The organism is Flavobacterium sp. (assembly GCF_027533505.1).
Taxonomy (GTDB): Bacteria; Bacteroidota; Bacteroidia; order Flavobacteriales; family Flavobacteriaceae; genus Flavobacterium.
This window is the reverse complement of sequence record NZ_JAPZUB010000029.1, coordinates 57,672-173,014: the sequence shown is the minus strand read 5'-3', so window position 1 is coordinate 173,014 and position 115,343 is coordinate 57,672. Positions and strand designations below refer to the sequence as shown.

The 115,343-nt window shown below is 41.4% G+C and carries 108 protein-coding genes and 2 tRNA genes (2 of these 110 cut by a window edge); 70 read left to right on the top strand and 40 right to left on the bottom strand.

Annotation, left to right across the window (positions count from 1 at the left end; translation table 11 throughout):
* Window positions 1–3,905: the 5' portion of a DNA polymerase III subunit alpha gene (dnaE, locus tag O9316_RS06915; protein ID WP_298347080.1), read on the bottom strand. The gene continues 604 nt to the left of window position 1, outside the view; the window shows 3,905 of its 4,509 coding nt (coding positions 1–3,905); its start codon is at window positions 3,903–3,905; its stop codon lies beyond the left edge, outside the window.
* 140 nt (window positions 3,906–4,045) lie between these two features.
* Window positions 4,046–4,798, bottom strand: a complete 753-nt coding sequence (locus O9316_RS06910) for a DUF6252 family protein (RefSeq protein ID WP_298204327.1) — start codon at window positions 4,796–4,798, stop codon at window positions 4,046–4,048.
* A 182-nt stretch (window positions 4,799–4,980) separates the two neighbouring features.
* Here O9316_RS06910 and O9316_RS06905 point away from each other — a divergent pair, with 182 nt between their 5' ends.
* The 6 genes from O9316_RS06905 (at window position 4,981) to O9316_RS06880 (ending at window position 10,237) form a co-directional block, all read left to right on the top strand.
* Window positions 4,981–5,592, top strand: coding sequence for a 30S ribosomal protein S16 (locus O9316_RS06905; protein WP_298204326.1), 612 nt, complete (start codon window positions 4,981–4,983; stop codon window positions 5,590–5,592).
* A gap of 17 nt (window positions 5,593–5,609) precedes the next feature.
* Entirely contained in the window at window positions 5,610–6,134 is a 525-nt protein-coding gene (gene rimM, locus O9316_RS06900) for a ribosome maturation factor RimM (RefSeq protein ID WP_297516966.1), read from the top strand.
* 672 nt (window positions 6,135–6,806) lie between these two features.
* On the top strand, window positions 6,807–7,157 hold the full coding sequence (locus tag O9316_RS06895; RefSeq protein WP_298204324.1) for a four helix bundle protein: 351 nt from the start codon (window positions 6,807–6,809) through the stop codon (window positions 7,155–7,157).
* A 168-nt stretch (window positions 7,158–7,325) separates the two neighbouring features.
* On the top strand, window positions 7,326–8,036 hold the full coding sequence (locus tag O9316_RS06890; RefSeq protein WP_298204323.1) for a methyltransferase: 711 nt from the start codon (window positions 7,326–7,328) through the stop codon (window positions 8,034–8,036).
* A gap of 89 nt (window positions 8,037–8,125) precedes the next feature.
* Entirely contained in the window at window positions 8,126–8,863 is a 738-nt protein-coding gene (locus tag O9316_RS06885) for a hypothetical protein (RefSeq protein WP_298204322.1), read from the top strand.
* 195 nt (window positions 8,864–9,058) lie between these two features.
* Entirely contained in the window at window positions 9,059–10,237 is a 1,179-nt protein-coding gene (locus O9316_RS06880; RefSeq protein ID WP_073361043.1) for an acyl-CoA dehydrogenase family protein, read from the top strand.
* A gap of 69 nt (window positions 10,238–10,306) precedes the next feature.
* On the opposite strand, the gene O9316_RS06875 is transcribed toward O9316_RS06880, so the two are convergent.
* A complete protein-coding gene (locus O9316_RS06875) occupies window positions 10,307–12,832 on the bottom strand; it encodes a zinc-dependent metalloprotease (RefSeq protein WP_298204321.1) in 2,526 nt (841 codons plus the stop codon).
* Window positions 12,833–13,059: 227 nt separating this feature from the next.
* On the opposite strand from O9316_RS06875, the gene O9316_RS06870 reads away from it, so the two are divergent.
* Window positions 13,060–13,842, top strand: a complete 783-nt coding sequence (locus O9316_RS06870; protein ID WP_298204320.1) for a DUF3050 domain-containing protein — start codon at window positions 13,060–13,062, stop codon at window positions 13,840–13,842.
* 11 nt (window positions 13,843–13,853) lie between these two features.
* Window positions 13,854–14,555, top strand: a complete 702-nt coding sequence (locus tag O9316_RS06865) for an SGNH/GDSL hydrolase family protein (protein WP_298204319.1) — start codon at window positions 13,854–13,856, stop codon at window positions 14,553–14,555.
* Here O9316_RS06865 and O9316_RS06860 read toward each other — a convergent pair.
* The 6 genes from O9316_RS06860 to O9316_RS06835 form a co-directional block, all read right to left on the bottom strand.
* Window positions 14,552–14,884 (bottom strand): 2Fe-2S iron-sulfur cluster-binding protein, encoded by a 333-nt coding sequence (locus tag O9316_RS06860; RefSeq protein WP_298204318.1) that lies wholly within the window; start codon window positions 14,882–14,884, stop codon window positions 14,552–14,554. The two genes, O9316_RS06865 and O9316_RS06860, sit on opposite strands and share 4 nt — an antisense overlap.
* A 1-nt stretch (window position 14,885) precedes the next feature.
* The gene (locus O9316_RS06855; RefSeq protein WP_298204317.1) at window positions 14,886–15,341 is read right to left on the bottom strand and encodes a DUF6036 family nucleotidyltransferase; all 456 of its coding nucleotides are present in this window, start codon (window positions 15,339–15,341) and stop codon (window positions 14,886–14,888) included.
* Window positions 15,325–15,531 carry a hypothetical protein gene (locus tag O9316_RS06850; protein WP_298204316.1) on the bottom strand — a complete coding sequence of 69 codons (207 nt, stop codon included), beginning with the start codon at window positions 15,529–15,531 and terminating at the stop codon, window positions 15,325–15,327. The genes O9316_RS06855 and O9316_RS06850 overlap by 17 nt, the downstream gene beginning before the upstream one ends.
* Before the next feature lie 16 nt (window positions 15,532–15,547).
* Entirely contained in the window at window positions 15,548–16,600 is a 1,053-nt protein-coding gene (locus O9316_RS06845) for an NAD(P)/FAD-dependent oxidoreductase (protein WP_298204315.1), read from the bottom strand.
* Window positions 16,601–16,812: 212 nt separating this feature from the next.
* On the bottom strand, window positions 16,813–17,052 hold the full coding sequence (locus tag O9316_RS06840; RefSeq protein ID WP_298204314.1) for a NifU family protein: 240 nt from the start codon (window positions 17,050–17,052) through the stop codon (window positions 16,813–16,815).
* Between the two features lie 55 nt (window positions 17,053–17,107).
* Window positions 17,108–18,238, bottom strand: coding sequence for an Mrp/NBP35 family ATP-binding protein (locus tag O9316_RS06835; protein WP_298204313.1), 1,131 nt, complete (start codon window positions 18,236–18,238; stop codon window positions 17,108–17,110).
* Window positions 18,239–18,601: 363 nt separating this feature from the next.
* Here O9316_RS06835 and O9316_RS06830 point away from each other — a divergent pair, with 363 nt between their 5' ends.
* Window positions 18,602–19,432 (top strand): UDP-2,3-diacylglucosamine diphosphatase, encoded by an 831-nt coding sequence (locus tag O9316_RS06830; RefSeq protein ID WP_298204312.1) that lies wholly within the window; start codon window positions 18,602–18,604, stop codon window positions 19,430–19,432.
* Here the strand turns inward: O9316_RS06830 and O9316_RS06825 are convergent.
* The 3 genes from O9316_RS06825 to trmB are packed head-to-tail and all read right to left on the bottom strand — an operon-like array spanning window position 19,410 to window position 21,081.
* Window positions 19,410–19,760, bottom strand: a complete 351-nt coding sequence (locus O9316_RS06825; RefSeq protein WP_298204311.1) for an MGMT family protein — start codon at window positions 19,758–19,760, stop codon at window positions 19,410–19,412. The two genes, O9316_RS06830 and O9316_RS06825, sit on opposite strands and share 23 nt — an antisense overlap.
* A gap of 1 nt (window position 19,761) precedes the next feature.
* Complete coding sequence (locus tag O9316_RS06820; protein ID WP_298204310.1) at window positions 19,762–20,388, bottom strand: LysE family transporter; 627 nt, start codon at window positions 20,386–20,388, stop codon at window positions 19,762–19,764.
* Window positions 20,389–20,409: 21 nt separating this feature from the next.
* Window positions 20,410–21,081, bottom strand: coding sequence for a tRNA (guanosine(46)-N7)-methyltransferase TrmB (trmB, locus tag O9316_RS06815; protein WP_297515904.1), 672 nt, complete (start codon window positions 21,079–21,081; stop codon window positions 20,410–20,412).
* A gap of 42 nt (window positions 21,082–21,123) precedes the next feature.
* On the opposite strand from trmB, the gene O9316_RS06810 reads away from it, so the two are divergent.
* Window positions 21,124–22,212 (top strand): glycosyltransferase, encoded by a 1,089-nt coding sequence (locus O9316_RS06810; RefSeq protein ID WP_298204309.1) that lies wholly within the window; start codon window positions 21,124–21,126, stop codon window positions 22,210–22,212.
* Here O9316_RS06810 and O9316_RS06805 read toward each other — a convergent pair.
* Together O9316_RS06805 and O9316_RS06800 are read right to left on the bottom strand one after the other, a co-directional pair.
* Window positions 22,174–23,226 carry an ATP-binding protein gene (locus tag O9316_RS06805; RefSeq protein ID WP_298204308.1) on the bottom strand — a complete coding sequence of 351 codons (1,053 nt, stop codon included), beginning with the start codon at window positions 23,224–23,226 and terminating at the stop codon, window positions 22,174–22,176. The genes O9316_RS06810 and O9316_RS06805 overlap by 39 nt on opposite strands.
* Window positions 23,227–23,262: 36 nt before the next feature.
* Window positions 23,263–23,946 carry a response regulator transcription factor gene (locus O9316_RS06800; protein ID WP_298204307.1) on the bottom strand — a complete coding sequence of 228 codons (684 nt, stop codon included), beginning with the start codon at window positions 23,944–23,946 and terminating at the stop codon, window positions 23,263–23,265.
* 194 nt (window positions 23,947–24,140) lie between these two features.
* Here O9316_RS06800 and O9316_RS06795 point away from each other — a divergent pair, with 194 nt between their 5' ends.
* The 6 genes from O9316_RS06795 to O9316_RS06770 all read left to right on the top strand — a co-directional run bounded on the left by O9316_RS06795 (window position 24,141) and on the right by O9316_RS06770 (window position 32,244).
* Window positions 24,141–26,948 carry a TonB-dependent receptor gene (locus O9316_RS06795; RefSeq protein WP_298204306.1) on the top strand — a complete coding sequence of 936 codons (2,808 nt, stop codon included), beginning with the start codon at window positions 24,141–24,143 and terminating at the stop codon, window positions 26,946–26,948.
* 23 nt (window positions 26,949–26,971) lie between these two features.
* Entirely contained in the window at window positions 26,972–28,348 is a 1,377-nt protein-coding gene (locus tag O9316_RS06790; protein ID WP_298204305.1) for a hypothetical protein, read from the top strand.
* A gap of 66 nt (window positions 28,349–28,414) precedes the next feature.
* A complete protein-coding gene (locus O9316_RS06785; RefSeq protein ID WP_298204304.1) occupies window positions 28,415–28,981 on the top strand; it encodes a hypothetical protein in 567 nt (188 codons plus the stop codon).
* Window positions 28,982–29,050: 69 nt separating this feature from the next.
* Window positions 29,051–29,383 (top strand): T9SS type A sorting domain-containing protein, encoded by a 333-nt coding sequence (locus tag O9316_RS06780; protein WP_298204303.1) that lies wholly within the window; start codon window positions 29,051–29,053, stop codon window positions 29,381–29,383.
* 93 nt (window positions 29,384–29,476) lie between these two features.
* Window positions 29,477–31,195 (top strand): T9SS type A sorting domain-containing protein, encoded by a 1,719-nt coding sequence (locus tag O9316_RS06775; RefSeq protein ID WP_298204302.1) that lies wholly within the window; start codon window positions 29,477–29,479, stop codon window positions 31,193–31,195.
* 71 nt (window positions 31,196–31,266) lie between these two features.
* Complete coding sequence (locus tag O9316_RS06770) at window positions 31,267–32,244, top strand: acyl transferase (protein ID WP_298204301.1); 978 nt, start codon at window positions 31,267–31,269, stop codon at window positions 32,242–32,244.
* 26 nt (window positions 32,245–32,270) lie between these two features.
* Here the strand turns inward: O9316_RS06770 and tyrS are convergent, their stop codons facing one another.
* Window positions 32,271–33,569: a tyrosine--tRNA ligase gene (gene tyrS / locus O9316_RS06765; protein WP_298204300.1), complete on the bottom strand. Its 1,299-nt coding sequence runs from the start codon at window positions 33,567–33,569 to the stop codon at window positions 32,271–32,273.
* Between the two features lie 313 nt (window positions 33,570–33,882).
* On the opposite strand from tyrS, the gene O9316_RS06760 reads away from it, so the two are divergent.
* On the top strand, window positions 33,883–34,893 hold the full coding sequence (locus O9316_RS06760) for an NAD-dependent epimerase/dehydratase family protein (RefSeq protein WP_298204299.1): 1,011 nt from the start codon (window positions 33,883–33,885) through the stop codon (window positions 34,891–34,893).
* Here the strand turns inward: O9316_RS06760 and O9316_RS06755 are convergent, their stop codons facing one another.
* The 3 genes from O9316_RS06755 to O9316_RS06745 are packed head-to-tail and all read right to left on the bottom strand — an operon-like array spanning window position 34,894 to window position 37,346.
* The gene (locus O9316_RS06755) at window positions 34,894–35,271 is read right to left on the bottom strand and encodes a DUF4296 domain-containing protein (RefSeq protein WP_298204298.1); all 378 of its coding nucleotides are present in this window, start codon (window positions 35,269–35,271) and stop codon (window positions 34,894–34,896) included.
* Window positions 35,272–35,283: 12 nt separating this feature from the next.
* Window positions 35,284–36,618, bottom strand: a complete 1,335-nt coding sequence (locus O9316_RS06750) for a dihydroorotase (protein WP_298204297.1) — start codon at window positions 36,616–36,618, stop codon at window positions 35,284–35,286.
* Window positions 36,619–36,620: 2 nt separating this feature from the next.
* Window positions 36,621–37,346: a polyprenol monophosphomannose synthase gene (locus O9316_RS06745; protein ID WP_298204296.1), complete on the bottom strand. Its 726-nt coding sequence runs from the start codon at window positions 37,344–37,346 to the stop codon at window positions 36,621–36,623.
* 96 nt (window positions 37,347–37,442) lie between these two features.
* Here O9316_RS06745 and O9316_RS06740 point away from each other — a divergent pair, with 96 nt between their 5' ends.
* Together O9316_RS06740 and O9316_RS06735 are read left to right on the top strand one after the other, a co-directional pair.
* Entirely contained in the window at window positions 37,443–38,108 is a 666-nt protein-coding gene (locus tag O9316_RS06740) for a DUF4271 domain-containing protein (RefSeq protein ID WP_298204295.1), read from the top strand.
* Between the two features lie 8 nt (window positions 38,109–38,116).
* Window positions 38,117–38,875, top strand: coding sequence for a uroporphyrinogen-III synthase (locus O9316_RS06735; protein WP_073360880.1), 759 nt, complete (start codon window positions 38,117–38,119; stop codon window positions 38,873–38,875).
* 121 nt (window positions 38,876–38,996) lie between these two features.
* Here the strand turns inward: O9316_RS06735 and pckA are convergent, their stop codons facing one another.
* Complete coding sequence (pckA, locus tag O9316_RS06730; RefSeq protein ID WP_298204294.1) at window positions 38,997–40,625, bottom strand: phosphoenolpyruvate carboxykinase (ATP); 1,629 nt, start codon at window positions 40,623–40,625, stop codon at window positions 38,997–38,999.
* Between the two features lie 82 nt (window positions 40,626–40,707).
* Window positions 40,708–41,094: a DUF423 domain-containing protein gene (locus O9316_RS06725; protein ID WP_298204293.1), complete on the bottom strand. Its 387-nt coding sequence runs from the start codon at window positions 41,092–41,094 to the stop codon at window positions 40,708–40,710.
* Window positions 41,095–41,211: 117 nt separating this feature from the next.
* On the opposite strand from O9316_RS06725, the gene O9316_RS06720 reads away from it, so the two are divergent.
* The 5 genes from O9316_RS06720 to O9316_RS06700 all read left to right on the top strand — a co-directional run bounded on the left by O9316_RS06720 (window position 41,212) and on the right by O9316_RS06700 (window position 44,595).
* The gene (locus O9316_RS06720; RefSeq protein ID WP_298204292.1) at window positions 41,212–41,973 is read left to right on the top strand and encodes a DUF3108 domain-containing protein; all 762 of its coding nucleotides are present in this window, start codon (window positions 41,212–41,214) and stop codon (window positions 41,971–41,973) included.
* Window position 41,974: 1 nt separating this feature from the next.
* Complete coding sequence (locus O9316_RS06715) at window positions 41,975–42,301, top strand: hypothetical protein (RefSeq protein ID WP_298204291.1); 327 nt, start codon at window positions 41,975–41,977, stop codon at window positions 42,299–42,301.
* Between the two features lie 79 nt (window positions 42,302–42,380).
* A complete protein-coding gene (locus tag O9316_RS06710; RefSeq protein ID WP_298204290.1) occupies window positions 42,381–43,757 on the top strand; it encodes a saccharopine dehydrogenase C-terminal domain-containing protein in 1,377 nt (458 codons plus the stop codon).
* An 83-nt stretch (window positions 43,758–43,840) separates the two neighbouring features.
* Window positions 43,841–44,311, top strand: a complete 471-nt coding sequence (locus tag O9316_RS06705) for an Lrp/AsnC ligand binding domain-containing protein (protein WP_073360864.1) — start codon at window positions 43,841–43,843, stop codon at window positions 44,309–44,311.
* The gene (locus O9316_RS06700; RefSeq protein ID WP_297515784.1) at window positions 44,311–44,595 is read left to right on the top strand and encodes a hypothetical protein; all 285 of its coding nucleotides are present in this window, start codon (window positions 44,311–44,313) and stop codon (window positions 44,593–44,595) included. The genes O9316_RS06705 and O9316_RS06700 overlap by 1 nt, the downstream gene beginning before the upstream one ends.
* A gap of 90 nt (window positions 44,596–44,685) precedes the next feature.
* Here the strand turns inward: O9316_RS06700 and O9316_RS06695 are convergent, their stop codons facing one another.
* From O9316_RS06695 to leuS, 3 genes are all read right to left on the bottom strand, one after another.
* Window positions 44,686–45,375, bottom strand: coding sequence for a zinc metallopeptidase (locus O9316_RS06695; RefSeq protein WP_298204289.1), 690 nt, complete (start codon window positions 45,373–45,375; stop codon window positions 44,686–44,688).
* Window positions 45,376–45,442: 67 nt separating this feature from the next.
* Window positions 45,443–46,114 (bottom strand): hypothetical protein, encoded by a 672-nt coding sequence (locus tag O9316_RS06690; RefSeq protein WP_298204288.1) that lies wholly within the window; start codon window positions 46,112–46,114, stop codon window positions 45,443–45,445.
* 171 nt (window positions 46,115–46,285) lie between these two features.
* Complete coding sequence (gene leuS, locus O9316_RS06685) at window positions 46,286–49,195, bottom strand: leucine--tRNA ligase (RefSeq protein WP_298204287.1); 2,910 nt, start codon at window positions 49,193–49,195, stop codon at window positions 46,286–46,288.
* A 172-nt stretch (window positions 49,196–49,367) separates the two neighbouring features.
* Between leuS and O9316_RS06680 the strand changes: the two genes are divergently transcribed.
* From O9316_RS06680 to truB, 4 genes are read left to right on the top strand one after another with little or no spacing between them, the layout of a single operon-like run.
* Complete coding sequence (locus O9316_RS06680) at window positions 49,368–50,243, top strand: permease-like cell division protein FtsX (protein WP_298204286.1); 876 nt, start codon at window positions 49,368–49,370, stop codon at window positions 50,241–50,243.
* Between the two features lie 14 nt (window positions 50,244–50,257).
* Window positions 50,258–50,500 (top strand): DUF3098 domain-containing protein, encoded by a 243-nt coding sequence (locus tag O9316_RS06675; RefSeq protein WP_297515770.1) that lies wholly within the window; start codon window positions 50,258–50,260, stop codon window positions 50,498–50,500.
* A 29-nt stretch (window positions 50,501–50,529) separates the two neighbouring features.
* Window positions 50,530–51,342 (top strand): undecaprenyl-diphosphate phosphatase, encoded by an 813-nt coding sequence (locus O9316_RS06670; protein WP_298204285.1) that lies wholly within the window; start codon window positions 50,530–50,532, stop codon window positions 51,340–51,342.
* Window positions 51,339–52,049 (top strand): tRNA pseudouridine(55) synthase TruB, encoded by a 711-nt coding sequence (gene truB, locus O9316_RS06665; RefSeq protein WP_298204284.1) that lies wholly within the window; start codon window positions 51,339–51,341, stop codon window positions 52,047–52,049. The genes O9316_RS06670 and truB overlap by 4 nt, the downstream gene beginning before the upstream one ends.
* An 11-nt stretch (window positions 52,050–52,060) precedes the next feature.
* On the opposite strand, the gene O9316_RS06660 is transcribed toward truB, so the two are convergent.
* Entirely contained in the window at window positions 52,061–52,663 is a 603-nt protein-coding gene (locus O9316_RS06660) for a thioredoxin family protein (protein ID WP_298204283.1), read from the bottom strand.
* A gap of 71 nt (window positions 52,664–52,734) precedes the next feature.
* Here O9316_RS06660 and O9316_RS06655 point away from each other — a divergent pair, with 71 nt between their 5' ends.
* The 4 genes from O9316_RS06655 (at window position 52,735) to O9316_RS06640 (ending at window position 57,457) form a co-directional block, all read left to right on the top strand.
* On the top strand, window positions 52,735–53,517 hold the full coding sequence (locus O9316_RS06655) for a patatin-like phospholipase family protein (RefSeq protein ID WP_298204282.1): 783 nt from the start codon (window positions 52,735–52,737) through the stop codon (window positions 53,515–53,517).
* A 77-nt stretch (window positions 53,518–53,594) separates the two neighbouring features.
* The gene (gene pyrH / locus O9316_RS06650; RefSeq protein WP_298347077.1) at window positions 53,595–54,302 is read left to right on the top strand and encodes a UMP kinase; all 708 of its coding nucleotides are present in this window, start codon (window positions 53,595–53,597) and stop codon (window positions 54,300–54,302) included.
* Between the two features lie 15 nt (window positions 54,303–54,317).
* The gene (frr, locus tag O9316_RS06645; protein WP_298204333.1) at window positions 54,318–54,881 is read left to right on the top strand and encodes a ribosome recycling factor; all 564 of its coding nucleotides are present in this window, start codon (window positions 54,318–54,320) and stop codon (window positions 54,879–54,881) included.
* Window positions 54,882–54,976: 95 nt separating this feature from the next.
* Window positions 54,977–57,457: a DUF5686 family protein gene (locus O9316_RS06640; protein WP_298204280.1), complete on the top strand. Its 2,481-nt coding sequence runs from the start codon at window positions 54,977–54,979 to the stop codon at window positions 57,455–57,457.
* Here the strand turns inward: O9316_RS06640 and O9316_RS06635 are convergent.
* Window positions 57,446–59,719, bottom strand: coding sequence for a cation:proton antiporter (locus tag O9316_RS06635; RefSeq protein WP_298204279.1), 2,274 nt, complete (start codon window positions 59,717–59,719; stop codon window positions 57,446–57,448). The two genes, O9316_RS06640 and O9316_RS06635, sit on opposite strands and share 12 nt — an antisense overlap.
* Before the next feature lie 187 nt (window positions 59,720–59,906).
* On the opposite strand from O9316_RS06635, the gene O9316_RS06630 reads away from it, so the two are divergent.
* The 5 genes from O9316_RS06630 to O9316_RS06610 all read left to right on the top strand — a co-directional run bounded on the left by O9316_RS06630 (window position 59,907) and on the right by O9316_RS06610 (window position 66,410).
* A complete protein-coding gene (locus O9316_RS06630) occupies window positions 59,907–62,327 on the top strand; it encodes an MMPL family transporter (protein WP_298204278.1) in 2,421 nt (806 codons plus the stop codon).
* A 36-nt stretch (window positions 62,328–62,363) separates the two neighbouring features.
* Window positions 62,364–63,800, top strand: a complete 1,437-nt coding sequence (asnS, locus tag O9316_RS06625) for an asparagine--tRNA ligase (protein WP_298204277.1) — start codon at window positions 62,364–62,366, stop codon at window positions 63,798–63,800.
* 91 nt (window positions 63,801–63,891) lie between these two features.
* Window positions 63,892–64,266, top strand: a complete 375-nt coding sequence (locus tag O9316_RS06620) for a GxxExxY protein (protein WP_298204276.1) — start codon at window positions 63,892–63,894, stop codon at window positions 64,264–64,266.
* A 45-nt stretch (window positions 64,267–64,311) separates the two neighbouring features.
* The gene (gene rpoN, locus O9316_RS06615) at window positions 64,312–65,778 is read left to right on the top strand and encodes an RNA polymerase factor sigma-54 (RefSeq protein WP_298347075.1); all 1,467 of its coding nucleotides are present in this window, start codon (window positions 64,312–64,314) and stop codon (window positions 65,776–65,778) included.
* Window positions 65,779–65,804: 26 nt separating this feature from the next.
* Window positions 65,805–66,410: a hypothetical protein gene (locus O9316_RS06610; protein ID WP_298204274.1), complete on the top strand. Its 606-nt coding sequence runs from the start codon at window positions 65,805–65,807 to the stop codon at window positions 66,408–66,410.
* On the opposite strand, the gene O9316_RS06605 is transcribed toward O9316_RS06610, so the two are convergent.
* From O9316_RS06605 to O9316_RS06585, 5 genes are all read right to left on the bottom strand, one after another.
* Entirely contained in the window at window positions 66,405–67,127 is a 723-nt protein-coding gene (locus O9316_RS06605; protein ID WP_298204273.1) for an outer membrane beta-barrel protein, read from the bottom strand. The genes O9316_RS06610 and O9316_RS06605 overlap by 6 nt on opposite strands.
* Before the next feature lie 485 nt (window positions 67,128–67,612).
* Window positions 67,613–67,699: transfer RNA gene (locus tag O9316_RS06600), tRNA-Ser, on the bottom strand.
* Window positions 67,700–67,746: 47 nt separating this feature from the next.
* The gene (locus O9316_RS06595) at window positions 67,747–68,775 is read right to left on the bottom strand and encodes an asparaginase (RefSeq protein WP_298204272.1); all 1,029 of its coding nucleotides are present in this window, start codon (window positions 68,773–68,775) and stop codon (window positions 67,747–67,749) included.
* Window positions 68,759–69,901, bottom strand: a complete 1,143-nt coding sequence (locus tag O9316_RS06590) for a 1-acyl-sn-glycerol-3-phosphate acyltransferase (RefSeq protein WP_298347073.1) — start codon at window positions 69,899–69,901, stop codon at window positions 68,759–68,761. Before O9316_RS06590 ends, O9316_RS06595 begins: the two co-directional genes overlap by 17 nt.
* 64 nt (window positions 69,902–69,965) lie before the next feature.
* Window positions 69,966–70,736, bottom strand: coding sequence for a TatD family hydrolase (locus tag O9316_RS06585; protein ID WP_298204270.1), 771 nt, complete (start codon window positions 70,734–70,736; stop codon window positions 69,966–69,968).
* 77 nt (window positions 70,737–70,813) lie between these two features.
* Between O9316_RS06585 and O9316_RS06580 the strand changes: the two genes are divergently transcribed.
* Complete coding sequence (locus O9316_RS06580; RefSeq protein WP_298204269.1) at window positions 70,814–71,251, top strand: retropepsin-like aspartic protease; 438 nt, start codon at window positions 70,814–70,816, stop codon at window positions 71,249–71,251.
* Here O9316_RS06580 and O9316_RS06575 read toward each other — a convergent pair.
* The 3 genes from O9316_RS06575 to O9316_RS06565 all read right to left on the bottom strand — a co-directional run bounded on the left by O9316_RS06575 (window position 71,248) and on the right by O9316_RS06565 (window position 76,937).
* Window positions 71,248–72,513, bottom strand: coding sequence for a TCR/Tet family MFS transporter (locus tag O9316_RS06575; RefSeq protein WP_298204268.1), 1,266 nt, complete (start codon window positions 72,511–72,513; stop codon window positions 71,248–71,250). The two genes, O9316_RS06580 and O9316_RS06575, sit on opposite strands and share 4 nt — an antisense overlap.
* Before the next feature lie 225 nt (window positions 72,514–72,738).
* A complete protein-coding gene (odhB, locus tag O9316_RS06570) occupies window positions 72,739–73,965 on the bottom strand; it encodes a 2-oxoglutarate dehydrogenase complex dihydrolipoyllysine-residue succinyltransferase (RefSeq protein WP_298204267.1) in 1,227 nt (408 codons plus the stop codon).
* Window positions 73,966–74,159: 194 nt separating this feature from the next.
* Complete coding sequence (locus O9316_RS06565; RefSeq protein ID WP_298204266.1) at window positions 74,160–76,937, bottom strand: 2-oxoglutarate dehydrogenase E1 component; 2,778 nt, start codon at window positions 76,935–76,937, stop codon at window positions 74,160–74,162.
* 117 nt (window positions 76,938–77,054) lie between these two features.
* Here O9316_RS06565 and O9316_RS06560 point away from each other — a divergent pair, with 117 nt between their 5' ends.
* Window positions 77,055–77,582: a hypothetical protein gene (locus tag O9316_RS06560; protein WP_298204265.1), complete on the top strand. Its 528-nt coding sequence runs from the start codon at window positions 77,055–77,057 to the stop codon at window positions 77,580–77,582.
* On the opposite strand, the gene O9316_RS06555 is transcribed toward O9316_RS06560, so the two are convergent.
* Window positions 77,579–77,932, bottom strand: coding sequence for a hypothetical protein (locus O9316_RS06555; RefSeq protein WP_298204264.1), 354 nt, complete (start codon window positions 77,930–77,932; stop codon window positions 77,579–77,581). The genes O9316_RS06560 and O9316_RS06555 overlap by 4 nt on opposite strands.
* Before the next feature lie 3 nt (window positions 77,933–77,935).
* On the bottom strand, window positions 77,936–78,910 hold the full coding sequence (locus tag O9316_RS06550; protein ID WP_298204263.1) for a polyprenyl synthetase family protein: 975 nt from the start codon (window positions 78,908–78,910) through the stop codon (window positions 77,936–77,938).
* Between the two features lie 160 nt (window positions 78,911–79,070).
* On the opposite strand from O9316_RS06550, the gene O9316_RS06545 reads away from it, so the two are divergent.
* From O9316_RS06545 to O9316_RS06520, 6 genes are all read left to right on the top strand, one after another.
* Complete coding sequence (locus O9316_RS06545) at window positions 79,071–80,345, top strand: NAD(P)/FAD-dependent oxidoreductase (protein ID WP_298204262.1); 1,275 nt, start codon at window positions 79,071–79,073, stop codon at window positions 80,343–80,345.
* Between the two features lie 87 nt (window positions 80,346–80,432).
* Window positions 80,433–80,939, top strand: a complete 507-nt coding sequence (locus O9316_RS06540) for a YceI family protein (RefSeq protein WP_298204261.1) — start codon at window positions 80,433–80,435, stop codon at window positions 80,937–80,939.
* Window positions 80,940–80,948: 9 nt separating this feature from the next.
* Window positions 80,949–81,542 carry a TetR/AcrR family transcriptional regulator gene (locus O9316_RS06535; protein ID WP_298204260.1) on the top strand — a complete coding sequence of 198 codons (594 nt, stop codon included), beginning with the start codon at window positions 80,949–80,951 and terminating at the stop codon, window positions 81,540–81,542.
* An 11-nt stretch (window positions 81,543–81,553) separates the two neighbouring features.
* Window positions 81,554–82,894, top strand: coding sequence for a TolC family protein (locus O9316_RS06530; RefSeq protein WP_298204259.1), 1,341 nt, complete (start codon window positions 81,554–81,556; stop codon window positions 82,892–82,894).
* A 15-nt stretch (window positions 82,895–82,909) separates the two neighbouring features.
* Window positions 82,910–84,055: an efflux RND transporter periplasmic adaptor subunit gene (locus tag O9316_RS06525; RefSeq protein ID WP_298204258.1), complete on the top strand. Its 1,146-nt coding sequence runs from the start codon at window positions 82,910–82,912 to the stop codon at window positions 84,053–84,055.
* 30 nt (window positions 84,056–84,085) lie between these two features.
* On the top strand, window positions 84,086–87,553 hold the full coding sequence (locus O9316_RS06520; protein ID WP_298204257.1) for an efflux RND transporter permease subunit: 3,468 nt from the start codon (window positions 84,086–84,088) through the stop codon (window positions 87,551–87,553).
* 51 nt (window positions 87,554–87,604) lie between these two features.
* Here the strand turns inward: O9316_RS06520 and O9316_RS06515 are convergent, their stop codons facing one another.
* Window positions 87,605–87,952 (bottom strand): membrane-binding protein, encoded by a 348-nt coding sequence (locus O9316_RS06515; RefSeq protein WP_288041346.1) that lies wholly within the window; start codon window positions 87,950–87,952, stop codon window positions 87,605–87,607.
* Between the two features lie 175 nt (window positions 87,953–88,127).
* Window positions 88,128–89,120, bottom strand: coding sequence for a TlpA disulfide reductase family protein (locus O9316_RS06510; protein ID WP_288041345.1), 993 nt, complete (start codon window positions 89,118–89,120; stop codon window positions 88,128–88,130).
* A gap of 199 nt (window positions 89,121–89,319) precedes the next feature.
* On the opposite strand from O9316_RS06510, the gene aspS reads away from it, so the two are divergent.
* The 20 genes from aspS (at window position 89,320) to O9316_RS06410 (ending at window position 107,201) form a co-directional block, all read left to right on the top strand.
* Complete coding sequence (gene aspS, locus O9316_RS06505) at window positions 89,320–91,065, top strand: aspartate--tRNA ligase (RefSeq protein ID WP_298204256.1); 1,746 nt, start codon at window positions 89,320–89,322, stop codon at window positions 91,063–91,065.
* Between the two features lie 217 nt (window positions 91,066–91,282).
* Window positions 91,283–91,483, top strand: coding sequence for a cold-shock protein (locus O9316_RS06500; RefSeq protein WP_073361190.1), 201 nt, complete (start codon window positions 91,283–91,285; stop codon window positions 91,481–91,483).
* 199 nt (window positions 91,484–91,682) lie between these two features.
* The gene (gene ndhC, locus O9316_RS06495; protein WP_287785877.1) at window positions 91,683–92,048 is read left to right on the top strand and encodes an NADH-quinone oxidoreductase subunit A; all 366 of its coding nucleotides are present in this window, start codon (window positions 91,683–91,685) and stop codon (window positions 92,046–92,048) included.
* A 12-nt stretch (window positions 92,049–92,060) separates the two neighbouring features.
* The gene (locus tag O9316_RS06490) at window positions 92,061–92,606 is read left to right on the top strand and encodes an NADH-quinone oxidoreductase subunit B (protein WP_073360754.1); all 546 of its coding nucleotides are present in this window, start codon (window positions 92,061–92,063) and stop codon (window positions 92,604–92,606) included.
* Window positions 92,607–92,608: 2 nt separating this feature from the next.
* Window positions 92,609–93,127 carry an NADH-quinone oxidoreductase subunit C gene (locus O9316_RS06485; RefSeq protein ID WP_298204255.1) on the top strand — a complete coding sequence of 173 codons (519 nt, stop codon included), beginning with the start codon at window positions 92,609–92,611 and terminating at the stop codon, window positions 93,125–93,127.
* An 18-nt stretch (window positions 93,128–93,145) separates the two neighbouring features.
* Window positions 93,146–94,381, top strand: coding sequence for an NADH dehydrogenase (quinone) subunit D (gene nuoD / locus O9316_RS06480; RefSeq protein WP_288041566.1), 1,236 nt, complete (start codon window positions 93,146–93,148; stop codon window positions 94,379–94,381).
* A 4-nt stretch (window positions 94,382–94,385) separates the two neighbouring features.
* Entirely contained in the window at window positions 94,386–94,916 is a 531-nt protein-coding gene (locus O9316_RS06475) for an NAD(P)H-dependent oxidoreductase subunit E (protein ID WP_298204254.1), read from the top strand.
* 4 nt (window positions 94,917–94,920) lie between these two features.
* The gene (nuoF, locus tag O9316_RS06470; RefSeq protein WP_297517498.1) at window positions 94,921–96,285 is read left to right on the top strand and encodes an NADH-quinone oxidoreductase subunit NuoF; all 1,365 of its coding nucleotides are present in this window, start codon (window positions 94,921–94,923) and stop codon (window positions 96,283–96,285) included.
* Between the two features lie 52 nt (window positions 96,286–96,337).
* Window positions 96,338–97,381, top strand: a complete 1,044-nt coding sequence (locus O9316_RS06465; RefSeq protein WP_298204253.1) for a 2Fe-2S iron-sulfur cluster-binding protein — start codon at window positions 96,338–96,340, stop codon at window positions 97,379–97,381.
* A 1-nt stretch (window position 97,382) separates the two neighbouring features.
* Window positions 97,383–98,414, top strand: a complete 1,032-nt coding sequence (gene nuoH / locus O9316_RS06460) for an NADH-quinone oxidoreductase subunit NuoH (protein WP_298204252.1) — start codon at window positions 97,383–97,385, stop codon at window positions 98,412–98,414.
* A gap of 11 nt (window positions 98,415–98,425) precedes the next feature.
* A complete protein-coding gene (locus tag O9316_RS06455; protein WP_073360736.1) occupies window positions 98,426–98,971 on the top strand; it encodes an NADH-quinone oxidoreductase subunit I in 546 nt (181 codons plus the stop codon).
* 2 nt (window positions 98,972–98,973) lie between these two features.
* Complete coding sequence (locus O9316_RS06450) at window positions 98,974–99,486, top strand: NADH-quinone oxidoreductase subunit J (RefSeq protein WP_073360733.1); 513 nt, start codon at window positions 98,974–98,976, stop codon at window positions 99,484–99,486.
* Between the two features lie 3 nt (window positions 99,487–99,489).
* On the top strand, window positions 99,490–99,810 hold the full coding sequence (nuoK, locus tag O9316_RS06445; RefSeq protein WP_073360731.1) for an NADH-quinone oxidoreductase subunit NuoK: 321 nt from the start codon (window positions 99,490–99,492) through the stop codon (window positions 99,808–99,810).
* A gap of 6 nt (window positions 99,811–99,816) precedes the next feature.
* A complete protein-coding gene (gene nuoL / locus O9316_RS06440) occupies window positions 99,817–101,694 on the top strand; it encodes an NADH-quinone oxidoreductase subunit L (RefSeq protein WP_298204251.1) in 1,878 nt (625 codons plus the stop codon).
* A gap of 12 nt (window positions 101,695–101,706) precedes the next feature.
* Complete coding sequence (locus O9316_RS06435) at window positions 101,707–103,146, top strand: NuoM family protein (protein ID WP_298204250.1); 1,440 nt, start codon at window positions 101,707–101,709, stop codon at window positions 103,144–103,146.
* A gap of 13 nt (window positions 103,147–103,159) precedes the next feature.
* On the top strand, window positions 103,160–104,530 hold the full coding sequence (locus tag O9316_RS06430) for an NADH-quinone oxidoreductase subunit N (RefSeq protein ID WP_298204249.1): 1,371 nt from the start codon (window positions 103,160–103,162) through the stop codon (window positions 104,528–104,530).
* Window positions 104,531–104,648: 118 nt separating this feature from the next.
* Complete coding sequence (locus tag O9316_RS06425; protein WP_298204248.1) at window positions 104,649–105,917, top strand: Y-family DNA polymerase; 1,269 nt, start codon at window positions 104,649–104,651, stop codon at window positions 105,915–105,917.
* Window positions 105,908–106,345 (top strand): translesion error-prone DNA polymerase V autoproteolytic subunit, encoded by a 438-nt coding sequence (umuD, locus tag O9316_RS06420; RefSeq protein ID WP_297517515.1) that lies wholly within the window; start codon window positions 105,908–105,910, stop codon window positions 106,343–106,345. Before O9316_RS06425 ends, umuD begins: the two co-directional genes overlap by 10 nt.
* A gap of 10 nt (window positions 106,346–106,355) precedes the next feature.
* Window positions 106,356–106,835, top strand: a complete 480-nt coding sequence (locus O9316_RS06415; protein ID WP_298204247.1) for a hypothetical protein — start codon at window positions 106,356–106,358, stop codon at window positions 106,833–106,835.
* Between the two features lie 42 nt (window positions 106,836–106,877).
* Window positions 106,878–107,201 (top strand): endonuclease/exonuclease/phosphatase family protein, encoded by a 324-nt coding sequence (locus O9316_RS06410; protein ID WP_366941527.1) that lies wholly within the window; start codon window positions 106,878–106,880, stop codon window positions 107,199–107,201.
* A gap of 204 nt (window positions 107,202–107,405) precedes the next feature.
* Here O9316_RS06410 and O9316_RS06405 read toward each other — a convergent pair.
* Window positions 107,406–107,485, bottom strand: a tRNA-Leu gene (locus O9316_RS06405).
* Window positions 107,486–107,643: 158 nt separating this feature from the next.
* Here O9316_RS06405 and O9316_RS06400 point away from each other — a divergent pair.
* The 3 genes from O9316_RS06400 to pth all read left to right on the top strand — a co-directional run bounded on the left by O9316_RS06400 (window position 107,644) and on the right by pth (window position 109,925).
* Entirely contained in the window at window positions 107,644–108,585 is a 942-nt protein-coding gene (locus tag O9316_RS06400) for a ribose-phosphate pyrophosphokinase (RefSeq protein ID WP_073360721.1), read from the top strand.
* A gap of 20 nt (window positions 108,586–108,605) precedes the next feature.
* Window positions 108,606–109,214: a 50S ribosomal protein L25/general stress protein Ctc gene (locus O9316_RS06395; protein ID WP_298204246.1), complete on the top strand. Its 609-nt coding sequence runs from the start codon at window positions 108,606–108,608 to the stop codon at window positions 109,212–109,214.
* Window positions 109,215–109,301: 87 nt separating this feature from the next.
* Window positions 109,302–109,925 carry an aminoacyl-tRNA hydrolase gene (gene pth, locus O9316_RS06390; RefSeq protein ID WP_298204245.1) on the top strand — a complete coding sequence of 208 codons (624 nt, stop codon included), beginning with the start codon at window positions 109,302–109,304 and terminating at the stop codon, window positions 109,923–109,925.
* Window positions 109,926–109,975: 50 nt separating this feature from the next.
* Here pth and O9316_RS06385 read toward each other — a convergent pair whose 3' ends face one another.
* Complete coding sequence (locus O9316_RS06385) at window positions 109,976–112,753, bottom strand: reprolysin-like metallopeptidase (RefSeq protein ID WP_298204244.1); 2,778 nt, start codon at window positions 112,751–112,753, stop codon at window positions 109,976–109,978.
* A gap of 114 nt (window positions 112,754–112,867) precedes the next feature.
* Between O9316_RS06385 and O9316_RS06380 the strand changes: the two genes are divergently transcribed.
* Window positions 112,868–113,821 (top strand): bifunctional riboflavin kinase/FAD synthetase, encoded by a 954-nt coding sequence (locus O9316_RS06380; protein WP_298204243.1) that lies wholly within the window; start codon window positions 112,868–112,870, stop codon window positions 113,819–113,821.
* 53 nt (window positions 113,822–113,874) lie between these two features.
* Window positions 113,875–114,960 (top strand): biotin synthase BioB, encoded by a 1,086-nt coding sequence (gene bioB, locus O9316_RS06375; protein WP_298204242.1) that lies wholly within the window; start codon window positions 113,875–113,877, stop codon window positions 114,958–114,960.
* A gap of 50 nt (window positions 114,961–115,010) precedes the next feature.
* Here the strand turns inward: bioB and O9316_RS06370 are convergent, their stop codons facing one another.
* Window positions 115,011–115,343, bottom strand: partial view of a hypothetical protein gene (locus O9316_RS06370; protein ID WP_298347070.1) — the final stretch only. It continues 5,043 nt past the right edge of the window; the window shows 333 of its 5,376 coding nt (coding positions 5,044–5,376); its start codon lies beyond the right edge, outside the window; the stop codon is at window positions 115,011–115,013.

Sequence of the window (115,343 nt, the reverse complement as noted above, 5' to 3'; positions counted from 1 at the left end):
TGCACATTGGTCACAATCCCACCAAAAGTTAGCGTTTTATTGACCAAGGGCTCGAGCTGCTTCAAATGTTCCAAGCGTACATTGCAGAAATACTTCATTTCAAAACGGTAATCATCCAAGGGATGGCCCGAAATATAGATCCCAACCACCTCTTTCTCCCGAGCCAACTTAGCCATAGTGGTCCATTCTTCACAAGGCGGTATTTGGGGTTCGGCTATTTGAATTTCACTCGCTTCTCCAAAAAGACTGACTTGTGCCGAATTTTCGTTTTCTTGAAACTTTGCGCCGTATCGAATCGCTTTTTCCAGAAAAGTAATCCCATCGCCATCATGGTGAAAATACTGCGCACGATGGGTTGTTTCAAAGCCATCGAAGCCGCCGGCCAAGGCTAAATTTTCGAAAGCTTTTTTGTTGGCCGCACGCAAATCAATACGCTTTGCCAAATCAAAAATAGAGCGGTATTTCCCGTCTTTTCGTTGTGCCACTATCGTATCAACAGCCCCTTGACCCACACCTTTAATCGCGCCCATTCCAAAACGCACGGCATAGTCTTCGTTTACGGTGAATTTATAGAAGGACTCGTTCACATCGGGGCCCAATACTTTCAAGCCCATGCGTTTACACTCCTCCATAAAAAACGAAACTTGTTTGATATCATTCATGTTGTTGGAAAGTACTGCGGCCATATATTCAGCCGGATAATGCGCTTTGAGATAAGCGGTTTGATAGGCCACCCAAGCATAACAAGTGGAATGCGATTTGTTGAAGGCATAACTCGCAAACGCTTCCCAGTCTTTCCAAATTTTATCTAGTTTTTCCGCATTATGTCCGTTGGCCACCGCTTGGTCGATGAACTTGGATTTCATTTTATTCAAAACATCTTTTTGTTTTTTACCCATTGCTTTCCGCAAAACGTCGGCGTCCCCTTTCGAGAAGTTGGCTAACTTTTGCGACAGCAACATTACCTGCTCTTGGTAAACGGTAATTCCGTAGGTTTCTTTTAAATATTCTTCGCAAGCATCCAAGTCATATGTGATCGGCTCTTCCCCATTTTTACGCCGAATAAAGGAAGGAATATACTCCAACGGTCCCGGACGATATAAGGCATTCATCGCAATTAAATCCCCAAAAACCGTGGGCTTCAATTCCTTCATATACTTTTGCATTCCGGGCGATTCGTATTGAAAAATCCCCACCGTTTCCCCGCGTTGGAACAACTCATAGGTCTTCACATCATCAATCGGAAAGGTATCCGGATCGAGTTCGATACCCGTGCGGTATTTCACCAACTTACACGTATCCTTGATCAAGGTAAGGGTCTTCAACCCCAAAAAGTCCATTTTCAACAGCCCTGCACTTTCCACGACCGAGTTGTCAAATTGAGTCACAAACAGGTCCGAATCCTTGGCCGTCGCCACGGGAACATAATCGGTAATATCGCTTGGGGTGATGATTACTCCACAAGCGTGAATCCCTGTATTTCTTAAATTTCCCTCCAATACTTTCGCCTGTTGGATGGTTTCGGAACTGAGGTCACCCCCATTGGCCAATTCAATAAGCTCTTTGACTTTATCAAATTCATCCGCACGAAGAGCAGCCTTGAGTTTGTCATTTTCCAAGGAGAAAATTTTGGCCAAATTCAGGTTGTTCGGAATCAATTTGGCAATTTTATCGGCTTCAAATAACGGTAAATCGAGCACTCGCGCGGTATCGCGTACCGACGACTTAGCGGCCATGGTCCCGTAGGTAATGATTTGTGCCACTTGATTGGAACCGTATTTTTGAATCACATAATCCATGACTTTACTTCGTCCTTCATCATCAAAATCAATATCGATATCGGGCATGGACACCCGATCCGGATTCAAGAAACGCTCAAAAAGCAAATCGTATTCGATAGGATCGATATTTGTAATACCCAAACAATACGCTACAGCACTTCCCGCTGCCGACCCACGACCTGGTCCAACAGAAACTCCCATATTTCGGGCTTCGGCGATGAAATCCTGCACAATCAAAAAGTACCCGGGATAACCCGTTCGTTCGATCGTCGCCAACTCAAAATCGAGGCGATCGCGAATTTCTTCGGTAAGTTCTGGATACCGTTTTTCGGCTCCTTTATAGGTTAGAAAACGCAAATAATTATTTTCCCCTCGTTTGCCTCCATCCGCTGTATCTAAAGGGTCTTCAAATTCCGTAGGGATTTCAAATTTGGGCAAAAGCACTTCACGGGCGAGGTCGTAAATTTCAATTTTATCCACTACCTCAGCAATATTGGTGATAGCTTCAGGAAAATCGGCAAACAACTGTTTCATTTCTTCGCCCGACTTGAAATAGTACTCCTGATTGGGCAATCCAAATCGGTAGCCACGGCCGCGTCCAATAGGAGTGGATTGCTTTTCCCCATCCCGCACACACAAGAGAATATCGTGGGCATTGGCGTCTTCTTTTTTTACATAAAAAACATTATTGGTCGCCACGGTTTTGATGTGATGCTTGCGTGAAAGATCAATTAATGCACTGTTCACGCGATTTTCATCCTCTTGATGGTGCCGCATGAGTTCGATATACAAATCTGCTCCAAACTGCGCTTTCCACCAGAGTAAGGCTTCTTCGGCTTGATGCAACCCAACGTTCAAGATTTTGCTAGGCACTTCCCCATACAAACTTCCCGTGAGTACAATAATATCCTCTTTGAAGTGCTGAATTATCTCTTTATCTATTCGAGGGACATAATAAAAACCTGCAGTGTATGCGATAGACGCCATTTTTGCCAGATTATGGTACCCACGTTTGTTTTTGGCTAAAAAAACCACCTGATACCCGTTGTCCTTTCGGGATCGGTCTTTGTGGTTATCACACACGTTAAACTCGCAGCCTACAATAGGTTTGAGTAAAGTTTCTGATGGCGTTTCCCCCGCTTCTAGCGCTTGTTCATTTTTTTGTTTGGCGGTTTTATTATGCGCCATAACATCCCGCACAAAGTGAAAGGCGCCCATCATATTGCCGATATCGGTCATGGCCACGGCAGGCATTTTGTGTTGCACGGCGGCTTGTACCAAATCTTTTACTGAAATGGTCGACTGCAGTACGGAGAATTGCGTATGGTTGTGCAAATGCACGAAGTCGACCGTCGCCATTTCAGCCTGACCTTGGGCGATATCTTGATGAGAAATTGGTACAGCTTGGGGGGGACTGGCTTTTTTGCGAAGTTCCTCTGATTCCTTTTTCAGGTTTAAATGGGTCAAGCCAATCGGTGGAATGGGCTGAGGATTTCGCGTTTTAAATTGCTGAAAATAGTCGGACGTAACACCAAGTTCGGTTTTGGTGAAAATTTCGCGTCGAATTAACTCCAAGAAACAACGCGTTGTCGCTTCTACGTCGGCGGTGGCATTGTGGGCTTCTCCAAAAGGTTCTCCAAAAAGGTATTCGTGTAACTCGGTTAGCGTGGGCAGCTTATAACGTCCACCGCGACCGCCGGGAAGTTGCAACAAACCTGCGGTAACTTCAGTACACGTATCCAAAACGGGGAGTTGAGATAATGCCGTGGGAATTCCAGCGCGATGAAACTCGCACCCCATAATATTGACATCAAAACCAACGTTTTGCCCTACAATAAATTTGGTTTGGGCCAATGCGGCATTGAATTTCAGTAGCATTTCGCGTAACGCTACCCCATATTTATGGGCCAACTCAGTCGAAATACCATGAACCCGTTCGGCATCATACGGAATGTCATAGCCTTCGGGAATCACCAAATAATCTTGGTTGTCGATGAGATTCCCCCATTCATCATGCAACTGCCAAGCAATTTGCACGGCTCTTGGCCAATTATCGGTATCCGTAATGGGAGCGGCCCAATTGCGTGGTAATCCCGTCGTTTCGGTATCAAAAATTAAATACATAGTCGCTTTTTAAGGCCTAAAAACACCTTGCCTTTTGTTTCAAAAATACACTTTCGCCTGAGAAGATTCAAGGAATAGTTATCAACAAAAAAGCTGTCTCGTTAAAAGACAGCTTTCTAAAAATTGTGAAATTTTGACCCTTAGGGTTCTGGGAAAATAGGAATTTGATAAAAGGTCCCGTATTGGAAATTCACCAAGTCACCTCCTAAAGGATTTGTAGTGGTTTGTACCGCATTAAATTTAAATTCTCCCGAGATGATGGTTCCATTGTTTTGGGTAATTTTAATCTCGCCATTACTACCTTCTACATTAAGTACGCGAACACGCCCAAGTCCATTACCGCCTACAACAGTAATTACATCGCCCGCTTTGTACCCATTTCCAGGTGACGCAACGCGTGCCGCTGTGATAGCCCCTGCAGCATTCGTAGACAATGAAACTGTGAGGCCACTACCACTTCCGCCAGTTGTAGGATAAGAACCGCTACACGTGACAACCCCCGCTACTGTAGTACAATTGGCGGCATACCCTGAACCTCCAGCTACGATTCCAGAAGCGATATTGGCTACAGGTCCGTTGATGATTTTGGTTTCATACGCCAATTCAATGTCGTTGAACGAAGATTGATACGTCGCTTTGATTCCCGTATTTGAGGTACCAAAGAAATAAGTACCCGGATTTCCGTTTGCAATCCGTAGTTCCACTTCTTCATCTTCAGCCAATGCTACAAAACGAATAGCGTTGGTAGAAGCTGATTTATAGGCCTTTACATCAATTCCTCGAAATAAAATGCCATCGCGATAGGCTTGAAAACCTGGATCGTTAAATTTAATTTCTTCTGAACAAGAAGAAAAAGTCAACACAACTAGAAATAGGGCAATTAAATTTTTCATGTATGTAATTATTCGATAATTGTAATACAAAAATAGTTTTTTTAAGGAATTATACCCTATTTTTTATGGTTTTTATCGGACAAGCTTATTTTTTTGAGTTCGAGTAATTTGAATTAAAATGTTTTGTATATTTGCGCCCTCAATAACCGGGGTCGTGTACCCCATAAACAAATCATTCGATTATGTCAGTAAAAATTAGATTACAAAGACATGGTAAAAAAGGGAAGCCTTTTTACTGGATTGTAGCCGCCGATGCGCGTGCCAAAAGAGATGGTAAATTCTTAGAGAAAATTGGAATCTACAATCCGAACACAAATCCTGCAACAGTAGAATTGCACTTAGACAAAGCAGTACAGTGGTTACACAATGGTGCACAACCTACAGACACTGCGCGTGCTATTTTATCGTACAAAGGGGCTTTATTGAAGCATCACTTGGATGGTGGTGTTCGTAAGGGCGCTTTGACGCAAGAGCAAGCCGATGCTAAATTAGCCGCTTGGTTGGAAGAAAAAGCGAACAAAGTAAATGCTAAAAAAGACGGTTTGTCGAAAGCGAAAGATGATGCTAAAGCAAAAGCATTGAAAGCTGAAAAAGAAATTAACGAAAAACGCGCTAAAGCTGCAGAAGAAGCATTAAAAGCTGCTGAGGCTGAAGCAGCCACAGAAGAAGTAGCGGAAGTAGCAGCGGAAGTAGCTACTGAAGAAGTAGTGGCTGAAGTGGCGACAGAAGAAACTCCAGCGGTTGAGGAAGCTCCAGAAGCGCCTGCTGCTGAAGAAACTAGCAAAGAAGCCTAATTCGTTATCAAGCGGTAATGCGTAAGAAAGACTGTTTCTATCTCGGCAAAATCGCAAAAAAATTTAGCTTCAAAGGGGAAGTCCTTCTCTATTTAGATACGGATCAACCTGAATTATATGAAAATATGGAATCAGTTTTTGTCGATTTAGGCAAAAATCTGGTTCCATTTTTTATTGAAACAGCGCAACTACACAAAGGAGATTTTCTCCGCGTCAAGTTTGAAGACGTCGATACCGAAGCCGAGGCCGATGAAATTCTTGGTAGTGAAGTTTACCTTCCCCTTTCGGCGCTCCCTCCTCTTGAGGGAAATCAGTTTTATTTCCATGAAATTATTGGGTTTGCCGTGGAGGATCAGCGCTTAGGCCCTATCGGCGAAATTGTAGGCGTAAACGATACGACGGCCCAGCCTCTTTTTGAAATTGAATGGAATACGCGCCAAATTCTTGTTCCCATGATTGATGATTTCATTATTGAAGTAAATCGCGCCCAAAAGAAAATCATACTCAATACGCCCGAGGGATTGGTGGATTTGTACTTGTAGTAAATTCCAATAGTAAAATTACAAATTCCAAAACATAAAATGCTAAATTCCAATGTTTTAAATGTCAAATTCCAAAAACTAAATTCCAATATTTTAAATGCCAAATTCTAAAAACTTAAAAACTAAATTCCAATAGTAAAATTACAAATTCTAAAACCTAAAATACTAAACTCCAATATTTTAAATGCCAAATTCCAAAAACTTAAAAACTAAATTCCAATAGGAAAATTACAAATTCCAAAACCTAAAATACTAAATTCCAATATTTTAAATGCCAAATTCCAAAACTTACAAACTAAATTCCAATATTTTAAATGCCAAATTCCAAAAACTTACAAACTAAATTCCAATAGGAAAATTACAAATTCCAAAACCTAAAATACTAAATTCCAATATTTTAAATGCCAAATTCCAAAAACTTACAAACTAAATTCCAATAGGAAAATTACAAATTCCAAAAACTTAAAAACTAAATTCCAGTAGTAAAATTACAAATTCCAAAACCTAAAATATTAAATTCCAAAATTTTAAATGCCAAATTCCAATATTTTAAATGCCAAATTCCAAAAACTTACAAACTAAATTCCAATAGGAAAATTACAAATTACAATATTTTAAATGCCGAATTCCAATAGAAAAATACCAATATTATAAACGCCAATCAACCATTGTATGAATAAACCTTATGACTTGGAAGAAAGAACATATTTATTTGCAAAAAACTGTCGGATATATGTCCAAAAAATTCCCAAAACTATTTCAAACTTAGAAGATGGGAGACAACTCGTTCGTTCATCGGGTTCGGTGGGGGCGAATTATATTGAAGCAAATGAAAAACTTAGCGTTAAAGATTTTTTATTTCGAATAAAAGTATCCCGAAAAGAAGCAAAAGAATCGAAATATTGGATTCGATTACTCCAAGATTTGAATCCTGATTGTACTGAAAACGCTCATTCATTATTGAAAGAAGCCGATGAATTAAGAAAAATATTTTCCTCGATTATATCCAAAAGTTCTACCTAATTTTGAAATTTGAAATTTCTCCATTTTTGGAATTCGGAATATTTGGAATTTAGAATATTGGAATTTGGAATTTGGAATTTAAAATATTGGAATTTAAAATATTGGAATTTTTCCATTGGATTTTGAAATTTAAACTATTGGATTTTATAAAATTGAATTTTTACCCCTATGTTTCAATTTAAACAATTCACCATTGAACAAGACCGCTGTGCCATGAAAGTGGGCACCGACGGGGTACTCTTAGGAGCTTGGACGCCTATAGATCACCATCCGTTTTCGATTTTGGACATTGGAACTGGCACCGGACTTATTGCATTGATGCTGGCCCAACGGAGTGCCGCCGAACAGATTGAAGCCCTTGAAATCGATGCCAATGCTTTTGAACAAGCTGTTGAAAATTTTGAAAACTCCCCTTGGAACGACCGTTTGTTTTGTTTTCATGCCTCGCTGGACGATTTTATGGAGGAATTGCAAGACGAAGCATACGATTTGATTGTTTCCAATCCACCGTTTTATGCTGAAACCGTTTCTTCGGGCAATGAATATCGCGATCGTGCCCGTCAAAATCAATCGTTGCCTTTTGAAGACATCATGGAAGCCGCGGGCATTCTTCTTTCGGAGTTTGGAGTGCTTGCGCTAATCATTCCTTCCAAAGAGGAGGAACGTGTTATTGATTTGGCTTGTGAAAACGAATTGTATCCTTTTAAAATCACCCGCGTTCAAGGCACCCCCACTAGCCCTGTAAAACGCAGTCTTCTTGCCTTTTCACGAGAACATCGTTCCCTGACTACCGACAGTATGGTTATCGAACTCGATCGCCACCGTTATACCGATGCCTATCGCGCCCTTACCAACGATTTTTATTTGGATAAAAAATAAGGCGATACTAGATATTTCCTAGAATTAACAAAATTTTGGAACAGGAGCACTTAGGGAATTTGTACCTTCGTTGTACTAACCTTTCTCTTATGAAAACGGCTCTCGGTATCTTATTCCTTCTCTTTGCTTTCTCCGATGCTGTGGGGCAGAGTTTTCGCATTCAGGGCACTTTGCGCTCGCAAGAAATGGGGATTGCAAAAGCCGATATTGCCAATACCCGAACACAAAAACATGCAACTTCTGCGCCCGACGGTTCGTTTTCTATTGACGTGGCGTTAAATGATGTACTTTATATTGTACACCCCGATTTTGAAATAAAAAAAATCACTATTGTGAGTGAAACCGTTTGGCTCTATGATATTGAACTTACACCCAAAGCGATTCAATTGGATGAAGTGGCTGTCGACAATTTAAACAATGTCAACGTGAGTGTCAGTCCTGGCGAGCAACGGTTGGCGGAAATTAAAAAAGAGGAAATGCGCTCGTACACAGGAGTATATGACGGATCTATGCCTTATGGGGTGAATTTTGATTTTGTATCCTTATTTAAAGGTATCGGGAAACTGTTTAAAAAGAAAAAAGAAGAACCTACAGCCAACGCCGAATCCCTCGACCAATTTATAGATCGTCATTTTACAGAAGATTACTGGACGACAACCTTACGCTTAAAGCCCGAAGAAAAAGTGCCATTTTTAAAGTTTTGTATGGAAGATCCTCAACTGCAAACCCTGTTGGCACGGGAGAATGGTTTGGAATTGACGGAGTTTTTTCTGCAAAAAAAGAAGGCATTTCAAGCGCAAACAATTATTGTAGCTCCCAGGCCCTAGCCTAGGTGAAAGCGGCATCCTCCCGACGCGAGGAGGGAGACCTTCATTCACCGGAAGGCAAGTTCAGGAAAAAGCAGGAAAAAGCTTCAAAAAATAACAGTTGTTCGTTTTATTCTGAAAGGCGTTTTGTTAAATTTGCAAACGTTTTCGTAAAGTAACAAACCGACGGTAAGTCCGTCAACAACAAACAAACACATGAAACCAGACTTATTTCAAGCTCCCGACTACTATTTGTTGGATGATTTATTGACAGACGAACATAAATTGGTACGTGAGGCGGCCCGTGCTTGGGTAAAACGCGAAGTTTCCCCGATCATTGAGGACTACGCACAACGTGCTGAATTCCCCACACAAATCATCAAAGGTTTGGGTGAAATTGGTGGTTTTGGCCCCTACATTCCCGTTGAATATGGTGGTGCCGGATTGGATCAAATTTCGTATGGTTTGATCATGCAAGAGATTGAACGCGGAGACTCTGGAGTGCGTTCAACTTCGTCGGTGCAATCGTCTTTAGTGATGTATCCCATTTGGAAATACGGAAATGAAGCACAACGCATGAAATACCTTCCCAAGTTGGCGACGGGTGAAATGATGGGTTGTTTTGGATTGACTGAACCCGATTTTGGATCGAATCCGGGCGGGATGGTGACTAACTTCAAAGACATGGGCGACCATTATTTGTTGAATGGTGCCAAGATGTGGATTTCCAATGCCCCATTTGCGGATATCGCCGTGGTTTGGGCAAAAAATGAAGAAGGTCGCATACACGGATTAATCGTAGAACGCGGTATGGAAGGGTTTTCTACTCCCGAAACACACAACAAATGGTCGTTACGCGCTTCGGCAACGGGAGAATTGATTTTTGACAATGTAAAAGTTCCTAAAGAAAATTTATTACCCAACAAATCCGGATTGGGTGCACCGCTAGGCTGTTTGGATTCGGCGCGTTATGGAATTGCTTGGGGAGCGATTGGCGCTGCGATGGACTGTTATGACACCGCTTTGCGCTATGCAAAAGAGCGCATTCAGTTTGACAAACCCATTGCAGCCTATCAGTTGCAACAAAAAAAATTGGCCGAAATGATTACTGAAATCACGAAAGCACAATTATTAACTTGGCGTTTAGGGGTTTTGAGAAATGAAGGAAAAGCGACTACAGCTCAAATTTCTATGGCCAAAAGAAATAATGTGGATATGGCGATCAATATTGCGCGTGAGGCCCGACAAATTTTAGGTGGTATGGGAATCACAGGAGAATATTCAATTATGCGTCACAGCATGAATTTAGAATCGGTGATTACTTATGAAGGAACGCATGACATCCACTTATTAATCACTGGGGCTGATATCACGGGAATACCCGCATTTAAATAAAAATAAAATTCTTTACATACAAAAAATGCTTCACCAGTCGTGAAGCATTTTTTTTGTACCCTTAAGGGCTTAATTTGGATTCAACGCCTGATCAATTCTAGCGATTAAATCAGCGATATGGAATTTACTCAAACGATCGGTTGTGGAGGCATTGGCCACTTTCAATTGATTTTTCAACTCCATTAAATGGCCACGAGCAATAGAAGGCAAATCAGTATCCACCATCACGATGCGTCTACCGTTAAAATTGGCCACTGCACTTCTTTCTAATTTAATGGCATCAATTAATTTGGAAACAAACCCTTTTTGCAAATTTCTGCGGTAGACATCTATGGGTGCATTGGACTTTAGTTCCGAGAAAATCCCGCTTTTTAAATCGCTCATCAGTTCGTCTACCGAATAATTTTCTTTCCCTAACGAAGCGGTCTCCATCAAACGTGCCATGCGATCCAACGACAATAAACTGGAAAGCGTTCCGTCTTGAATGCTTCGAATCAATTCAACACCTTTATCGGGAGTAACTTTTGCCAAGATATTTTGATCCAACAACCAGGTTGGGGTTTTAAACAATTGCTTATTCAAAAAATCTACCGCTTCATTTTGAATACTTGATGGAACGGTTTCGTATTCATTCCCTTGCATATCATAGGTCTTTGGCGTTTCATAAATTCCGCCCACATTTTTAGTCACATGCCCCATATAACGTCTAAACTGACCCACCAAAGCGGTATACATGTCCTCTAATTCGGAATAATCTTCCCCTTTTTCTTTACTCCATTCGATGAGATTGGGTAAAATAAATTTAAGATTTTTAATCCCATATTCGGAAGCTTTCATCGCATTATCGCCCAAGTCTTCCGTTTGATAACGCGGGTCAAAAGGACTGGTTTCGGTTCCAAACCAAAGTCGGCGATTTTTGTAGGCTTCTTTAGTCATTTCATTGAGCAAAGCTTTTTCTTCCTCTTCTGATTTGGCATCTGGAAAATAGGTATACCCCCATTTGATGGCCCATTTATCGTAATCCCCAATTCTTGGGAATAAATCGGTGACCCCATCGCCCGGTTGTGCTACATAATTAAATCGAGCATAATCCATAATGGAAGAAGTGTGTCCGTTTTTCTTTTGGTATTCAGGATTTCGCAACATTTCCACCGGTGTGGCATTGCTTGCTCCCATATTGTGCCGTAAGCCAAGCGTATGCCCCACTTCGTGAGCGGCCACAAAACGAATGAGTTCACCCATTAACTGATCGTCAAACTTTTTATTTCGTGCTTTCGGGTCGACAGCGGCGGTTTGAATGAGATACCAATCGCGTAACAAACTCATAATATTATGGTACCAGCCGATATGACTTTCCATGATTTCTCCTGTTCTTGGGTCGTGCACGTTCGGACCGTAGGCATTTTGGATATCGGCAGCAAAATAGCGTAATACCGAAAAACGGGCGTCTTCCAAACTCATGGTTGGGTCATTTTCGGGCCAATATTCACCACGGATGGCATTCTTCCACCCAGCGCCTTCAAAGGCAACTTGCCAATCGTCAATCCCTTGTTTAATGAAGGGTTTCCACTTTTCAGGGGTTGCGGGATCAATATAATAGACAATAGGCTTCAAGGGTTCGATCAACTCGCCTCGTTTTTGTTTTTGAGCGTCTTCCTCATTTTTGGGTTCCAACCGCCAGCGAACCGCAAAAATATCGGTGTCGGCTTTATGCGATTCTTCTTCAAAAACACTATATCGGTTGGCAAAATACCCTACCCGTTTATCAAAAGTACGCTTGCGCATAGGCTTTTCGGGCAATAAGATAAAAGAGGTATTCAATTCCATCGTCACCACCCCGGCATCTAAACCTGCGGGCAAATCAACGCCTATTTTGGGGGTAGGGTTTCTAGAAATTTGAGGCGCCACTGTGGTAAACGTTTTCGTTGTCCGAATTTCGGTATTGATCGGAAAACTTTTTACAAATTGAATAAACGATTTATCTTTTTGAAACGCTTGGATGCTTAACAATTGTTTTTTGATGGGGTCCAAAGAAAATGTTTGCACATCGGCTTCAAAAGTGGGTGTCATGTCAATAACACTGGCCACATTTTCTTTGCCTCCTTCGTCTTTTTTGTAGGCTAAAATGTCATAAATTCCAATGATGGGATCAGCACTAGAATTTCGCACCGATTGGGTAATGGGTTTATCTTCCTCTTTGGCCATGATCACATAGGTGATGGAACGCAAAATAATCGTGTTATTCATCCCTTTTTCAAAACGAACGACCTGGCGATTGACTTCCTCACCTCCAAAAATTCCACCTCCAGCGGGCGTTTTTGAATACCGTGTGGTGGTCATGATTTCTTTTCCGATAAGGGTGTTCGGAATTTCAAACAAGTATTTGTCTGCAACTTTATGCACATCAATTAGCCCTTTTTGAGTAATGGCTGTTGAATCGATGACTTTTTTATAGGGCTTTGGCTCTTTCTTCCCTTCAGGTTTCTTAACCTCTTGCGCGGGTGGAGTCGTATTTTTATCTTTTTTCTGAGCGTTGGTTTCTATACTGAAAAAAAGTAAAAGCAATACAAAAACTTTGAAAAATTGGTGGTTCATGTTTGTAAGTTTAGTTGGTTAAAAATACAATTAAGAATGAATAATGTAGTGTTTTAAAATAAAATTAACATCTCACGTCTAGATAAAATACTGTATTTAAGCCAACGCTTTAGAAAGAATCTCGTAAGGGTTGGAATTACCTTTCCAAAAAAATCAAACAATAAATAAAATTGATATAAAATACTTTTTGTATTGGAGAAGCCTTTTTATTTTTACAAAAAAATACTATGCATATTTCAGATATAAACGGTGTTTTACAACCGTTGAAAAATAGATTACTCGAGCATCCGCTATACGATAAAATACGAACCCTTGACGATTTACACTGTTTCTTAGAACACCATGTGTATGCGGTTTGGGATTTTATGTCGTTGTTAAAAGCGCTGCAACAGCAACTCACCTGCACCACAACACCATGGTTACCTGTAGGCAATCCCGAGGTGCGTTATTTGATCAATGAAATTGTCGTGGCTGAGGAAACAGACCTTGCCATGGATGGGAAAAGGCAAAGTCATTTTGAAATGTACCTTGACGCCATGAATCAATGTGGAGCCAATACACTCGCGGTACATCGCTTTTTGGAGGATATTCAAAAGACACAAAACATCTTTGTTTCGATCAAACATGCCGAAGTGCATCCTAATGTACGTGCTTTTTTAGACTTTACGTTTCGGGTCATTGAAGAAGGGAAAGCACACAAAATTGCAGCGGCTTTTACGTTTGGGAGAGAGGATTTGATTCCGAATATGTTTACCGAAATTTTAAAGAATTTCCAACAAAATTTCCCGCAAAGCGACTTGTCTAAACTAATTTATTACTTTGAGCGTCATATCGAATTGGATGGCGATGAACACGGTCCGATGGCGATGCAAATGATTACAGAACTTTGCGGTGACAGTGTAACCAAATGGAATGAAGTACTCGAAGTTTCTCAACAAGCCTTGGAAAAACGCCTTGGTTTATGGGATGCTATTGAGGAGATGGTGATAGAAAAAGCAAGTTGCGTTTAAAATTACAGCTCATGAAACAATGGGGTAGATGGAGTTTCGTTGGCTTACTTCTTATATTGGTGAGCTGTTCTTCCGAGAAAGAAGTGAACACCCCGCCCGATACGCGTGTGCTCAAAATCCTAGCCTTAGGCGATAGCTACACCAAAGGCGAATCGGTTTGTAGTACCTGTAATTTCCCGACACAACTTCGCGATAGCATTAATGCCCGCCGCGGCAACGGACTTTCAGAGGTGCAAATCATTGCCCAAACGGGATGGACTACTCCACAACTCAAAAATGCGATCAATCAAACCAATCCGCCCAATACATTTGACTTGGTTACCCTTTTGATTGGAGTGAACAACCAATACCAAAACATGCCGTTTAGTTTTTATGAAAATGATTTCCCCGAACTGGTTCAAAAAGCAGTCGAAAAAGCGGGAGGCGATCGAAATAAAGTGGTGGTTCTCTCGATTCCCGATTATGCGTTTACCCCTTTTGGGAACGGAAATACTACGATTTCGGCGGCACTGCAAACCTACAACCAGTTTGCCTCCGATTATTGTGCAAGCCAACAAATCAGTTTTGTATACATTACCGATATCACCCAACTCGGGTTGCAGCAACCGGCTTTGGTCGCACAAGATGGCCTACATCCCTCCACCTTAGCCTACACGCGATTTGTAGAGCGATTGTTGCCGATAGTTTTGCCTAAACTTGGACTTGAACCTTAAGCATAAGGGGCCAATTCAATAGCCAAACCGTCAATTTCGGGCGTGATGTGAATTTGACACCCCAATCGGCTGTTGTCTTTGACGTTGTAGGCTTCCCACAACATGGCCTCTTCATCGGGATTTTTTTCAGGTAATGCGATGTCGTTCAAGACATAACACTGACAGGAGGCACACATGGCCATCCCGCCACAAACACCAATCGTTCCTTCGGGGGCCAATTCATACGCCCGCACCAACTCCATGAGATTCATGTTCATATCGGTGGGGGCTTGCACTTCGTGAGGTATTCCGTCACGATCAATGATTTTTATGGTAATGTCTTGAGGCATTTTATTCCTTTTTCTTCTTTAATTGTTCAATATCCGCTAAGTCTTTATATCGTCCTGAAGCTGTCTTGTTTATAATTAAATCGTCCAAGTCTATATAAGGAACTTTAAAGGTATTTAAATCATAATAAACACAATTTTGATAACTATCTTCAAAAGTTAACCCATCAACATGAGTTAAAATCTCTATTTTCGATGGCTCAGCTCCAATTCCCCAAACATCAAATTTATCATTCAAGAATTCTTCAAAAGGAAAAATTGGAGCACCGAACTCAAAATATACTTTTTTAAGTTTATCATAATTATCGGGTGACTTATTTATCCATAGGTCTAAATCACCTGTACTTCTAACATAGCCATGAAGAATAACCGCATAGCCGCCCACCAATAAATAGCTAACCTTGTATTTATCTAATAGTTTTAAAAAATCTAAAAAATCAGGATTAAACAGATTTGGCATGTTTTCTTGCGTAGGTTATCGTTTTATCCATTTTATAATTTTCGTCTATTTGAAAAACATGCTTTATAATGTAATAAGCTGCCTCAAGCCTCTCTCTCGGCGTTTTATCATCATAAAAATTGACATGATTGTCTGCTTCTTCAAAAGAAGACTTGGTAACCCTACTTCTATCCATTTTCATGTTTTCCATAGGATAAATATAGAAATTATTCAATAGATTTCACCACTGCTTTCTCGGCTTCTTTACGCGTACCATCAAATCCGTCGACCCCCGAAACGGTGGTGTATTTCAACACATAACGTTTGCCAGGATTTAACCGATTGTAGACACTTTGACACATCAAAGTAGCCTCATGAAAACCGCATAAAATGAGCTTTAATTTGCCCGGATACGTATTGACATCGCCGATGGCGTAAATTCCTTCAATATTGGTTTGGTAGTCTAAGGCATTGTTGACTTTAATCGCGTTTTTCTCGATTTCCAAGCCCCAATTGGCGATAGCACCCAATTTAGGGGTTAGTCCAAACAACGGAATAAAATAATCGGTATCGAGAAATTGCTGTGCCCCATTGCAGTCCAGCGTTAACCGCTCTACATGTCCTTTGCCTTCGATGGCGGTAATTTCGGCGGGAGTGATTAAGGTGATTTTGCCTAATTTTTTGAGTTCTTGTACTTTTTCTACCGAATCTAATGCGCCGCGAAACTCGTTACGCCGGTGTACTAAGGTTACTTCACTGGCTACATTGGATAAGAAAATACTCCAATCCAGTGCCGAGTCGCCGCCGCCTGCAATTACAATGCGTTTGTCGCGGAACAATTCGGGATCTTTCACAAAATACTCCACCCCTTTTTCTTCATAAGCGCTGATGTTATCAATAAGCGGTTTTCGGGGTTCAAACGTTCCTAAACCACCCGCAATGGCTACGGCTTTGGCGTGGTGCTGGGTTCCTTTATTGGTCGTCACGATAAACGTCCCGTCTTCGAGTTTATCGATGGTTTCGGCCGTTTCTCCTAAGGTAAATCCGGGTTGAAACTGTTTGATTTGTTCCATCAAGTTATTGACCAAATCGCCGGCCATTACTTCGGGAAATCCCGGAATATCAAAAATGGGCTTCTTCGGATAGAGTTCGGCCAACTGCCCACCCGGTTGGGGTAAGGCATCGATCAAGTGGCATTTCATTTGAAGCAAACCCGCTTCAAACACCGCAAATAATCCGGTGGGGCCCGCGCCTATAATTAGAATATCGGTTGTAATCATTGTGTTTTGGGTTTGAAATACGGTACAAAAATCGCGAACCGTACTTTTCTAATCTATGATAAATGTCATCGGGAGCAGGGGTTGCGCGAGGGATTGCGGCTTTGTTTGAGCGCGCCGTTAGGACGCGAGTGCCAAAAGCCCGACCCCGAGGATGGACACACGCGATGATTACATCCCATGTTGGCCTCGAGGGACGCGCCCCAACCTATCCATTAGGAAACGTTTTCTACGGTTTCAATTTGAGGTGCGTAGCGTTTGATGGTCGTTTCGACCCCCGCTTTGAGCGTCATTTGATTGACACTACAACCGGTGCATGCGCCTTCAAAACGGACTTTCACGTGCTTGTCATCTTCCACCGCCACCAAGGTAATGTCGCCGCCATCGGAATTCAAAAACGGACGGATTTCCTCGAGGGCTTTCTCAATATTTTCAATTAATTGATCCTGACTCATGTTCTCAAAAAGTATAAAATCCTAGTTAGGCAAGTTCCGTTCTAGGCATGATGAATTAATTTTTCTTAACGGCCGAACAGCCTGCCATCGTGGTAATTTTAATCGCTTCGGTGGGAGGCAAATGTTCGTTGCGCTGTACCACTTCGGTGACTACGTTACGGGCAATGGCTTCGTATACTTGTTCTAGCGGGGAAGCGGTTTGCAAGGCGGCAGGTCGACCGAAATCGCCCGCTTCACGAATGCTTTGCACCAGTGGCACTTCACCCAAAAACGGCACTTGAAGGTCTTCGGCCAAATGCTTCGCGCCTTCTTTTCCAAAAATATAATACTTGTTGTTGGGCAACTCTTCGGGGGTGAAATAGGCCATATTTTCAATGATTCCGAGTACCGGCACGTTGATGGCTTCCGATTGGAACATGGCCACTCCTTTGCGAGCATCGGCCAACGCTACGGGTTGCGGCGTACTCACGACAACCGCTCCCGTCACGGGCAACGACTGCATGATCGACAAATGAATATCGCCTGTGCCCGGCGGCAAATCAATCAGCATAAAGTCCAAATCCCCCCACGCCGCATCAAAAATCATTTGATTCAACGCTTTGGCAGCCATGGGTCCGCGCCAAATCACCGCTTGGCCGGGTGCCGTAAAGAACCCGATGGAAAGCAACTTGATTTCGTAACTCTCAATGGGTTTCATCTTCGACTTGCCGTCGACTTCAATCGACAACGGTTTTTCGGTTTCTACGTCAAACATAATCGGCATCGAAGGACCGTAAATATCGGCATCCAAAACACCGACTTTGAATCCCATTTTGGCTAAGGTTACCGCCAAATTGGCTGTAGTGGTTGACTTTCCAACGCCTCCTTTTCCAGAGGCTACTGCGATAATATTGCTGATGCCGGGTATGGGTTGCCCTTTGATTTCATTTTTCTCGGGGACTTCCACCTTGATATTTACTTTCACCTCAGCTTCGGGAGAAAACTGCTCGTGAATCAATTTGCGAATATCGTCTTCTGCGCGTTTTTTTATGTGCATGGCGGGCGTTTTCAACACTAAATCGACCACAACTTCATTACCAAACGTAACCACATTTTTAACAGCGCCGCTCTCTACCATATTTTTTCCTTCACCCGCCACCGTGATGGTTTCAAGCGCTTGAAGAATTGCTTTGCGTTCTAACTTCATTTTTATTAAGACTGATTTTAGATTGCAAAGATACAAGGAAATACAAAGAAACGACCGTTAAAGCTTTCAAAATGTTTTGCGGGAAAAATGGATAAAATCAAACGAATAGCCTTGTGTTTAATTGGATTAGAAGGAGGCGCCCCCGAGGCTTTTACTAGGCTGCTCCTGCCCTTTGTTACTATCGGCCGGCGGTCGGATAAAGCGCCCTCCCGCCGGCAGGATATTCACGACGGTCAGGCCTAGCGAGGACGTTAAGAAATCCTTACAGGAAATCGTTCTTGACAGCAATACCTTTACCTTTTCATAAAGTCAAGCTTACGCTCACACAACACGTAAGGTATTCCTTTGTGAAAACATCATCCCATGAAAAAGCGTAAAGTAGAATTGGTCGTTATCTCCGACCTGCATTTGGGAACCTATGGCTGCCACGCCAGTGATATCTTGGAATACCTCAACTCCATCAAACCCAAAACCTTAATCTTGAATGGTGACATTATCGACATTTGGCAATTTCGAAAATCGTATTTCCCGCCAGCCCATCAAAAAGTACTGAAAAAAATCATCGGTCTAAGCGCCAAAGGAACCCGAGTGTATTACTTGACGGGCAATCATGACGAACTCTTACGTAAATTTACCGATGTGCATTTGGGCAATTTTTCGTTACTCAATAAACTTACCCTAAACTTGGACGGGAAAAAAGCATGGATTTTCCATGGCGATGTGTTTGATGCCTCGATTACCCATGCCAAATGGTTGGCCAAACTCGGCGGTTGGGGTTACGACATTATGATTTTACTCAACCGTTTGATCAATTGGGGATTGCAAAAAATGGGGAAAGAACCCTATTCCCTCTCCAAAAAAATCAAAGCGAGTGTGAAATCGGCAGTGAAATTCATCTCCAATTTTGAAACCCTTTGCGCCGATATTGCCATAGAAAACGATTACGATTATGTGGTTTGCGGCCATATCCATGAGCCTAAAATTGAATCCATTACCACCAAAAAAGGTTCAACGCTGTACCTCAATTCGGGCGACTGGATTGAAAACTTAACCGCCCTGGAATACCATCACAAACGCTGGAAAATCTACCGCCACAAAACTGACTATCCCTCGCAAATGACGTGGGAAGAGGAAGTTAATTTTGACTACGAAAACCAGCTCATCGAGCAGTTTATGGAATTGATTCGAAATTGATATCAGGCGTCCAAAAGTGGGTTTTAAAATCGACAATTTGATCGTTTTCTACACGAATTCCTTCTTGCTCCAACAGTTGTTGCATTAAATGGGTTCCCGGAAAATGATGCTTCCCTGAGAGCAACCCATTGCGATTGACTACGCGATGGGCGGGAACATCGTCCAATCCGTGACTGGCATTCATCGCCCAGCCTACCATTCGTGCCGAACGCGCTGCACCCAAGGCTTTGGCGATAGCCCCATAAGAGGTTACCCGTCCTTCGGGAATTTGACGCACCACGGCATATACCCGTTCAAAAAAAGAAGCGGTTTCTGGCGACGATTTCATATTAGCGCAATAAGTTCCACAAAGTGAGTAAAGCCACCAATCCGGTAATGGTGCCCATAATACGGTTCATGTAGCGCAGTACCCAATCGGTTTTGGACTTTAAATGACTGATAAATACCATATAAAGGTAGAACACTAAAAAAGAGCCTGAGGTAACGCCGGCGACCAAGCTTAGTTCTTGTGCCAATGAAAAATCAAAATAACCATACGACGCAAGAGTCACACTGATCACCACATAGTAAGGAATGGGTAAAAGATTTAAAGCTGAAATGAGCATTCCCATAAAAAAACGACTGCGTTTGCTTTTTAATTGAATGCGGTCACTGCCTTCCAAGGTGGGTTTTTTGGCCCAAAAGAAAAAATATGCGGTAAGTACGCCAAAAACAACCAAACCTATGGTGCGCAAAGTGGCAACTACCTCGTCGTGTTGACTGATGTAGCGTGCAAAAACGACCGAAACATAGGTTTGAATGGCAATAACCAGCAAAGCCCCTGATACAAAAATCAACGCACGCTTGATTCCATCGGTTAAACGAACTTTGGCAACGGTCATATTGATGAGCCCTGGGGGAAGCACCCCTACGATAGCCGCAATCAATCCCGTGAAAAAAGGGATGAATACTGTCATAAAACCGTGGTTAACGGAAAACTACTTGATTTTGAAACGAATATACGTAATCGCTTTATTGATTTCCAAATATTGTTGCTCGTAAAATGTTTTTATTTCGGTAACTTCCTCTGGAGCGCCTAGATTGTGGTAAATATTATGATTGGCATACAACACTTCATGACCCAATCCATGCAAAAGTCCTAAGGTATATCCATGCATAAATTCACTATCGGTTTTCAAATGCATCAGCCCATCAGGTTTCAGGATGTTCTTGTACCGGTTTAAAAATTCGGCATTGGTCATGCGGTGTTTGGTACGTTTGTATTTGATTTGTGGGTCGGGAAAGGTAATCCAAATTTCATCGACTTCATTTTCGGCAAAAATAAAATCAACCAACTCGATTTGAGTGCGCACAAAAGCCACATTGGTCAAGCCTTGTTCGGCAGCTGTTTTGGCACCTCGCCAAAATCGGGCGCCTTTGATGTCAATTCCGATGTAGTTAACATTGGGATTACGTTGGGCTAAGCCTACGGTGTATTCACCTTTGCCACAACCCAATTCGACGACTACAGGATTTTCATTGTTAAAAAAGTGACGCCACGATCCACGATGAGGGAATCGTCCTTCGACAACCTCTTCGCGAGTGGGTTGGATAACATTGGTAAAATTGGCGTTTTCGCTGAATCGTTTTAATTTATTTTTACTGCCCACGTGATTTCTTAATGTTTTGGCAAAATTAAGGAAATCCACCGCATGACAAATTATTTTATTTTTGCTATTGTGGAAACCCGAAAAAACATATTGGTGGCGCCGTTGAATTGGGGATTGGGCCATGCTACGCGTTGCATCCCGATTATTCGACAGTTGCTCGCCGAAGGCTTTCAGCCTATTATTGCGAGTGATGGTGCAGCGTTGGCGTTATTGCAACGGGAGTTCCCCGAATTGATGCATTTGGAATTACCCTCGTATCATATTGCCTACGCCAAGAATCCCAAAAACTTTAAATGGAAATTACTCAAAAACAGTCCCAAGACGATTGCGGCCATTTTTGAAGAAAAACGATTGGTACGTCAGTGGATTGCCCAGTACCATTTGGCGGGCATTATTTCGGACAATCGTTTGGGGGTATACAGCAAAAAAGTTCCATCGGTAATCATCACACACCAACTCACGGTGCTGTCGGGAAAGACCACATGGATTTCTAGTGGATTGCATCGTTTTTTTATTCAAAAATTTAATGAATGTTGGGTTCCCGATTGGGGTGGTGCGATCAATCTATCTGGGAAATTGGGCCATCCTGAAAAACTTCCTAATACCACACGCTATTTGGGTGTGTTGAGTCGCATTCAAAAAAAGAGCGTTTCAACCACTATTGATTACTTGATTGTATTATCGGGTCCCGAGCCTCAGCGGAGTTTGTTGGAAACGAAAATTCGAGAGGAGTTGCTCCCTCTAGAAGCGCGAATAGTTTTAGTACGCGGTGTTGTAGAGGGTACAATTCAAAAAACCTATGAGCCTCCTTTTACAATTTACAACTACCTTACTTCGGAGGGGTTATCGGAGGTATTGAATGCTGCCGAAGTAGTCATTTGCCGTTCGGGCTATACTACCATTATGGATTTGGCCAAATTAGGGAAGAAAGCGTTTTTTATTCCCACGCCTGGCCAATACGAACAAGAATATTTGGCAAAGCGTTTTCACCGTGATGGAATGGTACCGCAATGTTCACAAAATGATTTTACGGCGCAAAAACTTGAGCTACTTCCTTTTTACAAAGGACTCCCCAAGGCCGATGAAGAAGAACTACCCGTTGATTTGTTTCGCCTTTTCGAGGGTAAATGAAAACTCGGAACCGCTGCCATAATCGCTTTCAATATAAATTTTTTCGTCGTGGCCTTCAATGATATGTTTCACGATAGACAACCCTAATCCCGAACCTCCTTCACTGCGCGCACCACTTTTATCTACCCGATAAAACCGCTCAAAAAGTCGTGGAATATGATGCTTTTCTATGCCTTCCCCGTTATCACGAATGCGAACAATCACTTTGTTTTTGACCAAATCTTCAATGGTGACTTCAGTAGTACCGTTTTCCTTACCATATTTGATGGAATTCATCACGAGATTGATTAAAACTTGTTGAATCTTCTCTTTATCGGCATGCACGCGGATGGCTTTGCTATATTTGCGATCAAACATTAAAATGATATTCTTCTTATCGGCTTGCATTTCCAACATGTCGAATACATTTTGAATCAAGTCAACGATATTAAACTCGGTATATTCAAGGGTAACCTCACCCATTTCCAATTTGGCAATCATATCCAAATCTTGTACAATATACACCAATCGCTCTACCCCTTTCTGGGCACGCTCGAGGTATTTAATGCGCATATTTTTATCCTTAACCCCATCGATTAAGGTTTCTATATACCCTTGCACTGTAAAAAGAGGCGTTTTGAGTTCGTGTGACACATTACCCATAAATTCTCTTCGGTATTCCTCGCGGACTTTAAGATTTTCGAGTTCTAGTTTTTTATCGGTGGCATATTTTTTTACCTCCCGCTCCAAGGTGGCCATGTCAGTCGTTATTGATTGACTACGGAGTATGGCTGAATCCAAAAGCGAAACGTCATCGTAGATTTTTTTGACCCGCTGGTAGATAAATAATTCTGAGCGGTATTGGATTACGATAATGGAAAAAATTAAAATTCCAATAGAGAAAGAAAGCGTTAAGGCGAGTGAAAACTCGTAAAGAATCACTTGGATTAAGGTCAATAATATGGCTGAAAACAACGTTATATACAACGCAGAAATCACCGCAAAGGCATATGTTTTTTTGAGTTTAATTCCCATGAATTTCATCGGTTGTAGGCGATAAAGGTACGGAAATTACAATTCAAACTTATAGCCCACCCCTTTGATGGTTTTGAAGAGATCCTCCCCAATTTTTTCACGAAGTTTGCGAATGTGTACGTCAATGGTTCGTCCGCCCACAATGACCTCGTTACCCCAAACTTTATCCAAAATTTCTTCGCGTTTGAAAACCTTACCCGGCTTGGAAGCCAAAAGATAAAACAATTCGAATTCTTTTCGAGGTAAAATAATTTCTTCCCCATCGCGAATGATTTTGTACTCTTCGCGATTGATTTCGATGCCGCCAACGGTGATGTTTTCATTAGAGACCGCATCGTCTTTCAAGCGCCGAAGGAGGGCTTTTACTTTACTGACTAACAATTTGGGTTTTATCGGTTTGGCAATATAGTCATCGGCGCCTGCATCAAAACCTGCCACTTGCGAATAGTCTTCACTGCGCGCGGTTAAAAAAGTGATGATTGTATTGGTAAGCTCTGGGATTTTTCGGATATTTTCACAAGCTTCCATACCATCCATTTCGGGCATCATGACATCCATAATAATAAGATGGGGACGCTCTTTTTTGGCCGCTGCAACCGCTTCTTTACCGTTTGTAGCCGTAACAATTTTGTAGCCTTCTTGCGTTAGGTTGTACCCCACAATCTCCAGGATATCGGGTTCGTCATCAACCAATAAAATCTTAATGTCTTTTTTCTTCATAACGTAAAGTTACGCAAAAATTTATTGGGTAAAGATAGTACATAATCCTACGGATGGAATACCCTCAAAATGAGTTAACAGTAATTTAATTTGTTAACATTCGGTTAATGTTTAGCCAACCTAAAGATAAATTAGGAGTAACCTGAACTTTACAAAACGAAACGTTCTTTGCCTCGAAAATAAATCAAACCATAATGAAGATAAAATTATTATTATTTCTAATTTTTTTAACCCATTTTGCTCAGGCACAAAAAGGTACAGTAAACGGAACAATTTCTGACAAAGATGCAAAAAATGCACCACTACCTTTTGCCAATGTTGTCGTAAAGGGGACAACAAACAGTGTAACCACCGATGAAAAAGGAAAATACCAATTAAAAGTTGAACCCGGAACCTACACTTTAGTTTTCAGTTTTGTGGGGTATGAAACCATCGAAGAGAAAGTAACACTTAAAGCGGGGGAAACCATTACCATCAACAAAACGCTAGGTTCAGGAAGCTACAAATTGGAAGACGTAGTGATCACCACCAGCAGACGAAAAAATACCGAATCGGCAGTACTTCTTGAAACAAAAAAAGCCAAACAAGTTATCAGTGCGATTTCGGCCGAACAAATGAGTAAAGGAACCGATGGAAATGCGGCGCAAGCTATTCAACGGGTGCCGGGCGTTACCATTAATGATGGTAAATTCGTCATGGTACGCGGGTTAAGTGAGCGCTATAACAATGTATTGATTAATGGAGCCTTGGCACCGAGCACCGAGGTAGATCGCCGAACGTTTTCTTTCGACCTTTTACCCGTAAGTACGTTAGAAAAAATGACCATTGGGAAATCGGGAGCGGCTTATTTACCGGGAGACTTCTCCGGTGGGTTGATTAGTGTGACTACTACGGAGAACTTCTCTGATTTTACACAAGTTTCCTCAAGCCTTGGATTCCGTGGCAATACCACACTAGAAGACTATTGGCAAACAGAAGGTTCGGCAACCGATATTTTGGGTATGGATGATGGATTCCGTCAATTGCCTAACGGCTTCCCAACCAACCGTGATGTTTTGAACATCAACAGCGAAAGTGTTCGTTACGCCAATCAATTGCCTAACAACTTCAACCCTGAACGCGGTACAGCTTTTTTCAATACGGGTATCAGCTTCAGTTTGGGTCGAAAAATTAAATTAAAAGACGAAAGCAAGAATTTGAGAACAATCAATATGATTTCGTACTCCAATAGTTTTCAAAACTACAATAAGTCGGTAAACACCTTTATCAACGATTTTACGGGACAAACCAATACACCGCAGCAGCAACGTGACTTTGACGACCGTTATTATTCCAATGAAGTGCGTTTGTCGGTGCTTTCCAACTGGTTTTACCGTTACAATGCAAAAAACAAAATCACGTTCAAAAACCTATTCAATCAAATCGGTGAAAACTTTACTACGTTACGAAGTGGTTTTGACTTTGATCAACGACCCGGTCAGTTGTTAAATAACTACGAATTTGGGTACTCAGGACGTCGCATTTTGACCTCACAATTCAATGGAGAACACAAAATCAATGACCGAAACACCGTCAATTGGGTATTAGGTGGAAACTTAATTAAAGACATTTTACCCGATTTACGTCGCTTTAGAACTTTCCGTAACATAAACAGTACCACAGCGAACTTTACGATGATTGACCCACCAAGTTCAAACCCATTTGACACCGGTCGCTTCTATTCAGAATTAAATGAAACCTCCGTAAACGCTGGCGTGGACTATGATTTTAAAATTGAAAATAAATCAAGTAAATCCGAAGCCTCTACCATCCTTTTAAAAGCGGGTTTCTTTGGAGATTACAAAACGCGTGACTTTAGCGCACGTTATTTCTCGTATTTGATTCCTGGTAACGTAGGCCAAGAGCGCAAAGAAGAGTTAATCAATTTGCCCTTAACCGAAATTTTCAGTCCTGCCAATGTTACCGCTTCCAACGGGTGGGTTTTAAGAGAAGGGTCCAACTTGAGTGACTCTTACAAAGCCAATAATTTACTGGGCGCAGGATATGTATACGGTGAATTTCCCATTCAAAAATTCTTAATCACAGGAGGTGTACGTGTAGAGCACAACCGTTTAGAAGTCGATGGTTTTCAGGGAATTACGCCTTTGTTAGTACAACAACCCATTACCTCTGTTTTACCCTCTTTCAACGTGAGCTATACCTTAAACGACAAAAATGTAATGCGTGTTGCCTACAGCCGTACTGTAAACCGTCCGGAGTTTCGTGAAATTGCACCTTTCTTATTTTACGACTTCCAAGAAGATACCGAAGTGGATGGAAACAGCAGCTTAACCACTGCTACGATAGACAACTTTGATTTGCGTTATGAGTTTTATCCCACCAAAGGGGAAACAGCTAGTTTGGGTGTTTTTTACAAACGTTTTGACAACCCGATCGAATTTATTCTTCCTGTAGTGAGTCAGCAACGAAGAATGCGCTATAGTAATTCGGATTCGGCGATGCTTTATGGGGCCGAGTTGGAAGTTAGAAAATCCTTCAAAGAAGTATTCAAAAACGGATTTTTCTCTGATTTATCCATCAACTTAAATGCATCCTACATTTTCTCGGAAGTTGACTTAGGTAACCGAGCTTTAGCACAAGATCGTACCCGTGCCTTGCAAGGCCAATCGCCTTATGTAATCAATGCGGCGCTTGGATATGATAACAAAGAAAATGGCTGGAGTGGTAATTTAATTTACAACCGTTTCGGCGATCGAATCTATGCGGTTGGGGGTGAAATTTTCCCTACTATTTATGAAATTGCGCGTAACCAGATGGATTTCACCATTGCTAAAACTTTCAAAAAGACAACCTACAAACTGGGCTTATCCAACATCTTGAACGAGAAGTTTCAATTTTTCCAAGATTCAAATGTAGACAATAAAATCAACAATAGTGACGACCCCGTGTTTGTGCACCGAACAGGCGTACTGTACACCTTCAATGTAACGTATAAATTTTAACAACATAACTTAATTTAACTTTTATGAAAATCAACAAAATTCTATTCAAAGGTCTTTTACTTGCAGCCGTGACTTTGACGAGTTGTGGTGGTGATGACGACAACAACAATAACGGCGGAGGAAGCTCTGTGGTTATTTTGGAGGGAAATCTTGAGTCCCGAACTTTATCAAAAAACAACCAATATTTGATCAAAGGTCAAACGTTTGTACGCAGCGGAAATGTATTAACCATTGAGCCTGGAACTATTATCAAAGGAGATAAGGCAACCAAAGGAACATTGATTATTGATAAAGGAGGACGCATCGAAGCCGTTGGAACAGCGTCTGAGCCGATTGTGATGACGTCTAACTTACCGGCGGGTTCTAGAGACCGTGGGGACTGGGGTGGTTTGATCATTTTAGGAAATGCACCTGTGAACCAAGTAAATCCAGAAATTGAAGGGATTAATCCTGCTGTAACCTATGGCGGAACCAATGCAGCCGACGATTCTGGAGCGTTAGTTCATGTTCGTGTAGAATATGCTGGAATTGAATTAACACCCAACAATGAAACCAACTCGATTACTTTAGGAGCGGTTGGTACAGGAACACAAATCGAATATTGTCAAGTTTCTTACGGAGGTGACGACGGTTTTGAGTGGTTTGGTGGAACTGTAAACGGAAAATATTTGATCTCATTTGCGAACTGGGATGATAGTTTTGATGTGGATTTCGGATACTCAGGGAAAAACCAATTTGGTTTGGAAGTGCGTTACCCAAGTTTTGCTGATCAATCAGGGTCAAACTCTTTTGAGTGTGACAACGGACCAAACGATAATGTGACTACTTTATTAACTACTGGGGTGTTTTCAAACTTTACTTGTATCGGACCAAGAGCGACGAATGCGCAATCGATCAATGCCAACTATCAACACTCTATTGACTTACGCAGAAGAACGGCGGCTACTATCGCCAACTCCGTATTCATCGGGTATCCACGTGGATTACGTATGAATCAACAATCGGTTTATGATAATTATGCCGCGGGTACTGGAAAATTAATCAAGAATATTCTTGTGGCTCCAAACACAACGTACGCTGTCGGTACAGGAATGACCGCTACGGTTGCAAACATCCAATCGTGGTTTGAAGCTACCAATACCACAATTACAGCGGCTATTGAAGATCAATTTGCCGTATTAGGATTAAACACGAATTTGGCTTTTGGCAGCAATGTAACGTCAAACTATGCGGCCAATCCAAACTTTGCGGTAACAACAGGTTTATTAGCCTCAGGGGCTGAATTTACCGACGCTACGTTAAACACGTGGTTTACGGCTACAACCTATCGTGGTGCTTTCGGTGCTACGGACTGGACAGACGGTTGGGCTGAGTTTTTACCCAACAGTAAAACATACTAAGAGATAAAGTTTATTTTTGTAAAGAGCTTAGCAGTAATGTTAAGCTCTTTCTTATTCCAAAATGTTATGAAAAAAATTATTGCAGGGCTGTGTGGTATACTTTTATTGGGAAGTTGCTCAAACGCATCTTACACCATCGACCCGAATGCCCAACTTTCCAAAGAGAAACAAGCACAATTTAAATATGAAATAGTACGCTATTTTGAAAAATTACCTTCTGAAAAAGTACGTCATGAAACTAAATTTGACACGATTTACAATAGCTACTACCAACAAAAAGCGAAGGAGGCCCATCTGCTATTTTATTACAAAGCCCCAGATTCTTCGGAATATTTTGCAATTACCAAACTAGCCCCCAGTCTTACCATCAAAAGAGTAGCCACTTTAGGCAAGCTAAAAAAAGATAAAAAAGGTACGATTACCTTTTATGAGGAGGCCGCACGAACCTGGAAAATGGTGGAACCCGAACTTCACAAAAAAACAGAAGTGCTATTTATGGATTACATTCAAGGGGAAGATTTATCACCGTATTTCACCAAAAATTCGGGAGAGGATTTTTACATAGAATTTCCCGACGACCACACGTTTTACAATACACAAACCCGAAAATGGGAAACTAAATCTGCATTGTAATCTTTTTTTACGAGGTTTGGCATTGAATTTGAAATTAAAATGCTACATTTGTGATAAGGATAATTACGCATGAGCAAAAATTACTTCTATAGTATACTCTTTTTTCTGGTGTTGAGCACAGTTTCTGTAGCAGCTCAAGACACCCGAAACACCTTGAAAGAAAGCAATTCTATCGAGGGACTTAGCTTTTATCCTAACCCCGTAACAGGAGGTAAACTCTACATCACGACACGCGCTAATGAAGAAAAGAACATCACCATTTATGATGTTTTGGGTAAAAAAGTCTTCCAGACCGTTTTATCTTCGCGCGAATTAAACTTATCGACACTGCAACCTGGTGTGTATTTCATCAAAATTGAAGAAGGCGAGGCCTCTGCAACTAGAAAACTTATTGTCAGATAGTTAAACTTTTTGATTTTACCATTTTTTAACTTAGGCTTTTTTTAGTTCTGAAAATAGTCCCTATCTTTGTGTGCTTAATTTAATAATTTCAATATGAAAAAAATTTACTTCATGCTTTTTATGCTGACAGGAGTAACTATGATGGCGCAAACCATCTACAGTGAAAACATGGGAACTCCATCAGCAACAACCCCTATTGCTACGAACGTATTCCAAAATGCAGCTCCGATTGTGTACTCGGGTACTGCTGATATACGTGCTACCACGGTTTCTTCAGGGTATACTGGAGCTTCAGGTGGTGGTAATGTGTTTTTTACCAATACTGCAGGTAGAGATTTCTTAATTGAAGGAATCAACACCTCCGCTTTTAACACCTCTACGTTACAATTAAGTTTTGGCCAATACAAAAGTACTACAGGTGCTAATAATGAATTAACCATTGAAGTAAGTACAGATGGAACAACCTATACTCCGCTAACGTATTCACGTCCTACGGGAGCTGGAACGGCAAACTGGGCTTTAGTGACCATTACTACAGGTATCCCAAGTACTACTAATTTACGTATCCGTTTTACACAAACTACGACAACTGCACAATTCCGTTTGGATGATGTGCGCGTCTTTAGTTTTGATCCAACTTGTACTGTTGTACCTGGAACTCCTACCACGGCTTGTGATGCGACTACATTTGCAATCGATACCTACACAGCTACGATTCCTTTTTCTGGCGGCGGCGGCGGTGCTTACACCGTGACTTCAACTGTAGGTACTGTTGGAGGAGACAACCCTGGAAGTATTGCTGACGGAAATATTACCGTTACAGGTATTCCTGAAGGAACAGGAGCTACCGTGACGTTGGTTCGCAACAACTGTTCGTACACAGTAACCATCACAGCACCAGACTGTAAACCTGTAAGTGGATTGCCGCTATACGACAGTATGGATTATCCGGTTGGAAGTTCATTAGGTGCTACACAATTTTGGGCAAATGCTAACACTGGAGACGATGTATTGGCTATTGCTGATAATTTAACCTATGCCGGACTTACCTCCAATGGTAATGCCGCTGGTTTGAACGGTGCGGGTAAAGAATTACACAAAAGATTCACTGCCACTACAGTTACTGAAAGTGCATTGTATGCTTCTTTCATCATGAAAGTAACAGATTTTGCAGCGACTACAGATCCTTCTGAAACGGCTTTTGCTATTATTACCGATGGAAGCGCTACAAACTTTAGAGGCCGTATTTTTATTAAAAGAACGGGGACTACCTACCAATTAGGATTAACTTCAGGAACGTCAACCACCAACTATACAACAGCCACCTACAACCTTAACGATGTATTGTTTGTAGTGGTAGCGTATGACTTTGTAGGGAATACTTGGAAATTATGGGTTAACCCAACAGTTGCTGGTTTTGACGGCACACAAGCTCCTGCGTTAACCGATACGCCAACTGCCGCGATTACCACTTTGGGAGGATTCTTATTCCGTCAAGACTCAGATGCATTGACTCCAGTAATCACCGTTGATGAATTACGTGTTTCTGTTACACCAAACTTGTTGAGTGTAAATAACAATGCTATTGAAGGTTTAGCGGTATATCCAAACCCTGTGAAAAACGGTATTTTCTATATCAACACTGCGGCAAACGATACCAAATCCGTTCGCGTTTTTGACCTTATTGGAAAAGAAGTAATCACTACTACAACGCAAGATGCTGTTAACGTAAGTGGATTGAACAAAGGAGTTTACTTTGTACAAATTACTGAAAACGGCGCTACGGCTGTGAAGAAATTAATCATCGAATAAGCATTATTCGATACGCTATAAACCAAGCCCCGGCAGTTGTCGGGGCTTTTTTATTTCGCTACTTTTGCTGCATGGATCCATACGATATTTTTAGTATTGCCAACGCAAAGCAATTTGAAAAAATGGCGCTGAAAGTTTTTCGGCACCAATACGACAATACAATCGTATACCGTGAATTTTGTGACTTACTGCAGGTGGATAAAACGGCTGTCAAATCGTTGGAAGCCATTCCCTTTTTACCCATAACGTTTTTCAAAAGTCACACCATCGTTTCCAATACCCAAACACCCGAAATAACCTTTACAAGCAGCGGCACAACGGGAATGCAAACCAGCAAACATGTAGTGACCGACATCCAATTGTATGTACAAAGTTTTCGATCAGCCTTTGCCACCTTTTATGGAAACATTGAAGACTATGCGATACTTGCTTTGCTTCCCTCCTATCTTGAACGCGAAGGATCGTCTTTAATCTATATGGTAGCCGATTTGATTGAAGGTTCGCAAAACGAACATAGTGGCTTTTACTTGCATAATTACGACGAACTCATTCAAAAACTAAAAGCATTGGAGGCCTCGGGACAAAATACACTTTTAATTGGAGTGACCTATGCTTTACTGGGTCTTATTGAAAAAGAAACATTCCAATTAAAAAACACGATCATTATGGAAACCGGCGGCATGAAAGGACGTCGAAAAGAAATGATTCGCGAGGAGCTCCACCAAATGTTATGTGCCGGTTTTGGAGTACCCACAATCCATTCTGAATACGGGATGACCGAACTTTTATCACAAGCCTATTCGTTTGGGGAAGGTGTCTTTGAATGTCCTCCTTGGATGCAAATACTCATTCGCGACCCTGAAGATCCTTTCGGGTATGTTGCCGACGGAAAAAATGGCGGCATCAATGTCATCGATTTGGCAAATTACAACGCTTGTTCCTTTATAGCCACGCAAGATTTAGGCAAAAAACACCCCAATAAATCTTTTGAAGTGCTGGGCCGTTTTGACCATTCGGATATTCGAGGGTGTAATTTAATGGTGCTATAAAAAAAGGCCCTTTTGGACCTTCTTTTTTACGCTATAGAAATCAAGTAGTAATTCTTTTTCCCCTTTTGAAGTAACACATACTTCCCATGGATTAAATCTTGGGACGTAATTTTATACTCCTGAGTCACTTTGACTTTATTCAAAGAAATGGCATGCTGTTTTAATTCGCGCATCGCTTCACTGTTGGAGCTTAAAAAATTGGTTTTTGCGGCCAAAGCGCCTACCATATCCAACCCGCTTTCTGCTAAAACTGATGCTGGTAAATTGGCCACTGGAATCCCTTCAAACACTTCCAAAAAAGTTTGGTGATCGAGCTGCTTTAGCTCTTCCATCGTGGGACTAAAAAAGGCTGCCGAAGCAAATACCGCTTTATCGTATTCTTCACGGCCATGTACAAATACGGTCACTTCTTCGGCCAATCGTTTTTGCAACACCCGAAGATGTGGTGCTTGTTGATGCTCTTCAATTAATGCTGTCACCGTTTCTTGATCCAGAAACGTAAATATTTTGATGTATTTCTCTGCATCTACATCGGTCGTGTTTAACCAAAATTGGTAAAATTTATACACCGAAGTTTTATCAGCAGTCAACCATACATTGCCCCCTTCACTTTTACCAAATTTTGAACCGTCAGCTTTGGTAATCAAGCGACAAGTCATCGCATAGGCTTTGGCATGTTCATCATTCATACGACGTACCAATTCAGTTCCCGTAGTAATATTGCCCCACTGATCAGAACCTCCCATTTGCAATAAACAATGGTAATGCTTGTGCAAATAATAAAAATCATAGCCTTGAATTAGCTGATAGGTAAATTCGGTAAAACTCATCCCAGCGCCAGTTTCTCCACTTAATCTTTTTTTCACCGAATCCTTGGCCATCATATAGTTTACGGTAATTCGTTTCCCTACATCGCGGGCAAAAGCGATAAATGAAAACTCCTTCATCCAATCGTAATTGTTGACCAAAACGGGCGCCGTAGGCCCTTCCGCATTAAAGTCCAAAAAACGGGACAATACCCCTTTGATTCCATCCACATTTTTTTGTAACGTAGCTTCATCCAATAGGTTACGTTCGTCCGATTTTCCCGAAGGATCGCCAATCATTCCTGTCGCACCCCCTACCAAAGCAATAGGACGATGGCCAAAATTTTTCAAATGAACCAATAAAATGATGGGGACTAAATTCCCTATGTGCAAAGAATCACTGGTTGGATCAAAACCGATGTACACCGATGTAGGCTCTTTCATCAATTGCTCCTCGGTGCCGGGCATCATATCGTGCACCAATCCCCGCCATTGTAATTCGGCTACTAAATTATTCATGGGTAAAAAAATTTGCGCAAAGATAGGTGAAAATAATCTTTTCTTCGTACCTACCCATTCATTGGATGCTTCAAAAAAACGCAAAAAATTTTAACAAAAACGACACTTTTTGCCTACCAAAATACCAAAAGGAGACGCTATCTTTGAAACTAAGTTCAAACACTATTTTATTCGCCATGAAAAAATTATTTCTAAAAGTATTTGCGGTTTATGCTTTGTTTGCGGTTCTCGTCTACTTTATTTTATGTTTAGTTTCTTAAGAAGCCTGTTAACACAACAACTTTTGTGAGGAATTTGATGTACTTTTACACCTATGATTTTGGTTACTGGAGGTACCGGATTAGTGGGCGCTCACCTTTTGTTGCATTTGATACAAGAGGGTGAATCTTGTGTGCGAGCCATTTACCGCGATACCCAACAAATCGAAAAAACACGCAGTTTATTTGCTTGGTACCAAAAAGAGTCTTTGTTTGATCGCATTGATTGGATGGTGGGAGACATTACTGACATTCCCTCTTTGGAAATCGCCTTTGAAAAGGTAACCCATGTTTATCATTGTGCGGCTCAAATTTCATTCAATCCTAATGAGGAATCAGCGCTGCGAAAAATAAACATCGAAGGTACCGCCAATATCGTTAATGTATGCATCGACAAAAACATCCAAAAACTTTGTCATGTTAGTTCGATTGCCGCTTTGGGCGACCCGTTGCAAAATCAAACGGTTATCGATGAAGAAACCGAATGGAATCCTGAAGTACTCCATAGTGATTATGCCCTTACAAAATACGGTGCCGAAATGGAAGTATGGCGCGGACAACAAGAGGGATTGCAAGTGGTTATTGTCAATCCAGGAATCATATTAGGCCCGTATCCTCTCAATTGGGACGCGCGCAAAGGCAGTGGCAGTTTGTTTACGTCTCTAAAAAAAGGATTGCCGTTTTACACCCAAGGCTTCAGTGCTTACATTAGTGTTCAAGATGTAGTGATTTTGATAAAAAAAATAATGGAAGCCCCTATCCACGGGGAGCGGTTCGCTTTGGTGGCTGAGAATCGGAGCTTTAAAGACATTCAGTTTACCATTGCCGATAAACTCGGTGTGAAAAGACCTGGCTTTGAGGCCAAACCTTGGATGCTTGCTTTGGGGTGGCGCTTGGATAAACTGCTCTCCTTCCTTTCCGGCCGACCCAGAAAATTATCGCGTCAAAGTGCAGCTTCGTTATGTAGTCCGGAACTAATTTCAAACGAGAAAGTTAAACGCACGTTCGCTTATACCTTTCAACCGATTGACGCCTACATCGATCAAATCATTCAAGCATTTCGATAATTATTTTACTACGCCTCCTGCATCTGGTGTTGAAGAAGGCGGTGGTGGTGACGAACCCATGTTTCGATTTTGATCCAATCGTTTTCGAACTTCCTCGTACATTTTTTTATAATCCTTCAAATCAGAAGCATAATACTTGGTATTCTCCGCTAGCGTTAAACTGTCAATTTTATATTTTTCTTTGACAAAAGCGACTGCCGTAGGATAATTCACCCGTGTGGAAAAAGATTGTGAGCGAGCCGCTTCCAAAACCGCCAAATCATACAATATGTTAATCATCGTTTCCCGATCCACTTTCTTTTTGGGCGGTGGTAAAATATCCTCCTTACAGGACAAAAACAGCATGGATAATGCAAGGAAAAGTATCCCTTTTTTCATAGAACTCTAGGATTAACGGTTAAACAACAAACGTTTCCCTGCTGGATTAGGGTGCACCGTACCATTTTCATAGGCCAATGTTCCATTCACAAAGGTATGGGTAACTTGATGGTGAAAAGTAGTGCCTTCCATCGGTGACCAACCGCATTTATACAACACATTTTCTTTCGTAACCGTCCATGAAGCTTTTGGGTTTACCAATACCAAATCGGCGTAATAGCCTTCTCGAATAAAACCGCGATCTTCAATTTTGAACAATACTGCTGGATTATGCGCCATTTTTTCAACTACTTTTTCCAAGGTAATTTTCCCTTCATGAACCGCTTCCAACATCGCCGTCAAAGCGTGTTGTACTAAGGGGCCTCCCGATGGCGCTTTGGTGTAAACCTGACTTTTCTCTTCCAGCGTATGAGGAGCGTGGTCGGTTGCAACCACATCAATACGTCCGTCATTCAAGGCTTTCCATAGTGCTTCTCGATCGGCTGCCGTTTTCACCGCTGGATTCCACTTGATTAAACTCCCACGAGTGGCGTAATCCGCCTCGGAAAACCAAAGATGATGGATACAAACTTCTGCTGTAATTTTTTTGGCTTCCAAAGGCAAGGTATTGTCAAATAAGTCGAGCTCTTTAGCCGTAGAAATATGAAATACATGTAAACGAGCCCCTGTTTTTTTGGCTAAAGCCACAGTTTTGGAAGAGGAAAGATAACAGGCTTCTTCCGTTCGAATCAAAGGATGGTAATGAACGGGGATATCCTCACCAAATTGTTCTTTGTAGTACGCTAAATTGGTTTTCACCGTGGTTTCATCTTCACAATGCACCGCGATCAAAAGGGGTGTCGCTTCAAAAATTGCTTCTATAGCAGCTGAACTATCCACCAACATATCGCCTGTTGATGACCCCAAAAAGAGTTTTAAGCCTGCAACATCCCGCGGATTTGTTTTTAAAATTTCGGCTAAATTATCATTGGTACCGCCCATCATAAAAGAATAATTGGCATACGAACGCCCCATGGCATTTTGGTATTTTTGAGCCAACAACTCTTGGGTCACTGCATGGGGAACCGTATTAGGCTGATCTATATAGGAAGTGATACCGCCTGCTACAGCCGCCCGACTTTCGGTTTCAATATCGCCTTTGTGGGTGAGACCCGGATCGCGAAAATGAACTTGATCGTCAATAATCCCCGGCAACAGATAGTGGCCTTCAGCATCGATAACACGCGCACTACCCGCCGATAAATCCGTTCCAATTTTCACAATACGATCCCCTTCAATAAGAACATCTGCATTGGTAATTTGCCCTTCATTAACTAATGTTGCATTTTTTATGAGCGTTGATTCCATGGTTACAACTGGTTTAATAGTTTTTTTATACGCAAAGACAAAACTCCAAAAACCGCTTCTTTAATAATAGAGCCACTCATTTTGGATTGACCTTTGGTGCGATCGGTGAAAATAACAGGGACTTCTTTGATAACAAATCGTTTGGCCCAAGCGCGGTATTTCATTTCAATTTGAAACGCATACCCCACGAATTTGATAGCATGTAGCGGTATAGTCTCTAGTACCTTACGCCGATAACATACATATCCGGCCGTGGTGTCCATGATTTTCATCCCTGTAATTAAACGCACGTAAACCGATGCAAAATAGGAAAGCAACACACGACTCAAAGGCCAATTGACCACATTCACACCCGTAACATACCGTGATCCCACCGCAATATCGGCTCCGTCAACAGCACAAGCCTCCCACAAACGAGGCAAGTCCTCTGGATTGTGTGAAAAGTCGGCATCCATTTCAAAAATAAACGCATACTCCTGTCGTAGTGCCCATTGAAAACCGTGAACATAGGCCGTACCTAAACCTGCTTTTTTGGTACGAACTTCCAAAAATAATTGGGTAGAAAATTCGCGTTTCAATTCCCGAACTTTATCGGCAGTTCCGTCAGGGGAATTATCATCTACAATGAGTATGTGAAAGGGCATGGAGAGTGCAAAAACCGCACGAATAATGGCTTCAATATTCTCGATTTCATTATAGGTGGGAATGATGATTATGCGTTGCTCCATGAAGTGATATTTTTGCAAAAATAGTCAAAATTAAATCCCATAACGCTAATAATTTCATAATACAAAAGGGTAAAAAAATCATTACTTTTGTACCCCATGATAGCTTGCGAATTTCAACCCCGTATTGTCTCTCCCTACGATTGGGCAACCCTTATTTTTGTGGTTGCACTAGGCTTGGTTGTTCTTGCACGAACCGCTTTTGAAAGTCGGTTTAACGACTATATTCGACTCCTAGTTTCAGACAAATACACCAAAATATATCGCGAAAGTTCGCATTTATGGAGTGGATTTAACATTGTATTGTTTGTCGTCCATTTAATTTCGCTTTCCTTTTTTATTCAAATCGTATTGGCCTATAATGGATGGGGTGAAAAAACAGACTGGCTCTTATTCATTCGCGTGTTTACGGGATTGTTTGTTTTCATCCTTTGTAAATTTTTAATTGAAAAAATAATCGCGGTTACTTTTGATGTTGAAGAACTTATCGATGAATTTAATTTACAGAAAGTTAACTTTAGAACCTACATTGGCCTGTTACTATTTCCTGTTTCGATGGTTTTGTTTTATGGAGATTTCATAACAAACACGCTGATTTCAGTAATTATTATCACAATTCTTGTTGTAAACTTATTAACTTATCTATTTTCTATAAAAAATCATCAAAATATAATAACAGGAAAGTTGTTTTATTTTATTTTGTATCTTTGCGCACTTGAAATAGCGCCCTATTATTTCATCTATTATTTGATTACCAAAAATTAGAGCAAACGATGTCTAGTCTAAAAGTGAGAACCATTTTGGTATCCCAACCCGAGCCAAAAGTTGAGAATTCACCTTATCATGATTTGATGCAAAAGCATAAAGTGAAAGTTGATTTTCGCTCTTTTATTCATGTTGAAGGTGTGAGTGCAAAAGATGTCCGAGCTCAAAAAATTGATCTCAGTCAGTTTACCGCAATCATATTAACCAGTAAGAATGCCGTGGATCATTTTTTCCGCGTGGCAGAAGAAATGCGGTATAAAGTCCCTGAAGATTTGCGTTATTTTTGTCAATCGGAGGCAATTGCCTATTATTTACAGAAATACGTAGTGTATCGGAAGCGCAAAATCTATGTGGGTCAAAAAGACTTTGCCGACATGTCCTCGTTATTCAAAAAATACAAAGACGAGAAGTTTCTTTTGCCTTCCTCTGATCAACTCAATGCGGACATTCCACAAACGCTCAACAATTTGAAGATTGATTGGACCGCAGGAACGTTTTACAAAACGGTGATGAGTGATTTGTCGGATTTGGCCGATGTTTACTACGATATTTTAGCATTTTTTAGTCCCACGGGAATCAAATCGCTTTTCAAAAACTTCCCTGATTTCAAACAAAACAACACACGTATTGCAGTTTTCGGAAGTACAACACAAAAAGAAGCTTTGGAACACGGGTTACGCATCGATATTCTGGCACCGACTCCCGACACGCCTTCGATGACAATGGCGCTTGAAAAGTATGTCGCTGAAGTGAATAAAGGAAAATAATTCTATTAAATTAAACCCTACAATCCCAAACGTACTTGTGTTTGGGATTTTTTTTGCCCATAAAAAAAGCCCAACATTTTACTGTTGGACTTTTTCGTCGGTTAGTTTAGTTTGTTTGTTTTTATTGTAACTGCGGACCCGCCAATACTAATCGCGTGCCTTCTTCATTATCGGTGTATTGCACAAAATTTTTGATGAATCGACCGGCCAAATCGCAGGCTTTCGTTTCCCACTCTTGAGCGTCAGTATAGGTATCACGCGGATCTAAAATCGCAGCGTTTACATCATGAAGACTTGTTGGGACTTCAAAATTGAAAATTGGAATCATTTTGGTGGGCGCCTTTTCAATCGAACCATCTAAAATAGCATCAATAACAGCACGGGTGTCTTTGATCGAAATGCGTTTCCCTGAACCGTTCCACCCGGTGTTGACCATGTAAGCGGTAGCGTTGTGAGCCTCCATTTTTTTAACCAACTCTTCCCCATATTTGGTAGGATGAAGCGTTAGGAATGCTTTCCCAAAACAAGCGGAGAACGTTGGTTCAGGTTGCGTTACACCGCGTTCTGTTCCCGCTAATTTTGCTGTAAATCCAGACAAAAAGTAGTACTTGGTTTGCTCGGGTGTTAACTTAGAAACCGGTGGCATAACACCAAAAGCATCGGCCGTTAAAAAGATAACCTTAGTGGCATGTCCCGCTTTAGACACCGGGGTAACGATATTATGAATATGGTAAATCGGATACGATACTCGGGTGTTTTGGGTAACTGAACCGTCTTTAAAATCGACAATACCTTGAGCATCTAAGGTTACATTTTCGAGAAGCGCATCGCGTTTGATGGCCCCAAAAATATCGGGTTCGTTTTCTTTACTTAAGTCAATCGTTTTGGCATAACAACCGCCTTCAAAATTGAAGACCCCTTCATCATCCCAACCGTGTTCATCATCCCCAATTAATTCCCGTTTCGGGTCGGTGGACAAAGTGGTTTTTCCAGTACCTGACAAACCAAAGAAAACAGCTACATCTCCATTAGCGCCTTTGTTGGCCGAACAATGCATCGATGCCATTCCTTGCAAAGGCAAGTAATAATTCATCATGGCAAACATGCCTTTTTTCATTTCACCACCATACCAAGTGCCTCCGATAAGTTGCATTTTCTCGGTAAGGTTAAAGGCGATATATACTTCTGAATTCAATCCGTGAGCAGCATAATCTTTAAAGGAAGTCTTGGAGCCGTTCATGACCACAAAATCAGGCTCTCCAAACTGTTCGAGTTCCTCTTCCGTGGGACGAATGAACATATTTTTCACAAAATGCGCTTGCCAAGCCACTTCCATGATGAAGCGAACTTTCAAACGGGTATTTTCGTTGGCACCACAAAACGCATCGACAACAAACAATCGTTTTCCGGACAATTGTTTTACGGTAGTTTCTTTAAGTGCATCCCAAGTGGCTGGAGAAATCGGTTTGTTATCGTTGGCCGCTTTATCTGAATTCCACCATATCGTATTTTCAGTAACGGCATCCTTTACAATATACTTATCTTTGGGTGAGCGTCCTGTAAATTCTCCCGTCATCACATTAACTGCCCCTAACTCCGACACTTGACCGCGTTCATATCCAGAAAGCTCCGGATTTAATTCTTCGTTATACAATTGTTCATAGCTAGGATTATAGACAATTTCTTGAACATTTGTAATCCCATATTTTTCCAACGAAATCGATTTCGTAGTTGGGGTGTAGTGATCCATAGATAATGCGTTTGTTGTGTTAACTTTATTTAGACGACAAAGGTAAAAATTAATTATTACAACGTTGTAGTTAGGTGAAATTTTATGCTTTTTTCTTTAAAAAGGAAAACATCAACACACCCCAAGCCGCGGCAAAACAAAGTCCTCCAACGGGTGTAATTGGACCTAATAGCTTCAATTCTAAACCCGTTAAACTCTTGGTAGCCAGTAGATAAATAGAGCCTGAGAACAAAATTATTCCAAGAACTATGAGACGAAATAAAAGGGTTCGCAGGGTTGAAGTCAAATGGGAATTCAAACCCACAAAAAGTAAAAACAAAGCGTGATACATTTGGTATTTTACCCCTGTTTCGAAAGTTACCAATGCCTCTTCAGAAAGAACCGCTTTTAAACCATGGGCACCAAATGCGCCTAATAGTATGCCTGTCATTCCGAAAAATCCCGCCGCTGAGAGTATTTTTTTATCCATATCGCAAACAATATTTTACAAAAATACAGGTTATCTCCCCGATTACCTATTGGATTTTGACTTTTCTTTCACGCAAAACGGTGTAAGAAGTTTTATATTTGCAAACAATTTTTAATTATGAAAAAAATAGTATTGTTGCCCTTACTACTCTTGCTCCTTGTGTCCTTTAAAGCGGATGAGGGTAATGGAATTGAGGCGGGAGAAAAATTGGTTTATGCCGGTTCGTACAATATGAGCGGACTCATGACGCACATCGCGCAAGTGACCATGAGTACGGAAAACGTGAATACGTCCAAAAATCAATACTTACATTTGAGTTGTGAGTTGGCCACTTTCAGTAAATGGGACAAATTTTTTAAAATTCGCGATCTTTATGAATCGTATGTAACCCCCGGCAGTTTAAAGCCCAATTTATACAAACGCAGTATTGATGAAGGGGGGTATACCAAAAAAGAGAAATACGTTTTCAAAGGGAATCAAGTAACCAGTACTGTTCAAAAACGCAAGCGCCCTGAAACTACACGTACATTTACTATTGGTGCAAATTCCGTTGACGCCATTACGTTGTTGTACAAATTACGTTCGGTTGATTTTTCAAAAATGAAATCGGGTCAAACCAAATCGTTTACTATTGTTTTTGATGAAAAAGAGATCCCTGTTACCTTAAAATTTATGGGAACTGAAACTATTACAGCTGGAAATTTAGGTGCCAAATCGTGTTATAAATTATCTATTGGTGCCAAAACCAATGCCCTTCGCGGAAAAGACAAAAACCTCATTTGGTTGACCGCCGATGCGCATAAAGTTCCCGCTTTGATGAAATTTAGTATTCCAGTGGGTACAGGTGAATTAAAACTAACCTCAGCAACGGGTCTTTAATATGAGAAAAGTCTTCCTCGTTTTGGCTTATATATTTTCGGCATTCAGCTTACTTTTATCTGTTTTACCCCTTGATACATTAGCCTTTGTCGCTATCGTTCCTGCGCTTTTGTGCATCGGTTTGGCCTTTTGGAAATCGTCGCCATCAGAACGAAAATGGCCAAAACGTTTGTTTATTGTGACCTACATTTGTGCCTTGGGCGTGTTGGGAAAAACCTTTTTAATCGAGGAAACCGTTGAAAAAGATGCGGCGTTTGAACAACAGAAAGTAGAAGCCAAACAAGAAGCCCGACAAGAGTTGGAAGACTTAGAAAAAGAGCTTGAATAATTGAAGTCTGCATTTACGCAGACTTTTTTGTTTTAAACGTGGGGCTTTTTATACATTTGTCGCACAACAAACCAACGTCATGAGAAACGTACTCATCATCGGAGCTGGGCGCTCTGCCTCGTCTTTAATCAACTATTTATTGGAGAAATCCCAATCGGAACAACTTCATCTCACTATAGGCGATTTATCCTTGGAATTGGCGCAACGCAAAACCCGAAACCACCCTAATGCGACTGCAATCCAATTGGACATTCAAAATACAGCACAACGTCAATCGGAAGTTGCCAAAGCAGACCTTGTGATCTCGATGTTACCCGCACACATGCATATCGAAGTCGCCAAGGATTGCATTCATTTTAAAAAACACATGGTAACCGCTTCCTATATTTCAGAAGGAATGCAAGCGCTGGACGAAGAAGCCAAGGCCCATAATTTGGTTTTTATGAATGAAATTGGTTTGGACCCAGGCATTGACCACATGAGTGCCATACAAGTAATTGATGCCATTCGGGAACAAGGTGGTGAAATGTTGCTTTTTGAATCGTTTTGTGGTGGCTTAGTGGCCCCTGAATCCGATAATAATTTATGGAATTATAAATTCACTTGGGCGCCTCGCAATGTAGTTTTGGCGGGGCAAGGCGGGGCTGCAAAATTCATTCAAGAAGGAAAATACAAGTACATTCCTTACCATCGTTTGTTCCGTCGAACAGAGTTTTTACACGTTGAAGGTTATGGCAAATTTGAAGCCTACGCCAATCGGGATTCCTTAAAATACCGCAGTGTCTATGGTTTGGATGATGTATTGACACTATACCGCGGTACCATTCGCCGAGTAGGGTATTCACGCGCTTGGAATATGTTTGTGCAACTCGGAATGACCGATGATACTTATGTGATAGAAAATTCGGAGCACATGAGTTACCGCGATTACATTAACTCTTTCCTCCCCTATCACCCTACGGATTCTGTAGAAATTAAAATGCGTTTGCAATTGGGTATTGAACAAGATGATGTAATGTGGGAAAAGCTCATCGAACTCGATTTGTTTAATAGCGATAAGAAAATTGGACTCAAAAATGCAACTCCAGCACAAATTCTAGAGCACATTCTTACCCAAAAATGGACGTTAGACCCCCATGATAAAGACATGATTGTGATGTATCACAAATTTGGTTACCGTTTGAACGGGAAAGAAGAACAAATCGATTCTAAAATGGTTTGTATTGGCGACGACCAAACGTATACCGCAATGGCCAAAACCGTAGGCTTACCCGTGGCTATGGCAACATTGCATATTTTAAATGGAAAAATAACCACTCCCGGAGTACAACTGCCGATTCGAAAAGAAGTGTATGAACCGATTTTGGCCGAATTGGAGGAATATGGCGTGGTGTTTAAAGAAACCAAATTACCGTACATTGGTTATAATCCTGATAAAATTATAGGTACCCCATAACAAATGTTAAAACAAAAGGCTTAAGGTGTTTTTATAGAAAATGTAAAATTGTAATTTCTATTTTTGCTGTATATTTTTTTTAAATGAAAGCAAATCAGTTACAAATTGAAATCGACGGTATCGACAAAGAGATTTTACGCCATTTAATGGAAGATGCGCGTAAACCGATATTGCAAATAGCCAACAGCATCGGAATCTCTGGGGCGGCAATTCACCAACGGTTAAAAAAATTGGAAGAAGCGCAAGTGATTTCGGGCTCCAAGTTTATCCTTAACACCAAAGTTTTGGGATACCGCACGATGGCCTTTGTGGGCATTTATTTGGACAAAGCTTCGAGTAACTCGGAAGCGGTGCGCGAACTGCGAAAAATCCCTGAAGTATTGGAATGCCACTATACTACTGGAAATTGGAGTATTTTGGTGAAAATTATTTGCAAAGACAACGAACACTTGATGCAATTACTCAATAAAAAAATCCAACCCATTGAAGGGGTATCCCGCACAGAAACCTTTATTTCACTGGAACAACAAATCGAACGACAAATTCAACTCTAATGCTCAACAAATTCTCCAAAGAAAATATTGCTTTAGGTTTTTATATCCTCTATTTTTTAGCGGCTGGCATTTGCTACGAACTTTTTCCAGGTGATGCTGAAAATCCCAATATGGGCATCGCACTGATGTATTTGTTTATCCCTATCAGCTTAATTTATTTTATGAATCATCTTATTCGGCAACTTTTTGGTAAAAAAAATTATGCCAAATGCATGTTGATTCACGGCGTTGCATGGGTTGCTTTGTTTGTCCTCTTGTTTTTATTTTCCTCGGGTAAAAAATAAAATCCGTGAAGCATTCCCTCCACGGATTCCTATTTCATTGACACATTGTCTAATTGACACACCTACCTAACGGCAGGCAGGTTGCCCCCATTACTCCCGCTCGCGGCTACCCATAAAAATCGACACGTAATACAACAAGGTGGCTATCGATCCAATGGCGGCTACCAAATAGGTTCGCGCCGCCCATTTTAAAGCATCTTCAGCGCCTGCATATTCTGCTTGATTAACAATCCGCTTGTCGCGCAGCCAGGCTAAAGCACGGTGACTTGCATCGTATTCAACGGGCAAGGTAATGATGGAGAAAAGCGTTGTGGCCGCAAACAATACAATACCCACTAACAATAACGAGGGAAACGCTTTGATCATCAAAATTCCTGCAAGTAATATCCATTGCACAATATTTGAAGCAAAAGACACTACAGGAACGAGTTGTGAACGCATGGTTAACCATTTGTAACCGATAGCATGTTGTACCGCATGACCACATTCGTGCGCGGCTACAGCGGCAGCGGCAGCATTGCGTTGGTGGTACACGCCTTCACTTAAATTCACCGTTTTATCAACGGGATTGTAATGATCGGTCAACATTCCGGGTGTAGAAATCACTTTGACATCGTAAATACCATGGTCGTGCAACATTTGTTCAGCGATTTCTCGACCGCTCATGTCGTTATTTAAATGCAGTTTGGAGTAGTGCTCAAACTTACTTTTCAACCGACTACTGACCAACCAACTGGCTCCCATAATAAGGAGCGCTAAAATCATATACCCTGATCCCATTTTTTCTTAAATTTTAATCTATTCTCTTCAAATTCAAGACCAAAATTGAAACGCTGACAAAGTGGCATTACAGAAAGGCAATTCCAAACACAAAGCGGTTGTTTCCGTTTTCTTGAATATTGTTGGTGATACTACCGTATTCTGAGCGATATCTTCCTCGGGTTAAGGCCAACTCGTAACCGGCATTGATACGAATTTTGAACGACGATTTTTTAAACAAATACAACATCACATTGGGTCCGGCATACAACATACGGTTGTCTAAATTAACATGTCCGCTATTGAGCGCTGGATCCAACACATTTAAATCGGTGGTGTTATTGTTGCTGTAAATATCGTAGCGATTGGTTTGATAGGCCAAAGACAACCCGCCTGCAAAGGTCACTTTAGGTTTGTGAATCAAATTATAGTGGAAACGGGCACGGGTGTTAAAACCCAAATATTTCAGGGTATTGTCGCCTTTTTTATTCTCCAAAAAAGAAGTCCCAAACTCAATATCCCCGGAGTACTTTTCGCCCAAAATATTTAACCCAAAAGTCAATTCTGGCGCTACATCACGCATTTCGGGTAAATTTCCGGCTTTTAATTTTTGATTCAAATTCAACGACTGATTTGCATTGAAGGAAACCCCAATGTAAAAATCCAAATCGGGTTTCTTCTTGATCGAATCTTTTGCCACATCCTGCGCGCTCATCAACACAGGAAATACCATTCCTAAAACAAGTACAATTTTTTTCATATGATTGATTTTTTACAAAGTTAAGTGACATCCCGCAACATGAAAATGGATTTAACGTTTTGTTAAAAAAAATCCGTGAAGCTCTCACTCCACGGATTCCTATTTCATTGACAAAACGGCACATTGCCACATCTGCCTGCAGGCAGGCAGGTCGACTAATTGGCACCTTAATTACCCTACCAAATTAATAATTTTCCCGGGTACAATAATCACTTTATTGGGCGTGCGTCCTTGCAATTGCTGCTGTGTACGTTCATCGTTCATGACAATGGCTTCGATTTCGGCTACGGTTAAATCCAATGGTAATGTAATCGTAAATCGCATTTTTCCATTAAACGAAACCGGATATTCTTTCTCACTTTCCACCAAATAGTGGGCTTCAAATTGTGGGAAAGCCACTGTGGCAATCGAACCCTCATGGCCCAACTGACTCCAAAGTTCTTCGGCAATATGTGGCGCATAGGGCGAAATCAACACCGCTAAAGGTTCGAGAATCGCTCGATGTCGGCATTTTTGTTGTGCCAATTCATTCACACAAATCATAAACTGCGATACCGAGGTGTTGAACGAGAAGTTCTCGATATCTTCGGTCACTTTCTTAATCGTTTTGTGTAAGGTTTTGTACATGTCCGCCGTAGGCTCGTCATTCACTACGACCAAACCGTTGTCGTCAAAATACAAACGCCATAATTTTTTCAAGAAACCGTACACCCCAGTAATACCGGCCGTATTCCATGGTTTAGCTTGTTCGAGCGGCCCCAAAAACATCTCATACAAACGCAAAGTATCGGCGCCGTATTCAGTGCAAATATCGTCGGGGTTGACCACATTGTATTTGGACTTGGACATTTTTTCGACTTCGCGCCCCACTTTAAATGTACGAACAACTCGCGAGTTGTCCCTATCTTCTTCATAAATAAATTCGGCATCAACATAATCGGAGTATAACGGATGGGCTTTGAATTTTTCAATATCCAATTCGTTGGTGATATCATTGATTACGGATAAATCAACGTGAATGGGTTGGACATTCAAACCAGAAATCAATCCCTTTGAATATAATTTTTTAGAATCTTCTGAACGGTACACAAACGCACTCATCCCCAAGATCATTCCTTGATTAATCAACTTCTTAAACGGTTCTTCCGTAGGCGCAAAACCGCGGTCTTTCAAGAATTTGTTCCAAAAACGGGCATACAACAAGTGTCCCGTCGCATGTTCGCTACCGCCAATGTACAAATCGACATTTTGCCAATAGTTCAAGGCGTTTTCAGAAGCAAACGCTGTGGTATTTTGTGCATCCATATAGCGCATCCAATACCAGGAACTTCCTGCCCAGCCGGGCATCGTATTTAATTCTAACGGAAAAATAGTAATGTGGTCGATCAACTGATTACTGACCACTGTACACTGTTTTGTATCCCACGCCCAAACGGTGGCATTTCCTAAAGGCGGCTGCCCGTCTTCCGTAGGCAAATACTTCTCCACTTCAGGCAATACGATAGGTAAATGTTGCACGTCTATCATTTGTGGCAAACCATTCACATAATACACCGGGAAAGGTTCGCCCCAATAGCGCTGACGTGAAAAAACGGCATCACGCAAACGGTAATTTACTTTGGCTTTACCGGCACCGATTTTTTCCAATTCCTCGATTGCTTTTTTCGTTCCAGCTTTGTAATCCAATCCGTTTAAGAAATCGGAATTTTTAAATTGAAACCCCTCTTTCTTTGAAAAGGCTTCCGTGGCGATACACGCATCAGAAGCATCAATTCCCCCATCGGGGGTTAGGGGGCTGAATATATTTTTAATTTCGGGCATGCCCAACGTTCCTTTGAAATAGTTGGCAAAGGCATAATCGCGTTCGTCTCCGCAAGGAACCGCCATTACGGCACCTGTTCCATACCCCGCCAACACATAATCTCCAATCCAAACTGGAATCGGTTCTTTGGTAAAGGGATGTTCGGCATACGCTCCAGTAAACACCCCTGAAATGGTTTTCACATCGGCCATACGATCGCGTTCTGAGCGTTTAGCCGTAGCATCAATATAAGCCTCCACAGCAGCTTTTTGTTCGGGGGTTGTAATGTGTGGAACCAACTCATGTTCGGGCGCTAAGGTCATAAATGTAACTCCGAAAATGGTATCAGGACGGGTTGTAAATACATCGATAGTTGCCGGTTGATGGTTATCGGTTGTCGGTATAAGTCGGAAAGAAACCGAAGCTCCCACCGATTTTCCAATCCAATTGCGTTGCGATTCTTTCAAGGATTCTGTCCAATCAATAGTTTCCAACCCTTCCAATAATCGCTCGGCGTACGCTGAGATTCGCATCGACCATTGGGTCATTTTTTTGCGAATCACGGGATGACCGCCGCGTTCTGAAACCCCATTCACGATTTCATCATTCGCTAAAACGGTTCCCAAGGCCGGACACCAATTCACTTCCGTTTCCGCCAAATAGGTTAGACGGTATTGCAACAATAGACGTGCTTTTTCCTCTTCTGAAAATCCGTTCCAATCTGCTGCTGAAAAAGTGGGCACCTCATCATCACAAGCCACATTTGCATTGGCATTCCCTTCTTTTTCAAAAATTGCCACCAAATTGGAGATAGGCAACGCTTGATTGGCAGTATAACAATAATAGGATTCAAAGAGTTGGATGAAAATCCACTGCGTCCATTTATAGTATTCTGGATTAGAAGTACGCACTTCGCGATCCCAATCAAAAGAGAACCCGATTTTATCCAACTGCTCACGATAACGCGCAATATTTTCTCGTGTGGTTTTCTCGGGATGTTGACCCGTTTGAATTGCATACTGTTCGGCAGGCAATCCAAACGAATCGTAGCCTTGCGGGTGCAATACATTAAAACCTTGGTGGCGTTTGTAACGAGCCACAATATCGGAGGCGATATACCCCAGTGGGTGCCCTACATGCAGTCCCGCACCGGAAGGATACGGAAACATGTCCAAGACATAATATTTGGGTTTTTCGGAGGCGTTGGAGGCGGCAAACGTGTGGTTATCGGCCCAATATTTTTGCCACTTGGCTTCTATTTGATCGTGAAAATATTTCATCGGTAATCGAAAAAAGGTTGAGGCATGAATCCGAAATAAGCTACGGATATTCAGGCATTACTAAAAAATTAGAGGCAAATTTACACCTTTCACACAAGAAGAGAAAACTTTGAGCGTTATTAAAGGAGTAAAATGATTTTCTTTTTTATTTTTACGGCATAAAACAAAAGCTATGGCCTCATCGTTTGATCAATATCAGAAACGCAGATTAATTTCCTCTTACTTTTCGGTCGTTTTAAGTGTTTTTTTGGTGTTGTTTCTCTTGGGCGCTTTGGGACTTTTTATCCTGAACTCCAAACGATTATCTGATAATTTTAAGGAAGACATTGTGATGACCGTTTTCTTTAAAAACGAAGCCAACGACACCGTATTCAAAGCCTTTGAAAAGACAATTCAATCGGGAAAATACGCCAAAGATTTTAAATTCGTTTCCAAAGAAGCCGCCGCCAAAGCCCATAAAGAAGTGGTTGGGGAGGACTTTATGCAGTTTTTAGGGATGAATCCGTTGCAAAATTCCTATGATATTCACTTAAAAGCCGAATATGTGACCAACCCCGGATTTACAACCATGGAGCGAACCCTTCGCAAAAATCCATTTGTTGCCGATGTAGTCTACGATAAGCAGTTAATTACGTTGGTGAATGATAACGTAAAGAACATCAGTTTCTGGGTTTTAATCGTGTCGGGCGTATTTATGGTGATTTCCGTTTTATTGATCAACAGTTCGATGCGACTATCCATTTATGCCAATCGTTTTATCATCAAAACCATGCAAATGGTAGGTGCAACGAAGTCGTTTATCCGCAAGCCGTTTATTCTTCGTAGTATGTTGCTCGGACTTATCGGTGGGATTTTGGCGATTGTTGCCTTACTTTCTTTACTCTTTTACATAGCCAACAATTATCCTGGATTGGATATTTTCAATCAGTTGGAGTTGACCATTATTGTGTTGGTTGGCGTTTTGGGCATGGGAGTGTTGATTACTTGGATTAGCACCTATTTTGCAACCCAACGTTTCTTAAATTTACGAACAGACGATTTATATTAATTCCGTACGGCCTTATGAGTGCACCAGAAAACAAACCGGATTTCCTTTTTAAAAAAGAAAACTATACCGTTTTAATCATCGGTTTAGCCGTAATCGCATTGGGATTTATCCTTATGTCGGGCAGCAGCAATGACAATCCTGCCGAATGGAATGCTGATATCATGAGTTTCCGCCGTATTCGTTTGGCACCCACGGTAGTGCTCGCGGGATTTGGAATTGTGATTTATTCCATTTTTCGTAAAGGAAAATCCGAATAAACGGCTCAAGGGAGACTTAACAATACACCATGGACTTACTTCAAGCGCTTCTCATTGCTATTGTAGAAGGATTGACCGAATATTTACCGGTTTCCTCTACGGCCCACATGATTTTTACCAGTGCTTATTTTGGCATTCAAAACGATGATTTTGTAAAACTCTTCCAAGTAGCCATTCAATTTGGGGCAATACTTGCTGTTGTTGTTTTGTATTGGCGCAAGTTTTTTGATTTCAAAAGAATCGGTTTTTACCTCAAATTAGCTGTGGCTGTTCTTCCAGCCTTGGTTTTGGGAAAATTGTTTGATGACAAAATTGAAGCGGTTTTAGGCGACCCTATTCCCATTGCTATTGTTTTAATTGTTGGCGGAATAGTCTTGCTTTTTGTAGATGCCCGTTTTCAAAATCCTACGGTGACTTCTGAGGAAGAAATCACGTATAAAAAAGGGTTCTTTATTGGTCTTTGGCAATGTTTGGCGATGATGCCCGGTACGAGTCGGTCGGCGGCTTCTATTATTGGCGGAATGCAACAAGGGCTTACACGAGCGGCAGCCGCTGAGTTTTCATTTTTTTTGGCCGTTCCTACGATGTTGGCAGTGACAACGTATTCGATTTTTTTAAAAACGTACGAGAATACGGGACTGAAAGGTTATGAATTGCTGACGCAAAATAGCGAACATCTAAAATTGTTTTTAATGGGTAATGCGGTAGCTTTTGTAGTCGCTATTCTTGCGATAAAATTCTTCATCGGCATCATCAAAAAATATGGTTTCAAACCCTGGGGCTACTACCGAATCATCGCTGGAACCGCCTTGCTATTATACTTTACGTTGATAAAACCATGAGTTGGACGGCTGAAACTTTTAAAGACGGACAAGTCCTGCTCATTGACAAACCGCTCACGTGGAGTTCTTTTCAAGCGGTCAACAAACTGAAGTATGCCTTAAAGCGACGTTATCAATTTTCGAAAACCTTTAAAATTGGACATGCGGGAACATTGGACCCTTTGGCTACGGGATTGTTAATTATTTGTACGGGGAAATTCACCAAAAAAATAGCCGAAATTCAAGGGCAAACCAAAGAATATACCGGTACGATAACCGTGGGAGCGACCACCCCTTCTTATGATTTAGAAACCGAAATTAATGCTACTTTTCCTTTTGAGCACATTACAGAGGATTTGATTCGAGCAACGGCCCAAACTTTTGAAGGCGAAATCATGCAGAAACCGCCTGTTTTTTCAGCGATAAAAAAAGAGGGGAAACGTTTGTACGAACATGCACGTGCGGGAGAAGAAGTCGAAATTGAAGCGCGAAAAACCACCATTTACGAATTTGAAATTACCCGAATTGCTTTACCAGCAATTGACTTTCGAGTTACTTGCAGCAAAGGCACCTACATTCGTTCGCTTGCTTATGATTTTGGAAAAGCACTGCAATCGGGCGGTTATTTAACAGCATTGCGTCGTACCAAAATTGGAAATTATTCGGTCAATGAAGCACTTACTCCCGAGGAATTTGTTGCAATAGTATCAAAAAAGGAGTCCGAATGAACTCCTTTGCCTTACACTTTTACGGGTTGCAATAATGCTACTATCTCGTTTTGAATACTGACGCCTTTATCTTGTAAATACCATTTTTGCAGTGCCGCTTTGGCTTCATCGTCGACCACTCCGTGTGCAGCTTTATAATCCACGATCAACTGTTTTGCCCCCTGAGGTCGGGGTCCAAAATCCCCAATGACTGCACCAGAAACTTTATCTATCATAATTAACTTAGGAATAGAACGGGTTCCGTTGGTTAAAAATAAATCCATTAAGGCAGGGTGTTCATCGCGGAGCACCACACGCATCTGAATTTTGGTAGTATGCGATGCCATTTTATCTAAAACAGGCAGCACTTGAGCGGCATCACCACACCACGTTTCGGCCAAAACAACCCAAAGTAATTCATTTTGCAACTGGCCTAAGAAATGACTGACTTCAGGCGTTAAGGTGATCGTTTTATCCAAACGGTGCATCCGCGCTTCGTTCAAATGGGTGTAATGAACATAGGCTTCCGTTTGCTCCCCAGTAGTTTTTCCTTCTTGCGCGTAGGTTTGCATCAACTGGCGATACGCGGCATAGGTGTAACTATTTTGTAAACTGTTTTGAATTATTGAATTCATGGGTTTAGTGATTTGTTTGGGCAAAGGTAATGCTTTTCGTATATTTGGTTGGTAACCTAGATTACACGCCTATGAAAACGCTAACTTCCCAACGTATTGGCTATGTTTTGTCTGGTGGTGGCACCAAAGGATTAGCCCATGCCGGAGCCCTTCATTTTTTTGAAAAACAAGGTCTTAAACCCGCGATTATTTCAGGTACCAGTGCGGGTTCGATTGTGGGTTCTTTGTATGCTTGGGGAAAAAGTCCCGTTGAAATCTTGGAGTTTTTTCAATCGATTTACTTTTTTCATTGGACCCATTTTACGCTAAAAAAGCCGGGGTTAATTGACTCGGATTCGTTTAAAAAATATTTTGACCAAATATTTGGGAAAGCAACTATTGGAGATTTTCCATTACCGATGTACATCACCGCTACCGATATGGTACAAGGGAAGCTTTGTGTTTTTGCCCCCAATGTTCCCATCAGCGATGCGATTTTGGCCTCATCAGCTTTTCCGGGAGTTATTTCACCGCATGTTATTGAAGGAAATATATACAGTGATGGGGGGATTCTAAATCATTTTCCCGCCGACTTGATTGCCGACCTATGCGATTACATTATCGGGATTTACGTGAGTCCGATTGAAAAAATTCAAGCCGATCAATTGCGATCCATTAAAGCGGTCACTAGCAGAGCTTTTGATTTGCTGTATGCGCACACTCATTTGCAAAAATTCAGCAATTGCGATTTGATCATCGAACCCGAAGCGCTGTGTAATTACAGCACCTTTGAAACCAACAAACATAAAATGGAAGAAATTTTTCAGATTGGATATGACGAAGCCCAAAAACGATATCAAGAGGTCTTGGGATAATTTTTTTCAGGGCACTTTTACAACATTAGAATATCGCTATATTTGCATTGCAAAATAGAAAATAGCAAAACTTTCTTATGAAATATAACCGAATTCTCTTGAAGTTAAGCGGTGAAGCGTTGATGGGTGACCGTCAATACGGCATTGACCCAAAACGTTTGGCCGAATATGCCGACGAAATCAAACAAGTCCATGATCAAGGTGTTCAAATTGCCATTGTGATTGGCGGCGGTAATATTTTCAGAGGAGTGGTAGGGGCTAGCAACGGCATGGATCGTGTACAAGGTGATTATATGGGCATGTTGGCCACCGTAATTAATGGAATGGCTTTACAAGGTGCTTTGGAAGATAAAGGCATGCAGACCCGTTTGCAAACGGCATTGAAAATTGAATCGATTGCCGAGCCTTACATCAAACGTCGCGCGGTGCGTCACTTAGAAAAAGGTCGTATTGTTATTTTTGGTGCGGGAACTGGAAACCCTTATTTTACCACCGATACCGCAGCTGTCCTTCGCGGTATGGAGGTGGGTGCTGATGTTATATTAAAAGGAACCCGAGTCGATGGCGTGTACACCGCCGATCCTGAAAAAGATAAAAATGCCGTTAAATTTGATTTTATTTCCTTCGAGGAAGTGCTTCAAAAAGGCCTTAATGTAATGGATACCACGGCTTTTACGTTAAGTCAAGAAAACCAATTGCCGATTGTAGTTTTTGACATGAACAAAGCGGGGAACTTATTAAAAATTTGCCAAGGCGAAACTATAGGAACTGTTGTAACTATCTAACTTTGTTAAAACTGAATTATGGAAGATATTGAATTGATTTTGGAAGAAGCAAAAGATGCGATGAATGCTTCGGTAGCCCACCTTGAAAAATCGTTTTTAAACATCCGTGCCGGTAAGGCTTCCCCACAAATGTTGGGCAGTGTATTTGTAGATTATTACGGATCGATGACACCACTTTCCCAAGTTTCCAATGTCAATGTTCCCGATGCGCGCACCTTGACCATACAACCCTACGAAAAAAGCATGTTGACGCCGATTGAGAAAGCGATCATGAATGCCAACCTTGGATTTAATCCAATGAATAATGGGGATGTAATCATCATTAGTGTTCCGCCTCTTACGGAAGAACGTCGCCGTGATTTGGTAAAACAAGCCAAACACGAAGCAGAAGAAGCTAAAATCGGAATTCGCAACCACCGAAAAGACGCGAATACTGAAATTAAAAAATTGGAAAAAGAAGGTGTTTCGGAAGATTTGTGTAAAAAAGCGGAGGATGATGTGCAAAAATTAACCGACAATTTTATCAAAAAAATCGAAGAACATCTTGTTGTAAAAGAAGCTGAAATCATGAAAGTATAACGAACCGATACGTTCGAACTTTAAAATCCGTTATCCTTACCGCTAACGGATTTTTTTATTCCTACTTTTGTACCCATCAAACAAAACAAATATCCATGAAAAACAGTTGGATTTTCGGGTTGCTATGGCTTACCCAAATCCTAAGCGCCCAAAAAACAATGCAGGGACAAGTCATCGATTACGATACGACTATCCCGATTGCTTTTGCGATGGTATCCTACCAAAACCAAACGGTATATACCAATTGGGAGGGACGTTTTTCTTTGGTTATTGACGAAGAAACAAAGCCTATTCAGGTGAGTTATAAGGGCTATCACGACAAAAACCACTACCTCAGCATTGGTGCCCCCTTTATATTGATTAAAATGGTTTCCGACTTATCGCAAAAATCGGTTGAAATTTACACCGATAACGAAACCAATGCCATCCTAAAAAAAGTCATCGAAAACCGTTCGAAAAACCAGCCCGAAAAGGTCCTTCAAACCTACGAATACAAAAATTACGAATCCCTATTGGTGACGGCTAATCCCGATTCTATTTCCTCCAAAATCGATACCACTTATAAACCCCGTTGGTTTGGCAAACCCAAAATGGTTTTGGATTCTTCCAACTACAAGTTCAAAAAATTGGTCGAAAAACAGCATTTGTACCAAACCGAAAAGGTCAATTTAATTCAGTTCAACAATTACGGCACCAAGGAAACCGTATTGGCCTCAAGAATGGCCGGATTTAAAAAACCGCTTTACGAGTACTTGGGGTTGAACTTGATTTCGTATTCGTTGTACGATCGGTATTTGGATATTTTGGAAGTTACCGTCCAGAATCCGATTTCATCCTACGGACGTAAAATGTTTGTTTTTAAAATGGTGGACACCTTGAAAATTCAAAACCGAACCGTATACCGCATTTATTTTCAACCCAAAAAATTAAATTCCAATAAATTACGAGGATTATTGTATATCGACGCAGAAAATTTTGCCATTGCCAAAGCCTTTTTTCGGGTATATGGAATGGTAAACATTAATGCCACGTATACCTTCAATTGGCTGCCAAAACAAAATATTTGGTTTCCCGAAAAACGAAAATTGGTGGTGGTTAAGGGAGATAACTCCGAGGATTTAAAATTGTTTGGCGGTACCATTATGTTTAATTCCAGCATTGAAGGATTGGAACAAAATGCCTCCGATCGAATGTATTTGAAATTGGAGTCTAAACCGTTTGACGTTAAAATCAACCAAAACGTAGTTACGATACAACCTGCGATTCGTATTGATGTCCCCGAGTCGAGCATGAGCAAACCCGATGGTTATTGGCAAACCATGCAACGGGATACGATTGATCGTCGAAAAATGCCAACGTATATCAACATTGACAGTTTGGCTGCTGCCGAAAATATTGAGCATAAAATTTTTCTGGGGCGGAAAATATTTAACGGGTACTTGCCCTTGGGAAAATTTGATTTGGACCTTCGAAGTATTTTAAAATACAACAATTATGAAGGATTTCGACTAGGTTTCGGGGGAACAACCAATACCCGTTTTTCTGAAAAATATAAAATTGGAGCTTATGTCGCTTATGGATTAAAAGACGATGCCTTCAAATACCATATCGCTCCTTCGCTGTTGTTGGATGCCGAAACCAACAGTTGGGCCTCTGTTTCCTATACTGATGATGTGGCTGAAATCGGTCAAATACAATTTGCCACGGAAAGCCGTCGTTTTCGTATTTACGACCCGCGTCCCATCAACATTTCTACCTTTTACAACCACAAAACCGCGTCAGCCTATTGGGAAAGCAAATACATCCCCAAAACCGATCTTTACGCCGGAATCAGCCGCAGCGCCATCGCTCCCCGTTTTGATTACCAATACCAGCAAGGCAATCAATTGCTGAGTGAATACACCTTAACGACCTTGCAATTGGCCGTGCAATGGAATCCATTTAGTTCGTATATGCAAACGTCAACGGGGCGTTTGGAAATCAATAAACGATATCCCAAATTTACCTTGCAATTGACCCAAGCCTTCGATCAATTGTTGGGTGCTGATTTTCAGTTTTCAAAAATAGATTTTCGCATCAATCACGAAATCAAATATTTATCGGGACAAGAAACCGGATTCATCTTACAAAGCGGTTTGGTGTTTGGCGAAGCGCCGCTGACCCATTTATACAGTATTGCCCCCAACAACCTCAACCGAGATGCGTTGTTAAAGCGAATTACCATTGCAGGGAAAAACAGTTTTGAAACCATGTTTTTCAATGAATTTTTCTCCAGTCGATACATTAGTTTTCAAGCCCGTCACACGTTTAACAAAGTAAAAATTGCGTACCGCATCAAACCTGAAATTTCGGTAGTCACTCGGATGGCTTTTGGGACAATGGAAAATCGAGAGCGCCATTTAGGATTTACCTACAAAACATTGGAAGAAGGCTATTTCGAGAGTGGTGTTGAAGTCAACCAACTTTTTAAAGGCTTTGGAATTACCTTTTTTACCCGTTATGGCCCGTATGGTTTACCTAAATTTGAAGACAACCTTTCGTTGAAAGTGAGCTACAACCTCGATTTAGGGTTTTAAAATCAAAACCGAAGGCACAGTGCTCAACCACAAAGATTGGGCATCGACGAGCTGTTTCCAACTTTCCAAACTTACCATCATCAAATCTTGTTTGGCCATCAATCCCGCTTTCATTTCGTCTTCCCGTATCACGGTAACTTTGTCTGCACCGTAGGATTGTTGCAGCGCCGCGATGGCTTTTTCTAGAACAAAATTGGACTTTACATGATTATTTACATCCAAAAAGGTCACGGTGGCTTGGCTGTTGTAAATTAGTTTTTGAGTATAATCCAAAAGAAACACATCTTCGGGAGTCACAATAGGAACAAACACATCGTCAACATTGGAAAGATCTTTATCCACCAATATACCCAAGGGTTTTTTACTGTTAGATATGATAAATCGGGTTCGGTCATCAAAGGGAGAATTTTCAAACAAGCCCTCTTTCCCTGTAAACTTATCCAACAAGCGATCGGGATTGATGATTCGGGTGGTAAATCCAAGTACTTTCCCTAACAAAGAACCTTCAAAAATGGATTTCCCAAGACCGATTAATACCAAATCAAAATTTCCTTCATTGGCAATTTCGGCAATATCTGTTTCGATGTCGACCGTTGATTTGAGCACCGGTGTAACCTCCTGATTCAGTGCTTCGGATTCGGCCAAAATGGGAGCGAACGTTTCTTGCTCGTATTCTTCGAGGTTATAAGAGTGAATTTCATCACTCAACGATAAATGGAGTGCTGTAACTTGCGAATGGTCCTTTTGCTTTTTGACAAAACTGTGCGCTAGACGAAGTAGGGATTTCCCTTTTTCATTATTCCCAAAAGAAATAAGGATTTTGAATTTCCCTTCCGAAACAATTTCTTGAGGTAGAATAGCCGCTTTTCGTTTAAAAATAAAATTGATGATATCGATGGCCGGTCCCGTCATAAAAGTAGTTACCAATGCCATAATCACCATCATTGTAAAGATCTCAGGCGACAAAACACCCAAGTCAAAACCGATATTAAGCACTACCAATTCCATCAACCCACGGGTGTTCATTAAGGCACCAATGGTAAGACTATCCCGCCAATTTTGACCCACAAATCGAGCCGCCAACGCCGATCCGACGAACTTACCGGCTACGGCCACCAAGATGATATAGCCTGTTATTTTCAACAATTCCGGATCGCTAATGAGTCCGATCTGCGTTCGTAACCCCGTAAAAACAAAGAAGAGGGGTAATAATAAAATCAACGCCACATCCTCCACTTTTTCAATAAAAATGTTGCGAAATTTAGTACTATCGGGCATAATTGCTCCCGTCATAAAAGCGCCAAAAAGCGCATGAATTCCGATTACTTCTGTTAGATACGATGAAATGATAAGCGTAAGCAGAAAAATAGCTACAATTGGCTTACTTAATTCATTGCGGTTGGCATACAAATCGCCGACTTTTTTCAAAAAGGGTTTGACTACAAACAGCATCATCAACACATAGAGTGTGGCGCATCCAATCACATACAACGAACTCATAAAGGTTCCCGCTTTGACAATCGCAATTACGGCGGCTAGCAAACACCAAGCCGTGATATCATCGGCGGCAGCACAGGTAATCACAATGGTTCCGAGGCGGGTTTTATGAATTCCGCGTTCCTGTACGATACGGGCCAATACCGGAAAAGCGGTAATACTCATGGCAATACCCATAAACAAACTAAACGCCAAAAACTCTACACCCGCAGGCGCAAATCGGTGGTAAATGAAATACGAAAGTCCGATGCCCAACGCAAACGGAAACACAATACTGGCATGGCTTATCACCACGGCGTCATTGGCCTTATTTTTTAACACTTTCAAATCGAGTTCCATCCCGATGACAAACATGAAAAGGATCAAGCCAATTTGACTAAGAAATTGTAGATTACCCAGAGATTCTACAGGAAAAAGCATCGCTGAATATTCAGGAAGATACATTCCGACTACAGAGGGACCGAGAAAAATTCCTGCTATGATTTCACCAATCACCGTAGGCTGTCCAATTTTTCGGAAAATCCAACCAAAAAAACGAGCTACAATAACGATGGTGATGATTTGCAATAATAAAATCGCCAAAGGGTGTTTTAGATTGTGCATAATCGCATCTAAAAACTGATTGAAAAAGGTGTCTTTAGAAGCATTTGAAATGATTCTTCGGCCAATTTCCAACTGTTTCCCTTGGGTAATAATCCAAAACATAAGGGCGGTAAATCCCCCTGTTACACCTAAATAAAACAATGAATTTTTGAGATTTTTCATAAGGGTAAACTTGTTTTGTCGCTTGGAGAACAAAAGTATGTTAATTTCTTGAAGTTTGTTATTAGTAAAGAATAAGATTCTATTTCAAAAAACAAAAAAAGTGATCCCTTATTTGAAGGAAAAGATTCCATCCTTCTCCGTTTGTTTTCAACGGTTTTCACTACCTTTGCACACCTTTTTTGCGCCTATGAAAAAATTACTCGGCATTGGATTTTGGGAAATTATTGCTCGCATCATCCTTCGAAACCGTTTGGGATTTATTTTTGGGATTGTCTTACTGACGGTCGGATTGGCTATGCAATGGAAACACATTCGATTTTCCAATACCGAGGCCAACTTGATTCCTGCCACCGACCAAGTTAATTTGGACTACAATCAATTTCTAAAGATTTTTGGCGAAGAAGGGAATGTGATTGTCATCGGTTCCAAAGACCCTAAATTATTTACTCCCAAAGTTTTTGAGGCGTATACGACTTTAATGGCGAATTTGGCGAAAGATCCTGAAATCGGACTGGTACTTTCGTTGGAGAATCTTAAAGTACTCCGAAAAAATGATTCCTTGGCCCAATTTGAGTTGGCGCCCTTTGTGAATAAAGCCCAGCTGAAAGATGAAGCCTACTTGAAACAAGCCCGTGCCGAATTAACACAGCGTTTGCCTTTTTACGAAGGATTATTGTACAGCAAAGACAAAAGTACATTGCGATCGGTGGTGTATATGAAAAAAGAATTGGTCAACACCAAAGCGCGTAAAGACTATATTCTCGGACGTTTTTCGGATAAAATTAAACAGTTTGAACAAGCTACAGGCGTCGATCTTCGGGTGTCGGGAATGCCTTATATTCGGTCGTACAATTCCAAAACCATCACGGATGAAATTGGACTGTTCATCGGGGCGGCTTTGTTGATTACTTCATTGATTTTCTTCTTCTTTTTCCGATCATTTCGAGCCACATTAATCTCCATGATTATTGTGATTATTGGGGTCATGTGGTCCTTTGGCATCATGGGCGCGATGGGCTACGAAATCACGGTGCTCACAGCCTTGGTACCTACCCTAATGATTGTGATTGGGATTCCTAATTGCATTTTCTTCATCAATAAATACCACCAAGAATATTACAAACACGCCAATAAAGCCAAGGCATTGCAACGGGTAATCACCAAAACAGGAACCGCCACCTTGATGACTAATATAACCACTGCGGTTGGTTTTGCAACGTTTATGGCCACCAACAATATACTCTTGCAAGAGTTTGGTGTACTTACAACGATCAACATCATTGCAGTGTATGTGCTGAGTTTGTTGTTGATTCCCATCTTCTTCAGTTATATCCCTGCCCCTATACCACGGCATTTAGGGCACTTGGAACGCGAATACCTTACGGGCTTTTTTGTGTGGATTGTCAATACGGTAAAATACAACCGCCTGACGGTTTACATGGTTTCCATCATCCTATTGATTTTTGGCATTGTCGGGATTTATGAAATCAAAATTTCGGGAAGTATCATTGAAGACATGCCCAAGAAAACAGCCTTCTTTGAGGATATTCGTTTCTTTGAAAAAGAATTTGACGGTGTGATGCCGTTGGAGATTATGATTGACACCAAACGGAAAAATGGTGCATTGCGTTCGACCAATCTCCGTCGCCTTGAGGAATTGGAAAAAACACTCACCGATATCCCCGATTTGTCCAAACCCCTTTCAATTGTGAGTGTGGCCAAATATGCAAAACAAGCCTATTACAATGGCAATCCCGACTATTTTCAATTGCCTACCGCACAAGAAGAACCTTTTATAGCTACCTACATCAAAAACACCGCCAAAGGGAAAAATGAAAATCTCTTTAAAAGTTACTTGAGTGACGACAAATCGATTGCGCGCATTACGACCTTTATCAAGGACGAAACGGGTGAAAAAATGCCGGGAATTGAACAGCAGATTCGCCAAAAAACCGACAAACTTTTCCCTAAAGAGCGCTACAATGTAGTGATTACAGGACGGGCTTCGGTCTTTCAAAAAGGAACCAACTACCTATTGGACAATCTTTTATCCTCCTTGTTGTTTGCCTTTTTCCTCACGGGTGGATTGGTCGCCATTATGTTCCGTTCGTTCAAAATGGTGTTGGTGGCCATTATTCCGAATCTCCTTCCTTTGTTGATGACGGCGGGGTTGATGGGCTTTTTGGGCATTCCTTTGAAACCTTCTACTTTATTGGTGTTTGGGATAGCCTTCGGGATGTCGGTCGATGATACCTTACGCTTTTTAGCACAATACCGTTTGGAACTGACGCGCAACGATTGGAAAATTAAAAAATCAGTTTTTGCTACCTTTGATGATGCTGGAATTAGTATGTTTTATACCTCAATTGTCCTCTTTTTTGGGTTTTCAGTCTTCATGCTCTCCGGTTTTGGAGGTACTGTAGCCTTGGGTGGATTGGTAGCCATTACCCTTTGTTTTGGCATGTTGTCCAATTTAGTACTGCTGCCCTCTTTGGTGTTGTCACTAAACAAAACCTTGGCCAACGAGCAAGAGTTTATCGAACCCACCATTGACATTTTGGAACATACCGATGAAGAATTGGATGCCCTCGAAGAAAAAAAGAATTAAAGTATATTTGTCCTACTCGAAAATCAAGAAATAATCATGAAATATTCAAAGATTAAGGCCTTATTAGAAAGTGAAAAAGGCGGCATGGAAGTGGCCACTCGTGGTTGGGTTAGAACCTTTCGCAACAAACAATTCATTGCATTGAACGACGGTTCGACGATACACAATATACAATGTGTAGTTGATTTTGAAAACACCCCTGAAGCCATTTTAAAGCGCATTACTACCTCAGCCGCTTTGGACATCCAAGGCACATTGGTAGAAAGCCAAGGTTCGGGTCAGAAATACGAAATCCAAGTTACTAAATTGGAAGTACTAGGCGATTCGGATGCTGAGAAATATCCTATACAATTACGTAATCGCCCAAGTCTGGAGTTTTTACGTGAAAATGCCCACTTACGTGTACGCACCAACACCTTTAGTGCCGTAATGCGTGTGCGTGCTGTATTGGCGTATGCGGTACATAAATACTTCAATGAAAAAGGATTTTTCTACTTCAATGCACCCATTATTACGGGAAGTGATGCCGAAGGTGCCGGAGAAATGTTCCGTGTTTCTGCCTTACCTTTTGATGGAACTCCACGTACCGAAGACGGCAAAGTCAATTTCAAAGAAGATTTCTTTGGTCGTGAAACCAATTTAACCGTTTCGGGGCAATTGGAAGCGGAAACCTATGCCATGGCCTTGGGTCAGGTCTATACTTTTGGACCGACGTTTCGTGCGGAGAATTCAAATACCTCTCGTCACTTGGCAGAATTTTGGATGATCGAACCCGAAGTTGCTTTCAATGATTTGAATGACAACATGGATTTAGCCGAAGACTTTATTCGTTATGTCATCAAATATGCGATGGAAAACTGCGCTGATGATTTGAAATTCTTGGAGCAACGTTTGATCGAGGAAGAGAAAAACAAACCCCAAGCCGAACGCAGTGAAATGGCTTTGTTGGAGAAATTGAACTTTGTGTTGGAAAATAATTTCATTCGAATTTCCTACACTGAAGCCATTGATATTTTGAAAAATTCAAAACCCAATAAAAACAAGAAGTTCCAATACATCATTGAAGAATGGGGGGCCGATTTGCAAAGTGAACACGAACGTTATTTGGTGGAAAAACACTTCAAATCGCCGGTGATTTTGTTTGATTATCCCGCCAAAATAAAAGCGTTCTACATGCGTTTGAATGAAGACGGCCAAACAGTGCGTGCGATGGACATTTTATTCCCAGGCATAGGCGAAATTGTTGGAGGATCACAACGAGAAGAACGTTTGGATGTTTTGGTCGAAAAAATGAACGCGTTGGGTATTCCCGAAGAAGAATTGTGGTGGTATTTGGACACCCGACGTTTCGGAACCGCAATCCACTCGGGCTTTGGCCTTGGATTTGAGCGCTTGGTATTATTCGTTACAGGGATGACCAACATTCGTGACGTGATTCCATTCCCAAGAACTCCACAAAACGCTGAATTCTAAGTCGCAAGCCTGAAATTTATTGGCCACTAAGACATAAAGACACCAACAAAAATTTAGAAAAATGTATAAAGCCTTAAAATGAATATTAGCCATGGAAGATTTAGAAAAAATCGCAAAAGATGTAGTTCACTGTGCCTATCAAATCCATAAACAATTAGGACCTGGACTATTGGAAAAAGTTTATGAAATATGTCTTGAATTTGAGTTGAAAAACTGCGGTTATGATATGAAAAGACAAACGAAAGTTGCTATTAAATACAAAGGAATTGAGTTTACAGAAAGCTTACGCTTGGATTTAATAGTGAATGATTCTATTATAATAGAAGTTAAAGCGGTTGAAATTGCAAACCCTGTTTGGGATGCGCAAATCATCAGTCATTTAAAATTAACCCATAAAAAAATTGGTTTTTTAATTAATTTTAATGTGCCAATCATCAAACAAGGAATTAAGCGATTTGTTAATTAAAATTACCTTTTTGTCTTCGTGACTTTGTAGCAAAAACTGAATTAGATGTTAAAACAAAACCTACAATTTAAACTCTCTCAAAAACTGTCCCCGCAGCAGATTCAGTTGATGAAATTGATTCAGTTGCCAACCCAAGCTTTTGAACAACGTTTGAAAGAAGAGTTAGTCGAAAATCCGGCCCTAGAAGGGAGCACGGAGCAAGAAGAATTGTATGAAAAAGAGGAGTTTGATCCGCAAGACGATTACGACGAATACGACGGAAATGAATCCATTGAAGCCGACGACATCAACATTGATGAATACCTGAGCGACGATGAAATTCCCGATTATAAATTGACCGCCAACAACTACAGTGATGACGATGACGATCGCGAATCTCCCTTGGCCGCAGCGGTTAGTTTTCATCAGGATTTACTGAATCAATTGCAAACCTTTATTTTGAATGATACTGAAATGGAGGTTGCCGAATTTGTTGTGGGTTCAATTGACGACGATGGGTACCTTCGCCGAAGTATCCAAGACATGGTCGACGATATGGCCTTTACGCAAGGCATTTTCACCGATGAAAAAACAGTAGAACGAATCCTTAAATCCATCATTCACGAGTTGGAACCTTCAGGTGTGGGGGCACGTGACTTGCAAGAATGTTTGTTATTGCAGTTGAAACACAAAACCCCTACAGAGTCGATCGCTTTAGCCACGCGTATCATCGACGAGCAGTTTGACGCTTTCACCAAAAAACATTACGAAAAGTTACTTACCAAATACAGCATTAGTCAGGAGCAATTAAAAAAAGCTATTTCCGAAATCGAGAAATTGAATCCCAAACCGGGAGGAAGCTTTTCAGGGAGCCGAGTTACCGAAAATATAGTCCCCGACTTTATGATTCGCGTGGTTGATGGCGAACTCGAATTGACCTTAAACGGGCGCAATGCTCCCACACTTCATGTTTCCCGAGACTATCAAGAAATGTTGCAAACGTACAAGGATTCTAGGGATAAATCAGCGGCACAAAAAGACGCTGTGCAATTTATCAAACAAAAATTGGATTCGGCCAAATGGTTTATCGATGCGATTAAACAGCGGCAAGAAACCTTATTTGTCACGATGAATGCCATCATGCATTTTCAATACGATTACTTTTTGGAAGGCGATGAATTGAAAATCAAACCCATGATTTTAAAAGACATTGCCGATATGGTAGGCTTGGATATTTCTACCGTTTCGCGGGTGGCCAACAGCAAATATGTGGAAACACCGTACGGAACCAAATTGATTAAAGAATTCTTTTCAGAGGCCATGAAAAACGACCAAGGAGAAGATGTTTCTACCTTGGAAATCAAAAAAATTCTGAAAACAGTTATCGAAGAAGAGGACAAAAGTAAGCCCTTACCCGATGATCAATTGGCTGAAATTTTAAAAGAAAAAGGCTACCCTATTGCCCGTCGCACCATAGCCAAATACCGGGAACAATTGGACATTCCTGTGGCACGTATGCGAAAGAAAATTTAGGGTAACTACCTAATGACAATCGACTTGTGAAAAAAACGCTCCCTTTTTTTTCCTACCTCTTCCACCCCATTTTCATCCCGCTTTTGGGATGCCTAGTTTACATTGCTTTTAGCGAACGTTTTTATTCCCAAGAGCAGTACTTTCTATTGTTGTTTCAGGTAGTCATTATTACCTTTTTCTTACCGCTATCGTTCTTTTATCTATTGCGCACCTTTGGGAAAGTAGATTCTTTCATGATGTCGGAGGTACAGCAACGAAAAATCCCTTTGGTAATGCAAATGGTCCTCACCTATATTTTAATTCATAAAAGCATTACCATTGAACGCTTCCCCGAACTTTACTTTTTCTTTTTGGGTGGATTTGTAAGTACGTTTATTGTTTTTCTTTTGTTATACATTCGATTCAAAGCAAGCATCCATATGGTCGCCATTAGTGCGCTGACTTTTTTTGTGATCGGACTCAGTGTCCATTTTCAAATCAATCTCATGTATACGATAGCGAGTCTATTTGTACTCACGGGACTAATTGCTTCCTCACGTTTGTATATGAAAGCGCATACCCCTTTGGAGCTGATGATCGGGTATGCCTGTGGAATTCTCCCTCAAATAGTGTTTTGGTATGCGTGGCTATAAAATATAAAATTGAAGTCCAATATTCAAATTCCGCAAATTCATAGGCGCACCATTGACTTCTGCATTTTTATACAAGGCATTTAAGCCATAATAAAGGTATAGATTCCAGGTATTCCAGCCCGCAGTTACGTAACACCCGTACAAAAGTTTGTTTAAATCGGGATTATTACGAAACGTTACCGATTGCACATCGTTTTGAAAACGGTACGTATCGGCTAAGAGGTAACTCACTTTAAAGCCCGTGTAGATGCGCCAAAATTTGTGACTACTCAAGGTAGAAGCGCGCCAACGAAATTCCAAAGGGACTTCAACAAAATGCTGTGTAAGGCGATTACGTTGAAAAAAAGTATCGCCAGAAATAAGTTCATAGGTATAGGCAGAACCGTTGGGTGTAAGATTTGGATACTGATACAAATTGTGATTATACACCGCCAAGCTATATCCTAAGCCCAAAGCAATGGCGTAGGTACGCGCTTTATTGATGGGCATATCCCGTAAAAATCCAATTCCAATCCCAGGAGAGAATTTTTTTTGAGACAGGCCGTCCAAATTTCCAGCACTATTGTAGGTAAAGGTAAAATAGAACTGATCCTCGCGATACAATGAATCCACCACTCTAATTTCAGGTTCAAGCGGTTGCTCCTCTTGCGCTTGCAGCGAAAAGGGCAATAGGAATCCATAAATCCCCCAAAATAAATACGTCCAAAACTTTTTCAAGGCGTTGCCATTTGTATGTACAAAACTACATAAAAAATCAGCAAGCCCACGATGGATTGTGTGTAATTAAACGATGTGAAATAACTTTGTTTAAATGTAAATTGAAATGCATACAATTAAAAAAACCCATACTACTTAGACTAAATTTACAGATTTAATCCCTTCTTCTCAACAACCCAAGGGCAGCGCTACGCACTGTGCCCTTTTTGCATCCTACAACCCTTCAAAAAAAAGGGATTACTCACGTGATCCCCAATGTGGACTCCGGTACAACCCAAGGGCAGCGCTACGCACTGTGCCCTTTTTGCATCCTACAACCCTTCAAAAAAAAGGGATTACTACCGTGATCCCCAATGTGGACTCCGGTACAACCCAAGGGCAGCGCTACGCACTGTGCCCTTTTTGCATCCTACAACCCTTCAAAAGCAGAGCTCTTGGGGTTTTCGGATGCAAAAAGGGCAGGCCACCGGCCTGCCCTTGTCTTGCAGAGAGGAAGGGATTCGAACCCTCGATGCAGTTACCCACATACAAACTTTCCAGGCTTGCTCCTTCAACCACTCGGACACCTCTCTAATTTGGATTGCAAATTTGATGTATTTTTCGCAATAATCAAAATGTTTTACGAATTCATTTCGCCCCGTAAAGGGGTTTCAAATACGGTCTTAAAGACCTTGGGCGCAACCTGCTGTCCTAGTAAATACATGAGTTTAGTGACCGCTGCCTCGGTTGTTATATCTTTTCCGGAAATGACTCCTATTTGCTTCAACTGCGTACTTGTTTCATACTGCCCCATATTCACACTTCCCCCCGAACATTGCGTCACATTAACAATCGGAAGGCCCTGTTGAATTGCTTTCTCCAAGATAGAAATAAACCACTCTTCTGTGGGCGCATTGCCCGATCCATAGGTTTCTAGAATCAACCCATGCAAGTTGGGTATGGCTACCACTGCCTCTAAAACCGCAGCCGTAATACCTGGAAACATTTTTAAAACCACCACATGAGCATCCATCATTTTGTGGACAACCAATCCCTTTTTGGCAGGCGGTAACAACGCTGCCGTAGTTACATTCAAATGCACACCCGACTCCGCCAAAGCTGGATAATTGGGCGATGTAAAGGCATTAAAATGTTCGGCATTGATTTTGGTCGTGCGATTCCCGCGGTAAAGTTTGTACTCAAAATATAAACAAACCTCCTGAATTACGGGTTTCCCCTTATGTTGTAACGAGGCAATTTGTATGGCAGTAATTAAGTTCTCTTTGGCATCGGTACGCAAGTCACCAATCGGTAACTGCGACCCTGTAAATACTACGGGCTTGGCTAAATTTTCGAGCATAAAACTCAAAGCCGAAGCCGAATAGGACATGGTGTCGGAACCGTGTAAAATAACAAATCCATCGTACGCCTCGTAATGCGATTCAATCAGCGTTGCGATTTCCTTCCAACGACAGGGATTCATATTGGAAGAATCTATCGGATGGGAAAATGAAACCGTATCGATCTGGCAATCCAATTGTTTAATCTCTGGAATTTTTTGAAGTAACTTGGCAAAATTGAAGGCTTTAAGTGCACCGGTTTTGAAATCTTTCATCATCCCGATGGTGCCTCCCGTGTAGACCAATAAAATATTAGGCTTGACTTGCATGACGGTACTTCAATTGATTGATCACCGGATTGGCATACATGGCCAAAAATCCTTCACGCATTACTTCATTGTTGCCATCAATACGCATTTCCAAACGCCGTTCAAAAAGCGATTTCTCAGCTTCGGTATACTCAGCGGCATAGGTATCCGTATGGTGCAATAAATCGTAAGCAATATAATTCGTTGGCCAGAGTTTGTACGATTGTAAAATGGAATCGTCAATCACTTGTGCCAACGCTTGAATTTGTTTATTGGTATTGTCGTTTTCGGCTTGAATCTGATCCAATTCGGTGTCCAAAACTTTTCCCACATGCAAATGGATACGCTTCTTCTGACCAATGATGCCACTTAATAACGTAATAAAATCTTCATTTTTTTCTTTGATATAAATCTCTTCTCGTGCTTCCGCCATTAATTGAGGCATTTTTAAAGCATCGGTCGGGTCGTATTCATAAGAAATGGAAACAGGAACAATTTTTATCTTTTTAAAGTAATCCAAGATGTTTTTCTCATCCGATCCCATGGCCAACATTTTCAACACGCCACTATGGGTGGCATCATTACCATCTTTCGTGCGCCCTTCGCGTTGGGCAATCCACACTGAACGATTTTCGCGGAGCAACAATTGCGCAATGTATTCGGACATGAGTTTGGAGCTTTCCAACAATTCTCGAGGCGGTAACCCGCGTTGCACCACAAAATTACGGTTCAACTTGGACAAGGTTTTTAAAAAATCTTTCTTCACCAAATTATCGCCAATCGCTGAGGCCGTCATCACCAACCCGTGATCAAAAAGACACACGTTCAAAATGGACGTGTCCAAAATAATATCACGGTGATTGGAAATAAACAAATAGGACGTATTGGGTTCCAACGTTTCAAACCCAGAAGTTGACAACCCATCAGAGCTTTTTTCCAACACTTTTTGAACCGCTTGGTAGGCAAAATTGATTTGAAAATCACGAATGGAATGGGTACGCAACAGTTGAGCTTTCCATACCTCTTCTTCCACTTGTGGATAGGCAAAATTCATCAACGCTTTCATCATCGGATGGTTGGCCACCGCCTGAAGCGCCGCATTGACTTCTGCATCGTAAAACGGACGAATGGCATCGAACTTTTGCATGGGTTTTTGTTTGATTAGGATAACAAAAGAACAAAAAAATAATGACTTTTTGGTCAAATTGGTGTTATATTCCGAACACGTTTTGCGCGTTTTTGGTCGTTATTTCAGCGATTTCTGTTAGCGTAACACCATAAATCTCGGCTAATTTTTGAGCAACCAACACGGCATAACTACTTTCATTCCGTTTGCCACGATACGGCACAGGGGCCAAATACGGCGCATCGGTTTCCAAAACAATATGTTCAATATCAATTTGATTCAAAAACTGATCTATCTTACCATTTTTAAACGTCACCACACCGCCAATACCCAACTTCATGCCCAACCCAATTGCGCGTTGGGCCTGATCAAAATCGCCGGTGAAACAATGGAAAATGCCAAATAATTCAGAAGACCGTTCGCTTTCTAATACCTCAAAAACTTCCTCAAAAGCGTCACGGCAATGAATGTTTATGGGTAATTTCATCGCTTTCGCCCATCGAATTTGCTGTTGAAAAGCTTCCTGCTGTAGGGCCAACGTCGTTTTATCCCAATACAAGTCAATACCGATTTCCCCCACCGCACAATACTTTTGGGTTTCTAGCTGTTGCAACACCCACGCCAATTCCCGCTCATACGTTTCCGGCTTGACATAACATGGATGCAAGCCCATCATTAAAAAAACATTATCGGGATAGTGTTCCTGCAAATCCCACATTTTTTGGGTATACGAAGCATCGATAGAAGGCACAAACAAACGGCGCACTCCCGCCTCCAAGGCACGATGCATCATCGCCCCTCGGTCGTCTCCAAATTCTTCCGAATACAAATGGGTGTGGGTATCAGTGAAAAGCATAGCCAAATTTTTGCGGCAAAGGTACAAAGGAAAGCGAATCGTAAGCTAGTATTCTGAGATATTCCTACCTTTGACCCATGAATCAAATCCCCGACATTTTACACCAGCAAGGCTACAAATCCATTCCCTTTCGCGTGACCAAAACGCAACATTTGGTTCTTTATGCAAAAATCAATGGCGTTCGTGGACGGTTCATTTTAGATACCGGAGCCAGCAACAGTTGTTTGGGCTTTGAAGCCGTGGAAAAATTTCATTTGCAAACGCAACACTCCGCTACCAAAGCTGCCGGAGCTGGTGCTACAGGACTTCATACCGAACAATCCCTAAGCAATAGGCTGCAACTTGGCCGTTGGAAAAATCCTCATTTTCCGTTAATTGTTTTGGACTTAACACACGTAAACACCGCATTGCAACACTATAACGTCAAACCCGTTGATGGAATCATAGGGGGTGATGTTTTGCTCGAAGGCCATGCCCTAATCGATTATAAAGCGCGAAAACTGTACTTACTTTAAGCCTTTTTCCGTAAAGTCATAAACGAAATAATGGTACTCACCAACATCAAAACGCCTCCGAGCACAAAAGGAGCCCCCGCAAATTGAAACGGGGCTTGGTCGTGGGTGAAAAAGTAAAATAACGACGTCATTAACGGTGGCCCTACGATAGCCGAAGCGCTCATCAAACTCGAAAGCGTGCCCTGAATTTCCCCTTGTTCATTGGCAGGTACTTTTCCCGAAATGACCGACTGCATCGCCGGACCCGCGATTCCTCCCAAACAGTAGGGAATTAAAAAAACAAATAGCATCCAACCCTCCGTGGCAAAAGCAAACAAAAACATCCCAATCGTATACAGCGCATTGCCCACATAAATACTTTTCTCGTTGCCGAGTTTTGGGTTAATCCAGCGAATCAAGCCGCCTTGCACCAAGCCCACTAAGAGACCGATAACCCCCAACGAAATCCCAATCATCCGCTCTTGCCACCCAAACTTATACATGGTAAAAAAGCTCCAATTACTATGCACCGCATGGGAAGCTACATACAACAAAAAGATAGAAATCACCAACGGAATCAACACGGGATACTTGCGTAAATTCAGAAAAGCACCAATCGGATTCGCGCGTTTTAAACTAAAATTACGTCGGTTTTCGGGCGCCAACGACTCGGGTAAAATAAAGTAGCCATATAAAAAGTTCAACAAACACAACACCGCTGCGGCATAAAACGGAACCCGCGCTCCATATTGGCCCAACAAGCCGCCCAATACGGGACCGATGATAAAGCCCAACCCAAAAGCAGCTCCAATCATTCCAAAATTCTTCGCCCGATTTTCTGGAGTGCTCACATCGGCAATGTACGCCGACGCCGTGGTAATGCTCGCGCCCGTGAGCCCTGCAATGATGCGCCCAATAAACAACCACGTAATCGTAGGCGCAAAAGCCAACAACAAATAATCCATCGAAAACGCCAAAAGCGAGAGCAAAATGATTGGACGTCGTCCAAATTTGTCACTCAAATTCCCTACCAAAGGGGCGCAAACAAACTGCGTAATCGCATAGGCAAACGTCAGCCAACCCCCAATTTTAGAAGCTTCACTCACATCACCTTGAATCAATTCTTGAATTAATTTCGGGATCACCGGAATAATAATGCCCCACCCCGTAATATCGATAAGCATCGTGATAAAAATAAACCCAATGGCGGCTGACTTGTTTTTTTGCATCGTTCTGTTGGTTTGGGCGTGTCCCCGCCATTTACTTTTATTTTCCCATTTCAATTCACGGGGCGGGGTCGCGCTATCCGCAGTATCTGCCTCCCTTTCGTCCGGCAGGATACTTGCTCCTATCGCTCACGCAGCTGCAAAGAAAAGAAATTCTCTGCGATAAATTGCTGTGCCCTCAAAGTTGCTTTCCCCATAGAAGCAATACCATAAAAAAATCCCAAACCTTTTGAGTTTGGGATTTTTACATATAGAGGCGCCTCATCGGAGGCGGAAGAAACCCTAAAGCTCTAAAGCTTTCTTAGGGTTGTTATGCATTAATAGCTCTACTGGATTTTCTAACGCTTCTTTGACCGCTACCAAGAATCCAACCGACTCGCGTCCGTCGATAATACGGTGGTCATACGATAAAGCGACATACATTACGGGAGCAATCACGATTTGACCGTTACGAACGATAGGACGATCAACTACGTTGTGCATTCCTAAAATACCGGATTGTGGCGGATTAATAATCGGTGTACTCAACATACTTCCGAAAACCCCTCCGTTGGAGATGGTAAACGTACCACCCGTCATTTCATCTACCGTGATTTGTCCGTCGCGTGCGCGAATAGCCAAACGCTTGATTTCGGCTTCTACCCCACGGAACGATAAGGTTTCGGCATTGCGCACTACAGGAACCATCAAGCCCTTCGGACCCGAAACCGCCACTGAAATATCACAGAAATCATAGGATACTTTTTCTTGTCCATCGATCATGGAGTTGACATCGGGATATAATTGCAAGGCACGGGTAACCGCTTTCGTAAAGAACGACATAAAGCCTAAGCCTAAACCGTGTTTATTTTTGAATTCGTCTTTAAATTGGTCACGCAACGCATAGATATTGGTCATATCCACTTCGTTGAAGGTTGTCAACATGGCCGTTTCGTTTTTTGCAGCCACTAAACGTTCGGCCACTTTACGACGCAACATAGACAATTTGGTACGATCCGAACCCCGATTACCCCCCGTGGGTGTACCCATAGAAGGTACCGCGTTGATGGCATCTTCTTTAGTGATACGTCCGCCTTTACCGGTTCCTACAATATCGGAAGGTTGTATGTTTTTTTCATCTAATATTTTACGTGCAGCCGGCGAAGGCGATTGTGCAGCATACGTGGCAGCAGGTACTGGCGCTGGCGCGGGTGCGGGTGCAGCTTTTGGAGCTTCCGCAACAGGTTTTGCTTCTTCTTTAGCAGGTGCAGGAGCGCCACCTTCCGGTTTTGCTGCTGCGGTATCAATAAGACAAACGACAGCGCCTACGGCTACTGCATCGCCTTCTGATGCTTTTAAAGTGATGATACCACTGGCCTCAGCTGGTAATTCTAAAGTAGCTTTGTCCGAGTCTACCTCAGCGATCGCTTGGTCTTTCTCTACATAATCACCATCTTGGACTAACCAGGTAGCGATTTCCACTTCTTTAATCGATTCGCCCGGAGAAGGCACTTTCATTTCTAAAATCATAATCCTTTAGTTTAAAAGTTTTTGTATTGTATGTGTTGTTCTTTGTGGGAACGTTATTGATTTGCAGGTTGCCCTAGCCTCGACCTGCCTGCCGGCAGGCAGGTTGTGCAAGTATCCTTGCCATCCTGAAAGGTGGGAAGATACTGCGGAAAGCGGGAAATACCTTCCTTCCGGCAGGCAGGGCTCCTAAAAAATTAGGAACGGAATAAATTTTTATCAAATACCATTCGGATGGCATCAGCATGGCGACGACGGTCACGGGTGTGACTACCGGCTGCTGGTGCGGCATAGGCTTTTAAGGAAGCCAAGCGCCAAGGTACTAAATCAAAATTCATTAACATATAACCGTAGGCACCCATGTTCTTTGGTTCTTCTTGTGCCCAAACATAATCATCGGCATTCGGATAGGAAGCGATAATTGCTTTTAATTGGTCTACCGGAAGTGGGAACAACTGTTCGATACGCACTAATGCCACATCGGTACGGCCTAAGTTTTCGCGCTCAGCCAAGATGTCATAATAGAACTTACCGGTACAGAATACTACGGTTTTTACTTTTTTCTTATCTACGCTGGTATCGTCGATGGTTTCTTGGAAATGGCCATTAGCTAATTCATCTACTGAAGAAACACATAACGGGTGACGCAACAAACTTTTCGGTGAGAATACCACCAACGGTTTGCGGAATTTCGTTTTCATTTGACGACGCAACAAGTGGAAGAAGTTGGCGGGTGTCGTACAATCCGCAACATACATGTTGTGGCGCGCGCACAATTGCAAGTAGCGCTCCAAACGTGCAGAGGAGTGTTCGGCCCCTTGTCCTTCATAGCCGTGAGGCAACAACAGCACAATACCGTTTTGATTGTTCCATTTGTCTTCCCCACACGAAATATATTGGTCGATCATGATTTGAGCCCCGTTGGAGAAATCCCCGAACTGTGCTTCCCAAATCGTCAAGGCATTGGGATTGGCTAAGGCATACCCATAGTCAAAACCTAAAACACCATATTCCGAAAGGAAAGAATTGAAAATATGGAATTTCCCTTTTTTCCCTTTCAACGAATCTAATAAAACAACTTCTTCTTCGCTGTCTTCCACCTTCACAACCGCATGACGGTGCGAAAACGTTCCGCGCTCTACATCCTGCCCTGAAATACGTACATCATACCCTTCCAATAATAAGGTTCCGTACGCCAAGGTTTCGGCGGTTCCCCAATCCAAGGTATTGTTATCGTACATCGTTTTACGGTCGGAAACAATTTTTTGGATTTTGCTGATGAATTTCTTGTCGGATGGTAAAGTAGAAACGGTTTCGATGATTTGATCCAATTTCTTGCGGTCAAACTTGGTATCTACGCGCTTCAACATTTCATCATCAGATACTTGCACAAAGCCTTTCCATTCGTCTTGCATGAATGGAGTGATGATGGTTTTATCTTTTTTGCGCGAAGCTTGGAGATTTTCATCCAATTTCGCTTTGTAGTCATTTTCAATTTTGGTCAAATACGCCGCATCAACAATCCCTTGTGTGATTAATTTCTCGGCATAAATATCGCGTGGATTTTTATGACGGGCGATGATTTTGTACAACACGGGTTGCGTAAATCGTGGTTCATCTCCTTCGTTGTGACCGTACTTGCGGTAGCCCAACAAGTCGATGAACACGTCGCGTTTGAACTGCATACGGAAATCGAGTGCAAACAACATCGCGTGTACCACGGCTTCGGTATCATCGGCGTTTACGTGCAACACGGGCGACAAAGTCACTTTGGCCACATCGGTACAGTAGGTTGACGAACGGGCATCGAGGTAATTGGTGGTGAAACCCACTTGGTTATTGATTACAATGTGAATGGTACCACCTGTTTTGTATCCGTCAAGTTGCGACATTTGAATGATTTCGTACACAATACCTTGACCGGCTACCGCGGCATCTCCATGTACGGCGATAGGCAATACTTTGGAGAAATCGTCGGCGTAGTATTTATCTTGTTTGGCGCGGGTAATCCCTTCAATCACAGCTCCTACAGTTTCAAGGTGCGATGGGTTCGGTGCCAAATTGATGTTGATTTTTTTACCCGATTTGGTTTTGCGTTCCGCGGTCAATCCCAAATGGTATTTAACGTCACCATCAAAATACTCTTTGTCGTAATCTTTTCCGTCAAATTCAGAGAAAATATCCTGAGTGGGTTTGCCAAAGATATTGGCCAACACGTTCAACCGACCGCGGTGCGCCATCCCCATAACAAACTGCTCCACGCCTTTTTCGGCGGCCGCATCAATGACAGCATCCAAACCGGGAATTAAACTCTCTCCTCCTTCCAGCGAGAAGCGTTTTTGACCTACATATTTGGTGTGTAAAAAGTTTTCAAAAGCTACTGCTTCATTCAATTTACCCAAAATATGCTTTTTCTCCTCTGCATTAAAGTTTGGTAAATTATCGTTGATATTGAGACGATCTTGAATCCACTGAATTACTTCAGGGGTACGCATGTACATGTACTCAATGCCGATATGTTGGCAGTACACATTTTTTAAATGTGCCAAAATCGCTTTTAAAGTAGTGGGCTGGTGTCCCAAGGCGCGGGCTGCGTCAAAAACGGTATCTAAATCTGAAGTGGATAAACCAAAATTCTCGATGTCAAGATTGGGACTGTACACGCGGCGTTCACGTACCGGATTGGTCTCGGTAAACAAGTGGCCGCGAGTGCGATAGGCATCGATAAGTTTTAAAACATTAAACTCTTTTTGCAACTTCTCAGAGGTAGCCGCAGTTCCAGCATCACTATTGGCATAAACAACCAATTGTTCTCCTGCATTATCCGTATCGCTGTAATGCTCCAAGGCAAAGTCAAATCCTTGAAAAAAAGCGCGCCAACTGGGCTCTACGCTGTCGGGACTAACGAGGTATTGTTCGTATAAATCTGCAAAAAATTGCGTGTGTGCTGCATTTAAAAAGGAAAACCGATCCATGCTATAGTTGGGTATGTAGACTTGTTGTGTGAAAAATTAGGGCAAAAGTATGACATTTATAACAATCTTTCAATGTTTTTACTACATTTATGTCGCTAAATAAATATATACCAAAACATGCGAAATAAAGTTGCTAAATTTTTAACAAAACCTTTACAAATACTGTTGTTTTTAACGCTAACTGTTTCAGGTTTTGCACAAGATAAAACGCCCTCTAAATTCTGGGATAAGGTGCAGTTTGGCGGTGGATTTGGATTGGCGATTGGAAGTGGATTTTCGAGTTTTTCGGTGGCTCCCACTGCGCTATATAACTTTAACAATTATTTAGCAACGGGCGTCGGTCTTCAGTATAGTAGTTTGCGGGAGAGAAATAACTTTTCTTCACAAATGTATGGCGTCACTTGGATCGGCTTAGTCAACCCTATAGAAGAAGTGCAAATTTCTTTGGAACTGGAACAATTACGGGTCAATTTAAAGTCTGATTTCAACAACCTTACCGACAACTTTTGGAACACAGGGTTGTTCTTGGGGGCGGGGTACCGTGTGGATGGTGTGACCATCGGATTTCGTTACAATGTGTTATTTCGCGCCGATCAAGGCGTATATGGTGATGCCTTTATGCCTTTTGTACGGGCGTTTTTTTAGTAGTGTGCACGAAACCACACTTTCATCCATTCGCGACGTAACACCAAATACGCAATTTGCTCGGCCAATACGACGGTGTCAGCTCCATCGAGTTGCTTGAGGTTATCTTCGGGAACGTCAATGATATATAACAAGTTAAGAAGTTCGGCATAGTGCTGTTGAAGGAGTCGATACATCTTTTCGTGCAATTGGATTTTTAAGTCACTTGGCGATGTTGAAGGATGAAAATCGACGGGTTCGTTGGCCAAATTAAAATCCTTGTTGATTTGCTCTAGCAACTTTCCATACAGTTGAATGGATTCCGCTTCATGAAGCAATTGATCGGTAGTGGCAGGAGCTTGAAAGGTCATGAGTTACACTTTTCGATTCATCAATTTTTCACCAAAAGCTTGCAACATGGCCTTCTTGTCCTCGTGAATATCCATTTGAGCCAGCGTTTCGAAAGATTTGAAAGTAAAATTTTTAATGGCCTCTTGTGTCGCCGCAGCAGCCCCAGTACTCACAAACAATTCTTTCACAGAATGAATTTTATCGGTGTTATCTGCGGGTTGTATCGAAAAAAGATGCGCCAATTGTTCCCGTTCGTTGGGTGAAGCAAACTCCAGCGCTTTCAAATAAAGATAGGTTTTTTTATTTTCAATAATATCCCCTCCTACTTGTTTTCCGAAGGTGGCGGGATCCCCAAAAGCATCCAAATAATCGTCTTGCAATTGAAACGCGATGCCTAAATTTCGTCCAAAATCATAAATCAAATTCGCGTTTTCGGCAGAAGTTCCCGCCACGATAGCGCCCATTTTAAGGGCAGCGCCAACCAATACCGCGGTTTTGTATTCGATCATTTTTAAATATTCATCCAAAGTCACATCATCGCGGGTTTCAAAATCAACGTCGTATTGCTGTCCTTCACACACTTCAATGGCTGTTTTGCTGAATAATTTGGCCAACTCAAGGAAAATCTCGGGTTCGTAGGCCTCAAAATGCTGGTAGGCAAGAATCAACATCGCATCACCGGACAAAATTCCGGTGTTGACATTCCATTTTTCATGCACGGTTTCATTACCGCGTCGCAACGGAGCGTCATCCATAATGTCATCGTGAACAAGCGAAAAATTATGAAAAACCTCAACTGCAGTAGCTGCCGCCAACGCTTTTTTACAATCGCCATCAAACACATCCGTAGCCATCAAGGTAAGTACGGGGCGCATGCGTTTTCCGCCTAACGATAAAATGTATTGAATGGGTTCGTATAAATTGCGAGGTTCTTTGATCACGGCAAGCGATTCAAAATAGTCGGCTATCAATTGTTGGTAAGAAGCGAGCGGCTGCATAGAATGTTAAATTACTCCCGACAAAGCTAATGAATTTCAATGCGATTCCTCATACAAAGCAACAATTTCAAGCGTGTTAAATTAGCGTTAAGAACAAGGAAACTATTCCAGTACAAAAGTTTCCTCTTTACATTTGTACCGAATTTTAAATCGCCTACCCATGAAAAAGCATGTGGTTATTGTGGGCGGTGGATTTGCGGGAATGAACGTTGCCCGCCAGTTAGCCAACCATCCGCACCTTGACATTACCCTCGTTGATAAAAACAATTACAATTTTTTTCCACCCCTATTATACCAAGTGGCCACAGGATTTCTAGAGATATCCTCTATCAGTTATCCCTTCCGAAAAATGTTTGCTAGTACACGGAATTTGAAATTTTGGATGGGCGAATTGCAATCCATTGCTTGGGAAAAAAATACCATCAACTTGAACAACGGAAGCCTATCGTATGATTACCTAGTTTTGGCCACAGGAACTACAACCAATTTTTTTGGAATGAAAAATGTGCAACTCCATGCCATTCCGATGAAAACCCTGGAAGAAGCCTTAAATATGCGCAATTTGATGTTGCAACGGGTAGAAAAAGCGGCCAACAGTCGCGACCCGCAAGAACAACACGAATTGATGACGATTGTGGTCACCGGTGGGGGTCCGACAGGTGTGGAATTGTCAGGAATGTTTGCTGAAATGAGCAAAACCATCATCGCACAAGAGTATCCCGAATTGGGGCATTTAACCCCTTCCAAAATTTACCTTATCGACGGCGGTTCGGAATTACTTTCACCAATGAGTGCCCACGCCCAAAAAGCCACCTTACAAGCCATCCAAGAATTGGGGGTTGAAGTGCGCTTAAACAGCCATGTAGTGGATTATGATGGGGAAACGGTAACCTTGCGCGATGGCAGTAAAATTCGGGCGCGAAACCTGATTTGGGCTGCGGGTGTCACTGCACGTCGATTTGAAGGTTTGGATGAAAAGAGTTACGGTCGAGGCAATCGCTTGCGCGTGAATGCCTATCATATTGTGGAGAGCACAACCAATGTCTATGCATTGGGCGATACCGCTTTTATGGAAACCGATCCTGATTTTCCCAACGGGCATCCTCAAGTGGCTCAAGTCGCTATGCAACAAGGGAGCAATTTTGCAAAAAATATCGTGCGCGAACTCAAAAACCAACCTCCAGTGCCATTTCATTACCACGACAAAGGCTCGATGGCCATCATTGGACGCAATAAGGCGGTGGTCGACTTGGTTCGTCCCAACTGGCATTTCAGCGGATTCTTGGCTTGGCTCACCTGGTTGTTGGTGCATTTGATGTCGCTATCCATGCCGCGTAACAAAGTAAACACGCTGTACCATTGGGCATTGGCGTATTTCAGTCGCAATTCCTCTTTGCGTATGATCATTCGCCCAGATCGAACAAAAACACCCTAAGAGAATGTTAATTTTCAGTTAAGAACACGGAAACTATTTTAGTGTTAAAGTTTCCTTATACTTTTGCCCGTGAAAAAATTACCTACTATGCATCCGAATACGAATTGGACCCTTGACCCTGAAGCTTCTGCCATTGTGTTGAAACCTTCGCGCCGTGTGCGTCGTTACATCAACAGCACTTTGCAATCGGGAACAGGTTCTATTGTTTTGAACGCTAATGAAATAACTGATGCGCAACTCGAATTTGATTTAGACCTTACCGCTACGTCCTCCTTGGGAACCATAGCCACACATACACCACCACGTATCAGTTTTAAATCCTTATCGTTTCAAAGAATTAACCCCAACATCAATTTTATTAAAGGCGTTCTCACCCTAAATAACGTGAGTCGTATCGTGGAATTGGAATTAGTGCTTACCGATTTAACGCAGGAAAACGATGGGGAGAAAGCGTCCTTTGAAATTTATGGCATCTTGAATAAACGCGAATTTGGGTGGAACAACAACGGGCCTATCCTTATCGATGGTTATCCGTTGGGACAAAATTTAACTTTAACGGCCCATATTGAATTCAAACACTATGCTGTCGCTTAATCGAATAGTATGAAAGAGAAAATCATCAAAAAAGCAACCGAAATGTTTTTGAAGTTGGGCTTCAAAAGCGTAACGATGGATGACATTGCCTGTGAAATGTGTATTTCTAAAAAAACGATTTACAAGTATTTCAGCAACAAAGAAAAATTGATCGAGGAAGGTACCGAAGTAGTGCATCAAAAAATTCATTCGCTAATGGATGAAGTGGTCGCTCAAAACCACAATGCCATCGCTGAAAACTTTGAAATTCGAAAGATGTTTAAAGAAATGTTTCAATCGTTTGATCATTCACCCGCTTATCAATTGAAAAAACATTACCCTGAAATCTATGAAAAAATGATGGCCAATGAAATTCAAGATTGCAGTCAACTTTTTACCCAAAACATTGAAAAAGGAATCGCCGAAGGATTGTATCGCCCCGAAGTTGACATTGCGGTCGCAGTACAATTTTATTACACCTTAATCTTTTCCATTAACGAAAATACCTTGTACGAAAAAGAAGCTTCAGAATTGGAAGCCAAAGCTCTTGAATACCACACCCGAGCCATTGCAACACCCGCTGGTTTAGAAGAATTAGAACGACAATTAACCCTACATACTTAATCATCAATCCAATGAAAATCAGAATCTTTGCAGTCTTACTGCTGCTCCCTGTGCTGCTGAAGGCACAAGAACAGCCTCAAGCGTATGCCTTTACGCTCAAGGAGGCGATAGATCATGCCATTCAATACAACTATTCGGCCATCAATGCCAATCGCGATGTAGAAGCGGCAAAAAAGAAAAAATGGGAAACCACTACCATAGGGTTACCTCAAATCAATGGTAATGTAAGTTACCAAGATAACTTTCGCCTCCAACAATCCTTGATTCCCGCTGAATTTTTTGGGGGACAACCCGGCGAATTTATTCCGGTGGCTTTTGGCACAAAACACAATATGAATGCCGTGGTGACCCTATCACAATTGCTGTTTGACGGATCTTACCTCGTGGGATTACAATCGGCGAAAACCTATTTGAAAATCTCCGAAAATGCCAAAGTCAAAACCAATCGCGAATTGCGGGAAATCGTTACAACCACCTACGGAAATGTACTTTTGGCTGATGAAAGTATTCTTATTTTCGATCGCAACAAAGCGGCTTTAGAAAAAACGCTTTCAGATACCCGTGAAATCTACAAAAACGGTTTTGCCGAAGAGGAAAGTGTCGAACAACTACAGATTACTTTGGCCTCTGTAAACAGTGCTTTAGAAAATGTAAAGCGGCAGAAACGAATTGCATTGGACATGTTGAAACTTGTTTTGGGTATCAACCTCGAAGACCAATTGACGCTGAAAGACAAACTTGAATTTTTGACCCAAACCAATATGGATTTGGCCATTTTGAAAGAACAATTTGAAGTCAAAAACAATATCGATTATCAAATTGGACTAAACACCTTGACCAGTTCAGAATTGTTGTTAAAACTTGAAAAAAGCAAAGCCTTACCCTCTTTGGGAGCGCAAGTCAACTTTGGAGCCAATACATTTGGCAACCGCTTTACCATGTTCAACAGCGACCAATTATGGTTTAATTATTCCAATGTAGGGTTGGGATTAACCGTGCCTATTTTTAGTAGCTTGGGACGAAGTGCTCGCACGCAACAAGCTAAGATTGCTTTAGAACAATCGAAAACCCGTTTGACCGAGTTGGAGCAAACCTTAAAACTTCAATTTGAAAAAGCCAAAAGCGATTATGAATTCTCTTTGGAGCAATTGGGCACTTCCAAAAACAGCATGAATTTGGCAGAGCGGATTGAATCCAAAAATCAAATCAAATTCAAAGAGGGATTAACCTCAAGCTTTGATTTGACCGATGCCCAGCGTCAATTGTACAGCGCACAACAATCGTATTTACAAGCCATGGTTGATGTAATCACCAAACGCGCGGCCTTAGAAAAATTACTCAGTAAAAACTAAATAAACTTTCCTTACATGAAAAAATATATCACCCTCGTTCTGACCACAGCCCTTTTGATTTCTTGTGGACAAAAAGAAGCCTCATCCGCTTCGATTGACGCCTTGATTGAAGGCAAAAAAGTAACCGAATTACAAGCAAAAAAATCGCAACTACAAGCGGATATCAATAAAATTGACGCTGCCCTAAGTGCCTTGAATGTTAAAGTGGATGAAGCGTTAGTAGGCATTACTACGGTAAAAGACACGCTTTTTAACCATTATCTTGAAGTACAAGGAAATGTCGATACGAAAGAAAACATTCTTATTCAACCTGAATTCAGCGGAACCTTAATCGCCCTGAATGTCAAAGCGGGGCAGCCCGTGAGTAAAGGACAAATCTTGGGCCGCGTGGACGATGCTGGATTGAGTCAGCAATTGGCGAGTTTGGAAAACCAATACGCCTTGGCCAAAACCAATTTCGACCGTCAGAAAAACTTATGGGACAAGAAAATTGGTTCTGAAATGCAATACTTACAAGCGCAAACCAACATGGTAACGGCACAAAAAGGAGTTGCGCAGTTGAAAGCACAATTGGCCAAAACCATCATTCGCGCTCCTTTCACGGGAACTATTGATGAAGTATATGTTGAAAAAGGACAAGTAGTTGGTCCAGGCTCCCCACAAGGATTGATGCGTATTGTCAATGTAAGTAATATGTATGTGTCGACTACCGTTCCTGAAACGTATGTGGGCAAATTAAAAGTGGGCACTGAAGTAGATGTATTGCTCACCTCCATCGGAAAAATGTACAAAGGAAAAGTACGTCAAGTGGGTAAATTTATCAATCCAAGCAACCGTAGCTTTGGCATTGAGGTGAGTGTTCCCAACCCCCAAGGATTATTACGTCCGAATCAGGTAGCCAAATTGCGCATCATTGATTATACCAACAAAAATGCGGTGGTTGTTCCTTCCAATGTGATTCAAAAAGATGCCGAAGGAAACAGCTATGTCTATACGGTGATCGATCGGGATGGAAAAACAGGTAAAGCCAAGAAGACCCTAGTGAAAACAGGACAATCTTCCGATAATTTGACCGAAATTTTGGAAGGCGTTAGCGCTGATGATGTGATTGTCACCGATGGCGTAAACACGATTTCAGAAGGAATGAAGTTGAATTTTTAATAAAAATAAAACCATCTCATAACAACAAACATGAGCAAACATAACAAAGAATTTAGCATATCCAGTTGGGCGGTAGACAATCGCGTTACGGTTTACATTCTCACCTTCATCATCGTGGTGGCTGGAATCTACTCGTACATCACCATGCCGCGGGAAGATTTTCCAGAAATCATTGAAAACAAGATCTACATTTCTTCGGTTTTCCCGGGGAATTCGGCCGAAGATGTGGAAAAATTGGTCATCAAACCCTTGGAGAAAGAGTTTAAAAACATCAGTGGAGTCAACAAAATTACGTCGAGCTCTTTTCAAGATTACGGAATGATTATTGTCGAATTTGATGACAAGATTGGCATTGAATTGGCCAAACAAAAAATCAAAGACAAAGTAGACAATGCCAAAGCCGATACCGATTGGCCCAATCTTGACAACGGAAGTAAAGTAGAACCCAATGTTTTTGAATTAAACATTTCGGAAGAAGTGCCTATCTTAAACATCAACCTCAAAGGAGATTATACCGCGCAACAATTGAAAAAGTTTGGGGAAAAACTTCAAGATGATATTGAAGAAGTGCCCGAGGTAAAAAAGGTAGAAATTTTAGGGGTTGACGATAAAGAAGTAGAAATTGCTGTAGACATTTTCAAAATGACGGCTGCGCAAGTGAGCTTTGACGATATCCAAAGTACGGTCCGCAATGAAAACATGACACTCTCGGGAGGAAACTTAATTTCACAAGGATCGCGCAACAACATTCGCATCATCGGAGAAATGAAAGATCCCGCCGAACTGAATGATATTATTGTAAAGTCATTTGGGGGTTCGGTCTATCTGAAAGACATTGCGACCATTCGTTTTAAAGAAAAAGAGCGTACCACCTATGCCCGCGAAAAAGGGAAAGAAGTAGTAATGCTCAATGTGAAAAAACGTTCGGGCGAGAATATGATTTCGGCTATTGAACAAGCACGTGAGAAAGTAAGTGAAGCGCAAGCCAATTATTTGCCGAAAAATTTAACCATTGAATTGACCAGCGACCAATCGTCACGCGTTGAACACCAGGTAGACGAATTGTCCAACCACATCATTTTTGGAATCATCTTGGTAATGCTCGTATTGATGTTTACCATGGGCTTACGCAACTCACTTTTCGTAGGGGCTGCCATTCCGCTCTCCATGTTTATTGCCTTTGCCTTGTTGGCTTCTATGGGGAAAACCTTAAATACGATGGTGCTTTTCGGTTTGGTCATGGGACTCGGGATGCTCGTAGATGACGGTATCGTGGTGGTAGACAACGTGTTTGCCAATATGAAAAAAGGAATGTCGCGCATTCAAGCGTCCAAATTGGGTATTGGCGAAATTGCTTGGCCGGTAATCTCTTCAACAGCGACCACCCTTATGGCGTTTTTACCTTTTGCCTTGTGGCCCGGAACAATGGGTAAATTTATGATTTACTTCCCGCTTACACTATCGGTAACTTTGGGCGCCTCGTTATTTGTGGCAATGGTTGTCAATGCAGCGATGACGGGAGGTTCGATGGATATTGAAGACCGAAATATCAAACGAAAAGGGCTGAAACGCAACTCTATCTTTATCGGATTGGGCGCTGTAATTTTCCTTATTGCAGGCTATACCACAGGAAGTGTTTTCTTGAAATCAATGGGGCATATTGCCGTTTTGGTTTTGGGGATGATGTGGGCATACCATTTGAAAATTTACCAATGGACCCAAGATTTTCAGCACAGCTTTTTTCCTAGAATGGAAGAAAAATACAAAGTGTTTTTGGCAAAAATCCTCACCGGAAGACGCGCTTGGTATGCCTTTTTTGGGATTATTGGGATGTTGGTACTTTCGTTTGTATTGTTGGGAATCTTTCCGCGAAAAGTATTGTTCTTCCCCGATAATATTCCAAATCAAGTCATCACGTATATTGAATATCCACAAGGAACCGATATTGAAAAAACCAATAAAGCCACCCTTTTTGTAGAAAAACAAATCATCGGCATTCTCAGCAAATACGTAGATACCCAAGAAAATAAAAACTTCTTGGCCGAATCCATTGTATCACAAGTGGGTGTTGGTGCAGGAAACCCGAATGTTGATGCAGGCTCTGCTAATGAAACGCCTTACAAAGGAAAAGTAACGGTCAACTTTAGGGAATTTAAATTTCGTCGGGGCATAAATACGGCCGATTTATTGGAGGAAATTCGTCGTTCGGTGAAAGGAATCCCCGGGGCAACAGTTACGGTAGAAAAAGATTCCAACGGACCTCCAGCAGGATACCCCATCAGTTTGGAACTTCGAGGAGAAGATTATGAAGCCATGCTTGCCGAAGCGCAAAAAATTATTGCCTACCTCAATGCTAAAAATATTGAAGGGATTGAAAAACTTCAAGTAGACATCAACAAAGACAGTCCCGAACTTGAAGTGAACGTCGATCGTGCTAACGCAGGAAGTTTGGGCATTTCAACCGGGCAACTCGGATTTACTTTACGCCGTTCGGTGTATGGACAGGAAATTTCAACCTACAAAGAAGGCGACGATGACTACAATATTGTCATGCGTATGCAAGAGGACCAACGCAAAAATGAAAATATTTTATTCAATCAATCGTTGACCTTCCGCAATCCAAATAACGGTCAAATCATGCAGGTGCCTATTTCGGCAGTTTCTGACACCAAGAAAACTAACACCTTCAACATGATTAAGCGCAAAAATCACAAGCGCGTCATGACGATATATTCTAACGTGTTGACGGGATACAATGCCGATGCCATTACCAAAGACATTGCCAAACAATTGGAAGGCTATCCCTTTCCTAAAGACATTAATTATGGCTTCTCGGGGGTGCAAGAGGAACAAGGGAAAAACCAAGCGTTCTTGAATATTGCTTTTTTATTGGCCATTGCGGGAATCACCTTGATTATCGTGTTACAGTTCAACTCCATCTCCAAAACTATGGTCATCTTGTTCACCGTATTGCTCAGTTTTAGCGGTGTATTTTATGGCTATGTGATTGCCAATATGGATTTTGTTATTTTGATGACGATGATGGGAATCATTTCGCTGGCAGGGATTGTGGTGAAAAATGGTATTGTACTTATGGACTTCTTCGTGTTGTTGATGGATCGAAAAGTGGAAGAAAAAGGTGTGGAAAGTCATGACGATTTAACCTTAGACGAAATCAAAGAAGTCATTGTAGAATCGGGTAAATCACGTCTTCGTCCCGTATTATTGACGGCATTAACCGCTGTTTTGGGATTGATCCCTTTAGCAATTGGATTGAACTTCAATTTCTTTACATTGATTACCGAATTGAATCCGCATATATTTATTGGAGGGGATAACGTTATTTTCTGGGGGCCATTGGCGTGGACCATCATCTTCGGACTCACGTATGCGACCATTCTTACCTTAGTCATTGTTCCCGTGATGTTCTTCTTAGTGAAACGCATCAAGTACCGTTTGCGTGATCGAAGAAATGCACGCATGGAGGCAGAAGCATAAAAAAAGGGACGTTCAAATGAACGTCCCTTTTTTTTGAATCAATATCCTTTATTAATTTTTGTCGGCTACGGCCTCACGACTCCAGACTTTCACTTCAGCAATTGCGCCTTGTGTATAATCTACTTCCGAAAGATTGCGCTCATTCCAGAAAAACCATTTTCCAGTTTTTTCACCATTGGTATATTCTGCAATAGCAATTTTATTTCCCGTTTGGTCGTAAGAAATCCATTTTCCTTCTAATTTACCATCTTTGAAGAACCCTTCTTGTTGTACTTTTCCATCTTCATAGTAATAGGTAGCTTTTACCATACCATTCACTTCCTCCAAAACCGGTTGCTTTTGCTGCGCAGTAGCTAATCCACCGATTAACACAGCTGCCATTACGATATACTTTTTCATTTTCTAGTAGGTTTTTCAAATTATTGATACACAAATGTATCGAACTATTTTACACAAACCAAACATTCGCTTAACAATTTGGTAACATTAGGGAAAAATTTAACATTGGCTCATGAGCAAAAAAAACGCCCGTACTAGTATTTACGGGCGTTTCAGAAGTTTATGGGTAAAAAAGCTATAAGGGCAATTTATCCAAAATAGCGGTTAATTTTGGGTCAGAAGGGCGATTAGCGTCGGCATTGACCACATTTCCTTGGGGGTCGATGAGTAAAAATCGCGGAATTGACGTAACGCCAAAATACTTCATAAAATCGGATTCCCAGTTTTTATCAGCAAACAATTGTGTGCCACCCAATTGCTTGTCGGCTACAAACTTTTTCCATTTTTCAAAATCCTTATCCACATCAACGGATATACTCACAAAAGCAATTTTCTTACCATGATACTTGGCTTCGGTTTGCTTCAAGGCCGGTATTTCCGCACGACACGGTCCGCACCATGTCGCCCAAATGTCGATATAAACATATTGGCCTTTGAAATCCTCCAACTTCACCTTTTTACCTGTCACATCAACGTATTCAAAGTTTGGCGCTTTCGTTCCATTCATTTTGGTCTTGGCTTTTGACTCTTTAAAATACATCTTCATTTGCATCAACTCTTGCACCGCCATTAACTTAACATTGGACACAAATTTGGGATCAAACGTGCCCGCTTCCAATTTTTGATAAACGGCATTTTTTTGTTGCTCACAAAATTGATTGACGGCTTCATCGGTCTCCAATTTCATGAATTCAGCTTCCACGGTAGCATCTTGACGGGTCTTGTCGGCCAAAAAATTGTTTTCAGGAGCACCTTTCCCGCTAAATTTTAAAGTAGCATCAAACGCTTTTGCATCCAATTGAGCGGTTAAATCAAACCCGTTTTTCAAAAACAAGCGAGCGTATTCGGCACCATCAAACAAAAAGTACATCCCCTCAGCTACGCCAAAACGCGCTTCAAAGAATCCTTTGTCATTGACATTAATTTGCTGTACATCTTTACCCATATTGTTCTTGATGTACACCACATCGCCGATACGGTTGGCAATTTCAATTTTCAACGCTACTTGGTCTTGCGCCCAAACCATCGTACTAAATAAAACGGCAATGAAGCCTAGCATTTTTTTCATACAAAAAATAATTATCGTCTTTTACATCAACCAAAGGTAACGAAAAAAATGAGAGCGTGTCGATTTTAACATTGGTTCCCGTTGTGGCTACCCCATCACGCTAAAGTTGTAATTTCCGATGCAGTTGTCGTGGCTTTTCGTTACTTTTGCCACCAAATTTTGAATGCAAAACAACGATTTCAATCAAATAGCAGGAAACATGTATAGAACACATACTTGTGGCGCCTTGAATGCAGCGCACGTGGGACAAGAAGTTACATTGGCAGGATGGGTACAAAAAACCCGCGATAAAGGATTTTTGATTTGGGCTGATTTACGCGATCGCTACGGAGTTACACAACTAATTTTTGATGAGCAACGCACTTTAGAACATGTATTTCAACAGGCCAAGTCATTGGGCCGCGAATATGTAATTCAAGTGAGAGGAACCGTAATTGAACGGGAATCCAAAAATCCAAACATGCCTACTGGAGATATTGAAATCTTAGTTTCAGAACTCACTATTTTAAATGAAGCGCAACTCCCCCCCTTTACCATTGAAGATGAAACCGATGGAGGGGAAGATTTACGCATGAAATACCGCTATTTAGATATTCGTCGAAATCCGGTAAAAAATGCATTGCTGTTTCGCCATAAGGTTGCCATGGAAGTTCGAAACTACCTATCTAATTTGGATTTTTGTGAAATTGAAACCCCTTATTTAATTAAATCCACCCCCGAGGGCGCCCGTGATTTTGTAGTTCCCAGCCGCATGAACGAAGGGCAGTTTTATGCTTTACCGCAATCACCACAAACGTTCAAGCAATTGTTGATGGTGGGCGGTATGGATAAGTATTTTCAAATTGTAAAATGCTTTCGCGATGAGGACTTACGCGCCGACCGACAGCCCGAGTTTACACAGATTGACTGTGAAATGGCCTTTGTGGAACAAGAAGATATTTTGAATGTTTTTGAAGGATTGACCCGTCATTTGCTAAAAACCTTAAAAGGAATAGAGGTAGCTGAATTTCCGCGCATGACCTATGAATATGCTATGAAAACGTATGGAAATGATAAGCCTGATATTCGTTTTGATATGAAATTTGGCGAACTTAATGCGGTAGCGCAACATAAAGATTTTGGAGTTTTCAATGCCGCCGAACTGGTGGTAGGAATCGCCGTTCCCGGTTGCGCAAGCTATTCCCGAAAAGAAATTGACGCGCTGATTGATTGGGTAAAACGACCCCAAATTGGAGCACAAGGAATGGTCTATGTCAAATACGAAACCGACGGCACCCTAAAATCGTCCGTGGATAAATTCTACGATCAAACCGATTTGAAAAAATGGGCAGAAGCGACCCATGCCCAACCCGGTGATTTGATTTTGGTATTGTCGGGTGCAGCGCATAAAACGCGTTCGCAGTTATCGGCTTTGCGCATGGAAATGGCCACACGATTGGGGCTACGCAAACCCGATGAATTTGCGCCGTTGTGGGTAGTTGATTTCCCGTTGTTGGAATGGGATGAAGAAAGTGGTCGTTATCATGCGATGCACCATCCCTTTACTTCGCCCAAACCCGAGGACAAAGCGCTTTTACAAACCGACCCTGGAAAAGTGCGTGCGAATGCTTACGACATGGTATTAAATGGAAATGAAATTGGCGGTGGATCAATTCGAATTCACGACAAAGCCTTACAAGCCGAAATGTTCTCGTTGTTAGGATTTACGCAAGAACAAGCGGAGGCACAATTTGGCTTCTTGATGAATGCCTTCCAATTTGGCGCCCCACCGCATGGAGGTTTAGCCTTTGGTTTGGACCGATTGGTGGCCATTTTAGGGGGGCAAGAAACGATTCGCGACTTTATAGCGTTTCCGAAAAATAATTCAGGAAGAGATGTGATGATTGATGCCCCTTCACCGATTGATCATGCGCAATTGAGCGAACTTCATATTCGACTAGCCTAATTTTTAAGAGATTCCCATTCAACCTATCGCAAGTGTGTTTATTTGGCAACACTTGCGGTATTTTTTTGCCATTTTTGCATAATTAAAAGCCTTTTATAAAGATACTTTTCAATAGTAAAAATATTTTTTTGTAAAGTTTTTATTATTTTAACATTAAAAATTTGCGGTATCAAATTTTAAGTTTACCTTTAGCCGAATTAATTTATTACCCATTACAATGCAAACAGGAAAAGTGAAATTTTTCAATGAGTCTAAGGGATTTGGATTCATCGTAAATGACGAAACTGGGAAGGACATTTTTGTTCATGCTACCGGTTTAAAATCAGAAGGCTTAAAAGAAGGTGACCATGTGTCTTACGTAGAGGAAGACGGTCGCAAAGGAAAACTAGCCATTGACGTAGTAATTATTGAAAACTAAACATATAGATTTCAGATTACCGAATGAAAACACTCCCGAAACGGAGTGTTTTTTTTTGACTAAGGAGCTCTATTATTTAGAATAAATTTAAATAAACATTTTCGCTTGAATAATTCATAAAGGGGTCTTAACATCTTTGCGTTTTCAATATTGAGACGTATATTTGTGGCTATTTTAAAAATGTTAAAAAACGAGTCGTATGCAGTCTACACAAACTGACTTTTTACCGATTTTAATACAAGTTGGCATCGCTGTATCTTTTGTAGCATTGACGATTATTGGTTCCAACTTTTTAGGACCCAAAAGACATTCACAAAACAAGGATAAAAACTTTGAATGTGGTATTGAATCGATTGGTAATGCCCGAATCCCGTTTTCTGTAAAATATTTCTTGGTAGCCATCCTATTTGTATTGTTTGACGTTGAAGTGATTTTTCTTTATCCTTGGGCGGTGAACTTCAAAGAATTGGGCTACGATGGGATGATAAAAATGATTATTTTCATGTCCCTTCTTCTTGTTGGTTTCTTTTACATCATTAAAAAGAAAGCCTTGGAATGGGAATAAAACTTCTTTGCTATGGAAAATAATACACCTAAAATGGTAGCTCCGCCAGAAGGAGTGACAGGCGAAGGATTTTTCGCCACCAAATTAAGCGATGTAGTCGGTTTAGCACGAGCTAATTCCCTTTGGCCATTACCTTTTGCTACTTCTTGTTGTGGTATTGAATTTATGGCTACTATGGCATCGCACTACGATTTGGCCCGTTTCGGATCGGAGCGTGTGAGTTTCTCTCCCCGACAAGCAGATATGTTGTTGGTGATGGGTACGATTTCCAAGAAAATGGCGCCAATTTTACGTCAAGTATACGAACAAATGAGTGAACCTCGCTGGGTTATTGCTGTTGGAGCTTGTGCCTCATCAGGGGGTGTTTTTGACACGTATTCTGTATTGCAAGGTATTGATAAAGTAATCCCAGTAGACGTATATGTGCCTGGGTGTCCTCCACGTCCCGAACAAATCGTACAAGGCGTAATGCAATTGCAAGACCTTGTGAAAAACGAATCGGTTCGTCGAAGAAATTCTCCAGAATACAAAGAATTATTAGCTTCCTACAACCTGTAATTATGGCTTTAGAAACCGTTCACATTCAGGAAAAAGTCACCAATCAATTTGGCACACAAGTGCGTTGCTTTGAAATGCAGCGTGACATTTTTTCGTTTGAAGCAGATGCTTCTATAATACATGACGTAATTCGTTTTTTAAAAGAAGACGAAGAGTTGAACTTCCATTTTCTTACTGATTTAGCAGGAGTACATTACCCCGATAACGACGACGACCATCAATTCGCCGTGGTTTATCAACTTCACAATTGGGTCGAAAACACGCGTATTCGTGTACGAACCTACCTGAATCAAGACCCAGAAGTGGCTACGATTACCGATTTATTTTTATGTGCCAATTGGATGGAACGGGAGGCGTATGACTTTTATGGGATACAATTCCAAGGCCACCCGCAATTGAAACGCATCTTAAATATGGATGAAATGGTGTCGTTTCCGATGCGTAAAGAATTCCCAATGGAAGACAGTGGGCGCACCGATAAAGACGACCGATTCTTTGGGAGAACTCCCGCTAATTGTTAATGTAATTCATACTCATACATGTCCGATTTACTCTTACCTCCGGAACATCGATATGCCAAGATTATTGAAAGTCGTCGCAATGAAGACGGTAGCGAACTTTCAATTCTCAACTTAGGGCCTACACACCCCGCTACGCATGGTATTTTCCAGAACATTCTTTTAATGGATGGGGAACGCATTTTGGATGCCGAACCTACGGTTGGTTATATCCATCGTGCGTTTGAAAAAATTGCCGAAAATCGTGCGTTTTATCAAATTAATGTGTTAACCGACCGGATGAATTACTGTTCCTCCCCCATCAACAACATGGCGTGGTGGATGGCGGTCGAAAAACTTTTGAAAATTGAAGTGCCTAAACGCGCACAATACCTACGTGTTATTGTGATGGAATTGGCACGTATTGCCGACCATATTATTTGTAATTCTATTCTAGGTGTAGATACAGGAGCTTACACTGGATTCCTCTATGTGTTTCAATTCCGTGAAAAAATTTATGAAATCTACGAAGAAATTTGTGGCGCACGATTAACGACAAATATGGGCCGTATTGGCGGTTTTGAACGCGATTGGTCGGAAGAAGCGTTCCGTAAACTCAATGTGTTTTTAGAGGAGTTTCCCGTAGCATGGAAAGAATTTGAAAACTTATTCGAACGCAACCGAATCTTCATCGATCGCACAGTAAATGTGGGTCCGATTACCGCTGAACGGGCTATGGAATATGGATTTACAGGTCCTAACCTCCGCGCGGCGGGAATTGACTACGATGTACGTAAAGCGGCACCGTATTCTTCGTATGACGATTTCGATTTTGATATTCCTGTCGGGCAATCGGGAGATACCTACGACCGTTTTTGCGTTCGTAATGCCGAAGTTTGGGAGAGTTTGTCCATCATTCGTCAAGCCCTTGCCAAACTCCCTGAAGGACCTCATCATGCAGATGTGCCTGACTACTATCTTCCACCCAAAGAAGAGGTGTACAATAACATGGAAAGCTTAATTTACCACTTCAAAATTGTAATGGGAGAAGTCCCTGTTCCTGTAGAAGAAATCTACCATGCGGTTGAAGGAGGTAATGGTGAATTAGGTTTTTATTTGATTGCCGACGGTAGTCGAACTCCTTATCGTTTGAAGTTTAGAAGACCTTGTTACATTTATTATCAAGCGTACCCTGAAATGATTAAAGGAGCCATGCTTTCGGATGCTATTGTGATCTTATCCAGTTTAAATGTAATTGCAGGCGAATTAGACGCTTAATCTTATGGAAAAACACCATTACACCCAAGAAATAAATATTACGGATGCTTTGATGGCCCGTATTAACGAGTTGGTGAGCCATTATCCTGCCGACAAAAAGAAGTCAGCATTGCTTCCCGTTTTGCATGAAGTCCAAGACGCTCACGACAACTGGTTGAGCATTGAACTCCAAAACAAAGTAGCCGAAATTTTAGAATTAAAACCTATTGAGGTCTATGAAGTGGTGACGTTTTACACCATGTTTAACCAGAGACCCGTTGGGAAATATATGTTGGAATTTTGTCAAACTTCGCCCTGCTGTCAACGCGGCGTAGAAGATTTGATGGAGTATACCTGTCAAAAACTCAATGTGGGAATTGCGCAACCGACAACAGATGGACTTTTTGAAGTACGTGGGGTAGAATGTTTAGGCGCTTGTGGGTATGCCCCGATGTTGCAATTGGGCGATTACTACCATGAACATTTGACCAAAGAAAAAATTGATCAGCTCATTGACGATTGTAAAGCGGGTAATATAACTTTTTACGACAAATAGCATCATGGGAAGAAAGATATTACTGGACAAGATTAATGTCCCTGGAATTAAATCGTATGAAGTATATCGTCGTGAAGGCGGTTATGCTTCCGTCGAAAAAGCGTTAAAAATGACTCCCGAAGCCATCATTGAAGAAGTAAAAGCTTCAGGATTGCGCGGCCGCGGTGGAGCCGGATTTCCCGTGGGAATGAAATGGAGTTTTATCGACAAAAAATCAGGTAAACCGAGACACCTCGTATGCAATGCAGACGAATCGGAACCGGGAACCTTTAAAGACCGTTACTTGATGGAATACATTCCGCATTTATTGATTGAAGGAATGATTACCTCAAGTATCGCATTAGAAGCCAACCTTTCTTACATCTATATTCGCGGAGAGTATATGTGGGTCTATAAAATACTCGAGCGCGCGATTCAAGAAGCTTACGCGGCGGGTTGGTTGGGTAAAAACATTCAAGGCTCTGGTTTTGATTTGGACTTATACGTACATTGTGGTGCCGGTGCCTACATTTGCGGTGAAGAAACGGCTTTGATTGAATCGTTAGAAGGAAAACGAGGAAACCCACGTTTGAAACCGCCTTTCCCGGCTATCAGTGGATTGTGGGCTAATCCAACCGTAGTGAATAATGTAGAATCTATTGCTGCGGTGCCATGGATTATCAATAATTCGGGAGCCGATTATGCTGCCATTGGAATTGGACGTTCAACAGGAACGAAATTAATTTCTGCTTCAGGGAATATTAAAAAACCTGGAGTTTACGAAATTGAATTGGGAATTTCGGTAGAAGAATTTATTAATTCAGACGAATATTGTGGCGGAATGGAAACCGACCGTCCATTGAAAGCCCTAGTGCCCGGCGGAAGTTCGGTGCCTATTTTACCTGCACATCTCATTTATAAAACAGCCAACGGAGACGACCGCTTGATGACGTATGAAAGTTTGTCAGACGGTGGTTTTGCAACCGGTTCTATGTTGGGTTCAGGCGGATTTATTGTTTACGATGACCGAGCCTGTATCGTGCGAAACACTTGGAATTTTGCCCGTTTTTACCATCATGAAAGCTGCGGCCAATGTACGCCTTGCCGTGAAGGTACAGGTTGGTTGGAAAAAGTTTTATGGCGCATCGAAAACGGGGAAGGTCGTGAAGAAGATATCGAATTGTTGTGGAGCATTCAATCTAAAATTGAAGGAAATACAATTTGTCCTTTGGGCGATGCCGCATCATGGCCTGTAGCTGCTGCTATTCGTCACTTTAGAGAGGAATTTGAATACCATGTTCGTTTCCCTGAAAAAATTAAAAATCGAGACCATTTCACACACGAGCCTTTTGAAAAAGTTCGTCACTTGGTGGCTCCACAAACTGTTTAAATCAATAACTGCGTTAAGTCGTTTGCTTGCGCACTAGATAACCTACAAGAAGATGAAAGTAACAATTGACGGACACGAAATCGAGGTTGAAGCTGGAACCACCATCTTACAAGCAGCACGAATGATTGGAGGAGATGTAGTTCCTCCAGCGATGTGTTACTACTCCAAACTCAAAGGTTCTGGAGGAAAATGCCGCTGTTGTTTGGTTGAAGTAACCAAAGGAAGCGACGCGAATCCTACACCCATGCCAAAACTAGTAGCCTCTTGTGTTACAGGGTGTATGGACGGTATGGAAGTAAAAAGCAAATCGTCTGACCGCGTGACGGAAGCACGAAAAGCTGTAACAGAATTTTTATTGATCAATCACCCTTTGGACTGTCCCGTATGTGACCAAGCAGGAGAATGTGATTTGCAAAATTTGAGTTTTGAACACGGCCATGCCAATACCCGATTCATTGAAGAAAAACGTACGTTTGAACCCGAAAACATCGGGGATAAAATTCAGTTGCACATGAACCGCTGCATTCTTTGCCAACGCTGTGTTCAAGTCGCTGAACAATTGACCGATTATCGCGTACATGGTGTATTGAATCGTGGAGATCATGCGCAAATTTCTACCATGGTTTCGGCGGCAATTGAAAATGAATTTTCAGGCAACATGATTGACGTTTGTCCTGTTGGAGCGTTAACCGATAAAACGTTCCGATTCAAATCACGTGTTTGGTTCAACAAACCGTTCAACGCACACCGTGAATGTACTACACCGGGCTGTTGCGGTAAAGTAACCGTTTGGATGTTTGGAAATGAAATTCAACGGGTTACAGCACGTAAAGACGAATACCATGAAGTCGAAGATTTCATTTGCAATACCTGTCGTTATGACAAAAAAGAGGTGTCAGATTGGACTATTGAAGGACCGCGTAAGTTTGAAAAAGACTCGGTGATAAACGTTAACAACTACAGTCGAAAACTTGAAAAAGTCATTATAAACACCGAACGCGGTATTTTAATGGGACGTGAAGAGGATCGTAAGAAAATCAGTATGGCTGCCATTGATTACAATAAAAAAATTGACGGAACCGAAGTAAAACAATAACATGGATAGTGCATTAATTATTGAGAAAAGTATTTTTATCGTAGTCATTTTTGCGGTCACCATGCTCATGGCCATGTATTCTACTTGGGCTGAACGAAAAGTAGCCGCATTTCTTCAAGATCGCGTGGGTCCCAACCGTGCGGGATGGGGAGGTTTATTACAACCTTTGGCCGATGGGTTAAAATTGTTTGCTAAAGAAGAATTTGAACCCAACACCCCCAACAAGTTCTTGTTTTTTGTAGGTCCTGGTGTCGCTATGGCCACAGCGTTAATTACCAGTGCGGTGATTCCATGGGGCGATAAATTAGAAATTTTTGGACGCACGGTAATCCTACAAGCTACCGACATTGACGTTTCACTGTTGTATATTTTTGGTGTCATCTCTGTGGGCGTATATGGCATCATGATTGGTGGTTGGGCTTCCAACAACAAATTCTCCTTAATGGGTGCTGTTCGTGCGGCTTCACAAATGGTGTCGTATGAAGTAGCTATGGGTCTTTCTATTATCGCATTGTTAATGATGAGTGGATCACTTAGTTTGCGATCCATTACTGAGCAACAACACGGTATGGATTGGAATGTATTTTATCAACCCGTTGGATTTTTAATCTTTTTAATTTGTGCTTTTGCTGAAACCAACCGAACTCCATTTGACTTAGCCGAATGCGAAAGTGAATTGATCGGGGGGTACCATACCGAATATTCATCCATGAAAATGGGATTCTATCTGTTTGCCGAATATGCTAATATGTTTATCTCTTCTACTATTTTGGCAGTATTATATTTTGGTGGGTATAACTATCCCGGTATGGACTGGGCGGGGATTCATTGGGGAACCAACATCGCAACCCTCATCGGAATTGCCGTTTTATTTGTAAAAATCTGTGCCTTCATCTTCTTTTACATGTGGGTGCGTTGGACAATTCCACGCTTCCGTTATGACCAGTTGATGAATTTGGGTTGGAAAATTTTAATTCCCCTTTCAATTATTAATATCATGATCACCGGAATTTGTATTCTGGCTTTTAAATAAGAACCTGTTCTATGGCAACATCAATTCAGAACATTTCGCTCTCAGGCAAGAAAAAACAAGTTTCCCACAAGGAAATGACGTTTTGGGAGCGTCTTTACTTGGTCGCAATCATTAAAGGGTTGTTGATTACCATTAAACACTTTTTCCGAAGAAAAGCAACCATTCACTACCCTGAACAAGTCCGTGAATTTAGTCCCGTTTACCGCGGAAAGCATACCTTGAAACGCGATGAACAAGGACGTGAAAACTGTACCGCTTGTGGATTGTGTGCGCTTACTTGTCCTGCCGAAGCCATTACTATGAAAGCGGCAGAGCGGAAACCCGGTGAAGAGCATTTGTACCGTGAAGAAAAATATGCTGAAATCTATGAAATCAACATGTTGCGTTGCATTTTCTGTGGTTTGTGTGAAGAGGCTTGTCCGAAAGATGCTATCTATATGACCATTTCAAAAGAATTAGTGCCTGCACAATACGATCGTGAAGATTTTATTTACGGAAAAGATAAATTAGTAATGCCACTTGAAGTAGCCATGGCTAACACCAAAAACCTAAACTAATTATGTCAACAGTATTACTAATTTTCTACATTCTGTCGGCATTTACGCTTGCCACTGCCTTTTTAACCATTTACAGTAAAAACCCGATTCACAGTGCTATTTACTTAGTACTGTGTATGGTTTCGATTATGGGACATTATTTATTGTTTAATGCCCAATTCTTAGCACTAGTACAACTTATAGTGTATGCGGGTGCTATTATGGTTTTGTTCCTTTTTACCATTATGTTGATGAACCTCAACAAAGAAGATGAAGTACATAAACCGCGCATGACCCGTTATGCCGCTGTAATCATTTTTATTCTATTGTGTGGGGTATTGACCTATGTTTTTGTCGACACCAAACCCATTATGGGTGAATACGACGTTACTGGACAAGATTTTCAATCCATCAAAGTGTTGGGGAAAGTTTTGTTGAATGAATATATGGTTCCTTTTGAGTTTGTATCCATCTTACTCCTCACAGCGATGTTGGGTGTGGTACTTTTGTCTAAAAAAGAAAAATCGACACGATAAACTATGGAGAATATTTTAAATCATATCGGCATTGAAAATTACTTGTTTCTCTCCGTTATCCTGTTTTGTATTGGGGTTTTCGGAGTATTGTACCGAAGAAATGCAATTATTGTTTTCATGTCCATCGAAATCATGTTGAATGCGGTAAACTTATTGTTTGTCGCTTTCTCTACGTATCATCAAGATGCCGAAGGTCAGGTGTTCGTATTTTTCTCTATGGCCGTAGCAGCAGCTGAAGTGGCTGTTGGATTAGCTATTCTAGTAGCTATTTTCCGAAATATCGGTTCGATTGATATTGCTAATTTGAAAAATTTAAAAGGGTAAGGTGCAATGGAGAAGAATTTAGTTTTAATAGTTTTACTTGCCCCTTTTATCGGGTTTTTAGGGAATGTGTTCTTTGGGAAAAAAGCGGGAAAAGGATTCGCAGGCACTTTAGGAACTGTGGCAGTGGCCATATCTTTTGCTATCAGTGTCTATTTCTTTTTACAGGTTAACCAAACGGGGAAACCCATTTCGGTCACCTTATTTGATTGGATTGCGGTAAGCAATTTCAAATTGGATATCGGCATTCTTTTGGACCAACTGTCATTACTTTGGTTACTTTTTGTTACGGGTATTGGGTCATTAATTCATCTATATTCCATCAGTTATATGCATGAAGATGAAAACATGCATAAATTCTTTTCGTACCTCAACCTGTTCGTGTTTTTCATGATTACGTTGGTGGTCGGAAGCAATATTCTAATCATGTTTATCGGATGGGAAGGCGTTGGATTGTGTTCTTACTTACTCATTGGCTTCTGGTACAAAAACCAAGATTATAATGATGCTGCCAAAAAAGCATTCATCATGAACCGTATTGGGGATTTAGGATTCTTGATCGGAATTTTCATTTTAGGCTCTATGTTTTCTACCTTGGATTACGCGCAGTTGAAAACTGCCCTCACTGCTGGAAATGTAGATACGGCCAAATTAACGGTGGCAGCCTTGTGTTTATTCATTGGAGCCATGGGTAAATCTGCTCAATTGCCTTTATATACTTGGTTGCCCGATGCGATGGCTGGACCAACACCTGTATCGGCATTGATTCACGCAGCAACAATGGTTACGGCGGGTATTTTTATGATTACGCGTTTGAATTTCTTATTTGACCTAACCCCACTTGTTCAAAACATTATTGCGATTGTCGGTGCTGTGACAGCTTTGGTGGCTGCTTCCATTGGTCTTTTCCAAAATGACATCAAAAAAGTATTGGCGTATTCAACAGTTTCACAATTGGGACTTATGTTTTTAGCTTTAGGACTTGGAGCATATAACGTGGCCGTTTTCCATGTAATCACACATGCCTTCTTCAAAGCGTGTTTGTTCTTAGGTTCGGGGTCGGTAATTCACGCCATGCATCACGAACAAGATATGCGCCGCATGGGTGGGTTACGTAAAATCATGCCCATCACTTTTGCCACGATGATGATTGCCACGTTGGCGATTTCAGGAATTCCACCTTTTTCAGGATTTTTCTCAAAAGATGAGATTCTTCTGACCGCTTTCCACGCGAATATCCCTCTATGGATCATTGCATCTTTGGCGTCCATCATGACGGCTTTCTACATGTTCCGTTTGATGTATCTCACATTTTATCGCGACTTCCGTGGCACAGAGGAACAAAAACATCATTTGCACGAGAGTCCTAGTTTAATGACGTTACCCTTAATCGTATTAGCCATATTGTCGTTGGTTGGTGGGTTAATTAGCTTGCCTTTTGGAGGCAGTTGGCTTAATCATTACCTAGCGCCTTTATTTAGTGAAAGTCATGCGGAACATCATTTAGGAACTACTGAATATATTTTAATGGCTGTAGCGGTGGCTGGTGGATTGATTGGTATTGGTATGGCGTATGCGAAGTTCTTAAAGGGCGGTGCCGTTCCGAAAGAAGATGATGAAATGACCGGACTGGCCAAAACAATTTACCATAAATATTATGTAGATGAAGGCTATATGGCTTTAATTGTAAAACCCATTAATGGTTTAGCACGCTTTTTCCGAGATACACTTGAACCTGTTTTATCCCAATTGGTTTTCAGTTTGGGATCGTTGGCCAACGGTTTAGGAAACCTAGGCGCGCGTGTTCAAAACGGAAGTATTGGATTGTATCTATTTGCTTTTGTAATTGGATTCAGTGTCCTTTTCATCTATTTGTTTTTAGCTTAAAAAATTATCCTGATGGACGTAACTACTCTATTACTTTTATTACTTATCGGTGCTTTATGTACCTATTTGGCTGGCGATAAACTGGCTTCCAAAGTGGCTTTACTTTTTAGTACCGCAGCCATGGGAATTACCCTTTTTCTTTTGGCAACCGTAAGTGATTTCAGTACACTTAATGTTTCTTTACCTTGGATTTCTTTACCCAAAGCATATTTTGCCTTAAAGGTTGATGGCTTAGCATTGGCGATGGTTTTACTCACCACCGTATTAACACCGCTAATCATTCTTAGTTCCTTTGCTAATGCATTTAAAAATGCCAAAAGCATCTATGCGTTAATTCTCTTCATGGCGTTTGCGATGGCGGGTACATTTTTGGCCGCCGACGGACTTCTTTATTACATTTTCTGGGAATTAGCCTTAATCCCCATCTATTTTATCGCGTTGTTGTGGGGGAATGATGCTATTGAAACACGCAAAAAAGCCGTACTTAAATTTTTCATTTATACTTTAGGAGGCTCTTTGTTCATGTTGGTTGCATTTGCCTACTTATACCACAAAGCAGGAAGTTTCATGCTTACTGATTTGTATGCTTTACAACTCAGTACTGAGGAGCAAACTTGGATTTTCTTAGCCTTCTTTTTAGCCTATGCGATTAAAATTCCAGTAGTTCCTTTCCACACTTGGCAGGCTGATGTGTATCAAAAAGCGCCAACAGTTGGTACTATGTTGCTCTCGGGAATTATGTTAAAAATGGGATTGTACAGTGTAATCCGCTGGCAACTCCCCATTGCCCCTTTGGCAGCAAAAACGTATATGCCCATCCTATTGGGACTTAGCATCGCGGGAGTCATTTATGGATCTATCGCCGCTTTACGTCAAAAAGATATCAAACGATTATTGGCTTACTCCTCGTTAGCCCACGTAGGGTTAATTGCCGCGGGCTGTTATAGCCTCACTTTCGATGGTTTAAGTGGTGCCGTATCGCAAATGATTGCACACGGTTTTGTGATTGTCGGGTTGTTTTACGCCGCTGAAATCATTTACCGCCGTTTGGAAACACGAAGTATTGAGGCTATGGGCGGAATTCGCGTTCAAACCCCAAAATTCACTTCCTTGTTTATGATTTTGGTTTTGGCCTCTGTAGCCTTGCCCGGCACGTATAACTTTGTAGGGGAATTTACCGTGCTGTATAGTTTATCGCAAATCAATGTGTGGTATGCGGTTCTTGGTGGAACTACAATCATTTTGGGAGCTTATTACATGTTGAAGATGTTTCAAAATGTAATGTTGGGTGAAGCTAATGCTAAACTTTTTGCCGAAGTAACTCTCGGTGAAACCTTTGTAATGGTAGTGCTCATTGCCTTCTTATTGTTCTTTGGATTGTATCCTAAACCTTTATTGGACTTGGTTAATCCATCGCTACAAGAAATCTTTACATTAATCAACCGTTCTTAATTCTGTCATACGAATGAATACACTAATCGCTGTATCAGGTTTAGGCATCTTCTGTCTTTTAGCTGAAATTATCAATCTGAGAAAAGCCATTGTACCGGTTTCCGTGGTTGCTTTGTTAGCGATCCTTGGACTAACGATTTCCGAATTTAACCATCCCGCTTCATGGTACTATAACATGATTGTGGTGTCTAATTTTTCGGTGGCCTTTTCTAGCTTATTTATCGTTTTGACCGTTTTTCTCATTCTGATGAGTGGGGATTATTACAAAGACAAACCATCCAAATTCTCCGATTTTATTGCCATAAAAATCTTTTTGTTGGCTGGAGCCATCGCCATGGTTTCGTTTGGAAATTTATCGATGTTTTTCATCGGTATTGAAATTCTTTCTATCGCGTTGTATATTCTTGCAGGTAGTGAGCGTCTAAGTCTACTAAGCAATGAAGCGGGTATGAAATACTTCTTGTTGGGTTCTTTCGCTTCTGGATTTATTCTTTTCGGAATTTGTTTGGTTTACGGAGCTACGGGTTACTTTGATGTGGCCGAAATCTATGAATTGTCACAAGGGGCCGGACTTCCTATTTGGTTCTATTTTGGAATTACCATGATGCTTATTGGAATGTTGTTCAAAATTGCTGCAGCACCTTTCCATTTTTGGGCACCTGATGTGTATGAGGGGTCTCCCACTTTGGTGACCGCTACCATGAGCACTTTGGCTAAAGTTGTGGCCGTGGCTACGTTGTACAAATTGGTTACGGGCTTGAACAAAGAAATGCCTTACTCTTTTGAAATTGCACTCCTTGCTGTTGCTATTTTAACCATGTTTGTAGGGAACCTTTTGGCTTTACGTCAAGAGAATGTAAAACGAATGATGGCTTTTTCAGGTATTTCACATGCCGGATTTATGCTTTTGGCCTTGTTAAGTCTTACCACCGCCGCTGGAACCCTTTTCTATTATACTGCAGCGTATGCTTTGGCAGGTATTGCTGCCTTTGCTGTTATAACTGCCGTTACCAAAAATAAAGAGACGCAGAACGTTGCTGATTTCAATGGGTTGGGAAAACGCCACCCAATCCTCGCTGCAATTCTCACCATGGCCTTATTGTCTATGGCGGGTATTCCAATTTTTGCGGGCTTTTTTGCTAAATTCTCCCTGTTCACCCAAACTATTGAAGCGGGTTATTTAATTGCCGTTATTGTAGGAGTAGTGAATTCAATCATTAGTATTGGCTACTATTTTAAACTAATTTTAGCCATGTACAATAAAGAAGCCGATGACGAAGCAACATCCATATCTTGGGTATATACCTTGGTTGCTATTGTGGCTATTGCACTCAATATTGGCATGGGAATTTACCCGAGTTGCATGATGGATTTATTGAAATAATCAGACGATCTTTATCCTACAAAGGCTGTTCCATCGAATAGCCTTTTTTTATGAACAATAGCGAATTTTAACGCTTGTTCTTTCCCGTCATTTTCATCCGATTCGCTACTTTTATATCATGTATGCGTTAGTCGATTGCAATAATTTTTATGCCTCCTGTGAACGGGTGTTCCAACCGCAATTGGTGGGGAAACCGATCGTGGTACTGTCCAATAATGACGGTTGTGTCATCGCGCGAAGTTATGAAGCAAAAGATTTGGGGATTCCCATGGGCGCGCCCGAATTTGAATGCCGACCACTGATCAAAAAACACGGCATACATGTCTTTTCATCCAACTATGCACTGTATGGGGACATGAGTAGTCGTGTAATGAAAATTTTAGAAGGGTTTACACCTCATGTTGAAGTCTACAGTATCGACGAAGCCTTCCTTAATTTTGACGGCATGCACACTATCAACTGGCAGGATTATGGAATTCAAATGCGAAAGCGCGTCTTGAAATGGTTGAGTATTCCCATTTCTGTTGGCTTTGCACCCTCTAAAGCATTGGCTAAAATTGCTAATAAAATTGCCAAAAAATTCCCCGAGCGCACCCAAGGCTCCTATGTAATTGACAGCGAAGAAAAACGAATCAAAGCGTTAAAATGGACGGCCATAGAGGACGTTTGGGGCATCGGTTTTCGATTGACAAAAAAAATGAAAGCACACCAGATTCATACGGCTTACGATTTCACACTGCCACAACATGAGTCGTACATCCAAAAAGAAATGGGTGTGGTTGGAAACCGTTTGCGTTTGGAATTGTTGGGTCAGTCGGTGCTAGAACTCGAAGAACCAAAAGATAAAAAACACATCGCCGTAACGCGGAGTTTTGAAGGCCGCATCAGTAGCCTCGACGAATTGAAAGAGCGGGTATCAACTTTTGCGTCGATTTGTGGTGAAAAATTACGAAAACAACAATCCGACTGCCAAGTAGTTACTGTGTATTTGCGCAAAGATAAATTTCATAATCCCGATAACGGACGGTATAATTTTTATGCACAAGAAACCCTACCGTTTCCTACCCATTCGAGTATTACGCTCAGTCAAACCGCTACCCGTATGATTGCACAGCTGTTTCGCGAAGGTGAAGAATACAAAAAAACAGGCGTGATTGTCTCATCAATTACCCCACAAAACCAAAAGCAGTTCAATTTGTTTCAAGATGAAAATCCAAAACACGAAGCGCTGATGAGAGTAATGGATGCCTATTTCAAAAAAACGGGTGAGCGAAAAATCCGCTTGGGAATGCACGATTTGAATCGAACGTGGAAGATGAAGCAAAACCATTTATCGCCCAAATTCACCACCAATATTAACGATATCATTACGGTACAATGTCATTAGAAAACGCTAAACTCACTTTTTTTATCCCCGATTTAAGTCCGAAAGAAGGACTCCCCTATTTTTCAGGCGGGATCAAAGCGGGGTTTCCTTCACCAGCGGCCGACTTTGATGAAGCAAAAATCAGTTTGGACAACGTATTGGTGCGCAACCGCGAAGCAACCTTTTACGCAAAAGCTTCTGGAAATTCAATGATTGGCGCCGGCATAGACGATGGGGATATCATGGTCATCGACCGTAGTTTGGAACCCGTTCATAATAAAATTGCGGTGTGCTGTATTGATGGGGAATTTACGGTGAAACGTATTCGAAAAGAAAAAAATGCCGTGTATTTAATGCCTGAAAATCCCCACTATCCTCCCATTTTAATCACAGAAGAAAATGAACTGATTATTTGGGGTATAGTAACCTATGTCATTAAAAGTGTGTAAAAAGAGTAGGATGTGGAAAAAAAGTAACTTCTATTTAGGCATTCTTGCGTTACTTATGCTTGCCAAGGGATGGGGACAATCCGAGAAATTTTCGGTGATGACCTACAACATCCGACTCGATGTAGCCTCTGATGGTGTCAACCGATGGGACAATCGAAAAATTCCACTTTTGCATCAAATCAACACCATACATCCCGATGTGTTGGGCATACAAGAAGCGCTCCCCCATCAAATGATAGCGTTGCAAAAAGGCATGCCCGATTATCAAAAAGTGGGGTTAGGCCGGGAGGAAAATCAAACAGGAGAAGCTAGTGGGCTCTTTATAAAAACCCGTCGCTTTATGATTAAGGACAGTGGAACATTTTGGTTGTCAAATACACCAGAAAAAGTTTCACGCGGTTGGGATGCCGCTTGCAATCGGGTTTGCAGCTTTGTGCGTCTTGAAGATCGCCTGACTGGAAAAAAATGTTGGGTATTTAATACCCATTAGGATCACGTTGGAGAACAAGCACGAACAGAAAGCTTAGTACTTATCTTAGCACAAATTACCGTTCGAAATCCCAAGAATGAACCCGTAATCCTTATGGGCGATTTTAATACCACTCCTGAACATCCCCGTTTGAAATTACTGGAAAAAGAATGGGTTAATACCTATGCCGCCCTGAATCCCAAGAGCACTTCAGGGACGTTCAATGGCTTTCATACAGACACCCCCGTAAACAATTGTATTGATTACATTTGGGTTACCCGTCAAGCATTTATCATTCATTCCAGCGAAATTCGTGCTGAAAAACCGAATCATCAATGGCTATCTGACCATTATCCGGTACTAAGTGTTGTAGAAATAAAACCGTAGTCTCCATTATCTTGACGCATTAATTTCAATCCCTTTTTTGACAAAAACCAAAAGTCAAAAACTCCAATGACTCCGTCGCAAAACGCTGATTTGAATTGAAGGGTAATCCCCTATGAAGCTACTGCCGAACAGAAGAATGCAAAACATAAACGTAATATTTCATGGCATATAGAATAAAAAAACCTCTCGAAGTGAGAGGTCTTGTACCCGGAGTGGGAATCGAACCCACACTCCTAAGAACACGAGTTTGAGTCGTGCGCGTCTACCAATTCCGCCATCCGGGCATGGATTTAGTGTTTTTTGTGGGTGCAAATGTACACAAAAAATGAAATAAACAAGAAAAAAATACTGAAAAATATAGGCCTTCAGTCAGATTTTATTTCTAAATTTGCACCTCAATAAACACAACACACACTAACTCACTACTAAACAACCGATTAAAATGTCACATCAAGAACCGGAAGCAAAGATATTTGCGTGTTCCCAAAGTGTCCACCTTGCCGAGCAAATCGCCAAACATTATGGGGTGCCGCTAGGTAAAGTAACGTTCTCAAAATTTAGTGATGGTGAATTTCAGCCGTCCTTTGAAGAATCCATTCGTGGATTACGGGTTTTCATTGTTTGCTCGACTTTTCCGTCGGCCGATAATTTAATGGAATTGCTATTGATGATTGATGCTGCCAAGCGCGCTTCAGCCCGACATATCACCCCAGTAATTCCTTATTTTGGGTATGCCCGTCAAGATCGTAAAGACAAACCTCGCGTTCCAATTGGCGCCAAATTGATTGCCAAGTTGTTGGAAACTGCTGGAGCGACGCGGATTATGACGATGGATTTGCATGCCGATCAAATTCAAGGATTTTTTGAAAAACCAGTGGATCACTTGTTTGCCTCAACGATTTTCTTGCCCTACGTGAAAAGTTTGAATCTAGAAAATCTCACCATCGCTTCGCCTGACATGGGAGGTTCAAAACGAGCGTATGCCTATTCCAAATTCTTGACCTCCGACGTAGTGGTTTGTTACAAACAACGAAAAGCGGCTAATGTCATTGAAACGATGGAATTGATTGGTGAAGTAAAAGGGCGTAATGTGATCCTTGTAGACGACATGATTGATACAGGAGGCACCTTAGCAAAAGCGGCCGACTTGATGATAGAACGCGGTGCACTCAGTGTTCGAGCCATTTGTACGCACGCTATTTTATCGGGTGAGGCGTATGAAAAAATAGAAAAATCACAGCTTAGCGAGCTCATCGTTACCGATTCCATTCCGCTGAAAAAGGAATCGCCAAAAATCAAAGTGGTCAGTTGTGCACCACTGTTTGCCGAAGTAATGCAGATGGTACAACACAACAACTCCATTAGCGGAAAATTTTTAATGTAAATAATTAATAAATTTAAATAATGAAGTCAATTTCAATCAAAGGATCTGAAAGAGAAAGCGTAGGCAAAAAGGCAACGAAGGCCGTACGTGATGCTGGAATGGTTCCTTGCGTAATCTACGGAGGAGAACAACCAGTACACTTTCAAGCAGAAAGCAAAGCTTTCAAAAGTTTAGTTTACACTCCAGATGCGCACACTGTTGCGATTGATTTAGGAGGAAAAGTGTATAACGCTATCCTACAGGATATTCAATTCCACCCTGTTACTGATGCTATCTTGCACATTGATTTTTATCAATTAAATGATGAAAAAGAAATCATCATGGAGGTTCCTGTAAAAATCACAGGTACATCTCCAGGGGTATTATTAGGAGGTGTTTTGAACTTAAACTTACGTCGTTTAAAAGTAAAAGCATTACCTAAAAATCTTCCTGATTATGTATATGCAGACATTTCTGAATTACAAATGGGGAACAAATTGTATGTAACTAAATTAGGAAGCGACAATTATAAATTAATGCACCCTGACAATACAGTTGTATGCCAAGTGAAGATTTCACGTGCGGCGATGAAAGCAGCGCAAGAAGCAGCCAAAGCCGAAAAAGCAGCAGCCAAAGGAAAGAAAAAATAATCTTTTCTATACTGAACACCCAAAGCATCGGACATTTCCGATGCTTTTTTTTTGAAGACCCATACCATTTAAAGTATTTTTGCACTCATGGTTCGGTTACTTTCCCTTTTTCGTAAAACATCAAATTCTGAAAATACATCACCTATGAAGAAATATCTAATAGTAGGCTTAGGTAATATTGGCGCTGAATACGTGAATACCCGACACAATATTGGATTTAAAGTGGTAGATTTTTTTGCAAAACAAGAAAACGAGTCTTTTCAAACGGCAAAATTAGGAGACCTTGCCGAGTGCAAAATAAAAGGAAAAACCGTGTTTTTGTTGAAACCCAATACCTATATGAATTTAAGCGGTAAAGCGGTAAAGTATTGGATGGATAAAGAAAATATTCCTGCTGAAAATGTATTGATTATTACCGATGATTTGAATTTGCCATTTGGTACCGTTCGCATTAAAGCCAAAGGAAGTGATGGTGGTCATAATGGTCTAAAAAACATTCAAGCCGTTCTTTCGACCACCGAATACCCTCGTTTTCGATTTGGGATCAGCGATCAATTTAAGAAAGGACAACAGGTAAATTATGTTTTGGGCGAATGGGATGAAACAGAAAAAGAGGCATTACCCGAACGATTGGCGCTTTGCCGGGAGGCGATCACTTCTTTTGTACTCGCCGGATTGGCCACCACGATGAATACATTTAACGGAAAGTAAATCCATAAAAAAAGCTCCCGAAGGAGCTTTTCATAGTTAAGAGAGCTAAATTATCGAATTACGATTTTACGTACTTCTTTTTTTGCACCATCTTTTACTGTAACGAGGTAAACTCCAGCTTCAATAGTTCCAACATTAATTGACTCATCAAAGATTGTTGCATTTGAATACGCTCGATTGTATACTTCTCGGCCACGGATATCGTGAACTGAAACAGCAATGTCAGTGGATGTAGGATAGAATCTCACCGTAAACACTCCATTGTTTGGATTAGGATATACAACCAAATTATCAAGCGTAAATGTTTCATTATTCAATTGAACTTGAGAGGTACAAACTTCTATAGCCCAACTGTTCAAACTTCCTATATCTACATTAAAAAAATCTCTTGCAAACATAGTCCAAGTACCACTAGCAGGCAAATTGTTAAATGCTGATAATGGACTAGAAGGTGCAAATGTACCTGTCATATTCGCCACACATGTAAAAGCAGGTGAACCGTCACTCAAAGTAACATTAAAGTTATCATTGCCAGCACAGGCTCTGTTCCATACATTTACAAAAGTAGTCGTGTTTGGGTGTACCAATTGGAAAACCAAATCTTGCGGATAAGTATGAGTAACATTCAATGACACGTTTACATCCGAAATATTTCCAGTTAGCGGGACATTAATTGTACTATTTACAATAGGGCCAGGTGAATTTGCACCTAAACCATCTGGGATCGACACAGGAGTTGTATTGGTATACGTGTTACAAACTGTAGTAACGATAAACCCTACAGAGAAATTATTTGAGTTTACATTAAAGAAAATATTATTACTCGCTTTTACCATCAAACGACAATTTACGGCTGGAGTTGAAGGCATAACTACATCGGCAGCACCGTCATTAGGTGTCCCCGCCAATAATGTTGTCCAAGTTGCCCCATTATCGGTGGTAATCATAATATCAACGTTGGCTCCTCCTGTAATGGTGTTTGTATTGTTTACATCCCAAGTTACCGACTGTGTTGAACCTAAAGTATAGGAAATACCACTCGTATTTTGAGAGGTAACAGTTAGCGGACCTCTTGTTGCATCCACAGTAATGGTAGCATTGGCAATATTAGTTTGACCTACTTTAACATTAGGAACATACGTAGCATTATCTCTCACTGTTAAACGAAATACTAAGTTTCGACCGACAGAACTCAATGCCTCAACATTGATCCCTGCGTTTCCAGCAGTAGTTTGACCCCCCGCGAAAACAGTGGGAAGTACTGGACAATAACGGATGGGTGAAGTAGAGGGTGAATTACTAATCCAATTGGGGCCACCTGTTTTACCAACCGAAGCGACACTATTTGGACCCGTAAAAGCCCCTGCTGTATCTACATTAACTTGCTCCCAACTATACGTTAAAGCATCCCCGTCGGCATCAGCTCCGGAACCGATTAACATAAATGGAGTACTTCTTGGAATGGTAAAATTACCCCCAGAATTGGCAGTTGGTGTAGCATTAGCTCCAGCAAGAGGAGTAGTCACTGGACATGTTTTGTTATTCAAATTGCTTTGAATCTGTGAAATAGATAAAGCATGATAGGAATCTATTGAATTGTTTGCAGCGTTGTAATCCGTGATTCCAGCATAACCCATAATAGTAACGCCCGAACCAACCTCTACATTCACACCAGAACCTTCATTAGCATGGGTGAAAGTATGATTAGCGCCTAATTGATGGCCTACTTCGTGTACTACATAGTCAATATCGAATGTGTCGCCCTCCGGAATTCCATCGCTTGGAGAAGTGTATCCACTTCCTTTATTACGGTCAGAGGTACTTGCTGTATCATCATTACAAACACATCCAATACAACCTGCATTTCCTCCTCCTCCAGACGCTCCGAATAAATGTCCGATATCATATGCCGCATTGTTAGCTGCCAGCGTTGTTCCTGTGCCTGTCAATCGCGTACTTAGTGTATTTTGAAGTTCTAAATTCCAAGCTCCTGCTGCTCCAGTAGCAGCTGCTGAATATGGGTCTGTTGCCGCATTATAGAAAATCACATTCGTAGATTCAGCAACAATGTTTAGGTGAACACCTAAATCTTTCTCATAACATCCATTAGCACGCGTCATGGTTTCATTGAAGGCATCCAAAACCAAATTAACTTGAGCTGCACTAGTGGCTCCGAAATAATTGGAGTACTCTGCTGTACAGGATTGTGCCAAACGCATTGTTTTCAAAACACCATTGCTAGCCATCACAACATTACCACCAGAGTTTCTATTGGAAGGATTTGCTAATCCACCAAATTCATCATCTAATACGTCACATTTCCAAGCGGGTTTAGGACCGTTATTGGCCTTATTATAAACCACATAGATTGTTCCATCGGCAGAAAAAGGCTCCATAAATTCACTGGAAGCACCTGCCCTAAATACAACGGTTTTTATCCCTCTTGCACCAATACTCAACTTCATATAGGCCGTGGGGTCTAGCGTACTTTTACCAGAAAAAGCGCGAATATCAGGAAATTGTGCTTGCAAATCAGCCTCAAAGTTGGACGCCTCATTTACCACAAAATCCTCTAATTTACCTTGTGCATTCGGAAGTGTAATAACACAAGTAGTGCCAGGCTGATCGACAATTGTCATCAATCTGTTTTTTAATTGATCAAAATTCAGTGTATACAAATCATACTGCTTAGGAAATGTACTTCTGAATGTTCCCTTAGCTCGTTCTATGTCTTTACCGGGTTGTGCTACTGACCAATAACGACCAGTTTGTGCATTCATTCCCGCCAAGCCAAGGAAAAAAATAGAAAGTAATAAAATTTTTTTCATTTTAATTAGATTGGTTATAATAGCTAACAAATATAAACGAATTTTTACGAATTTGACATTCCAAATGTGAATTCAACGGGTTATAGTTATTAAACGCAAAAATCAACTACCTTTGTGCCGATTTTATTGCACTTGAAAACCTATTCCAACATTACTGATTTTCCCCAAACAAAAGGCACAGTGCTTACACTGGGTACTTTTGACGGGGTTCATTTGGGCCATACGAAGATTCTTAATAAAATAAAAGAAGCGGCAAAAACCATGGTATTAGAGAGTGTCGTGCTCACGTTCCATCCGCATCCGCGATCGGTGTTACAAACAAATACACCCATGCGCTTACTCAGTTGCATTGATGAAAAATCAAACTTGATACAGCATGCGGGGATAGATCATCTCGTTATTCATCCCTTTGACAAAGCGTTCTCACAATTAACTGCCGAGGAATTTGTTACTGATATTTTGGTCAAAAAATTTAATCTCAAAAAAATTGTTATCGGGTACGACCATCGTTTTGGAAAAAATCGCACGGCAAATATTGATGATTTAACACGTTTCGGTTTGGAATTTGGCTTTGAAGTAGTTCAAATCACAGCCGAAGAAGTTAATGCAATAACAATTAGTTCTACTAAGATTCGCAAAGCCTTGGAAAACGGTGATTGTAGCACTGCTCAAAACTATTTAGGACATCCTTACACGCTATCGGGTACTGTAGTAAAAGGTCAACAATTAGGCCGTACACTGGGATTCCCAACGGCCAACCTACAACCTTGTTGTGCTGAAAAACTTATTCCAAAAAATGGAGTTTATGTGGTGCGCGTCTCTTATGACAACCGTTACTATTCGGGGGTTTTAAATATCGGCACCCGTCCTACCATTTCGGGCACTTCTCAAACAATAGAAGTACATCTTTTTGATTTTTCTCAGGAAATATACAATGCCAAACTTACGTTGGAATTTCTAACATTTCTTCGAGAGGAACAACGATTTGACTCGCTGGATGCTCTTAAAAATCAGATTATCAGCGACAAAGAGCAAGCCCTTGCGTACTTCCAAAACCTTCCGAAATAACTATTGCCCAATGAAGGGAAATCGTTACTTTTGAATTCTAAAATTGTCACGCTATGAGTGAAATAAGACACAATTGGACCAAAGAAGAAATTTTGGCCATTTACCATAAACCTTTCATGGATTTGATGTATGAAGCGGCCACTGTGCATCGCAAACATCACGATCCCAATGTAGTTCAAGTTTCAACCTTATTATCCATAAAAACGGGTGGGTGCCCTGAAGATTGTGGCTACTGTCCTCAAGCTGCGCGGTATCATACCGATATTGAAGGTAATGATTTGATGAGTGTCACTCAAGTAAAAGCACAAGCCCTTCGTGCAAAAGCCGCGGGTTCTTCTCGTGTTTGTATGGGTGCTGCTTGGCGCAATGTGAAAGACGGTCCCGAATTTGACCAAGTATTGGAAATGGTGCGTACCATCAACAAATTGGATATGGAAGTGTGTTGTACTTTGGGGATGCTTACGGAAAATCAAGCTTTGCGTTTGGCTGAAGCAGGGCTCTATGCATACAACCATAATCTAGACACCTCTGAAGAATATTACAAAGAAGTTATTTCCACACGAGGCTTTGAAGACCGTTTGAAAACGATTGAAAACGTACGAAAAACCAACGTAACGGTTTGCAGTGGCGGTATTATCGGAATGGGCGAAAGTGTAGAAGACCGAGCGGGGATGTTGGTGGCACTGGCTCGTTTGAATCCGCAACCTGAATCCGTGCCAATCAATGCGCTTGTCGCTGTAGAAGGAACCCCTTTGGAAGATCAAAAACCAGTAGAAATTTGGGAAATGATTCGTATGGTAGCCACGACACGTATTGTCATGCCTGAAACACAAGTCCGCTTATCGGCGGGACGAACTGAAATGTCACGTGAAGGTCAGGCCATGTGTTTCTTTGCGGGTGCAAACTCAATTTTTGCGGGAGATAAATTATTGACTACCCCCAATCCGGATGTTAATGAGGACATGAAAATGTTTGAAACCCTTGGATTACAACCCCAAAAACCGTTTATCAAACTTATGCAACCACAGACCGTGGAAGCTGAAGATTCTCAATACCAACCGCTGGGTGAAAAACCAAAATGGTCACGTCCAGGACATAATATAGAACGCAACGTTAAAGCTTCTATCAAAGGTAAATAACAAAAAAAGTCCCGATAAACTCGGGACTTTTTTGTTTCTATTGTTTAAATTTATAATACTACCTTTTGCGTCATTACAGCGCCAGACTCTAATACAATTTTCACAATCAAGGTTTGTTGTTCCACTTCAATGGGGTTCGTTTGTGCTTTTACATCGTGAACCGCTGTCAAATGTGTAAGCAATCGGCCTTGTAAATCATAAACCATAACCTCTTTAATAGTTTCTTCGGCTTGCACGGAAACAACTCTTTGTTGCGCTACTACCTTTATTGTAGCCTCATACGCAACAGAATCAACATTCAGATTAGGATTACCTGGAATCGCGTAGCGCAATACAAAACGAGTGTTTAATTCGCCTTTGGGCAATGTTACTGTGTATGGGCT

Excerpts from the sequence above, each read along its gene's own strand:
- nuoH (WP_298204252.1), top strand. The coding sequence starts at position 97,383 with ATGGATAGTGCATTAATTATTGAGAAAAGTATTTTTATCGTAGTCATT.
- asnS (WP_298204277.1), top strand. The coding sequence starts at position 62,364 with ATGAAATATTCAAAGATTAAGGCCTTATTAGAAAGTGAAAAAGGCGGC.
- O9316_RS06790 (WP_298204305.1), top strand. The coding sequence starts at position 26,972 with ATGAAAATCAACAAAATTCTATTCAAAGGTCTTTTACTTGCAGCCGTG.
- O9316_RS06720 (WP_298204292.1), top strand. The coding sequence starts at position 41,212 with ATGAAAAAAATAGTATTGTTGCCCTTACTACTCTTGCTCCTTGTGTCC.
- O9316_RS06775 (WP_298204302.1), top strand. The coding sequence starts at position 29,477 with ATGAAAAAAATTTACTTCATGCTTTTTATGCTGACAGGAGTAACTATG.
- O9316_RS06780 (WP_298204303.1), top strand. The coding sequence starts at position 29,051 with ATGAGCAAAAATTACTTCTATAGTATACTCTTTTTTCTGGTGTTGAGC.
- O9316_RS06385 (WP_298204244.1), bottom strand. The coding sequence starts at position 112,753 with ATGAAAAAAATTTTATTACTTTCTATTTTTTTCCTTGGCTTGGCGGGA.
- umuD (WP_297517515.1), top strand. The coding sequence starts at position 105,908 with ATGTCATTAGAAAACGCTAAACTCACTTTTTTTATCCCCGATTTAAGT.
- O9316_RS06770 (WP_298204301.1), top strand. The coding sequence starts at position 31,267 with ATGGATCCATACGATATTTTTAGTATTGCCAACGCAAAGCAATTTGAA.
- O9316_RS06905 (WP_298204326.1), top strand. The coding sequence starts at position 4,981 with ATGTCAGTAAAAATTAGATTACAAAGACATGGTAAAAAAGGGAAGCCT.
- O9316_RS06540 (WP_298204261.1), top strand. The coding sequence starts at position 80,433 with ATGCATCCGAATACGAATTGGACCCTTGACCCTGAAGCTTCTGCCATT.
- O9316_RS06585 (WP_298204270.1), bottom strand. The coding sequence starts at position 70,736 with ATGCTTTTCACTGATACCCACACCCATTTGTATTCGGAAGAATTTGGA.
- O9316_RS06740 (WP_298204295.1), top strand. The coding sequence starts at position 37,443 with ATGATAGCTTGCGAATTTCAACCCCGTATTGTCTCTCCCTACGATTGG.
- O9316_RS06755 (WP_298204298.1), bottom strand. The coding sequence starts at position 35,271 with ATGAAAAAAGGGATACTTTTCCTTGCATTATCCATGCTGTTTTTGTCC.
- O9316_RS06860 (WP_298204318.1), bottom strand. The coding sequence starts at position 14,884 with ATGCCTCAAGACATTACCATAAAAATCATTGATCGTGACGGAATACCT.
- O9316_RS06845 (WP_298204315.1), bottom strand. The coding sequence starts at position 16,600 with ATGATTACAACCGATATTCTAATTATAGGCGCGGGCCCCACCGGATTA.
- pth (WP_298204245.1), top strand. The coding sequence starts at position 109,302 with ATGGTTCGGTTACTTTCCCTTTTTCGTAAAACATCAAATTCTGAAAAT.
- O9316_RS06520 (WP_298204257.1), top strand. The coding sequence starts at position 84,086 with ATGAGCAAACATAACAAAGAATTTAGCATATCCAGTTGGGCGGTAGAC.
- O9316_RS06535 (WP_298204260.1), top strand. The coding sequence starts at position 80,949 with ATGAAAGAGAAAATCATCAAAAAAGCAACCGAAATGTTTTTGAAGTTG.
- O9316_RS06875 (WP_298204321.1), bottom strand. The coding sequence starts at position 12,832 with ATGAACCACCAATTTTTCAAAGTTTTTGTATTGCTTTTACTTTTTTTC.
- O9316_RS06425 (WP_298204248.1), top strand. The coding sequence starts at position 104,649 with ATGTATGCGTTAGTCGATTGCAATAATTTTTATGCCTCCTGTGAACGG.
- O9316_RS06635 (WP_298204279.1), bottom strand. The coding sequence starts at position 59,719 with ATGAAAAATCTCAAAAATTCATTGTTTTATTTAGGTGTAACAGGGGGA.
- pyrH (WP_298347077.1), top strand. The coding sequence starts at position 53,595 with ATGAAATATAACCGAATTCTCTTGAAGTTAAGCGGTGAAGCGTTGATG.
- O9316_RS06910 (WP_298204327.1), bottom strand. The coding sequence starts at position 4,798 with ATGAAAAATTTAATTGCCCTATTTCTAGTTGTGTTGACTTTTTCTTCT.
- O9316_RS06545 (WP_298204262.1), top strand. The coding sequence starts at position 79,071 with ATGAAAAAGCATGTGGTTATTGTGGGCGGTGGATTTGCGGGAATGAAC.
- tyrS (WP_298204300.1), bottom strand. The coding sequence starts at position 33,569 with ATGAATAATTTAGTAGCCGAATTACAATGGCGGGGATTGGTGCACGAT.
- O9316_RS06690 (WP_298204288.1), bottom strand. The coding sequence starts at position 46,114 with ATGAAAAAAATTGTACTTGTTTTAGGAATGGTATTTCCTGTGTTGATG.
- O9316_RS06820 (WP_298204310.1), bottom strand. The coding sequence starts at position 20,388 with ATGACAGTATTCATCCCTTTTTTCACGGGATTGATTGCGGCTATCGTA.
- O9316_RS06550 (WP_298204263.1), bottom strand. The coding sequence starts at position 78,910 with ATGCAGCCGCTCGCTTCTTACCAACAATTGATAGCCGACTATTTTGAA.
- O9316_RS06705 (WP_073360864.1), top strand. The coding sequence starts at position 43,841 with ATGAAAGCAAATCAGTTACAAATTGAAATCGACGGTATCGACAAAGAG.
- leuS (WP_298204287.1), bottom strand. The coding sequence starts at position 49,195 with ATGAAATATTTTCACGATCAAATAGAAGCCAAGTGGCAAAAATATTGG.
- O9316_RS06455 (WP_073360736.1), top strand. The coding sequence starts at position 98,426 with ATGGCAACATCAATTCAGAACATTTCGCTCTCAGGCAAGAAAAAACAA.
- nuoL (WP_298204251.1), top strand. The coding sequence starts at position 99,817 with ATGGAGAAGAATTTAGTTTTAATAGTTTTACTTGCCCCTTTTATCGGG.
- O9316_RS06895 (WP_298204324.1), top strand. The coding sequence starts at position 6,807 with ATGAATAAACCTTATGACTTGGAAGAAAGAACATATTTATTTGCAAAA.
- truB (WP_298204284.1), top strand. The coding sequence starts at position 51,339 with ATGAGTTGGACGGCTGAAACTTTTAAAGACGGACAAGTCCTGCTCATT.
- O9316_RS06760 (WP_298204299.1), top strand. The coding sequence starts at position 33,883 with ATGATTTTGGTTACTGGAGGTACCGGATTAGTGGGCGCTCACCTTTTG.
- O9316_RS06750 (WP_298204297.1), bottom strand. The coding sequence starts at position 36,618 with ATGGAATCAACGCTCATAAAAAATGCAACATTAGTTAATGAAGGGCAA.
- nuoF (WP_297517498.1), top strand. The coding sequence starts at position 94,921 with ATGGGAAGAAAGATATTACTGGACAAGATTAATGTCCCTGGAATTAAA.
- O9316_RS06785 (WP_298204304.1), top strand. The coding sequence starts at position 28,415 with ATGAAAAAAATTATTGCAGGGCTGTGTGGTATACTTTTATTGGGAAGT.
- O9316_RS06805 (WP_298204308.1), bottom strand. The coding sequence starts at position 23,226 with ATGGGAATTAAACTCAAAAAAACATATGCCTTTGCGGTGATTTCTGCG.
- O9316_RS06525 (WP_298204258.1), top strand. The coding sequence starts at position 82,910 with ATGAAAAAATATATCACCCTCGTTCTGACCACAGCCCTTTTGATTTCT.
- O9316_RS06675 (WP_297515770.1), top strand. The coding sequence starts at position 50,258 with ATGAGTGCACCAGAAAACAAACCGGATTTCCTTTTTAAAAAAGAAAAC.
- O9316_RS06590 (WP_298347073.1), bottom strand. The coding sequence starts at position 69,901 with ATGCAAAAGTTCGATGCCATTCGTCCGTTTTACGATGCAGAAGTCAAT.
- O9316_RS06400 (WP_073360721.1), top strand. The coding sequence starts at position 107,644 with ATGTCACATCAAGAACCGGAAGCAAAGATATTTGCGTGTTCCCAAAGT.
- O9316_RS06655 (WP_298204282.1), top strand. The coding sequence starts at position 52,735 with ATGAAAACGCTAACTTCCCAACGTATTGGCTATGTTTTGTCTGGTGGT.
- O9316_RS06450 (WP_073360733.1), top strand. The coding sequence starts at position 98,974 with ATGTCAACAGTATTACTAATTTTCTACATTCTGTCGGCATTTACGCTT.
- O9316_RS06840 (WP_298204314.1), bottom strand. The coding sequence starts at position 17,052 with ATGAGTCAGGATCAATTAATTGAAAATATTGAGAAAGCCCTCGAGGAA.
- O9316_RS06595 (WP_298204272.1), bottom strand. The coding sequence starts at position 68,775 with ATGCAAGTCAAGCCTAATATTTTATTGGTCTACACGGGAGGCACCATC.
- O9316_RS06695 (WP_298204289.1), bottom strand. The coding sequence starts at position 45,375 with ATGGGATCAGGGTATATGATTTTAGCGCTCCTTATTATGGGAGCCAGT.
- O9316_RS06880 (WP_073361043.1), top strand. The coding sequence starts at position 9,059 with ATGAAACCAGACTTATTTCAAGCTCCCGACTACTATTTGTTGGATGAT.
- O9316_RS06490 (WP_073360754.1), top strand. The coding sequence starts at position 92,061 with ATGGAAAATAATACACCTAAAATGGTAGCTCCGCCAGAAGGAGTGACA.
- O9316_RS06660 (WP_298204283.1), bottom strand. The coding sequence starts at position 52,663 with ATGAATTCAATAATTCAAAACAGTTTACAAAATAGTTACACCTATGCC.
- bioB (WP_298204242.1), top strand. The coding sequence starts at position 113,875 with ATGAGTGAAATAAGACACAATTGGACCAAAGAAGAAATTTTGGCCATT.
- O9316_RS06670 (WP_298204285.1), top strand. The coding sequence starts at position 50,530 with ATGGACTTACTTCAAGCGCTTCTCATTGCTATTGTAGAAGGATTGACC.
- O9316_RS06430 (WP_298204249.1), top strand. The coding sequence starts at position 103,160 with ATGAATACACTAATCGCTGTATCAGGTTTAGGCATCTTCTGTCTTTTA.
- O9316_RS06435 (WP_298204250.1), top strand. The coding sequence starts at position 101,707 with ATGGACGTAACTACTCTATTACTTTTATTACTTATCGGTGCTTTATGT.
- O9316_RS06515 (WP_288041346.1), bottom strand. The coding sequence starts at position 87,952 with ATGAAAAAGTATATCGTAATGGCAGCTGTGTTAATCGGTGGATTAGCT.
- O9316_RS06715 (WP_298204291.1), top strand. The coding sequence starts at position 41,975 with ATGAGAAAAGTCTTCCTCGTTTTGGCTTATATATTTTCGGCATTCAGC.
- pckA (WP_298204294.1), bottom strand. The coding sequence starts at position 40,625 with ATGGATCACTACACCCCAACTACGAAATCGATTTCGTTGGAAAAATAT.
- O9316_RS06465 (WP_298204253.1), top strand. The coding sequence starts at position 96,338 with ATGAAAGTAACAATTGACGGACACGAAATCGAGGTTGAAGCTGGAACC.
- O9316_RS06680 (WP_298204286.1), top strand. The coding sequence starts at position 49,368 with ATGGCCTCATCGTTTGATCAATATCAGAAACGCAGATTAATTTCCTCT.
- odhB (WP_298204267.1), bottom strand. The coding sequence starts at position 73,965 with ATGATTTTAGAAATGAAAGTGCCTTCTCCGGGCGAATCGATTAAAGAA.
- O9316_RS06485 (WP_298204255.1), top strand. The coding sequence starts at position 92,609 with ATGGCTTTAGAAACCGTTCACATTCAGGAAAAAGTCACCAATCAATTT.
- O9316_RS06795 (WP_298204306.1), top strand. The coding sequence starts at position 24,141 with ATGAAGATAAAATTATTATTATTTCTAATTTTTTTAACCCATTTTGCT.
- O9316_RS06640 (WP_298204280.1), top strand. The coding sequence starts at position 54,977 with ATGAAAAACAGTTGGATTTTCGGGTTGCTATGGCTTACCCAAATCCTA.
- O9316_RS06800 (WP_298204307.1), bottom strand. The coding sequence starts at position 23,946 with ATGAAGAAAAAAGACATTAAGATTTTATTGGTTGATGACGAACCCGAT.
- O9316_RS06700 (WP_297515784.1), top strand. The coding sequence starts at position 44,311 with ATGCTCAACAAATTCTCCAAAGAAAATATTGCTTTAGGTTTTTATATC.
- O9316_RS06620 (WP_298204276.1), top strand. The coding sequence starts at position 63,892 with ATGGAAGATTTAGAAAAAATCGCAAAAGATGTAGTTCACTGTGCCTAT.
- O9316_RS06710 (WP_298204290.1), top strand. The coding sequence starts at position 42,381 with ATGAGAAACGTACTCATCATCGGAGCTGGGCGCTCTGCCTCGTCTTTA.
- O9316_RS06850 (WP_298204316.1), bottom strand. The coding sequence starts at position 15,531 with ATGGAAAACATGAAAATGGATAGAAGTAGGGTTACCAAGTCTTCTTTT.
- O9316_RS06415 (WP_298204247.1), top strand. The coding sequence starts at position 106,356 with ATGTGGAAAAAAAGTAACTTCTATTTAGGCATTCTTGCGTTACTTATG.
- O9316_RS06500 (WP_073361190.1), top strand. The coding sequence starts at position 91,283 with ATGCAAACAGGAAAAGTGAAATTTTTCAATGAGTCTAAGGGATTTGGA.
- O9316_RS06835 (WP_298204313.1), bottom strand. The coding sequence starts at position 18,238 with ATGAAGTTAGAACGCAAAGCAATTCTTCAAGCGCTTGAAACCATCACG.
- O9316_RS06870 (WP_298204320.1), top strand. The coding sequence starts at position 13,060 with ATGCATATTTCAGATATAAACGGTGTTTTACAACCGTTGAAAAATAGA.
- O9316_RS06885 (WP_298204322.1), top strand. The coding sequence starts at position 8,126 with ATGAAAACGGCTCTCGGTATCTTATTCCTTCTCTTTGCTTTCTCCGAT.
- O9316_RS06560 (WP_298204265.1), top strand. The coding sequence starts at position 77,055 with ATGCGAAATAAAGTTGCTAAATTTTTAACAAAACCTTTACAAATACTG.
- nuoK (WP_073360731.1), top strand. The coding sequence starts at position 99,490 with ATGGAGAATATTTTAAATCATATCGGCATTGAAAATTACTTGTTTCTC.
- nuoD (WP_288041566.1), top strand. The coding sequence starts at position 93,146 with ATGTCCGATTTACTCTTACCTCCGGAACATCGATATGCCAAGATTATT.
- O9316_RS06565 (WP_298204266.1), bottom strand. The coding sequence starts at position 76,937 with ATGGATCGGTTTTCCTTTTTAAATGCAGCACACACGCAATTTTTTGCA.
- O9316_RS06475 (WP_298204254.1), top strand. The coding sequence starts at position 94,386 with ATGGAAAAACACCATTACACCCAAGAAATAAATATTACGGATGCTTTG.
- rpoN (WP_298347075.1), top strand. The coding sequence starts at position 64,312 with ATGTTAAAACAAAACCTACAATTTAAACTCTCTCAAAAACTGTCCCCG.
- O9316_RS06580 (WP_298204269.1), top strand. The coding sequence starts at position 70,814 with ATGAATCAAATCCCCGACATTTTACACCAGCAAGGCTACAAATCCATT.
- O9316_RS06530 (WP_298204259.1), top strand. The coding sequence starts at position 81,554 with ATGAAAATCAGAATCTTTGCAGTCTTACTGCTGCTCCCTGTGCTGCTG.
- O9316_RS06630 (WP_298204278.1), top strand. The coding sequence starts at position 59,907 with ATGAAAAAATTACTCGGCATTGGATTTTGGGAAATTATTGCTCGCATC.
- O9316_RS06810 (WP_298204309.1), top strand. The coding sequence starts at position 21,124 with ATGACAAATTATTTTATTTTTGCTATTGTGGAAACCCGAAAAAACATA.
- aspS (WP_298204256.1), top strand. The coding sequence starts at position 89,320 with ATGTATAGAACACATACTTGTGGCGCCTTGAATGCAGCGCACGTGGGA.
- ndhC (WP_287785877.1), top strand. The coding sequence starts at position 91,683 with ATGCAGTCTACACAAACTGACTTTTTACCGATTTTAATACAAGTTGGC.
- O9316_RS06735 (WP_073360880.1), top strand. The coding sequence starts at position 38,117 with ATGTCTAGTCTAAAAGTGAGAACCATTTTGGTATCCCAACCCGAGCCA.
- O9316_RS06555 (WP_298204264.1), bottom strand. The coding sequence starts at position 77,932 with ATGACCTTTCAAGCTCCTGCCACTACCGATCAATTGCTTCATGAAGCG.
- O9316_RS06510 (WP_288041345.1), bottom strand. The coding sequence starts at position 89,120 with ATGAAAAAAATGCTAGGCTTCATTGCCGTTTTATTTAGTACGATGGTT.
- O9316_RS06825 (WP_298204311.1), bottom strand. The coding sequence starts at position 19,760 with ATGAAATCGTCGCCAGAAACCGCTTCTTTTTTTGAACGGGTATATGCC.
- O9316_RS06830 (WP_298204312.1), top strand. The coding sequence starts at position 18,602 with ATGAAAAAGCGTAAAGTAGAATTGGTCGTTATCTCCGACCTGCATTTG.
- rimM (WP_297516966.1), top strand. The coding sequence starts at position 5,610 with ATGCGTAAGAAAGACTGTTTCTATCTCGGCAAAATCGCAAAAAAATTT.
- O9316_RS06725 (WP_298204293.1), bottom strand. The coding sequence starts at position 41,094 with ATGGATAAAAAAATACTCTCAGCGGCGGGATTTTTCGGAATGACAGGC.
- O9316_RS06395 (WP_298204246.1), top strand. The coding sequence starts at position 108,606 with ATGAAGTCAATTTCAATCAAAGGATCTGAAAGAGAAAGCGTAGGCAAA.
- O9316_RS06890 (WP_298204323.1), top strand. The coding sequence starts at position 7,326 with ATGTTTCAATTTAAACAATTCACCATTGAACAAGACCGCTGTGCCATG.
- O9316_RS06855 (WP_298204317.1), bottom strand. The coding sequence starts at position 15,341 with ATGCCAAATCTGTTTAATCCTGATTTTTTAGATTTTTTAAAACTATTA.
- O9316_RS06865 (WP_298204319.1), top strand. The coding sequence starts at position 13,854 with ATGAAACAATGGGGTAGATGGAGTTTCGTTGGCTTACTTCTTATATTG.
- O9316_RS06745 (WP_298204296.1), bottom strand. The coding sequence starts at position 37,346 with ATGGAGCAACGCATAATCATCATTCCCACCTATAATGAAATCGAGAAT.